The organism is Mesorhizobium sp. M1066 (assembly GCF_040318635.1).
In the GTDB taxonomy this organism is placed as follows: Bacteria; Pseudomonadota; Alphaproteobacteria; order Rhizobiales; family Rhizobiaceae; genus Mesorhizobium.
Map to the genome: position 1 here is coordinate 57,672 of NZ_JAMYMR010000014.1, position 81,507 is coordinate 139,178.

Here is an 81,507-nt window from a genome sequence, read left to right on the forward strand (position 1 = left end):
ACGGGTGGGTGGCGATGCAGGCGTCGCTCCAGCCGAGCACGGCGTGCAGGCGGTTCTCGCCTTCCAGCGCGTCGCAGCCGGCGCCTGGCTCGCGCCTGTTGCAGGCGCTGGCGGTGTCGTAGAAATAGCTGCAGCGCGTGCGCTGCAACAGATTGCCGCCGACGGTCGCGGCGTTGCGAAGCTGAGCCGAAGCGCCCGACAGCAGCGCCTCGGCCACCGCCGGATAGGATTTGGCGAACGCCGTGTCATGGGCGAGATCGGCATTGCGCACCAGCGCGCCGATGCGCAGGCCGCCATCGTCCAGGCGTTCGATGCGGTTAAGCTCCGGCAACCGGGAAATGTCGACGATACGCTCGGGACTGGTGATGCCGCCTTTCATCAGGTCGAGCAGATTGGTGCCGCCGGCGAGATAGGCCGAACCCGGCTCGGCTGCCGCGGCGATGGCGTCGGGGATGGTGGCGGGCCTGATGTAATCGAAATCTCTCATGCCGCGGTCCTCCGGTCGGCTTTGACAAGCTGTTGCTGGGCTTCCAGGACGGCCTCGACGATGCCGCCATAGGCCGCGCAGCGGCATATGTTGCCGCTCAGCCCCTCGCGGATGCGTTCGGGATCGTCGCCGGCCTGTCCCTCGGCGATCAGGCCGAGCGTGCTCATGATCTGGCCGGGCGTGCAGAACCCGCACTGGAAGCCGTCATGGGCGATGAAGGCGGCCTGCACAGGATGCAGTTCCTCGCCGTGGGCGACGCCTTCGATGGTCAAGACTTGGGCGCCGTCATGGCTGACCGCCAGCGCCAGGCACGAGTTGATGCGCTTGCCGTCGACCAGCACCGTGCAGGCGCCGCACTGGCCGCGATCGCAGCCCTTCTTGGTGCCCGTGAGATCGAGCCGCTCGCGAAGCAGGTCGAGCAGGGTTACGCGTGGATCGACCTCCAGTTCGTGTTTGTGTCCGTTGATGGTGAGGGTGATGGGAAGGCTGGTCATGGGCGTCTGGCTCCAGTTGCTTGACGCGGATGGGATTGAACTGGTGCCTTGCCGCGGAAGGGCAAGGTAACCGTTCGGTCAGGTCTTGATCGCGAAAGCGGAGACGGCAGCGGATCTCCCGCGAGGCAGGCGGGCAGGGGAGATGTCGGCTTGCGTGTTCGAAAGACGTGACATACCGGTTCCCCTGATTATATGATAAAGGTGCTCCACTAAAACGGAGGCGCCTCCGTTTATTACGTGGTGGCTGACCCGGCCGGGTTCAAGCCCCATGACACGATGTGGAGAAAAAAATTGGCCAGCGAGCCGTCCGCCATTGCTGAACAGAAGGCCGAGGCCGTAGACGCAAAGCCGCTGCGCGCCGATGCGCGGCGCAATCGCGACCGGCTGGTCGAGGTGGCGGTGTCCGTCTTTGCCGAGCGCGGCATCGATGGCTCGCTGGAGGAGATCGCGCGCCGCGCTGGCGTCGGCATCGGCACGCTCTACCGGCATTTCCCGACGCGCGAGCATCTGGTCGAGGTGGTCTATCGCCGCGAGGTGGAGGCGCTGTGCGCGGCCGCCGGCGAGCTTGCCCAAAAACATCCGTCCGATGTCGCGCTGGAACAGTGGATGCAGCGCTTCGTCGACTACATCGCCACCAAGCGCGGCCTGGCGACCAGCCTGCGCATTGTGCTCACCACCAATTCGACGCTGTTTTCCGACACGTTCGGCCGGGTGTCGCAAGCCTTGCGACAGCTGGTCGAGGCGGCGGTGGCCGACGGCACCATCCGCGGCGACGTCGACGCTTCCGACGTGCTGCACGCGCTGAGCGGCATCTATTCAGCGCCCGACACCCCCGAATGGCGCGACCGCTCGCGCCGGCTGGTCAAGCTGTTGATGGACGGGTTGCGGTTCGGGGCTGCAAAGGCACAATGAAGCGACGAGATTCCGGCGGTGCAAAACCACACCTGTCGATAAGTTGAGGGGACCCGATGTATGTAGGCCGTTCCTACAAAATAGTGGATTTCGCGCTCTGGTCGCGGCGCAGCGTCATCTACATGGTGGTGGTGAGCGGACTGGCTGTGGCGGCCTACCGTTTTCCGGGCATCGCCGGGTTCTCGGTGCCATGGTCGGTGGTGCTGGTGCTTGGCACCACTGTATCGCTCGTTGCCGGGTTCAAGAATTCGCAGGTGTTCACCCGCAGCAGCGACGCGCTGCAGGCTTTTACGCAAATTACGGCCAGCAGCCGGTTGTGGTCCAATTTCTGCAGGGATTTCCTCGACGCGCCGACGGCCAGACAGCTCATCTATCGCCACATCGCCTGGATGACGGCATTGCGTTTTTCTCTGCGCCGGCCGATGCCATGGGAATCCATGGCGCGGGCCGCCAATATCGAATACCGGCGGCGCTACCGTATCCACGAGGATGCGAGCTCGGTCGCCGACGAGCTGCGTCCACTGCTCGCCGAACAGGCCGAGGACGTCCTGAAATCGCCCCAGCCGGCGATAGCCCTGCTCGAACTGCAATCTGTCCAGGTCAATGCGCTGTTCAAGGACACAAAGCTCCCTCCTCAGATCTATGGCGAACTGACCAAGCTGATCCGCGACTTCCATGACCAGCAGGCGCGCTGCGATCGCATCAAGAACAATCCCTATCCCAGGCAATACGCCATCGTCAGTTCGATGTTCGTGATGATCTTCTGCACGCTGCTGCCATTCGGGGTCGTTCCCGTCTTTGCCGATATGGGCAAACTGGGTGGCGCGCTCGGGTCGATCGCAATCTGGCTGACGATCCCGTTCAGCACGCTGCTGGGCTGGGCTTACATGTCCCTCGACCAGGTCGGCGAAAGCAGCGCCAACCCATTCGAGGGCAACGCCAACGACGTTCCGATCTCGCAGATATGCCGCGACATCGAGATCGAGTTGCGCAGCGGGCTCGGTGAGGCCGACCTTCCCAAGCCCCTGCTGCCGGTCAACGACATCGCGACCTAGGCAGAATCACGACGAAGGCACGGACCCGACGATCCCCTTCATCGTGCTGCTGGTGGAGAGTGCTCAAACTTCAAGGCAGACCTTGCCGAAATGCTTTTGGGATTCGTAGTGCGCGAAGGCGGTGGCGATGTCCTGCAGCGGAAAATGGCGGTCTATGACGGGCTTCAGCCTGATAGCCTCTATCGCCCGGATCATATCCTCCTGGTCGGCCCGGCTGCCGATGGAAATGCCGCTGATGCGGATCTGGTTGGAAAACAGGGCGGGGATAGACACTTCCGCCGCAAAGCCGGTCAGGACGCCGACCAGCGCGATATGCGCGCCCGTGCTGCAGGCCGCAATGGACTGCGCCAGCGTGGCGGGTCCGCCGACCTCGATCACGTGATCGACGCCGCGCCCGCCCGTCAGATCCCTGGCCTTGCGACCCCAGTCCGGGACGGACTTGTAGTTGATGACGGCGTCGGCTCCGAGGCGCTTGAGCCGCTCCAGCTTCTGCTCGTCGGATGAGGTGGCGATGACCCGGGCGCCGGCGGCTTTGGCGAATTGCAGCGCGAATAGCGATACACTGCCCGAACCGAGGACCAGCACCGCGTCGCCCGGCCTCACCTTGCCGCACACAACCAGGCCGCGCCACGCAGTAACGCCGGTGCAGGTGAGCGACGCCGCCTCGACATGCGTATAGCCTGCCGGTGCCCTGGTGAAAGCGTGCGCCGGCATGCAGACATACTCGCTGGCGAAGCCGTCGAAACTGTCTCCCGGAATATCGCGCCGGGTCGAGGGCGTCATGTCGCCGCCCAGCCACCAGGGATAGAAGACGCTGACGACGCTGTCTCCGGGCTTGAGTGCATCGACACCGTCGCCGAGGGCAATCACCTCGCCGGCGCCGTCGGAGACCGGAACACGGCCGTCGGCGAGAGGCATCTTGCCTTGCACGGCAAAGTCGTCGCGCATGTTCAACGCGCAGGCCCGGATCCTGACCAGCACCTCGCCCGGCCCTGGCTGGGGCGGATCTTCCTCGACCAGGTCGAGATTGCCCAAGCCGCCCGGCGCTCTCAGCCTGACCAGTCTCATTGTCTTCTCCGATGTGCGGGGTGTTTGGAATTGGAACGGCGCGCTGCGCCTAGCGGATCTGCCTGCCGGAAATGACCCGCAGCCAGGGCGCCAGATGGAAGGCGCTCATCAGGAGATACATCGCGGCCATACCCGTGAGGGGCGAGGCGTCGGTGCCCATGCACTGCATGGCCGCATCGCCGCTGAAGATGCAGGTGAGCAGCGCCATCACGGCGAAGGTCGGTGCCGCGGCAAGGCAAAGCCAGTCGGCCAGCCCGAGGGTGGTCGCTTCCGGGATCGTGCTGCCGGCACCTGTGTGAATATCGCTCATGGTCTTGATCCCTGATGATTATGCCAGCCAGGACTGGTTCCTCTCCTCACGGAGCGGGAGAGGAACCCAGGCTGGACAACCGTTACTGCTCGCCCTTGTCGCGGAATGCAGCCTCGCCGGCAGCAGACACTTCTTCCCATTTCTTGTCGGCCCCGGCGTCGTAATTGTCGTGCCAATTCCACCAGGAGTAGAGCGGGGTCTGCGGATAGCCTTCGGGCGAATCCTCCCAGATTTCCTGGCGGCCGAGCGGCGTCGCGTCGAGATAACTCCAGACGGTGCCCATCGCCTCGTCGCCGCGGCTGTTGATCAAGTAGGTGCGGAAGATGCGGTCGCCGTCATGGATGAAGACGTTGTGGCCGTGCCATTCGTCGACGCCGAAGTCCTTGTCGAAACTGTCGGTGATTGTGTACCAGGGCATCTCCCAGCCCATCCGCTGCTTCAGTCGCGCAATGTCGGCCTGCGGGGCACGTGAAGCGTAGGCAAGCGTGGTGTCGCGGGCATTGAGATGGGCGAGGTGGCCGACCTGGTCGGCGCCAAGGGAACAGCCGCGGCACGCGTGATCTGGCCAGCCATGCACGCCGGGCTCGAAAAAGGCGCGGTAGACGATCAGCTGGCGGCGGCCTTCGAACAGATCGAGCAGGCTCGCCTTGCCGTTCGGCCCCTCGAACAGATAGGTCTTGTCCACTTCCATCCACGGCATGCGCCGGCGCTCGGCGGCCAATGCGTCCTTGGCGCGCAGCGTTGCCTTTTCCTTCACCAGCATCTGTTCGCGGGCGGCTTCCCAGTCCTGCCGCGAAACGATCGGCGGGGTCTTCATTGCGATGTGCTTGGTCATTGGTCGTCTCCTTTGCCAGTCTGTTGTCGCGCTGTTGCGACGTGTGGTTGCTTGCCGTGAGCTAGAATAGGGCGGTCAATCGCGGGGGTGGGAGTTACAAGTGTGACGGGATTTAGAAGAGCCGGCCCGCCGCAGCAGGGGTGGCGCATCCGCTCAGTGCCCCCGACAGTGTCGTTCATCGCGTGGTTCTCCCTTGTTGTGCCGCTGCCGATACGGCTTGCTGGTTGGCGGCCATGACTTAAGTTAGGGCGCTGAGCGCTGGGGGTGGGAGTTACAAGTGTGACGGGATTTGAATGGACTCGCTGATCACCGCGGCTGGACTGGCGCTGGCGGCAGGTGATCCGCTTGGCGCGCTGGACCGCGTTGCCTTGCGTGAGGATGCGCCGGCGCTGGCGCTGCGCGGCATTGCGATGGCGCAGCTCGGCGATCTTGATCGCGCCAAGGCGCTGCTGCGGCGTGCCGCGCGTGGCTTCGGCCCGAAAGAAGCGGTGGCGCGCGCCAGATGCGTCGTCGCCGAGGCCGAGATCGCGCTGGTTTCGCGTGACCTCGGCTGGCCCGCCAAGGCTTTGGATGCGGCGCGGGCGACGCTGGAAAAGCATGGCGACCGGCTGAACGCCGCGCATGCCGGCCACCTCAAGGTGAGGCGTCTGCTGCTCATCGGCCGTCTCGATGAGGCTGAAGATGTGCTGGCCGGGCTCGATCCGATGCCGCTTCCGCCGGCCTCGAGGGCCGCGCACGAGCTCGCCGTTGCCGGCATCGCGATGCGGCGCCTCAAGACGAAGCCGGCGCGCAGGGCGTTGGAGTGGGCACGCCACGCCGCCCGCCGGGCCGGCATTCCGGGCCTGATGGCAGAGGTCGACAGCGCTTTCCTGGCGCTGGACACGCCGGCGGCGCGGCTGATCGCGGCTGGCAATCAGCGCCCGTTGCTGCTTGAGGACGTCGAGGTGTTGCAGGCGTCGCCGGCGCTGCTGGTCGATAGCTTTCGCTACGTCGTGCGCCAACAGGAGAAAACGGTCTCGCTGGCAACGCGCCCGGTGCTGTTTGCGCTGGCCCGTACGCTCGCCGAAGCGTGGCCAGGCGATGTGTCGAGGGCGAGGCTGATCGCTGAAGCCTTCGGCGGCAGGCACGCCGATGAATCGCATAGGGCGCGGCTGCGGGTCGAGATCGGCCGGCTGCGCGCCGAATTGCGCGGGCTGGCCGACATCGGCGCGACCAGCCAGGGCTTCGCGCTGGCGCCGCGCCACGCACGCGAGGTGGTGGTGCTGGCGCGGCCGATCGAGGAGCGGCACGCGGCGGTGCTGGCCTTCCTTGCCGATGGTGAATCCTGGGCGAGTTCGGCGCTGGCACTGGCGCTCGGTACCGGCCAGCGCAGCGTGCAGCGGGCGCTGGAGCAGCTTGGCGAGGCCGGCAAGGTGCAGTTTTTCGGTCACGGTCGGGCGCGCCGCTGGATGACGCCGCCGGTGGCCGGATTCACGACCACCTTGTTACTCCCGGCGCCATTGCCGAGTGGTTAGTAATGGACATCAGACCATCTCAGTGAGGATAAGGACATGAAACATTCAGAAGCCGAAATCCTGCGCGAATACGGACCCTTTGCCGATGTGGAGAGGGTGCATGGGGTGAGCTTTGACGGCAACAACGTCTGGTTTGCCTCGGGCGAGAAGCTGAACGCCTTCGATCCGGAAAGCGGGCAGGCGCTGCGCTCGATCGATGTCGCGGCACATGCCGGCACCGCTTATGACGGCCAGCATTTCTTCCAGCTTGCCAATGACCGCATCCAGAAGATCGACCCAGATACCGGCCAGGTGCTGGCGACCATTCCGGCGCCAGGCGGCGGCGGCGATTCCGGGCTGACCTGGGCCGAAGGGACGCTGTGGGTGGGGCAATACCGCGAACGCAAGATCCATCAGATCGACCCGGAGACGGGGGCGATCCTGCGCACCATCGAATCCAACCGTTTCGTCACCGGGGTGACATGGGTCGAGGGCGAGCTATGGCACGCCACCTGGGAAGGCGAGCAGAGCGACCTGCGCCGCGTCGACCCGCGATCAGGCAAGGTTCTCGAGAAGCTCGACATGCCGGCCGGCATGGGCGTGTCGGGGCTGGAATCCGATGGCGGCGACCGCCTCTATTGCGGCAGCACATCCGCCGGGGTGGTGAGGGCGGTGCGCCGGCCGCGATGAGATTGCGGCTGACGCCGAGATCACGGCTGCAGGCGCACTTCACACGGCAATTTGTCCGCTGTCGGGTGGTCGTCGCACCCTGTCGGACCTAGATAGGCTGTGCACCGGGCAGAACGCCCGGACCCGCTTTGCAAAGGATCCCCCATGCCCGAACAGATTGCATTGAACGACGGCTCCGCCATTCCCCAACTCGGCCTTGGCGTGTGGCAGGTCGACCAGGATATTACCGCCGAGGTGGTGGGTTGGGGCATCGAGGCCGGCTATCGCCTGATCGACACCGCCGAAGGCTACCAGAACGAGGAAGGGGTCGGAAAGGCGATCCGCAGCGCCGGCGTGTCGCGGGCTGAGCTGTTCATCACCTCGAAACTGCGCAACGGCGCACACCAGCGCGATGCGGCGCTACGCGCCTTCGATGACACCATGGCCAAGCTCGGCATTGAGCAGATCGACCTGTTCCTGATTCACTGGCCTGTGCCCAGCCAAGACAAATATGTCGAGGCCTGGAAGACGCTGGTCGAACTCCGGCAGGCCGGCCGCATCAAGTCGATCGGCGTTTCGAATTTCAACCCGGACCATCTGGAGCGGATCATCGCGGAAACCGGCGTGACGCCCGTCGTCAACCAGATCGAGCTGCATCCCCAGTTCCAGCAACGCGGTGTCAGGGACTTTCACACCAAGCACGACATCCGTATCGAAAGCTGGAGCCCGTTGGGCAGCGGCCGGCTGCTCGGCGATCCGACCATTGCAGGCATCGCCAAAAAACATGGCAAGTCCGTCGCCCAGGCGATCATCCGCTGGCATCTCCAGGAGGGGCTGATCGTCATTCCAAAGTCGATCCGCAGGGATCGCATCGCCGCCAATTTCGATGTCTTCGATTTCGAACTGGATGCGCAGGACCTGCAGACGATCCGCGGCATGGATTCGCCCGAAGGCCGCAACGGGCCCAACCCCGCCACGGCCGCGTTCCTGTTCTGAGAGGAGCAGGTTAGAGACGCCAACCGTGGAGTTGCCAATCTCCGGCCTCTCCGCGCTCTTAAATCCCGGACCCATCCAGCTGCTGGGCGTCTTCGCCTTCCCACGGCGCCGGCATCGACGCGCGGCTGAGGTTGGCCGTCGGCAGCGGCATCCAGCACTTCAGTTCCGGGTCAGCGTATTCGATAACGCGCCCCGGCGAGGAGTCCGACGCGCGCCAGCCTTCCGAGGCGAACTGGTCGGCACGCGACCAATAGGCAAGGTCGACTTCCGCCGGCCCCTGTTCGGACGGACGCACAGTGACCAGGATGCGGCTGCCATCCTTCGGCGCCGTCGACATGTGGCGCCACCGTTCGGGCTCGTCCATCGCTTTTCTCCTCGTACTCCTAGCGTTGGGTGGAGTGTCGCCTCGTGGTCCGAAGGGGTCAACCCAAAGTTTGCGCCAGGCATCGGCTGATGACCCTCCAGGCGGTGCCTGCACAGTTGTGCGCAACACGCCGCAGGCGGTCATGCACGCTCGACGGGCTGTGATCGGGTTGATAAGCCCGTCTGCGAAAGGAGCGCCTGAGTCGAGATGACCGTTGCGATCGAGATGGGACAGACGACCGCAGGCGCCCCGGCGAAGCTGGATCTTGAGGAACTGCTCGCGACGCGCCTTTTGGTGCAGGGCAATTCAGGCTCCGGCAAGTCGCATCTGCTGCGGCGCCTGCTGGAGCAGAGCGCGCCCTGGGTACAGCAGACCATCATCGATCCCGAGGGCGACTTCGTCTCGCTGGGCGATCGTTACGGCCATCTGGTGATCGATGCCGAGCAGCATACCGAGCGCGGCCTGCAGGCGGCTGGCGAGCGGGCGCGCATGCATCGCGTCTCCACCGTGCTCAATCTCGAAGGGCTCGACGCCGAGAACCAGATGCGGCGTGCCGCCGCCTTCCTCGGCGGGCTGTTCGAGGTCGCCCGTGACCACTGGTACCCGATGCTTGTGGTGGTGGATGAGGCGCAGCTGTTCGCGCCGGCGGTGGCCGGAGAGGTGTCGGACGAAGCGCGAAAGCTCTCGCTCGGCGCCATGACCAATTTGATGTGTCGTGGCCGCAAGCGCGGGCTGGCCGGCATCATTGCCACCCAGCGGCTGGCCAAGCTCGCCAAGAACGTCGCAGCCGAGGCGTCCAATTTTCTCATGGGCCGCACCTTCCTCGATATCGACATGGCGCGTGCCGCCGATCTTCTGGGGATGGAGAGACGCCAGGCGGAAGCGTTCCGCGATCTGGAACGCGGGCAGTTCATGGCGCTCGGTCCGGCGCTGTCGCGCCGTCCGCTCGGGCTGCGCATCGGCCCGACCGACACCAGCCCGCGCAACGGTACGCCGCGGCTCATGGCAATGCCGGAATCCGCGCTGGAAGACGCACGCGCGATCATCCTGGCGGCGCCGCCGCCCGAGACGGTGCGCACGCCGCGCCGCCCGGCGTCGCCGGACCTGCTCGACCAGCTGATGGCGGCCAAATCGGCGGCACTGGAAATGCGCCCCGAGCCGGCGGAGCCGCAAATCAGCGCCGAGGATCTGGCCGAGCGTCGTGAGCGCGTCGACCGTGTGCTGCGCGCCATCCTGGCGCAGCCCGATGCGGGTTTTCGCGTGATCGGGGTGCTCTATCAGGAATTCGTGGTCCGCTGCCGCATAGAAGGCCTCGCGTCGGTTGTGCCGGACCTGCCGGAGTTCCGCCGCATGCTGACCCGCGCCCGGGCCGGCCTTGGTTCCGAGACGACGCAGGATGACGCGTGGCGGGACGTTTCCGTCCGCGCGTCGCTGCTGCCCGACGACATGCAGGGCGTGTTCATGATGATCGCCCGTGCGGCGAAAGAGGGCTGGCCGTGCCCGAGCGATGCCGCGATCGCCCGCGCCTACGGCTCGCACTCGCTGCGCCGCGCCCGGCGCCTCTTGACCTATATCGAGGAGCAGGGGCTCATCGTCTGCCAACTCGACGGGACAGGTCGGCGCACCGTGACGCTGGTCGAATTGGCCTGGGCCACGGCACCGGGAGATCCGAATGCCGAGGAGGTGGAGCAGGGGAGCCTGGCGCTGTGAGGCGGCGCGGGTGCTTTGAGCGAATGGGGCGATAGGCTTTTTCAGTCACAGTCATCGCGACAACTTCTGACGGCAACGGTGAAAGCGCCGACGCCGAAATGCGTCATGCAGGGCGCATGCGTTTCGATGGCGCTCACCGGTTCGCCCCGATCACCCACTGTTCCTGGTCGACGAGCGTGCCGGTCATCGGCCCGGCAGCATCCGAAAGCAGGAAGACGGCGAGGTTGGCGATGTCGCTCGTCGAGAACAGGCGGCCGAAGGGTTGCGAGGCGTTGGCGGCATCGAGCCAGCCCGGCCCGTTGCCCAGCGTGTCGGCCTGCATGGCGCGTTCGGCCGGCGTGTCGGTCCAGCCGACATTGATGCCGTTGACGCGGATGCGATCGAAGCGATGGGCGTTGGCGGCGTTTTTGGTCAGCGTGGCCAACGCGCCCTTGCTGGCGGAATAGACGGCGAGTTCCGGCGAGCCGCAATGGGCGTTGATCGACAGGATGTTGACGATGGCGCCGCCTTGGCCACGCTTCTTCATGTCGGCGATGGCCGCCTGCATGAGGAAGAACGGTGCCCGCGCGTTGACCGCCAACAGCGAGGCCCAGCCGTCGAGATCGGCGTCGAGGAACGAGGCCCGGTCGGTCAGCCCTGCGGCGTTGACCAGCGCATCGATGCGGCCGAAGCGCTCGATGCAGGCTTGCGCCAAAAGGGCAGGGGCGGCCGGGTCGGCGAGGTCGGTGGCGACGAAGAGTGTTGGTGTGCCAAGCTGCGAAAGCTCCGCCGCCACCGCATCGCCGCGGGCCTTATCACGCCCGGTGACGAGCAGGCCGCCGGCGCCGCAGCGAGCCAGCGTCTCGGCGATGGCGCGGCCAATGCCTTGCGTCGAGCCGGTGACCAGCGCCACCTTGCCGTTGAGCTGAAGCTCCATTCCTCTTCCCCGCATCGCATCTGGTTTCAGGCTAGCGCGGCACGATCGTTTTACAACATGGAAATTGGAAATTTTGGAGGGGAGGCTGTTGGCTGTCGCGCTGCGTGGGGCCGGCGAGAGCCTGCCCTAACGCCGCCGCTCCAGGCGAAGCAGGAGCGGCGGCCGTCGCAAAGACCCTAATGGACCGTGATGATGCCCTCGACGGCCCGCCATTCCGAAGGCTGGATAAGCCGGTGATGAGCAACGCGGACCGAGTGCAGCGGGCCGTCGAGCTCGCGCTCCCAATATTGGAGAAAGCCCTTGAGCTCGGGAAAGGCCGGAGCGAGATCATAGTCCTGCCAGACATAGAGCTGAAGCAGGCTCGGATGATCGGGCAGGTGATAGTGGATTTCGGCCGTCGTCAGGCCATAACCTTCCATTTGCAGGCGGAATTCGCTGCTGACCGTATCGACCATGTCTTTCTCCTTCTACTCCGTTCAGGCATCCGCCTGAACTCGCCCGATGCCAGGCCGGTCTGCCGGTCCCTCTTCAAACAAACTCCGCGAGAAGGTCAGGGGTTCCGAGAATAGTCGCGCCATAACAGTGCCTTGGCCTTTTTTCTGCTCGATAGGAAAATTTTTTGGCGGGGCTCTTGAAACCGAAAAACGGCAAAACTAGCTCGATATGCGCCCGCGATGCCTGACGAAGGGTCGCGGCGTTCCGCATCGGTCCGATATTGCCGGTTCGGTGCGGAGGAGCCTCAAAAACCTGTTTGTCCACGAGGAGAACGACATGGCGTTCCGTCCATTGCATGACCGTATTCTGGTCCGCCGCCTTGAAGCCGAGGAGAAGACCTCCGGCGGCATCATCATCCCCGATACCGCAAAGGAAAAACCGCAGGAAGGCGAAGTGCTCGCCGTCGGTCCCGGCGCGCGCGACGACAGCGGCAAGCTTGTCGAACTTGATGTCAAGGTCGGCGACCGCATCCTGTTCGGCAAATGGTCCGGCACCGAAATCAAACTCGACGGCGAGGACCTGCTCATCATGAAGGAAAGCGACGTGATGGGTGTCATCGATAAGATCGTCGAAGTGAAGAAGGCCGCCTGACGGCTTCTTCGTATCCAACCAGTCAACGAATGCTGCCTAGATAGAGGAGTGATCCAATGGCTGCCAAAGAAGTGAAATTCCATACCGAAGCGCGCGAGAAGATGCTGCGCGGCGTCGACATCCTTGCCAATGCGGTGAAGGTGACGCTCGGTCCCAAGGGGCGCAATGTCGTCATCGACAAGTCGTTCGGCGCGCCGCGCATCACCAAGGATGGCGTTACCGTCGCCAAGGAGATCGAACTGGAGGACAAGTTCGAGAATATGGGCGCCCAGATGGTGCGCGAGGTGGCCTCCAAGACAAACGACCTTGCCGGCGACGGCACGACGACCGCAACCGTGCTTGCACAGGCGATCGTCAGGGAAGGGGCCAAGGCGGTTGCCTCGGGCATGAACCCGATGGATTTGAAGCGCGGCATCGACAAGGCGGTCGACGCGGTGGTCGCCGAGCTGAAGACCAATGCCCGCAAGGTCACCCGAAACGACGAGATCGCACAGGTCGGCACAATCTCCGCCAATGGCGATGCCGAGATCGGCCGTTTCCTCGCCGAGGCGATGGAGAAGGTCGGCAATGAAGGCGTCATTACGGTGGAAGAGGCCAAGACCGCCGAGACCGAACTGGAAGTCGTGGAAGGTATGCAGTTCGACCGTGGCTATCTCTCGCCCTATTTCGTCACCAACCAGGACAAGATGCGCGTCGAACTCGACGAGCCTTATGTGCTGATCCACGAGAAGAAGCTCTCCAATCTGCAAGCGATGCTGCCCGTGCTCGAAGCCGTGGTACAGTCGGGCAAGCCGCTCCTAATTATCGCCGAGGATGTGGAAGGCGAGGCGCTTGCCACGCTGGTCGTCAACAAGCTGCGGGGCGGCCTCAAGGTCGCGGCTGTCAAGGCGCCAGGCTTCGGCGACCGCCGCAAGGCCATGCTGGAAGACATCGCCATTCTCACCGGCGGCACCGCGATCTCGGAAGATCTCGGCATCAAGCTGGACAATGTGACGCTGCAGATGCTGGGCCGCGCCAAGAAGGTGGTGATCGAGAAGGAAAACACCACCATCGTCGACGGTGTCGGCCGCAAGGAAGAGATCCAGGGCCGTGTCGCACAGATCAAGGCGCAGATCGAGGAGACCACCTCCGACTACGACCGCGAAAAGCTGCAGGAGCGGCTCGCCAAGCTCGCCGGCGGCGTTGCGGTGATCCGGGTCGGCGGCTCGACCGAGGTCGAGGTCAAGGAGCGCAAGGACCGCGTCGACGATGCGCTGCATGCGACCCGCGCGGCTGTCGAGGAAGGCGTGCTGCCCGGCGGCGGCGTCGCGTTGCTGCGGGCAGCCAAGGCGCTCGATACCGTGCAGACCGACAATGCCGACCAGAAGACTGGTGTCGACATCGTACGCCGTGCCATTGAAACGCCGGTCCGGCAGATCGCCGAGAATGCCGGCGCCGAAGGCTCGATCATCGTCGGCAAACTGCGCGAGAAAACCGAATTCGGCTGGGGCTGGAACGCCCAGACCAACGAATTCGGCGATCTCTACGGCCAGGGCGTGATCGACCCGGCAAAGGTGGTGCGCACCGCTCTCCAGGACGCAGCATCGGTCGCCGGCCTGCTGGTGACCACCGAGGCGATGGTGGCCGAGAAGCCGAAGAAGGAAGCCGCCGTCCCGGCAATGCCCGCCGGCGCCGGCATGGACTTTTGAGGTCGCGGCCAATCCGCCCGCTCCCCTGGCGGGGAGCGGGCGTCAGTCGAAGAGAAAGTGGAGGTAAAGATGGATGCAATGGCTGGCCTCGGATCTGTACCGGCTCCCACGCACCAAGCGAAGGAATTCCTGGCCTATGAAACAGAATGCAGGAACGTGCTGAAGCCGCTTCTGGCAGGGCTGCTCGACATGGCTGAGGCCGCCGGCTGGAACCGGCGGACCGCAGCGTCGGCGCTGATGTTCCTCGCCGCGCAGCAAGTGTCGGCAACATCCGAGGTATCCGCCGGCAGCGGCTGAACGGAAATCGGCCAGTCCATTCACCTATCCGCGGCGGGCCGTGCTGCCCGGTGTTCGGTCCGCTGCAGGCCCTGAACAATCGAGAGGAGGCACAAGCCATGAATCGCGGGCAATTTGAGGAACCGGTCACCCTTCTGGTCGGAATGGGTTTTCCGAGGAAGATCGACAGCGTGATGGAAGCCTATGCACTGCTGCAGGACTGGCCGAGCGCCGGCCGCAACGGCGCCCATGCCGTCGCACTCAACGCTTGCAAGGCGGGCATCGTCGGCGAGATCGATCCGGAGACGGTGCGAGCCACGCTGGTCAGTTTCGCGCGCCGCCACGACATACTGGTGCCTGATATGGTTACGCCGCTCGCGACGGCGGCCGGTGGTGCTGTGCACGAGGTGAACTGACGGATGCGGCGCTTCAACAGCGCCTGCAGACCATGTTCTTGAGATAAGCCAGGCGAACACGGAGACGCCGGAATTCCTTCCCGGGCGGGCGGCATCGTCGTCGGTCAATTGAGCGAACGTGTCAGCAAGACTGACCTGTTCTGCCCGAATAACGCCTCTGAGCGCCGCCTCCCGGTTAAAAAAGTATCATCCATTGTCTTGAATCGTGGTGGCGCCTGTTGCCATGAGCCGATACCTTGGCTCTTGAAATGCAGAGCCGAAACCAATTCGGCCGGTTTAGGGAATTGGGCCGAACGCGGCAAATATCCGTGCTGGCCTGGGAGGAAACGGACATGAAACCGGACCTGGAAGTAGTCCAGATACGACGCGGTGAGTCCTTCAAGGCGTGGTCGCATGGCTACCCCTTCCACACGGTGCGCTGGCACTTCCATCCCGAATATGAACTGCATCAGGTGATCTTCACCAACGGACGCTATTTCGTCGGCGACTTCATCGGCGAGTTCGAGCCGGGCAATCTGGTGCTGACCGGGCCGAACCTGCCGCACAATTGGGTCAGCGACATCCCCAGGGACAGCTCGATCCCGCTGCGCGGCCGCATCATCCAGTTCTCCGAAAGTTTCATCGGTGATGCCATGCATGTGCTGCCGGAGCTGGCGGGGCTGGGGCACCTGCTCGAGGCGTCGCGGCGCGGCGTGCTGTTTTCCAGCCGCACCAGCAAGGCGCTGGCGCCGCTGATGGAAGAAATGATGCAGGCACAGGGCGTGCGCCGCATCGAACTGTTCATGATGATCGCCGGCCTGCTCAGCCGCGCCCAGGAATTCCAGCTTTTGGCCAGCGCCAGCTACAGGCCCGATCCCTCGGGCTACATGACCGCCGGCATGAACAAGGCGCTCGCCTATATCAGGGAAAACCTGACGCAGCTGTTCGACGAGGCGGATCTGGCTGCCATTGCCGGCCAGTCGACCGGCGCCTTCTCGCGCTCGTTTCGCCGCCACACCGGCATGTCGCTGGTGCAGTATGTCAAGCGGCTGCGCATCAACCTTGCCTGCCAGATCCTGATGAGCGACGAGCAGGCCTCGATCACCGACATTTGCTACGAGGTCGGCTTCAACAACCTGTCCAATTTCAACCGGCAGTTCCTGGCGGAGAAGGGCATGCCGCCCTCCCGCTTCAGGCGCCTGCTGGCCGACAACATCAACGCGGGCAAAGCCGCTTAACGGAGGAGCCAGGGAGGAACCAAGGGAGGATTTTTCTTTTGCATGACGACGTGAGCCGCGTGGAGCGGTTCGCGATGGAGAACGCTTGTCTCGAATTCCTCCGTCGGCGGAGGTTGTCGGCGCGGCTCGAAAGGCCGGCGCCGGGTCCCGGTTCCCAATGCAGTTTGGGCGAGGGCGGATGGGTGTCTTCAGACCAAAGCAGTCAACGACCTTCTTACAACCATATCCAGAAACGGAGAAGACCGAATGACCAAACTTTCATCTTCATTGAAGACCGCTGGCAAGTCCACCGGCGTGGCAGCGCTTGCGCTGTCGCTGCTGGCCGGCACCGCCGCGATCGCCAGGGCCGCCGAAGTCACCGACGCCACCGTCGCCTTCCTGATGCCCGACCAGGCCTCGACCCGCTACGAGCAGCATGATTATCCCGGCTTCGCCGCCGAGATGAAGAAGCTGTGCCCAGGCTGCAAAGTGCTCTACCAGAACGCCGATGCCGACGCCTCGCGCCAACAGCAGCAGTTCAACTCGGTGATCTCGCAGGGCGCCAAGGCGATCGTGCTCGATCCCGTCGACTCGACCGCCGCCGCCTCGCTGGTCAAGCTGGCGCAGAGCCAGGGCATCAAGGTCATCGCCTATGACCGGCCGATCCCGACCGCGCCTGCCGACTTCTATGTCTCGTTCAACAATGAAGGCATCGGCAAGGCCATCGCCGATTCGCTGGTCGAGCACCTGAAGGCGCTGAAGGTCGATCCGGCCAGCGGCGGCGTGCTGCAGATCAACGGCTCGCCGACCGACGCGGCGGCCGGCCTGATCAAGAAGGGCATCCATGCCGGCCTCGACAACAGCGGCTACCAGATCCTGGCCGAATACGACACCCCGGAATGGGCGCCGCCGAAGGCGCAGCAATGGGCCGGTGGCCAGATCACCCGCTTTGGACCAAAAATCCTCGGCGTCGTTGCCGCCAATGACGGCACCGGTGGCGGCGCCATAGCGGCCTTCAAGGCGGCCGGCGTCGATCCGGTGCCGCCGGTGACCGGCAATGACGCGACGATCGCGGCACTTCAGCTGATCATCGCCGGCGACCAGTACAACACCATCTCCAAGCCGAGCGAGATCGTGGCGGCGGCCGCCGCCAACATTGCCATCAAGCTGCTTTCGGGCGAGACGCCGAAGGCCGAGATGACGCTGTACGACACGCCCTCGCAGCTGTTCACGCCGGCGGTGGTGACGCAGGAAAACCTGAAGGCCGAGATCATCGACAAGAAGATCAACACCGCGGCCGAACTCTGCGTCGATCGTTACGCGGAAGGCTGCAAGAAGCTGGGCATCGGGAACTGACCGCGACCGTTGTCCGCTCCGCTGTCTGGCTGCCAGACCATGATCCCGAAAAGTGGGACCCGGTTATCGGGTAAGATCATGGTCCAACAAGAAGCCGGAACCACCCCGAATGTATTGGGGTGGTTCCGGCGGCGGCCAGACAGCGCTCACTGCTTTTGAACCGGTCTTTGAAAGGTGCTCCAGGCATGATCGATATCCCGGACGAACCGGTTCCGGCAGGCGAGCTGGTGCTCAGCCTGCGCGGTGTTTCCAAGAATTTCGGCGCCGTCTCGGCGCTGACCGACATCGATCTCGATGTCCATGCCGGCGAGGTGGTGGCGCTGGTCGGCGACAATGGCGCCGGCAAGTCGACACTGGTCAAGATCCTGGCCGGCGTGCATCAGCCGAGTTCGGGCACCATTAATTATCGCGGCCAACAGGTGACGCTTGCCGACCCGAGTGCGGCGCTGACGCTCGGTATCGCCACCGTGTTCCAGGACCTAGCGCTGTGCGAGAACCTCGACATCGTCGCCAACATCTTCCTCGGCCGTGAACTCAGCCCGCTGCGCCTGGACGAGGTGGCGATGGAAGTGCGCGCCTGGACGCTGCTCAACGAGCTATCGGCACGCATCCCCAGTGTGCGCGAAGTGGTCGCGTCGTTGTCGGGCGGCCAGCGCCAGACAGTGGCGATCGCCCGCTCGCTGCTGCTTGAACCCAAGCTCATCCTGCTCGACGAGCCGACGGCGGCGCTCGGCGTGGCACAGACGGCGGAAGTGCTCAACCTGATCGAGCGCGTGCGCGACCGTGGCCTCGGCGTCGTCATCATCAGCCACAATATGGAAGATGTGCGCGCCGTCGCCGACCGCATCGTCGTGCTGCGGCTTGGCCGCAACAACGGCATCTTCTCGCCCGACGCCTCGAACCAGGAACTGGTCAGCGCCATCACCGGCGCCTCGAACAATTCGGTGTCGCGGCGCGCCGAGCGCCGCCAGGCCAGGCAAGACCAAACCCAGGAGCCACGCCCATGAGCCGCGACGTGCAACAGGCCGCCCCCGTGCCGCCGCAGCTCGACCGCGCCGATGTGCGCGTCAAGCATGAGGCGGGGATCGGCGGCGCCATCCGCAGGTTCTTCGACCGGGTCCGCTCCGGCGATCTCGGCTCGCTGCCGGTGATCGTTGGGCTGGTCATCATCTGGACGGTGTTCGCCAGCATCAACCCGATCTTCCTGTCGAGCAGCAATTTGGTCAATCTGCTGTTCGATTGCTCCACCGTCGGCGTCATCGCGCTCGGCATCGTCTGCGTTTTGATGGTCGGCGAAATCGACCTGTCGGTCGGTTCGATCAGCGGCTTTGCCTCGGCGATGGTCGGTACGCTGTGGGTCAACCAGGGTTGGCCGGTGGCGCTCGCCATTCTTGCCGCTGTCGCCGTCGGCGGCTTCATCGGCGCACTCTATGCGTTGCTGTTCAACCGGCTCGGCATGCCGAGCTTCGTCTCGACGCTGGCTGGCCTGCTGGCAGTGCTTGGCCTGCAGCTCTACATCCTGGGTTCCACCGGCTCGATCAATCTTCCCTACGGCTCGAACCTGGTGAATTTCGGCCAGTTGCTGATGATGCCGAAGTTCGTGTCGTTCGCTCTGGCGGCCGTGCCCGGCATCGTCATGCTGGTCACCGGCCTACGCACCGTTGCGCGCCGCCATGCCGCCAATTTGTCGGCGCCGTCGACGGGCGGGCTTGTCACGCGCGCGGTGGTGATCACGGTCATTCTCGAACTCATCGTCTTCTATCTCAACCAGGCGCGCGGCATTCCGTGGATGTTCGGTCTGTTCGTCGGCCTGGTCATATCAATGCACTACGCGCTGACGCGGACGAAATGGGGCCGCTCGATGTCGGCGGTTGGCGGCAACCGCGAGGCGGCGCGGCGCGCCGGCATCAATGTGCGGCTGATCTATTCCAGTGCCTTCGTGCTGTGCTCGATGCTGGCGGCTTTCGGCGGTGTGCTGTCGGCGGCCCGCCTTGCATCGGCCAGTCAGCAGGCCGGCACCGGCGACGTCAATCTCAACGCCATCGCGGCGGCCGTCATCGGCGGCACCAGCCTGTTCGGAGGCCGCGGCAGCGCCTATTCGGCACTGCTCGGCATCATCGTCATCCAGTCGATCGCCAGCGGCCTGACGCTGCTCGATCTGTCCTCGTCGCTTCGGTACATGATCACCGGCGCCGTGCTTGCCATCGCGGTCATCGTCGACTCGCTGGCACGCCGCTCGCGTGTCTCGCATGGCCGGGCCTGAACCCATCAACAGGAAGCAAGACATGAGCGAAGAACTGTCCGGAAAAGTTGCCGCCGTCACCGGCGCGGCATCAGGCATCGGCCTCGAATGTGCCAGGCACATGCTGGCGGCCGGCGCCACAGTGGTGCTGGTCGACCGTGCCGAGGCGACGCTGAACAAACTGTGCGCCGAGCTCGGTTCGAAGGCGATCCCGTTGGTGATCGACCTGATGCAGCCGGCAAGCGTCGCCACCATGATGCCGCAGATTCTGGAGAAAGCCGGCCAGCTCGACATCTTCCATGCCAATGCCGGCGCCTATGTCGGCGGCGAGGTAGCGACCGGCGATCCCGACGCCTGGGACCGCATGCTCAACCTCAACATCAATGCCTGCTTCCGCTCGATCCAGGCGGTGCTGCCGCACATGATCGAGCGCAAGACGGGTGACATCATCGTCACCAGTTCGATCGCCGGTCTGGTCCCGGTGGTCTGGGAGCCGATCTACACGGCCTCCAAGCACGCCGTGCAGGCCTTCGTCCACACGGTGCGCCGGCAGGTCGCCAAGCATGGCCTGCGCGTCGGCGCGGTAGCGCCGGGCCCGGTGGTGACGGCGCTGGTCGACGACTGGCCGAAGGCCAAGCTAGAGGAAGAACTCGCCGCCGGTGGCCTGATGCAGCCGCGCGAAGTGGCCGAAGCGGTGATGTTCATGCTGACCCGCCCGCGCAACGTGACGATCCGGGATTTGGTGATTTTGCCGCAGAGCAATGATTTGTGAGGGGAATAAGGGAGTAGGGGAGTAGGGGAATTGGACAACACGAAATTCGGGAATCCGATACCTTGTCAGAGCCCTCACTGCTTCACTTCCTACTCCCCTACTCCCCTACTCCCCTAGCCTGAGAGATTGAAACCATGCCGCATTGCTATCTCGGCATCGACGTCGGCACCGGCAGCGCGCGGGCCGGGGTGTTCGATCGGTCCGGAAACCTGCTTGCCTCGGCCAAGCAGGACATCGAGGTCTGGCGTGAGCCCGGCGACATTGTCGAGCAGTCGAGCAATGACATCTGGCGGGCGGTGTGCATTGTCGTCCGCGCGGCCGTCGCGCAGTCTAGCATAGCGCCCGAGGCGATCGCCGGCATCGGGTTCGACGCCACTTGTTCGCTGGTGGTGCTGGGCGAGGGCGGCGCGCCGCTGCCGGTAAGCAAGTCCGGCAATTCGGAACGCAACATCATCGTCTGGATGGATCACCGCGCGGTCGAGCAGACGCGCCGCATCAACCGCAGCGGCGAGGCGGTGCTGAACTATGTCGGCGGCGTCATCTCGCCGGAAATGGAAACGCCGAAACTCCTTTGGCTAGCGGAAAACCTGCCCGACACGTTCAACGCCGCCTGGCAGTTCATGGACCTCGCCGATTTCCTCACCTGGCGCGCGACCGGCAGCCTTGCCCGCTCGGTCTGCACGGTGACTTGCAAATGGACCTATCTGGCGCATGAAAGCCGCTGGGACGAGGCCTATTTCCGCACCATCGGACTAGGGAGCCTGGCCGACGAGGGGTTCGCGCGCATCGGCACGCAGATCGTGCCGGCGGGTGCCGCACTTGGCGGCGGGCTGACCGCGCAGGCGGCTGCGGACCTTGGTCTCGTCGCCGGCACCGCGGTGGCGGCGGGGCTGATCGACGCGCATGCCGGCGGTGTCGGCACGGTCGGCGCGCGCGGCGCGTTCGGCAGCGTTCTGTCGCGCATGGCCTATGTCTTCGGCACCTCAGCCTGCACCATGTCGTCGACCGCCGAGCCGGCCTTCGTCGACGGCGTCTGGGGTCCGTATTTCTCGGCCATGGTGCCGGGCCTGTGGCTGAACGAGGGCGGCCAGTCGGCAGCCGGTGCTGCTATCGACCATCTGGTGCGCATGCATCCCGCGGCGGGCGAGGCGGCGGCCAAGGCGCAAGCCGAGGGGCTCAGCCTCAGCGCCTGGCTGTCGTTGCAGGCGCAAGGCCGCAACGGGGCCGCAGCGACGCCGGCGCTGGTCGGCGGTATCCATGTGGTGCCGGAGTTTCTCGGCAACCGCGCGCCTTTCGCCGACCCGGACGCGCGAGCGCTGATCGCCGGGCTCGATCTAGACACCAGCCTCGACAGCCTGGTCGGGCTCTATGTCGCCGGAGTCTGCGGGCTGGGCTACGGCGCGCGCCAGATCGTGCGGGCCGAGCATGACAAGGGCATTCCCGTCGACACCATCGTCGTCAGCGGCGGCGCCGGCCAAAGCCCGCTGGTGCGCCAGCTGCTTGCCGACACGACCGGCATGGTGGTGGTGGCGTCGACCTCGCCGGAGCCGGTGCTGCTGGGCTCGGCGATGCTCGGCGCCGTCGCCGCCGGAACCTACAAGGATGTCGCGGCGGCCATGGCCGGCATGTCGGAGCTCGGCGAGGTCTATCATCCCGACGCTACGCTGGCCGGCTGGCATGCCAAGCGCTTCACGGCGTTCGAGTTGCTGCAGCAGGCCGGCAAGGCCATCCGAGGCTGAAGCGAGCGGCTCGTGTCGGGCTCTGTCAGGAGCGTGGCGAACACCGCTTGGCGATGATGCCGGAAGCTGGCAGCTTTGTTCTGTCGTGGACCCTCCTGCGGCTTGCGAAGAGGGCAGGGCGACAGGAGCAGGAGGCCCGATGGCAGACGACAAATCGCCAGTGCCATTCGCATCGGACAGTGTGCCGTGGACGGAATGGTCCGATGTGCCGCGCTTCGGCATGCGCTACCGGCATTTGTCGCTGGCCGCGCTTGGCGAAACCTATCATGTCGGCGTGGCGATCGAGGAGTTGCCGGCGGGCAAGCAGACCTCGCCAGCGCACTACCACATTTTCGAGGAGGAGCATGTCTTCATCCTCGAGGGGACGCTCACCGCGCAGGTCGGCGACGCCTCCTATGCCATGAAGGCCGGCGACTACATCTGCTTTCCGGCCGGGGCGGCGGCAGGGCATTGCCTCATCAACACCAGCGACGCACCCTGCCGCTACGTCATCGTCGGCGAGCGCAACCCGAACGACGTTGTCGTCTACACCGCCTCCAACAAGGTGCTGGTGCGCGCGCTGGGCAGCCGTGCGATCTTCGACCTCGCGGCAACTCGAACCTACTGGGACGGTGAGAGCACCGGCCTTGCCGCCGGCGATCCGTTGCCGTCGGATGTGACGGCCGGTGTCACCAAGGCCCCGGCCGCGCCGATCCCGCCTGTTGCCAGCGATGCTGTCGAATGGAAGCTGGAAGGTGAGGGGCCGCGGTTCGGCGGCCGGTCCAGGCATCTGACCTATGCCGCTCTGGGACGGTCCGATTATCACGTCGGCATGCTGATCGAGGCGCCGGCGCCCGGCATGCGTCTGGCGCCCAGGCACTACCACATGCTGGAAGAGGAGCATGCGCTGATCCTGGAAGGGCAGGTGACGCTGCTGCTTGGCGAGGAGCGCCACGAGATGAAAGCGGGCGACTATGTCTGCTTTCCCGCTGGCCTGGCGGTCGGACATTCCTTCCTCAACAGCGGCACGGGACCGTGCCGCTATCTGATGATCGGCGAGAAAAACCCCAACGAGGTCTGCGTCTATCCCGATTCCAACAAGATGGCGGTCGACGCCTTGCGCCGGCGCGACGGCATTTTCGACATGGCAGCGGTGAGGCGGTACTGGGATGGCGAGGAGACGAAATAGCGCCCGGCGGTCCCAGGTTCACAATTCCTTCTCCGCCAATTCCCTGAAGTCGTCGGGCACCGAGCGCGCCGCTTCCAGTGCCACCGTGCCGTAGCCGACCGCCTGTTTGCCGAAGCGTTCGCGGATCTTGTCGATGGCGCGGTCGGCGTCGAAGCGTGCCAGGCCTTTCCTGGTGCCGGGCCGGCGTTTCTCGTCGGCGAGGCCGAGCGGCAGTTCGAGCTGTAGCTCGAAGCTTTCCTCAAGATGCGAGACCGAGATCGCCAGCAGCGAGATCGTTTTGTCATGCGGGTGGTCGGCGAGCACGCCGCGCACCAGGTCGCCGGCGATCTCGGCCAGCATCGTCGTCGCCGAGATCGGCTGGTCGAGCGTGATCGAGCGCGTAACGGCGCTCAGATCAGCAAAGCGCACGCGCACCGTCACCGTGCGGCCGGGCCGTGCCTTGGAGCGCAGCCGGCTGGCGATGCGGTCGGCCAGATGCAGCAGAGTGGGCACGATGACCCGTGCTACGGCAGGCTTCTCTCCGAGCGCCGATTGCGCGCCGGCCGAATGCGCCCGGCGCTTCGTCTCCAGTTTTCGCGGGTCACGGTTCCAGGACAATGCGGCCAGCTTTTCGCCGGCGGCCGGACCGAGCAGCCGCGTCAGCGCGCCGCGATGTGTCCTCGCCAGCTCTCCGATGGTCTCGATGCCGATTTCCGCCAGCCGCGCTTTGGTCGCCGGGCCGACGCCCCACATCAGCCTCACCGGCAGATCGTGCAGGAAGGCGAGTTCGCTACCGGGGTCGACCACCACCAGCCCGTCGGGCTTGGCGACCTGCGAGGCGATCTTGGCCAGGTGCTTGGTGCGCGCCACGCCGATCGAGATCGGCAGGCCGAGTTCGGCGCGCACCCGGCTGCGGATCGTCGTGGCGATCTCCTGTGGGGAGCCGAACAGATGCGTGCAGCCGGCGACATCGGCAAAGGCCTCGTCGATGGAGATGCGCTCGACCACCGGGGTAAAATCGTCGAGCACCTTGATCGCCGCGTCGCCCAGCCGCTGGTAATGGCTGAAATTACCGCCGACGAAGATCAGATGCGGGCAGAGTTCGCGCGCCTTGCGCCCGGGCATGCCGCCGCGCACGCCAAAGGCGCGGGCCTCGTAGGAAGCGGCGAGCACGACGCCGCCGCCCACCGCGATCGGCTTGCCGCGCAGCGACGGATCGAGCAACTGCTCGACCGAGGCGTAGAAAGCGTCGAGATCGGCATGCAGGATGGTGGCTGTCGTTTCCATCGACCGCACATCCGCAGTTGCTGATAGATTGGAACAAATAAAGAACAAAGATGGATCATTGTCAAGGGAAGGGCGAATTGTGCGGCAACAGCCATGCCGGTTCGGCCTGAACGCAACCGCCTAGACAATATGCTCCGCTCGCAGCGCCGCTTTCATCTTTTCCAGCGCCGCTTCGCCGCCTGCCACCAGTTCGTCGGCAATCCTGGCCAGCTTGTCGTCGGCCTTGCGGTGCTTGCTGCCCCAGGCGCCGAGCGTCGCCAGCACCGGCAAGAGGTCGATGCCTGCCTCGGTCAGCCGGTAGACCGTTCTCAAGCCATGCGTCGGGTCGTCGCTTCGGGTGAGGATGCCTTCCTCCTGAAGCGTTTGCAGCCGCTCGGCCAACGTGCGCGAGGAGATGCCTTCGTCGGATTGCAGGAATTCGCGAAAGTGCTTTTTCCCGGCGAAGACCATGTCGCGGATGATGAGCAGCGTCCAGCGGTCGCCGATCAGTTCGAGCGACAGGTTGATCGGGCAGCCGGATTTTTCGCGCGTCGACATCTATGGTTCCATTTTTAAATCACTTTACTATTGATACTGTTCTCGCCCTATGTCAATGGTTCCAAATGTAAACCATTTAACGCTGACCATGCTGCCCCGCAATTTCGCCTGCACGCTTTGAGCCGGACAAGACGAGGAGAACGACGATGAGAAAACTGATCCTTCAGATGCAGATGTCGGTCGACGGCTTTGTCGGCGCCAATGAGGACCATGCCTGGCAGCTCTGGGAATGGGGTGACGAGGGCGCCTGGGACGGTGCGCTGAAGCAGGACTTCAACGCCGTCTTCGCCGGCATCGACACCATCCTGCTCAGCCGCAAGATGGCGCAGGAGGGCTATCTTGCCCATTGGGGTAATGCGGCGAAGAAATTTCCGCGCGATCCCTTCTATGCGTTCGCACAACGCGTCGTCGACGCCCGCAAGGTGGTGCTGAGCGACAAGCTCAAGCAATCGGCCTGGGAGCCGGCTTGGGAGCGCACGAGGGTGGCCAGCGGCGACCTGCCGCGCGAAGTCAATGCGCTGAAGGCGGGCGAGGGCGGCGACATGGCGGTGTTCGGCGGCGCCGGTTTCGCGTCGGCGCTGATTGCGGCCGGGCTGGTCGACGAGTTCCAGCTTTTCATCAACCCGGCGGTGCTGGGTGCGGGCCGCCGGATTTTTGATCAGGGCGGTTTTAGGAACCTGCGGCTGCTCGGCTCGAAGGCCTATGCCTGTGGCATGGTGGTCAGCCGCTATGCGCCGGCGGGGTGAGGGGGACCTCCATCTTCTCCCTGCTCACTTCGCATCGTGAAAAATGATCCCGACCGTGTGGCGCATGCCTGAGCGCAGACGACTGACGCCATGGCGCAGGTTGACCCGGTAGTTGCCTTTGGTGCCCTGCACCGGCCGGTTGTGGACGGCGAAGACAACGGCGTCGCCCTGGCGCAGCGGCACCACTTCGACCCGGCTCTGCATGCGCGGGCGCTGCTCGGTCAGCGCGAACTCGCCGCCGCTGAAATCCCGGCCCGGTTCGGAGAGCAGGATCGCCACCTGCAGCGGAAAGGCGAGGTCGCCATAGAGATCCTGGTGCAGGCAATTGAAGTCGCCGGGCACATATTGCAGCAGCAGCGGCGTCGACCGTGTCTGGCCGGCGGCATGGCACTGATCGAGAAACGCGGCATGCGTCGCGGGATAACGCATGGCCTGCCCCATGCGCTCGTTCCACCGATTGGCGACCTCGGCCAGCCTGGGATAGAGCGCGCTGCGCAGACCGCCCAATAGGTCGGGCAAGGGATAGCGGAAGTAGCGGTACTCGCCCTTGCCGAAGCCGTGCCTGGCCATTTGGATGTGGCTGCGGAAATGCTCTTCGTTGGGATAGAGGCCGGCGATCTGCCAGCATTCTTCGGGCGAGAGCAATTTCTCGATCACCGCGCAGCCGAAGCCGTCGAGTTCGGCAGCAAGGGCGGGCCAGTCGTAATCGGCGATGCGCGTCCCGGCGGCTTCGATCACCGATCTGGCAATTTTGGCATGGGCATTCATATCGTAGCCTCCTTGTCGAGCAGGGCGCGTTTGCGTTCGACACCCCAGCGGTAACCGGCCAGTGAGCCGTCGGCGCGGACGACACGGTGGCAGGGAATGCCCAGCGCGATTGCGTTGGCCGCACAGGCCGTCGCCACAGCGCGGGCGCCGTTCGGCTGGCCGAGACGCCGGGCGAGCGCGGTGTAGGTGATGGTGGCGCCGCACGGGATGCTGCGCAGCACATCCCAAACCTGTTGCTGGAATGGCGTGCCGTGGCGGATGTCGAGCGGGAGGTCGAGGCCGACGCTGGGCGTCTCGATGAAGCGCGCGATTGCCGCGAGATCGTCGCGCAAGGTGGCCTCGTCTTCGACCAGTACCTTGCCCGGGAAGCGATGGCCAAGGTCCTGCTCCAGCGCCTCTGCATCCGAGCCGATCAGGATGGCGCAGACGCCGATATCGCTGCGGGCCGCCAGGATGTTGCCGATCGAGGATTGCCCGATGGCGTAGACGATGGTGTCGAGGGTGGCATGGATGGTTGCCGGTGCGGCCATTTGAGTTTGCATGAGGTTCATTGCCTTTACTCCTTTGTCTGAACCCTACAGAGACGGCTTCTCGCACTCACTCCGGTGCTTGCTTTCAAATTCGAATCTCCAAGGTAGGTGCTCTACGGCGCCCCTCTCTGTCCTGCCGGACATCTCCCCCTCAAGTGGGGAGATTGGCAGCTTCAGCGCCTCGCTCATTCTTGCAACATTGGAGGCTGGCGAATGCCGCAATGACAGCCGATCTCCCCACTTGAGGGGGAGATGTCCGGCAGGACAGAGGGGGGCGCCGTAGAGCGCGGATGGGTGCTCATTCGACACGTGTGACAAACATCTCGCCAAGCACGAACACCTCTCCGGTCAACAGCCGCAGCTCGATCTCGCCGGTCGCGGTGCGGCTCCACTCGGCTTTGCCGCCATCGACAAGCTCGCCGATGGCGGCCATCACCCGTGATTTCGCGTCTTGGATGCGGCGGCTGGCGGCAGCTTGGGTCTGGCTGTTCGCATCGGGAGAGCTTGCCATCGCGCGCATCGCGAGTCCTCGTCAGGCCCGCGAAGACCGGTATGTGGGTGTCCTCACCACGCGCGATCCGACGGCCGCCTCACGGTCGAGCAGCGCGCGCTTGCGCTCCGCGCCCCAGGCGTAGCCGGACAGGGCGCCGTCTTTGTGGATCACACGATGGCAAGGAATGGCGACAGCGAGATTGTTGGCGGCGCAGGCGGCGGCGATGGCGCGGGCCGCCTTTGGCGTGCCGATGCGCTCTGCAATCTCGGCATAGGAGACAGTCTGGCCGACCGGGATGTCCTGCAAGGCCTGCCAGACGCGCTGCTGGAAGGCGGTGCCGCGCACGTCGAGCGGCAAATCGAGACCGAGCGCCGGAACCTCGACGAAACCGACGACGCGGGCGACCAGCGCCTCGTAGTCGCGGTCGCCGCCGATCAGCCGCGCCCTGGGGAAACGGTCCTGCAGGTCACGCACCAGCGCGTCAGGATCGTCGCCGAGCAGGATCGAGGCGACGCCCTTTTGGCTCGAGGCGACCAGGATGGCGCCGAGCGAGGTCTCGCCGACGGCAAAGCGGATCTCTTCATCGGCGCCGCCGGCGCGATAGCGCGTCGGGGTCATGCCGAGCATGCCAGTGGATTTCTCATAAAAACGTCCGCTCGAATTGAAACCGGCATCGTAGATCGCCGTCGTCACGCTGGCGCCGTCTTCCAGGCCCTGACGAACCCTGGCGGCGCGGTGCGCGGCGGCATAGTCCTTCGGCGTCAGCCCGGTGACGGCCTTGAAGATGCGGTGGAAATAACCGGCGCTACGACCGGCGGCATCCGCCAACTCTCCAAGCGACGGTTCTTCCTCGCTCTGCTCGATCCTGCGGCAGGCATCGGTGACCATCCCGGCATTACCGGCCTCGAGCGACGGGCCATCCGGGTTGCAGCGCCGGCACGGGCGAAAGCCGGTTGCCCTGGCCTGATGGAGCGTGCCGTGCAGTTGCACATTTTTCGGATTGGCGCGCCGAGACGGGCAGGAAGGCCGGCAATAGACGCCCGTCGTCGCCACCGAATACCAGAATGCGCCGTCGGCCGACTTGTCGCGCGCAACGACACGCGCCCAGCGCGGATCGTCGGCGATTTGCGGCGGCGCGGATTTCAGATTTTTCGCCAGCGTGATGAACATGGCCGCATTGAAGCCGCAGGAAGGCCGGTCTCGCCACCCGTTTCCTGACAAGCGCCCGCTGGCTCTCCTAAGCCGCGCGCTTGGGTTCCACCGCGAACGGGCTGAGCCCGAGCCAGGCCTGCATCTTCCTGCCGATGGCCTGGTCGCCGGTCAGGGCAACCTTCGCGCCGGCCTTCTCGACGGTCAGCAATCCCATCCAGATCGCCGTCATGGTGTGCAGGTCGGTCGAGACGTAGAGATCGACTTCGAACCCAGGATCGTACCAGCACAGATCGACCTCGCCGTGCTTCTCGACGATCAGCCACCATGACCGTTTGGACGCCGGCAGGTCCTGATACAGAAATTGTATCACCGTGCGTCCCTCTGGCAGCGGCGAGGGGTTCAAATTGCGCCGCATGTCCCACATCAGCAATGACGGATCGAGGTTCTTGAGCGACAGCCGGGACTCGACCCATTTCTGCCCCCAGAAGCCCATCGCCTCGACGACCGGGCGCAAATCGCGGCCGGCCTCCGTCAGCCGATAGTCGAAGATCCCCTTCTCGCCCCGGACCTCCCCGCGCTCGACGATCCCGGCGATCTCAAGCTCCTTCAGCCGTTGCGACAGAAGGGTTGGCGACATTTTGGGGACGCCCCGGCGCAGGTCGTTGAAGCGGGTCGAGCCCGCCACCAGTTCGCGCATAAGCACCATCGTCCAGCGGGTGCACAGCACCTCGGCGGCCATCGATAGCGGACAGAACTGCTTGTATCCGTGCTGGGTCATGATTGGTGTCTCTCCCTCGAACTTGGACCGGACATTAGCCCTTCGTCGTTGAAGCGGCGAGTACAGAAACTGTACCGGCCCAGTACAGATCGCGGACTGGCTGGCGAGCGGCTTGCCATGCGAGCCCTTTGGCCGGTTGCACGGGATACCCTCGTGCGCCGCAACAGGAGACTACCCATGACCGCATACCTTATCGCAGACATCAAGATAAACGACCCGCAGTGGGTGCCGGCCTACGCCGCATCGGTGCACGACCTCGTCCACAAGCATGGCGGCAGATATCTGTCGCGCAGCGGTAATGTGAAGACGCTTGAAGGCAAGCCGCTCGACACCACGCTGATCGCCCTGATGGCGTTCCCGTCGGAAGCGGCGGCCCGCGCCTTTGCCAACGATCCGGCCTATGCGCCCTTCGTTTCGGCCCGTCAGGGCGGCAGCGACAGCCGTTTCCAGATGATCGACAACACCGATCTGGCCGGAACGATCCCGTATCTGCCGAAGGGATGATCCTTCCCGGTAGTCGTCACATCGATTTCTGGATCTCCAAGCAACAACAGTCACAGCGCTTGCCCGACGGGCCTCCGTATTTTCGGCGGCCGGCCAGCTGGGCTTTTTCAAGAAGAATGGAATGAAGATGATATCGAACTTTCACAATAAGCTTGTCATGGCCGGGGCCATGCTGGCTATCTGCACCACCTTCGCACAGGCGCATCAGGAAGCCGCCGGGCCGGTGGCCGGCCTCAATCCGCTGGCCGACAAGGTGCAGGCCGCCAACAGCCGGTTTCTCGACGTCAAGGCCGCTACATCAGAGGGCTATGCGCCCATTCCCTGCGCCAGCGGCATCACCGGCGGCGCCATGGGCATCCACTATGTCAACGGCGGATATCTGAAGGACGACAAGATCGATATCGCCCGGCCTGAGGCCGTGATGTACGAGCCGATGGCCGACGGCACGCTGCAACTGGTAGCGGTCGAATACATCACCTCGAAGGGGCCGGCGTCGCTGGACGGACAGCTGTTCAATTTCAACAGCGCGCCCAACCGCTATGGCCTGGGTGAATTCTACGAACTGCATGTCTGGGCCTGGAAGGGCAACCCGACCGGCACTTTCGCCGACATGAACCCGAAAGTGTCATGCGAACACACGATGGCGCCGAGCCAGTAAGCAAGGAGGCCAGGCGGCATTGACGCCGCCTGGCCCGAACGATCGTTTTGCCTGATCGCCTCAGGCGCCCCTGATCAGACCGAGCTGGGTGAGGGCGGCGACGCCGTCATCGAGGCCGATCTCCTCGACGATTCTGCCGTCGACCACCTTCAGCACCGTGGTGCCGGTGAAGCGCATGGTGCGGCCGGTGGCGGCCGGCAGCGAGCCGCCGAGGAAATCGCCGAAGGCCGGGCCGGTATGCGTGCCGCCGCCCTCCCACTGGCCGACGACATAGTCGCCCTCGGCGATCAGGTCGGCGGTGGCCCAGAAGTTGAGATCCGGGAAGGCGGCGCGGAAGCCGCTCATGAAGGCCTTGATGTCGTCGCGGCCGCGGCGGGGCTCGTGCAGCGAGTATTTCAGCAGCATGTCGGGTGCCGCGATGTCGTCGATGACGGACAGGTCGCAGCTTTCACCCCAGAAGTCGGTGAACCATCTGACGACGACGGCCTTGTTGTCTTCTTGTCTGGTCATTGGGAGGTCCTCTTTGTCTCTGCAACGCGATCATCGGCGCCGCCGATGATCCGGGATCATCGGATTGGCCGATGACCTGGAGCCATGACTAGGAAGATCCGGCCGATGCGAAACTCCGGTTCTTGCCGGCCAATCGAAGAGCAGAGGCGGCAGGCGGGGAGCCAACAAAGCAGCCCGCCATCGCCGCGGTAACTGTTTCTTCTCTGGTTTTGCCGCAGATTGCCCCGCGGTGGAGCAGGCGAAGCAGACGATGGCGCGTCAGGGCAAGAAAAGTCGCAATGGAACGTTCTGGGCCAAGGCCCTGGAGCGCGCCCATCTTGGCGTCTGGGACTGGGATCTTGTGACCGGCGACTGCTTCTATTCCGCGACCTGGGCGCGGATGCTGGGCTACGATGAGAGCGAACTTGCCGACACCAGCGACCTGTGGCTGCAACTGACCCATCCTGACGACCGCGAGCGGGCGCTGGCCAGCGGCGACCGCCACATTGCCGGCCTGACCGACACCATCGAGACCGAATTGCGGCTGAAGCACAAGCAGGGACACTGGGTGTGGGTGCTCGATCGCGGCGGCGTCGTCGAGCGCGACGCGATGGGAAAGCCGCTCAGGCTGATGGGTGTGCAGACCGACATCTCCAAGCAGAAAGCCGCAGAAGCCGAACTCGAGCAGGTCAATGTGCGCTTCCGCCTGGCGCTCGCCGCCAGCGGTACCGGCATCTGGCACCACGACCTCGCCACCGGCAAAAGCTATTGGGACGAACGCACCAGGGAGATTTTCGGACTTGTCTCCGACACCGCCGAAGTCGAGCGCGACCACTGGTTCGGCTATCTGCATCCGGACGACAAGGAGGCCGCGTCGCGCGCACATCTGGTGCCGCTCGAAACGGACAAGGTCACCGCCGTGCAATACCGCATCGTCCGGCGCGACGGAGAGGTCCGGCACATAGAATCCCTGCTGCGTTTCATCGCCGACCCGCAGATCCCGGACCGCCGGTTGGCGGGGCAGATCCTGGGCACGGTGCGCGACATCACCGAAGACAAGCAGCGTGAGCAGGAGCTTGCCTATGCGGCCCGCCACGATGCGCTCACCGGTCTCTGGAACCGTGCCGCGTTCGACCGGCTGCTGGCCGATCACATCGCGGCCGCGCAGCGGCTGCCGCTCTCCGTGTTCTATGTCGATCTCGACTACTTCAAGGCGCTCAATGATTTTGCCGGCCATGCGGCCGGCGACCTGGCACTGAAAAGCGTTGCCCAAGGCATTCTGGGCTGCCTTCCCTCGACGGCGCATGCCGCGCGCCTGGGCGGTGACGAGTTCGCGCTGCTGATGCCCAATTGCGATACGGCGCAGGCCGGGCGGCTGGCCGACGCGGTACTTGCAGCCGTTCGCGATGCCGAACTAGGATCGACGGCCAAGTCGCGCAAGCTGGCGGCCTCGATCGGCATCGCTTTCGTCGATGACGCCAACACGACGGTGGCCGACGCGCTGGCCTGCGCCGACGACGCCTGCTACGCGGCCAAGGCCGCCGGGCGAAACCGATTTGCCGTCTTCTCCACCGATACGGCATCGGGTTCGGGTGGCCTAAACGCGGCGCGCGTCGTCGCCGATACGGTCGATGCCATGGAAGACGGGAGGCTGAAGCTGTTTGGCCAGGAAATCCATCGGCTGGGCCGTCCCTGGCTGGAAAGCCGCCATGTCGAAGTGTTGGCCAGGCTCGCCGCCCGCAACGGCCGGCTGGTGCCACCCGGCGAGTTCATTCCGGTGGCCGAGCGGTTCGGCATCGCGTCGCGGCTCGACCGCTGGATCATCCGCACCGCGCTGTCGCGGCATGGTGCCGCCTTGCGTTCGGGGGCGTTGACGCTTGGCTTCAATCTGTCGGCGCAGACGCTGAGCGACCCGCAGCTTTGGGACTTCGTGGACAACGTCATAGAAGAAACCGGGGCGCCGCATTCGGGCATCGGCTTCGAGATCACCGAAACCGCCGCCGTCACCAATTTCGACGCCGCCGAACAGTTTGTGCGCAAGGCGCGCGAGCGGCGCTGCCGGGTCAGCCTCGATGATTTCGGCGCTGGTATGAGCTCGTTCGAATATCTCCGGCGGTTCCCCGTCGACGCGATCAAGATCGACGGTTCCTTCATCGAGCACATCACGCAAAGCCGTTTCGACCGCGAGATCGTGCTGGCCATCACCAGCATCGCCCGCAGCCTCGGCTGTGACGTGGTCGGCGAGAAGATCGAACGGCAGGACACGCTGGCCATGTTGAGCGACATGGGCGTCGCCTTCGGCCAGGGATTTTTGCTGCACCGGCCGGAGCCGCTGGAGCGGATTGTCGTGCGTGCGACCAAGGGAGCGGCGGCCCGCAAGGCATCGTGATCCGGGTGCGGCGAGTTTCAGGCCAGGCCGGACTGACCTTAAACTCGCCACAGTCTATCCGGTTCGCCGCGCCGTTGATTGCGGAAACTCCAGCACTCCAGCCTCGGGTCGCCTGTGCTGCGCCTCCGTCACCGCTTCGATCAACAGATCGAGCGCTTCACAGGCCGTGCGACTCGTCTCGTCGTTGCCTTGCAGATAATGATAGGCGCGTTCGAGGTGGATGCGGGCGGCTGAAAAATCGCTGGTCAATGGTCCCTCCATGATCCCGCCCTAGAAGACCTTGCCGGAGACGAGGGAACGCCGGGTAAATATCCACAAGCGGCTTTTATTCAAATGCCGCCGAATGTTACGGGGAGGCGCGCTGCCGATCCCCGTGTGGGGGAGATGTCCAGCAGGACAGAGGGGGCGCTGTCCCGCCGACCTGAAAAATCAGATGTTCGACCTGTTTCGCAGCCTGCATTGATGAGATTGACGGTCAGAGAGGCTTGCGATCTGTCACGCCTCCCTCTGCCCTGCCGGGCATCTCCCCACACGGGGGAGATTGGCGGTTTCACCGCCGCATGATTAGACTGTCACTTCCTGCGCAAGGTGAGACCGATGATCGTCCAGGCCTGCATCAACGGCGCGCGTCCGCGCGATTTCCACCCGAAGCTGCCGCTGACTGCCGAGGCAATGGCCGGCGATGCGGCAGCCTGCGTCGCCGCTGGAGCGGCCGAACTGCACATCCATCCGCGCGGCACTGACGGGCGCGAAAGCCTGGCAGCCGTCGACGCCACCGTGCTGGCGGTGCGCCGGACCTGCCCGGGAACACTGGTTGGCGTGTCGACCGGCGCCTGGATCGAGGACGACGTCGAGCGGACCCGCACGGCGATCGCAGGCTGGCGAGGCCTGCCCGACTATGCCTCGGTCAACGTGTCCGAACCGGATGCGCCCGCCGTGATGGAACTGCTGCGCCAGCGTGGTGTCGGCATCGAGGCGGGGCTTGCCGTCGTCGCCGATGCCGAGCGCTTCGTAGCGCTTGCCGGCCACGACCAGGTGCTGCGCATTCTGATCGAGATCGACATCCCGGACCTGTCCGCTGCACTCGACGAAGCGCATGGCATCGTCGCCGTGCTTGAGCGTGCCGGGGTACGGCGGCCGATCCTGCTGCATGGCGTCGATGCAACTGTCTGGCCCTTCGTCAAGGTTGCGCATCGCAAGCGCTGGTCGACACGGGTCGGTCTGGAAGACGGCAAGACGCTCGCCGATGGAACTGTGGCGAAGGACAACGCAGCGATCGTCGCTGCCGCCGTGGCGATCTTTCGCGGCTAGTTTTCCAGAATGATCTGGATCGCCTTATCCACCACCGGATGCAAGCCGCTAGCCTGGAAGGACAGCCGGTTGCCGGAGCCGACATTGCTGGTCATGGCGATGGTCAGCTCTGAGATCGGGTCATGCAGCATGACGGCGACGTGGCCGGGGATACTGCCCTGGTGGCCGTAGAAGGCGCGGTTGGCGTAGGCGCTCTGGAACATGCCGGCGCCGGTCTCGCGCATGCGGGTGCCCGGAAAACTCGCTGGCACGCGGTGTTCGAACATCTCGGCGAAGAAGGGCGGCGACAGCACTCTGCCGGAAAACAGGCCGCGCATGAAGCTGACCATGTCGGATGGCGTCGACACCATGTCGCCGCAGCCATAGCCGGCGCCGAACGGGAAGGAATCGGAAGAATCCTGCAATTCGTCGGAAAAGGAGAGCACGCCGTCCATGCGCCACATCTCGCCGCCCGAGGCGATGTCGGTGGGCGCATCCGCCGCCGGCAGCGGCCGGTGGTAGTAACCGCGCACCATCGATTTCTCCGGGAAGGCTTCGGTGGCCGGCGACCAGGTGTTTTTCAGGCCGAGCGGTTGCAGAACAGCGCTTCTGACATAGCCGCCCAGCGACTGGCCGGAAACGGCCTCGATCACCATGCCGGCCAGCACATAGCCGGTGTTGTTGTAGACGGCGGGTCCGCCCGGCGCCTTCTGCTTGTCGGAAGCGAAGGCGATGTCGACCAGTTGCCGCGGCGTCCATTGCCGGCTCGGATCCATCGGAATGTAATATTCGAACTCCGGCAGGCCGCTGCGGTGGTTGATCAACTGGCGCACCGAAATGTCTTTTGCTTCCGGCAGGTAGGGAAACCAGCCGGAGATCGGCGCTCCGAGATCGAGCTTGCCGTCCTGGGCGAGCTTGGCCAGGGCCGCGGCAACGAAGGTCTTGGTGCAGCTGCCGATCTTGAACAGGCGTTCAGGCGAGACGGCAATGCCATGCTCCCGGTCGGCGAGGCCGGCGGTCAGGGTGGTTGGTGCGGCGCCAGTGGAGTATGCGAGTGATGCGCCTACCGCGCCATCGGTGAGATAGGTCTTGAGGAGGGCGTTCAGGTCTTCACGCATGGATTCTGCTTTCGCCGCTAAATTGCTGGTTTCATAGATGATGTCGGTGCGTCCTCGGGCCGAGCCTGAGGGCAGGGTCGCCAAGCTTCACTCCGCCATATCGACAGCGGCAAAGTTCTGCCGGCCGAAGGGGTCGAGCACGTAGTTGAGCACGCTCTTGCGGATCGGGATCGCCACCACCGAATGGGCGATCGGCGCCACCGGCACCTCAACCTTCAGGATCGCTTGCGCCCTGGCATAGATGTCGGCGCGCTGTTTCGGATCGGCGGCGACGCGGCCGTCCTGCAGCAGCTTCTCGAAGGCCGGATCGCACCAGCGCGAGCGGTTGGAGCCGCCCTTCACGCCGTCGCAGGACAGCAGGTAGCTCAGCATGTTGTCGGGGTCGCCATTGTCGCTGCTGCCGCCGAGCAGATAGGCGTCCTGTTCGCCCGCCGCGGTGCGCTTGAGATATTCGCCCCATTCAAAGCTGACGATCTCGGCCTTGACGCCGACTTTCGCCCAGTCGGCCTGGATCATCTCGGCCATGCGCTTGGCATTGGGATTGTACGGCCGCGATACCGGCATCGCCCACAGGCTGATTTTCAGGTCGCTCTCGTGGCCGGCTTCCTTCAGCAGCGCCTTCGCGCCATCCGGGTCATAGTCGATGCCGGCATCGGTGACGGCGCCGATCTGCGCCGGCGGCACGACGCTGCCGGCGACCGTGCCGGCGCCGGCATAGACGGCGTCGACGATCGCCTTGCGGTCGACGGCCTTGGCCAGCGCCATGCGCACGCGCGCATCGCCGAGCGGCTGATGTTCGACATTGAAGCCGAGAATGCCGATGTTCTGGCCCTTGAGGTCGAGCACGGTGATGTCGGGATCGGTGCGCAAATCGGCGACGGCGCTTGGCGGGGGCGGGGCGGCGACCTGGCACTCATTGGCCTTGAGACGCTCGACGCGCGTGGTCGGTTCGGGCGTAACGGCGAAGACCAGAGTGTCGATCTTCGGCATGCCGCGCCAATAATCCTTGTTGGCGGCGTAGCGGATCTGGCTGTCGGGGACATAGGCCTGCAGCACGAACGGGCCGGTGCCGACGGGCTCGCTATCGATCAGTTCCGGCGTGCCGGCGGCGACCATCTTTTCGGTCTGCTCCAACGACAGGATAGAGAGATAGTCGAGCGCAATGCCGGGCAGGAAGGTGACATTGGCAGCCGTCAGCGTGAAGCGCACGGTGTAGTCGTCGACCTTGTCTATTCTGTCGATGAGCGTGCCCATGCCCAACGCATTGAAATACTCGTAAGCGCCGCCGCCGAGCTTGTGGTAGGGATTTCTGGCGTCGCGCTGGCGGTTGAAAGTGTACAGCACGTCGTCGGCATTAAACTCGCGCGACGGTGTAAAGTGGTCGTTCGACTGGAATTTCACGCCGTGGCGTAGGTGGAAGGTGTAGATCTTGCCTTCGGCTGAGACCTCCCAGCTTTCGGCCAGCGCCGGCCCGACCTCGGTCGTGCCAGGCTTGAACTCGACCAGCCGGTTGAAGATCGTCTTGGCGGCGGCATCCATGGTGGAGTCCGCCGTGCCGATCGCCGGGTTGAAGGTCTCGGGATTGGCTTCCGAGCAATAGACCAAGGTTTTGGCGTAGGCCTGTCCGCCAAGAAGGACGGACGAGGCCAGCAGGGACGAGGTAAGGACTGCGCGCAGAACGGATTTCATCGCAAACGCTCCTGATGACACTTTACGGGTTGAGGGAAGGGCAGGCCGGTGAAGTTCATGGCGTCGCCGCCGGGGGGATGAAACGGTTGGGCGCAAGCGCGGCGGACGTGATACCGCGTGCCGTGAGATCGTCCGGCAGCGGCTGGCCGCGCAGCAGCACCGAGCCCAGCCGCGCCAGCGTCAGCGACACCTGGAAACCGTAGCCGCCCTGGCCGCCAAGCCAGAAGAAGCCGGGCAGGCGAGGGTCGAAACCGATGACCGGCGTGCGGTCAGGCGAAAAGGTGCGCAGGCCCGCCCAGGGCGTCGACGGACGGCCGATGCGCAGCGACGTCGCCTGTTCGATGCGGTCGACGGCGATGGCGACGTCGATGTCTTCCGGATAGGCGTCGCAGGGTTCGGAATCGGTCTCGTCGGCCAGCGAGCCGATCAGTCTGCCGGCATCGGGCTTGAAGTAGAATTGTTCATGCAAATCGACCACTAGCGGCCAGGCGCTGATGTCCGTGCCGGCGGGCGGATCGAACAGGAAGGCGGTGCGGCGCTTCGGCCGGAAGCCGAGATCGGAGAGACCGGCCAGCCCGGCGACGACATCGACCCAGGCGCCAGCGGCGTCGACGACGATGTCGGCCTGGTAGGCGCCGGCACTGGTGATGACGCTGAAGCCGTTTGCGACGCGGGAAATCTCCAGCACTTCCTCGCCGGTGCGGATCACGCCGCCGCCGGCCTTGAGCGCGGAGGCTGAAGCAGCAAGCATCTTTCCCGTGTCGACATCGAGCGCGCCGGGTTCATGCACGCCGCCGCAGGTGGTTGCCGTGGCGATGACCGGCACCAGCGCGGTGACTTCTGTTGCTGACAGGCGGCGCACGCTTGGCACCAGCGCCTGCATCTCGGCCGCCATGCGGTCGACCGCTGCACTGTCTTCGACACCGCCGACATGCAGCGCGCCGCGCCGGTGGGCGGCGAAGCCGCCATTGATGATCGCCTGTCGGCTGGCCAGCGACAGCGCCCGCACCAGCGCATTGCCATAGGTTTCGGAAAACAGCGCCGCGGAGCGGCCGCTGGCGTGATAGCCGAGATGCGGCTCGCGCTCGAGCACTGTGACCTCGGCCCAGGGCTGCACGGCCGCCGCCAGCGAAAGGCCGGCAATGCCGCCGCCGATGACGACGATTTTTTGGAGAGACTTGGACTGCATGCCCTAGGGGTAGAAATAATTTCGTATCCAGTCAATATTTAGCGTATAAGAAAATTGTTGATGTTGTTGATGGCGGCAGAGAGTTGGACTACCTAGGGTGGACTGGCGGCTCGATGGGCCGCGCAACGGAGCTGACGATGTCGGAGCAACCGAACCTCGGTGATTGTCTGCGCGGCTTAAGGAAAAAGCATGGCTGGACCTTGCAGGAGGTCAGCACGCTGACCGGCGTCGCGGTGTCGACGCTGTCCAAAGTCGAGAACGACCAGATGTCGTTGAGCTACGACAAGCTGCTGCAGATCTGCGAGGGGCTGGGCATCCATGTCACCGAGCTGCTCAGCGGCGACCGCAAGCAGCCGGCCGCGCGCACCCGTCGTTCGGTGACCTCGCAGTCCAACACGCTGCGCCAGCTGACCCGCAACTACGACTACCGCTATCTGGCCACCGATCTGGTGCGCAAGCGCATGGTGCCGATCCACGCCTATGCACGCGCCCGCACGCCGCAGGAATTTGGCCCGCTGACCAGGCATGCCGGCGAGGAATTTTTGATCGTGCTCAAGGGCGAGATCGAACTGCACACCGACCAGTACGCGCCGGTGCGGCTGAAACAGGGCGAAAGCGTCTACATCGATTCCACCATGGGCCATGCCTATCTTTCGGTGGGCGAGGGCGACGCCGAGATGCTGTGCGTCTGCTCCGGCGACGAGCCTGACATGGAAGGCACGCTGCTGAGCGTGCTGGAGACGGTGGAGGGGTAGGGACGGTCGCCCGAACATCCCGACGTTTGCGCCGCCCCTCATCTGGCTGCCGCCATCTTCTCCCCGCAAGGGCAGGGCTATCGCACATGGAATTCCTGAGATGTCTGCCCGGCACGGACCCCCACCCCTAACCCCTCCCCACAAGGGGGAGGGAGACTTCCGTTGGCGCTGACCCAGGAGAATCGCCTGTCTTTTCGGCGCCAAGAAGAATTAAAGGCACGCGGCAGCGTTCCCTCCCCCTTGAGCAGGGTTAGGGTGGGGGTTCTTCTTCGCAAGAATCCATATGCGATAGCCCTGCTGTAAACGGGGAGAAGGACGATCCTATTGACGGGCGGCGCTGGCTTCGACAATTGAGGCCCCACTACATCGCAACCACACGCCCCATTCCCCGCCGAACCGCCTCGCGATAGGCGAGATCGGCCGCCACCATGTCCTCCATGGCGACCCCCATGGCCTTGTAGACGGTGACCTGGTCGGCGCTGACGCGTCCCGGCCGCCGCCCGAGCAGCATTTCGCCGAGCTCGGTTCCGGTTTGCGGATCGAGGTCAGCGAGTTCGCAGGAGCCGACCGGCGTCGGGGCAAAGGCCTCCCTGGTCTCGACGAACAGGCTGGCACTGCCGATAAGCTCGACCGGCAGTTCGCCTCCGGGCGGGGCGACACCGACCGAGGAGACATGGGTGCCGGGCCGTATCCAGTCGGCCGAGATCACCGGCTGGTAGGAATGCGTTGCCATACAGACGACGTCGGACGAGCGCACCGCGGCCTCGATATCGGCGAGGGCGACGACGCCGGGATGTTGCGCGGCGAGCGCCTGCGCATCGACAAACTCCTTCGAGACGACGCGGATTTCGGCGAAGTCGCGGACCAGCGGCAGAAGATTGAGATGCTGGCCGGCCTGCACGCCGGCGCCGACCACTGTCGCGACCCTGGCGTCGCGGCGGGCGAGTTCGCGCACCGACAGCACGGCCGAGCCGGAGGTGCGCACGGCGGTGATGTAGGTGCCGTCCATGACGCAGACCGGCATGCCCGTCTGCGGGTCGAACAGATGGATGGTGGCGAGGTGGCTGGGGATGCCTTTGGCGACGTTGCCCTCGAACACGTTGACGATCTTCACCGTCAGATGCATGCCCGCCGTCCAGGCCGGCATGGCTAGCGAATAGCCGGCCTGCGGAATGTCGAGCTGCGGCCGCGCCGGACTGACCACCTTGCCGCCGGACAGCGCCTTGAAGCCGCCGGCGAGCGCGTCGAGAAGCTGGCGCAGGTCGAGGCAGGTTTTCAACTCGGCCTCGCTCAGGATGAGTACCGGCGTGTCGCCCTTGGCCTGGGCGGTGCGGGAAATCGATAGGGCTGATGTCATGGGTGTTGCCTTGATCAGGTTGCGTTGCCCGTCAACGGTATTGCCACCTAACAGCGTGATGAAATATACTACTTTTGCAATTTTGGCGTGACTATCACGCTTCTCCTGGCTCAAAAAGCGTGAATACTGAAATGGACGATCTCGACCGTATCGACCGCTCGCTGCTGCGTTTGTTGCAGGAGGACGGCCGCCGCACGACGCTCGATCTGGCGCGGCGGGTCGGCCTGTCGCCAACCGGGGCGACGCAGCGCGTCAAGCGGCTGTTCGCCGAAGGCTTCATCCGCGCCGTGCGCGCGGTGCTCGATCCTGCTCGGATCGGGCAGGCGCAGCTCGTCTTCATCGAGGTGCGGCTCGACCACACGGCGCCGCATGTCTTCGACCGCTTCGCCGAGGCGGTTCTGCGGGCGCCCGAGATCATCGAATGCCACATGGTGGTCGGCGGCTTCGACTATCTGGTCAAGGCGCGCATCGCCGACATGGCGATGTTCCAGGATTTTTTGCAGCGCGTCATCCTGCCGCTGCCCGGGGTGCGGGAAACGCACACCTACGCCTCGATCGCCAATGTGAAGCCCGACGCCCTGCTGCCGATCTAGACCGGCGGCCGTTCCCCCGCATCCAGCAGCCATTGCCGCACCGCTTGCGTCGGCTCCGGGTGCCGCTGCTTTCTCGGCATCACGACATAAAAATCCTGCGTGCCGCGCATTTCGCCGCTGACGGGCTGAACCAGGCGGCCCGTGGCGAGATCAGCGGCGACGAGGAAGCGGCTGGCCAGCGCAATGCCCTGGCCGGCGATGGCTGCATCGATGGCGAGGCCGGTCTGGTTGAAGCGCATCCGTTTCAGTTCGGTCGTCATCTTCAGGCCGACCGCCTTTTCCATGAATTCCGGCCACAGATTGTGGGCATCGTGCAGCAGGACGTGGTGCTGGATTTCGGTGGCCGCGATCTGGACCGTGCCGGCCGGCAGCAAGGCAGGGCTGCAGACGGCGATGATCTGCTGGGGAAACAACAGGTCGACGATCAGCCCAGCGCCGAAGGGCGGGCGACCTTGCCTGACCGCGATGTCGACGCCCTCGGCCTGGAAGCTCGACAGGCTCTCGCTGGCCAGAACGCGCAGGTCGACAAGCGGGTTGTGCGCGACGAAGTCGTGCAGCCTCGGGATCAGCCATTTGGTGGCGAAGCTCGGCGTCACGCTGATCGTCAGCCGCGCCGGTTCGGGACGCAACAGCAGCGTCGCCTCGGAGATCAGGTCGAAGGCGCGGCGGATGTTGGGCACATAGGCGCGGCCCTCATCGGTCAGCGCCAGGCCGCGCGGCAGCCGCTCGAACAGTTTTGTGCCGAGATCGGCTTCCAACCCGCGAATGTGCTGGGCGACCGCCCCTTGCGTGACGTTCAGCTCCTCGGCCGCGATGCGGAAGTTGAGATGGCGCGCCGAGGCTTCGAAGGCGCGCAGCGCATTCAATGGCGGCAGGCTGAGGAAGGCTTCGGGCATGCAGGAGTTTTTCTACAGGTTGATTTCAAGCATTCTGGTTCGAACCGGTGGGGAAAACCAGCTATATCGACGTTCAACTCCCGAAAACACCGCTTGCGGTGCCCGCCAACCCTGAGAGGAAAATCCGATGAGTGTAGAAAAAGTAGCTATCGTCGTGGCCGGCGGCAGCGGCATGGGTGCGGCGGCGGCGAAGCGGCTGGCGGCGGACGGCTTCAAGATCGCCATCCTGTCCTCCTCGGGCAAGGGCGAGGCGCTGGCCAAGGAGCTGGGCGGGCTCGGTGTCACCGGCTCCAACCAATCCAATGAAGATTTGCAGCGCCTCGTCGACCTGACGCTGGAGCGCTTTGGCCGCATAGACGTGCTGGTCAACAGCGGCGGCCACGGGCCGCGCGCGCCGATCCTCGAAATCACCGACGAGCAATGGCACACCGGCATGGATGTCTATCTGCTGAACGTCATCCGTCCGGTGCGCATCGTGGCGCCGCAGATGGTCAAGCAGAAGGGCGGCGCCATCATCAACATCTCGACCGCCTGGGTGGTCGAGCCGAGCCCGATGTTCCCGACGTCCGCCGTGTTCCGCGCCGGGCTTGCCGCCTACACCAAGATCTTCGCCAACACTTATGCAGCCGACAATGTGCGCATGAACAATGTGCTGCCCGGCTGGATCGACAGCCTGCCGGCCACCGAGGAGCGCCGCGACAGCGTGCCGATGCAGCGCTACGGCACCTCGGAAGAGATCGCCGCGACCATCGCCTTCCTGGCTTCGGAAGGCGCCGGCTATATCACCGGCCAGAACATCCGGGTCGACGGCGGCATTATCCGCGCTATTTGAGGGCGTCGACCGGGAGGGGGATTCCGGCATCTCACCCCAAGGAGCAAAGAATGCGGCTTTTGATACTCGGCACCGGCTGGATGGCGCAGGAACATGCGCGGCGCTTCATCGCCATCGACGGCGTCGACATTGTCGGCGCGGTCGATGTCGATCCGGCACGGGTCGGCGAGTTCGCCGACAGCTTTGACATTCCCAACCGCTTTACCGCGCTGGATGAGGCGCTGGCATGGGGCGAGTTCGACGCGGTGGCCAATGTCACGCCAGACCGCATCCACCACCCGACCACCATGGCGCTGATCGCCGCCGGCAAGCCGGTGCTGTGCGAGAAGCCGCTGGCCGAAGACTTCGCCAAGGCGACCGAGATGGCCGATGCCGCCGAGGCTGCCGGCATCGTCAACATGGTGAACCTGACCTATCGCAATGTCGCCGCGCTGCAGAAGGCTCGCCAGATGGTGCTGGCGGGCGAAATCGGCATGGTCAGGCATGTCGAGGCGTCCTATCTGCAAAGTTGGCTGGTGTCGAAATTCTGGGGCGACTGGCGCACCGATCCGAAATGGCTGTGGCGCCTGTCGCGCGGCCACGGCTCGAATGGCGTGCTTGGCGATGTCGGCATCCACATCCTCGATTTCGCCAGCTATGGCGCCGCGGTCGACATCGACCATGTCTTCTGCCGGCTGCGCGCCTTCGACAAGGCGCCCGGCAACCGCATCGGCGACTACGGGCTCGACGCCAATGACAGCTTCGCCATGACGCTGGATTTTTCCAACGGCGCCTTCGGCGTGGTGCATGCCAGCCGCTGGGCAACAGGCCATCTCAACGAGCTGCGCCTGCGCATCTATGGCGACAGAGGCGGCATCGAAGTCGTGCACAATCTCGACGGCTCGGCGCTCAAGGCCTGCATCGGCGACAACGTCGAGAACGCCATATGGAACGAGCTCGACCCCGGCATGGTGGCTACCAACTACCAGCGTTTCACTGACGCGGTGCGATCCGGCGTCCAGGCCGAACCGTCATTCCGCCACGCGGCCGAATTGCAGAAGGTGCTGGATCTGGCAGTGGTATCGGACGAGAAGCGCGCGGAGCTGCGGGCGAGTGCGGACACGCGGTGAGTGCGCTCGCATCCATTTCCTCTGTCTGGCGAAATATCTGCTCTAATAGCCTGATCGTCTGATCAGATCGCGGCCGATCGGCTTCGGTGTCTCGCTGCGCAGCACCAAAGCCGTGGTGACTGCTCCATGGCGCGCCACCGCGTCGACGATGGTTTCAAGTTGCGCTGGCGAGGGGACGATCACTTTCAGGATGAAGCAGTCCTCGCCTGTCAGCCGGTGAACCTCGGTGATTTGCGGCATCTCGGCAAACTGCTTCAGGCAGAGGCGGATGTGCTCGTGCGTGGTGCGCACCCGGATGATCGCCATCATGCCGAGGCCGAGGGCCGCCGGATCGATCACTGCGGTGTAGCCGGCAATGATGCCGCGCTCCTCCAGCCGTTTCACCCGCTCCGAGGTTGCCGGCTGCGACAGGCCGACCCGGCGGCCAAGCTCGGACATGCCGATGCGGCCGTTCTCCTGCATGGCTTCGACAATCGCGATGTCGGTCGGATCGAGCGGCGCGCGCTCATCGCTATTTTTCAAGGTCACCTTGAATCTATCGGAAATGTTGCTGCTTTTCCGATAATTTCCCATTTTCGGTGGAGCGGCAAGACGCCACCATGCCCCATTGATCGATAGGAGCAAGGCGACATGACGCATTTCATCATCCTGCCCGGCAGTGGCGGTTCCAGCCCGGCGCATTGGCAATCGCGCTGGGAAAGCGCCAATCCGGCGATGCGGCGGTTCCAACCGTCAAGTTGGGACCTGCCCGATTTCACCGATTGGCTGGCGGCGCTGGAGGCTGCAGTGATCGAGACACCAGAGCCACCGGTGCTGGTCGCGCACAGCCTGTCCTGCCTGCTGATCGCGCACTGGCAGAAGATTTCGCGGCGCCCGGTCAAGGCAGCGTTGCTGGTCGCCGTTCCCGATCCGACGTCAGTTGTCTTCCCTGGATATGGCAGGGCTTTCGCCAAGATTCCGGAAGGCCGGCTGCGCTTTGCCTCGCTGGTGGTGACCAGCACCAGCGATCCGTATGGCGCGCCGGACTATGCCGAGGCGAGGGCGACGCAATGGGGCAGCCGCATGGCCATCATCGGCCCTGCCGGCCACATCAATGCCGAGAGCGGGTTGGGAGACTGGCCGGAAGGTCTAGATCTTCTAGCGGGACTCGTTTCCGAGGCTTGATGGGCGGATTCCGAAGGAACCGCGATGAGGTGGTCACGGGCCGGTGACGAGGGAAAAGACCAGTTTCTGCAGATTGCCGCCGTTGCCGAATTCGACGCGGTCGAAATCGCGGCTTGCCAGCACCCGCGCCTTCGAGATCGCGTCGAGCCGACGGACCACCTCGGCCCTGGTCTTGCTGCATTTGGGATCGTCGACGACGGTCAGGCCGTTCGTCGCGGCTTGGATGTCGTGGACCATCTGGACCATGCTGGCGCCATGCACCTTCTCATGGGCGGCAACGCCGGCGATGAAGGTTTCCCAGTTCTTCTGGACGGCGGGAGGCAGGGAGCCGGAGGGTTCTGGTAGAGTGTAGGTGACGATCAGCTTCGGCCGCCCGGCCGTCAGCACGCAGTCCTTGCCCCTGGGCCTGTAGTCCCTTAACCCCCAGGTCAGCTTGAAATTGGTGTAGGCGATGGCACGGGCAATGCCGAGCTTTGGCCCTTTCTCGCCGATCGAGCGGTAGAGTTCGGCGCCGGACCGGCCCGAGATCGCGTAGGGCTCGATCTTCTCGACCGGCTTCCACTCGGCATGAGCGATGAGCGGCGAGGCCAGCAGGGCGGCAAAGGACAGACACAGGCGAACGCAGGCTTTCAATCCAACTCTCCGCGAAACAGGACTGGTTGCCGCAACGGGCATGCCATCGGATCGCTTTTCCTATATGCTGCCGACGGGCGCTGCAAATGCCCTGGAGGCAGTCAATTGGGGGAGTCATGAGAGTTGCACATCTCATCGTCGCTGGTGCCTTGGCCGTCGTGCAGGCCGCGCAGCCGGCGTTTGCAGCGTCGTGCGGTGGCTGGAGCGCCAAGATGGAGGAAGACGAGGGCGGTAGCGTGCTGACGGCTTCGGTCTGCGGCGGGCCGAAAGGCGATGCGCATCTGATGCTCACCTGTTTCGACACGCCGGTGCTGAGCTACGATCTCGGTGCCACCGGCCAGCAGCTGGAACCTGGCATCAGCGGTTCGTTCGCGTTCAAGGCCGACGGCAAGACGGTGGCGAAGGCGCTTCAGCTGGAGGCCATGTACAACTACTTCGTGGTCAATCTGGCGAAAGCAGACCCGCTGCTCGACCTGTTGCGCGGCAAAGGCGATGTGTCGGTCAGTTCGGCCAAATATGGCGAGATCAGCTTTCCACTAAAGGGGTCGAGCGCGGCCATCGGCAAGGTGCTGGCGCAGTGCGGCAAGGCCGGGGCAGCGGATGGGGATTGAGGGGCTCTACAGTTCGATGCCGGCGCACCAATGAGGCGGTTCTCGTTGGCTCACCGGGCTTGCTGCCGAACCACCCCACCCAGTCGCGCCGTCGCGGCCATCAATTTCTCATCCGAAAACCCCGAAAAACCCAGCACCAGACCTTGCCGGGGCGCCCCGCCGATGAACATCGAGGACAAGGCCCTGGCGCCGACACCCGCCGCCTTCGCCGCCTCGACGATCGCGGTGTCAGGCCCGGCGCGCTTCAGCGTCGCCATCAAATGCAACCCCTGTTCGGGCACGGTTACTTCGAGGGCATCGCCGCAATGCGCCTCGAGGCCGGCGACCAGCACGTCGCGCGCGGCTTGCACCCGGCGGCGCACGCGCCTGAGATGGGCGGCGAAATGGCCTTCGTTCAACAGGTCGGTCAGCACGCCTTCGGCCAGCGTCGAGGGGAAGCGGTCGGAGCGCGCCCTGACCGCCATCACGGCATCGAGCAGCGCTTCGGGCACCACGACATAGCCGATGCGCAGGCCGGGGAAGAGGATCTTCGAGAAGGTGCCGAGATAGGCGACACGGCCTGAACCGTCCATGCCCTGCAGCGAGGTCAGCGGTGGGCCGGCATAGCGGAACTCGCTGTCGTAGTCGTCCTCGATGATCCAGGCATCGTTGCGCCGTGCCCAGTCGAGCAAAGCGAGACGGCGGCGCATCGTCATCGTCACGCCGAGCGGATATTGATGCGAGGGCGTGACATAGGCCGCGCGCGCCTTGGAGCACAGGCTTTCGCCGATCTCGGGATCGAGCCCTTCCGCGTCGACCGGTACCCCAAAAACCCTGGCGCCGCTGCCGGCCAGCACGGCCTGCGCCATCGGGTAACAGGGGTTTTCGATCCAGACGGCATCGCTGGGGCTGAGCGCGGCGCGCACCAGAAGATCCAGCCCCTGCTGCGTGCCCGAAGTCAGCACGATCTGGCCGGCATCGCAGCGCACGCCGCGTGCGGTTCGGAGATAGGTTGCGATCGCGGTGCGCAGGCCAAGCCCGCCGCGCGGATCGCCATAGCGGAAATGCTCCGGCCCGGGGCGGGCGAGGTGGCGCGACAACAGGATGCGAAACATATCGAGCGTGCGCGGATCCGACACCGCCACGCCAAGGCCGCAAGGCAGCGAGGTCGCCGCGTCGATCTCCGGCGGACGCGGCTTGACCAGTGCTGTCGGCAGATGCGGCACGTCAGGCGCGACGAAGGTGCCGGCGCCGACCCTGGCAATCGCAAACCCCTCCGAGATCAGGATTTCGAAACAGGCGACCGCCGCCGAACGCGACAGGCCGAAGCGCTGTGCGAGATCCCGGGTGGTCGGCAGTTTCGCCCCGGCGGCCAGCGCGCCGGTCTCGATCAGCCGCCGCAGCGCCGCATATAGTTCGCGGCTGCGCGGGCCGTCGCCCGGCAGGACCGGGATCAGCGCCGACCAATCCGGCAAATTGGTCTGTTTTTTCTTCATCGGATTGGTTCTTTTATCAACCAATGTCATGGCGCATGGTTGGCAGACAACAACCAAGGATGCAAGCCGTGAACGACACGCCAGCCAGCTTTCCGACCACCAGCCGCAACCGCGTCAAGCGCCTGCACGAGCGCGGCAGCTACGACCATGCGGCAGTCTTCGCGGTGCTGGATGCCGGGCTGCTGTGCCATGTCGCCTATACGTTCGACGGCCAGCCCTATTGCACGCCGACCATCCACTGGCGCGAGGACGACATGCTCTACTGGCACGGCTCGTCGGCCAGCCGCATGCTCCGCAATCTGCGCGGCGGCACGCCGGCGTGTCTCACGGTGTCGCATCTCGACGGGCTGGTGCTGGCGCGCTCGGGCTTCAACCATTCCGCCAATTACCGCTCGGCGATGTGTTTCGGCACGGCGCGGATCATCGATGAGCCTGATGAGAAACTGAAGGCGCTGGCCGGCGTCGTCGACCGCTTCTACCCCGGCCGGAGCGAGACCCTGCGGCCGATCTCGATGCAGGAGGCCAAGGCGACGACGGTGATCGGCATGCGCATCGAAGAAGCGTCGTCGAAGGTGCGCGCCAAGGGGGTCGCAGACGACGAGGAGGATTACGGGCATCCGGTTTGGGCCGGCGTCATCCCGGTGCGGATGGTGGTTGGCGCCGCCGAGCCGTGTCCGAGGCTGCTGCCCGGTGTGGAGCGGCCGCAGAATCTGGCTGGCTACGCGGAGGGCGAAAGGTTAGATGCGGCCCTGACCCAGGCGCAGCTGGCGTATGAGGGCGAGGTGTAGCCTGCGAAGTCGGCGCTGCCCCTCATCTGCCTGCCGGCATCTTCTCCCCGTATAGTGACGGGGAGAAGGACGCTGTCACCGATAATTTCGCCAATCGCCAGCGTCACAGAAAGAGCGCCGACGTTGCGGCTGGCCCCTTTCTCCCCGTCACTATACGGGGAGAAATGTCCGGCAGGACAATGAGGGGCGGCGCCCCACTGCCAACCGAAGCGCCTTGCTGCAGCCAGCACCGCACCTTAAGTCTGCCGGATGACTGATATCACCTTCCGCAAGGCGCAAGCCTCCGACCTGCCTGATATCGTCGCGATGCTGGCCGACGATCCGCTTGGCGCCGGCCGCGAGGATGCCTCCTTGCCGCTGGCACAAGGCTATATCGACGCTTTCAACGCCATCGACGCCGATCCCAATCAGTTGCTGGTGGTGGCCGTCGATGGCGGCGAGGTGATCGGCACCTTGCAGATATCTTTCCTTGCGGGCCTGTCGCGCAAGGGCGCGTGGCGCGGGCAGATCGAGGCGGTTCGGGTTGCCGGCCACCGGCGCTCGGGGGGCGTCGGCAGGCTGATGATCGAATGGGCGATCGACGCGTGCCGGGCGCGGAGCTGCAGCCTCGTCCAGCTGACCACCGACAAGGGGCGGGCGGACGCGCACCGCTTTTACGAAAGCCTCGGCTTCACCGGCAGCCATCTCGGCTACAAGAAGAGCCTATAGGCGGGCGGCTGCACACTTTTTGTGGAACTGCTCGCGGCGTTCGAGCATCGCGCCACCGCTGGCGCATTCGGGAAATCGTTCAGGCATACTTCAACTCGCGACCAAGAGGGGATATAGGTCAGTCAAGTTGACCTATATTGCAGCGTCTGGGGAGGCGTGTCGTGACCCTTATGAACCTGTTGGCTTCGCGCTCGTCGCGCATGAAAGCGTCCGAAATCCGCGAACTCCTGAAGCTGCTCGACCAGCCGGACATCATCTCGTTCGCCGGCGGTATTCCCGATACGGCACTGTTCCCGGCCGAGGCGATCCGCGACGCCTATGCTTCGGTGCTCGGCGGCGCGGAGGCGGGTGCGGCGCTGCAGTACCAGGTCTCGGAAGGCTATCTGCCGTTGCGGCGCTGGCTCGCCGGGCAGATGGGCAAGCTTGGCGTCGCCTGTGACGAGGCCAATATCTTCATCACCTCCGGCTCGCAGCAGGCGCTGGACTATCTCGGCAAACTGTTCCTGTCGCCGGGCGATACCGCGCTGGTGACGTGGCCGACCTATCTGGGCGCGCTGCAGGCTTTCAACGCCTATGAGCCGCGCTACGACCGGCTGACCCCGGCCGGCGGCAACATGACGCCCGACGCTTATCGCGCGGCGGCGGCGGCGAATGGCGGCAAGGCCAAATTCGCCTATCTGGTGCCTGATTTCGCCAACCCGACCGGCAACACGCTGAACCGTGAGCAGCGCGAGGCGGTGCTCGACCTTGCCGGCGAACTCGACATCGCCGTGATCGAGGATGCCGCCTACCGCGCGCTGCGCTATGACGGCGAGGGCGAGCCGCCGATCCTGGCGCTCGATTGCATCAGGTCCGGCGGTATCGACAAGGCGCGCACGCTCTATTGCGGCTCGTTCTCGAAGATACTGTCGCCGGGCATGCGGGTCGGTTGGGTGTGCGCGCCGCGCCATATCGTCGAGAAGCTGGTGCTGATGAAGCAGGCCTCCGACCTGCACAGCCCGTCGATCAACCAGGTGGTGATGCATCGCGTCGCCGAAGCCGTGTTCGACGGCCAGGTGGAAAAACTCATCAGCGCCTATCGCGAGCGCCGCGACGGGCTGCTCTCGGCACTGGAAGCCCACATGCCGGAAGGCGTGACCTGGAGCCATCCGGAAGGCGGCATGTTCGTCTGGATGACGCTGCCGGAAGGGGCCGACGCCACCGAGCTTCTGGCGCGGGCGGTCAAGGAGGCGCGAGTGGCCTTCGTGCCGGGCAGCGCTTTTTATGCCGACGGCACCGGGCGCAACACGCTGCGGCTGTCCTTCACGCTCGCCGACCGGCGCGCGGTGAGCGAAGGCATTCCCAGGCTAGCCGCCATCCTGAAGGGATAGGCCGGCGCCGGAAGCCGGCTTTGCCTGCGCCGTTACAGTCACCAGCCGCTCAAGCTTTGAAAGCCTGGTGCGAGCGAGCTTGCGGACCGGCTTTTCGAAACCTTCTTCGCCGTTTTCGACGACGAAGACCAACGTCATGAAATCGAGCATGAACTCATCTATGGCTGCCGCGACCTCGTGCGACCTGCCCTTGAACCGGCGCAGCAGAGCGGTTGCTTCCTCGATATTGTCGACACCAGCGCTGTCAACAAGCGCTTCGAGCCTCTGAAAACAATCCAATCGCAATTCCTCCCACCGCGCCATCAAACCCGGTTGCGAGCGGAAAGTTCCAAACTGAGAGTGGTCTCGCGAAAGAAATCGCCTCCACCGCTCGAATTCCGCGGTTTCGACCGGGCGTTGGCATTTTTTTGTTCGGGTGGAACCTCCGCGGCCAACAAAGGTTCTTACCAGGTCTGATCCCCCCTCAGACTCTGAAGGCTAGACATGCTTTCCAAAGGCCCGCTGGATCCCCTCCCAGCGGGCCTTTTGTTTGCTGGACGGAAGGAGTATCCGCATTGACGACGCCCTGTCCGAACCTAAATTCGAACCCACACGAGGAGGCGTTTTCATGGAAACCCAGGAATTGCATCGCGGCCGGCTCATCGACCACATCCAACTGGTGGTCAGGGACCTTGCGGCCAGCCGGCGTTTCTACGATGCGGTCCTGCAGGCGCTCGATGTCCCGATTGGCGGCAGCGGCGCCGACTTTTTCTGGGCCGACGAGCTGTTTGTCTCCACTGCCGACAGCCGGGCCGCACAGGGAAAACTCACCGGCCGCCATCACCTGGCTTTCCAGGCAAAGGACCACGCCATGGTCGACGCCTTCTATAAGGCCGGGCTGGCGGCTGGCGGCACGGACAATGGCGCACCGGGCGAACGGCCCTATCACCCCGGCTATTACGCCGCCTTCCTGCTCGATCCCGATGGCAACAACATCGAGGCCGTCCATCACGGCCCGCATAGTCGCAGCGCCGCTTCGGTGAAGATCACCTTCTAAGCTGCCGATATTCAGCCGGCCGGGATCGCGGGCGCATGGGCGATGCTGGAGAGAGAGGCTGCTTTGCGTTGCCAGATTGGTGGCCACGATGCTAACCGTGCAAATGGCGAGCGGGAATCGGTATCGAAGCAACGCGCGCTGCAAAATCCTCAATAAAACTCCCCTTACCCCCGTGGAGATATATTTTTTATGCAAAACCCAACAAGGGCGATCTGTGCCGCCACGCTTTTATTTGCGATCGGGGCCGTTGGCCTCAGAAGTATATCACCTTTTGCTTATGTTTCATCGGCGCAGGCGCAGGAGGAATATCTTCCGACCCAGAAGGATTTTGTCGGCAAATGGAAACTGAACGGTGGGGCCATCCGGCCGCCGCGCGATATGAAGGATGCGCCGACACCGGAACAGGAAGCAGCCGCCAATGAATTCCAGCAGACGGTGACGGCGTTTTACGGGGCGTTCGACTATCTGGAGATCACGGCGGACGGCCGCTACAATTTTCATCAGCCGGGTGATCCGACGTCGGGGCCTTGCGTCTGGTGCGGAACCTGGTCCTTCAGCAAGAGTTCGGCGTGGCTCAAGCTGGAGACGGCGCCCAGGCTGGATATCTACGCCAAGGACGGCGACATGCAGATGACCTACACTGTCGAACCCGACGAAAAATCGAAATATGCATGGTTGGTTTTCGGTTGGACGAAGGCCGAGTAGGCGGCGGCGCACGGCTCGCCACACGGGCCTAAGCGGCTTTTCATCCATCTCGTATCCTCGTATACGAGATGGAGCCACCCGCCCGAGGAGACCGCATGAGCCCATTGCCTGAAACCGTGCCGTTTTTCAGCCAGTGGGAAACGCCGGACATGACGCTGGACGTCCTCGCCGACGGCGCGGATGTTGCGCTCAGGCGCGATCCGCTGTGGCGGGGGTCGGGCGCGGAAACTCTCGATGAGTATGCGGTCTGGGCGGCCAACATCTGCGGCATGGCGTGCCTGAAGATGATCCTGGCCAGCCGCGGCGAGATCGTGCCGACGATCGAGCTTGCCAGGCGCTGCACCTTATATGGCGGCTATGTCGTCAACGCGGGATCGATCAAGGGGCTGATCTACGCGCCCTTCGTCAGCTTCGTGAAAGAGGTTTTTGGACTCCGGGCCGAGGTGGTGACCAATGTCGCGACGGCGGAGATTCCGGCGATCATGCAGCGGACGCGCTTCTTCATCGCGTCGGTCAGCAGTTCGATCCGCTGGCCCGAGCGCGAGCCGCCCTCGAAGGGCGGTCATCTGGTGCTGGTCACGGCGGCATCCAACCAGGGTTTCCGCTTCCACAACCCGTCCGGCCATGACCCCGCCACACAGGCAGACGCAGTGTTGGCGCCGGCCGATTTCGATCGCTTCTTCGCCAATCGTGGCATTGCCGTCGCCATTTGATTTTTTGACAGTCGAGGGATTTCGATGACCGGTAAGACAAGAGTGGCCATCCTCTATGGCGGGCGTTCGGCCGAGCATGACGTGTCGCGCCTTTCGGCCGCCAATGTGCTGAAGGCGATCGACCGGACGCGTTACGACATAGTGCCGATCGCCATTTCGCGAGACGGCAGGTGGCTGCTGCAACAACTCGATCGCGCCGCGGCGATCGGCGATGAGGGGGCAGGGGCGCCGGTATCTGAGGATGGTGCAGAGGTAGCCTTGCTGCCCGGCGGCAAGGGCCGGCTGGTCGTCGTGTCTCGGGATGGTACGCAAGCTGACCTGCCTCCCATCGACGTCGTGTTCCCGGTGCTGCACGGGCCGTTCGGCGAGGACGGCTCGGTGCAGGGCTATGCCGAGGTCGCCGATGTCGCCTATGTCGGCTGCGGCATCCTCGCCTCGGCCGCCGCCATGGACAAGGATGTCACAAAGCGGTTGATGCGCGAGGCAGGGGTTTCGGTTGCCCGCTCCGTCACCGTGCATCGAAACGGCAAGCATTCCTTCCAGCAGATTGCCGGGACACTCGGCCTGCCGTTCTTCGCCAAGCCGGCGCGCCAGGGCTCGTCCTTCGGGGTCAGCAAGGTGAATGACAGGGACGGCTTCGAGCAGGCCATCGACACGGCTTTCCGCTACGACGGCAAAGTGTTGATCGAGGAATTCGTCGAGGGCCGCGAGATCGAGTTCTCGGTGCTGGAGCGCGCCGACGGGTCGCTGACGGTGTCGCTGCCCGGCGAGATCATTCCGGCCGGCAAGCACGGCTTCTACACTTATGAAGCCAAATATCTCGATGCCGACGGCGCGCTGGTCAAGGTGCCCGCCGATATCCCGGCCGATGTGGCCGAGAAGGCCAGGGATATGGCGCGGCGGGCATTCCAGGCACTTGGCTGCGAAGCCATGGCGCGCGTCGATTTCTTTCTGCGCGCCGATGGCAGCCTGCTCGTCAACGAGGTCAACACCATTCCCGGATTCACCGACATCTCGATGTACGCCAAGGCCCTGGCGGCATCAGGCATCGGCTACAGCCAAACCATCGACGTGCTGATCGAGCACGCGCTGGCCAGGCATGCGGCGCGCTGATCCGAACGAGCGAGCCTGACTTCCATTCCGCGCGTTGAGAGCGCGGCCGACGCGGGCCGGATCATTGCCTGTTGAGTGAGGTGTATTTCACCGTTGGCTAAAGTTGCACGTCGGCTCTATATGCCCGATCATGGCATTTGGCAGGGAGGCATCACGTGGCCAATCGTCGAAACGGCACGGCGTCTCCGGCAGATGGGCCGGGGGACGCCCTTTCAGCGGCCGCGCTTCATCCGCGAACCTCATTGCCCAATGTGGCGGCCATCGTCACGACAGTGGCTGCACTGTATTTCGGGCGCGAGGTTTTCCTGCCGATCGCGATCGCGCTGCTGCTGACCTTCGCCCTGGCGCCGCTTGTCTCAGCTCTTAAAAAGGTCGGTATCCCCCGGATTGCCGCCGTCATTGCCAGCGTGCTCGGCGCTTTCGCGGCCCTTGGCCTGTTCTCCTTCATCGTCGCCACGCAGGTCAGCGAACTGGCGCAGAACATCCCAGTCTACCAGACCAACATCCTGACCAAGATCCGCTCGCTCAAGGAAACCGGGGTGGGGGGCGGGATCCTTGCCAGACTGAGCAAGGTGGTCGAGCGGGTCGGCCAGGAGATCGACAGGCAGGACCCCTCGCTGCCGGCTGCCACCCCGGAAAAGCCGCCGCGCGAGCCGGTGCCGGTCGAGATCGTCGCGCGCGAAAGGCCGCTCCAGGTCCTGCAGAACATCGTCGGGCCGCTGATCAGCCCGCTTGGCTCGGCCGGGCTGATCATCGTCGTCGTCATCTTCATGCTGCTCGAGCGGGAGGATCTGCGCGACCGCTTCATCCGGCTTGTCGGCTATGGCGACCTCCACCGGACCACCGAGGCGCTTCAGGATGCCGCCAAGCGGGTGGGCCGCTATCTCTTGATGCAATTGGTCGTCAACATCGTCTACGCCGTACCGATCGCGATCGGGCTCTGGGCCCTCGGTATTCCCAATGCGCTGCTGTGGGGGCTGCTGGCGCTGGCGCTGCGTTTTGTGCCCTATATCGGCCCCATCATAGGCATGCTTTTGCCGCTGTTCCTGGCGCTGGCCGTTGCGCCGGGCTGGTCGCTCGTGCTGTGGACGGCCGCCCTGTTCGTTGTGATGGAGCTGATCACCGGCAATGTCATCGAACCCTGGCTCTACGGTTCGCGGACAGGACTGTCGCCGCTGGCGATCATCGTCGCGGCGATTTTCTGGACGTGGCTTTGGGGGCCGCTCGGGCTGATCCTGTCGACACCGCTCACCGTCTGCCTGGTGGTGCTGGGCCGGCACGTGCCGCAGTTTGAATTCCTCGACGTTCTGTTCGGCAACGAGCCCGTGCTCGAACCCCATGCGCGCCTGTACCAGCGGTTGCTGGCCGGCGATCCGGAAGAAGCCACCGACCACGCCGAGGAGATGCTGGAGGAGAAATATCTGGTCGAATTCTACGACAAGGTTGCCATTCCGGCGCTTCTGCTGGGCGAACAAGACCGTGTGCGCGGCGTCATGGGCGATTTGCAAAGGCGGCAGGTGGCGGCCAGTGCCCTGATGCTGGTCGCCAATCTCGACGACAGCGCGCAGGAGGAGGCAGGCGAGGAGGAGGAGCCGCCCGTAGCGGCAGAGGCGAGCGACGATGGCGATCCCAACGGGGAGGACGAGAAGACCGACCTGCCCGATGGCACGGATATGTCCGTGCTTTGCGCCGGTGGGCGTGGCGAGCTCGACGACGCCGCCGCCGCGATGCTGGCGCAGGTGCTGGAGGTCCAGGGCGCGACGGTATCGAAAGCCGGCTTTGCGGATATGGAGCCCGCCAGCATTCGCCGCCTTGAGCTCGCAACCGTTGACACCGTCGTGGTCGGATTCCTGAACCGGGATTCCGTCAAGCACGCCCGCTTTATGGTTCGCCGGCTGAAGCGTGCGAAGGCCGCACTTCGGGTGGGAATCGTGTTCTGGTCGGAGGCCGCTGCTGAGGACAAGGAGACGGCCGACAAACTGGCCCGTGACATGAACGCGGATTTCGTGGCGCATGGCATGGTCGACGCCGTGCTGGGCGCGCTGTCAAACGAGCCGCCGGTCGCTCTCAAGCTTGTCGCCAAACGGCGCATGCGGCGACAGCGGGCCGCGTCCAAGAAGGTCACGGCGGCAGCGGCGGGTTAGGCCCTGCCTTCGCCTTCTTCGGCAATGTCGGGGTCGACAAGCCAGGCACGAATTGCGGAAAATAGTTCAGACCGATGTCGATTTCCGGGAGGCCCATTCGTCTTCACGATAGGGAGCCGAAGAATTCACCCAATCAGGAACGATGCGATGACAATCACCATCACGGCATTTAAGCGATCGCCCGATCGCGGCAAGGGACTGGCGCGCGATACGCGCGTTCGCTGGGCGCTCGAAGAAGCAGGGCAGCCTTATGAGGTTCGGTTTGTTTCCTTCGCGGAGATGAAGGCGCCTGGCCATCTGGCACTCCAGCCCTTTGGCCAGATCCCCACCTATGAGGAGGGTTCTCTCTCACTGTTCGAGACCGGCTCGATCATCCTTCATCTTGCCGAGCAGCACGCGGGCCTGCTGCCCGGCGATCGCGATGCCCGCGCGCGTGCGATCACCTGGATGTTTGCCGCACTTAACACAGTCGAGCCGCCGATCCTCGAATTAACGACGGCAAAGATATTCGAAGCTGACAAGCCCTGGAGCGAGGAGCGTTTGCCATTGGTGAAGGATCGTGTTCGCGCCTGTCTCGACAGGCTCTCGGCTCGCCTGAGCGCCGCCGAGTGGCTCGACGATGCATTCAGCGCGGGCGATCTGTTGATGGTATCGGTGCTGCTGCGACTAAGAATGTCGGGCATTTTGGACGAATATCAAAACCTTGCTGCCTATGTGGCGCGCGGTGAAGCTCGGCCCGCTTACATCAGGGCTTTCGCTGCGCAATTTGCGGTCAACGCCCCGAGCACGCTGGACAGGCATGGGGCGCGAACGCTCTGAGATGTTCGCAAAGCCAGGGATGATGCAGCGGATTGTAATTCTTGGAAATGCCGGAAGCGGCAAATGACCCTGGCGCGGCAGATCCCAGACTTTTGCAGGCGGTAAGGAATGCTTGAAATTCGCCCAGCGCAAGAAGCCGACCGGTCGACGATCGTGCAACTGTGGCACCAGGGCTGGCATGATGCCCATGCGCATCTGGTTCCGGCCGAAATCCTGGCGTACCGAACGCCCGCGCATTTTTCGCTGTGGCTGGAGCAATCCGCCGATGCATTCCATGTGGCGGCAGCCGATGAACTGCTTGGCTTCGTCTCCATCAACGGAGCGGAGCTGGTGAAACTCTATGTAAGCCCGCAAGCACGGGGAAGCGGGACCGCCCGCGATCTGCTGTCACGCGCCGAGCATCTCTTGTCCGAACAAGGCGTGGCGGAGGCCGAGCTTTTCTGCACGGCGGGAAATCTCCGCGCGCAGAGATTTTATGCCCGCGAAGGGTGGCGCTTGAGCCGCACCTTCGAAGACGCACTTTGGCTGCCGGACAATGCCGCCGGCAGGTTCACCGTGGAAACCCACTGCTATCGGAAGCGCCTGGGTTTTTGGTAGCTGGTCTATCGAAACGACCTTGGCGAGACCGTCGCGGACGCTGGAGCAGGCGTCCCTACCGGTCGACCATCGCCATGCCCCGCTCAGTGTAGCGCGGGCCGGAGATTTTTCCCGGCGCGAGCGCGTCGTCGAGCGCGGCCATCTCGGCGGCATCGAGTTTGATGGCGGCGGCGGCGACGTTCTCTTCCAGGTATTTTCTGCGCTTGGTGCCGGGGATCGGCACGATGTCGATGCCAAAACCGTCGCCCTTCGCCAGCAGCCAGGCCAGCGCGACCTGGCCGGGCTTGACGCCGCGCGCAGCGGCGATGTCGCTCACCTTGGCGGCCGCCTCGACATTGGCGTCGTAGTTTTCGCCCTGGTAGCGCGGGTCGTTGCGGCGATAATCGCCGTCGGGATAGTCTTCCGCGCGCTTGACCTGGCCGGTGAGAAAACCGCGGCCGAGCGGCGAGAACGGCACCAGGCCGATGCCGAGTTCGCCAAGCAGCGGGATGATCTCCGGCTCCAGATTGCGCTCCCACAGCGAATACTCGCTCTGCACGGCCGACACCGGATGCACGGCATGCGCCCGGCGGATATTGGCCGCACCCGCCTCCGACAGGCCGAAGAAGCGCACCTTGCCTTGCGCGACGAGTTCGCCAACGGCCCCGGCGACATCCTCCATCGGCACCGCCGGGTCGACGCGATGCTGGTAGAGGAGGTCGATATGGTCGGTTCCGAGGCGGCCGAGCGAGGCTTCCACGACCTCTCGAATGTGTTCAGGCCGGCTGTCGGTTCCGACCTGCTTGCCGTTTTCGATGCGAAAGCCGAATTTGGTGGCGATCGTCACCTGGTCGCGCTTGCCCTTCAGCGCCTGGCCAAGCAGGGCTTCGTTGTCGTAAGGGCCATAGACCTCGGCGGTGTCGAGGAAGGTGCAGCCGAGTTCGATGGCACGGTGCAGCGTGGCAATGGATTCGGCCTCGTCGGGCGGGCCGTAGGACTGGCTCATGCCCATGCAGCCGAGGCCGATGGCCGAGACCTGCAGCCCCTGGCTGCCGAGCTTGCGTGTGTTCAGGGTCATGGTGGGGTCTCCAAGGAGGGGATGCGCGACTATAGCAGCCGCGTCGACGTTGGCCGATTCAATCGACACTCTATTCGATCAGGATGTGGGCTTCACGCGCGGCCTCGACGAGCGCCGCCCTGGCGACGTCGGGGGCGACATCGCCGCTCGTTGTCCGCCGGCAGGCGCGCAGCGCGGACTGATGCTTCGGGCTGCCTGCGTCACGCCAATGTGTGGTGAGCAAATCAATGGCCTGCTGTGTGTTGGACAGATGGTGGATGGAACCGGTGACGCCGACCGAAACCGCCACAGGCTTCGAGAACCATGCCGTTTGCATTGGAACCACCTCGATAGGGCTGAAGCGATAAACGCCTATGGCCGCTCAAAGGTTTCGTCGATGCCAATCAATCCGGTGTGAAAGTTGCCGATACCTCCCAATGGCATTGGGCGACCCATCTTGTCCGCGCGGCTCACATGTTCGAGGAGACGTCGCGGGTGGACGGTGTTTTGGGTTTGTGGGCGGCACGTTGCCGCGGCGCCTGATGGGCGGGGCGGGATTTGACTGTGTTCACGACAGTGGGCGCCTGCGCCTTGCGGCGCTTGAGCCAGCTGGCTGACAGTTCGGCAAGGAGACTGCGCAAGCCTTTCACGACGTCCTCCTCTTGTAAGGTGACAAGGTAATTTTCGTCACCCCAACTTGTTCCGCCGGAAATCATTCCGCGAAAAATAAAGGTTCTTGCCGGCGAAAGCGGCCGGGCATCACCTGCCGATATAGGCGGCCAGTTCGTCCGGCGTCCCATTCGGGAAGGCCTGTTTCAGAAAATCCAGGAACGCCGACACGCGCGCGCTGAGCAGCCGCCGGGAGGGGTAGAGCGTCCAAAGAGCGATCTCCGGGCCATCGATGTCCCCCCAATTCACCAGGGTGCCGTCAGCCAAATCGTGGCTCACCAGGGAAATTGGGAGACGTCCAACACCGACGCCGGCCCGCACCGCATCCCGCACCATGATCAGCGTCGAAAGAGCAAGGACAGGCTCGACCGCAATCGTCGAGCGGCCACCATGGTCCTTCACGTGCCATGTCTGGCGTTCGCCTGTGCCGCGTGCAACGCCAGGAGCGGCCTGCCCACCGGTCGTACGAGGAAGGTCCGGGCTCGCCACAACGACCAGGCGGTCGCGGAGAAACGCCCGTCCGACCAGGCTTTCGTCGGGTTTCGGATTGACCCGGATCACCAGGTCGTAACCTTCCTCGATCATGTCGACAGCCCTGTCCTCCGTCGTGACCTCAAGCCTCACCTCGGGATGCTTGAGGGTAAATCCCGCGGCGATCCTTCCCATCGCGGTTTGAGAAAAATGCAGAGGTGCGCTGATCCGCAGTCTGCCCTTGGGTCTTTGGCCGCCCGAGGCGATCTCGGCGGCCGTCTCGTCCAGTTCGGCGAGCAAGGTCCCCGTCCGCTCGAAGAGTGCTCGCCCTTCCTCGGTGAGCTTCAGGTTGCGCGCACCCCGTTCAAACAGGCGCAGGTCAAGGCTGCTCTCCAAGTCTCCAACCCGCCGGGACAGCGTTGCCTTGGGCCGGCCGGTGGCCCTTGCCGCTTTGCCGAAACCCCCATGGCGGGCAACGAGGTTGAAATCGGTCAGGGCCAGAAGATCCATGAGTGTTCCACCAGTGAGACGGTACGTCTAAAATTTCGGCCTGTTTGACTGTTTGTGAGCCACACATATTGGGCCTGTCAAGCAACCCAACAGGAGAAATTCCATGACCATCCTCGTTACCGGCGCCACAGGCAATGTTGGCCGCCAAGTTGTCGAGCACCTCGTCAAGCGCGGCGCCGACGTCCGTGCTCTCGTCCGCGATCCGTCGAAAGCCAGCTTTCCGGCAGGCGTATCGGTCGCGCAAGGCGACTTTCTCGATGTCGATTCACTGCGCAAAGCCATGTCCGGTGTTTCCACCCTGTTCCTCTTGAACGCCGTGGTGCCGGACGAATTCACCCAGGCTTTGGTCGCGCTGAACGTCGCCCGATCGGCGGGCATCGAGCGGATCGTCTATCTCTCGGTGATCCATGCGGACGTCTATGTGAACGTGCCGCATTTCGCCGGCAAATTCGGCGTCGAGCGAATGATCGAGCAGATGGGCTTCCAGGCTACGATCCTGCGCCCGGCCTACTTCATCCAGAACGACCTGATGATCGAAGACGTCATCACCGGCTACGGCACCTACACAATGCCGATCGGCACCAAGGGGCTCGCCATGGTCGACGTGCGTGATATCGCCGAAATCGCCGCTCTCGAGCTGCTGCGTCGGCAACGATCCGCAGAGCCGCTTGCGCTGGAGCGGATCAATCTCGTCGGTCCGCAGACACTGACCGGGACGGATATCGCGGCCATCTGGTCCGACGTGCTCGCACGCCCGATCAGCTACGGCGGCGACGATACCGAAGGTTTCGAGCAGAATCTCAAGCAGTTCCTGCCTGCCTGGATGGCGTACGACATGCGCTTGATGGGCGAGCGGTTCCTGACCGACGGCATGCTGCCCGAGGCCGGCGACGTCGAGCGGCTGACCGCGCTTCTGGGCCGCCCGCTGCGTCCCTATCGGGACTTCGCCTCACAAATCGCCGGCTCCGCCTGACGGAACAGCTCTCATCATCACCAGGGTACAGAAACAGCAGGGCGGCCTTTTGAGGAGGCCCCCTGACTGGCACGGGACAAATGCGCGTTCAGGCGGAACTGCCCTACTGCAGGGTGGCCGGACCAGGCCTGTCGAGTTGGGCGATCACGTGCTCGCCACCGGCGCCACCGAGCCCATCCACGAACAGACCAGCTACGCCGTCGAAATTGGTGAGCCCGTCGAATTCAATTGCGGCGCCAATCAACTGGGCTGCCTGGAAGACAAGGTATTCGACGTCCTCGAGGGCGACGTTTTCGGCCAGGTTCCTGACCCTTACATGCTCCGCCACCGCCGTGATGCTGACGATGCCGGTCTTCCTGAAGGCGATCTGGACCGCTAAACGGACGTCATCGCGCAGTCGCGCCGAGTAATTATACCGCATCGAAACCTCCCGAAGGGAACGGTTTTCTGTTCAGATCGCACAATGCGGCAGAGACTTCGCCTTGGCAAGTCACGAATTAAATAATATCCAAATAAATCAATCAGTTAGCATAGTTATGCAAGTGTGCGTCTTACGCCGAACACCCATCAGGCTCATCATGAGCACGAGAAGCGGTTCACGCATCGCGAGGTCTTGACGCGCTAGGAGCGGTTTCCTAACTATGAGTTAAATGAGTTGAACACTCATTCGACGTATTCATGGTCCAGAGCGAGGGAAGCGCGATGACTGAACTGGAACGCCCGGAACGGTTGCAGATCATGCTGACGTCAGACGAACTGGCGGCGCTGGAAAACTGGCGCTTCGACAAGCGCATGCCGAGCCGTTCGGCCGCCGTCAGGGAATTGCTGCGGCGCGGTCTTGCCGCGGATGGCTTCCTGACGGCGGAGCAAGGGGCGAAGTCGCAAGACTTCGGCATCCTGCCAACCGCCGACGGCAATGGCATTTCCGACGGCGGCAAGGAGTAGAGCGGTTCACCGCGCGTGAGCCGCCTGGTCCCCGCAGCGGTCGCTGCGCGGCGCCGGCCGGCGTAGCGGACGATAACTCTCGATTCAGAGGATGTTGGTCGTCACTTCGACGACGATCGCGGCACCTTCCAGGCTGCCATTGGCGACGTGCACGACGCGCGATACCCGCAGATCCTGCGTGGTTCCGTCGATCGACAGCGCAACGCTTTCTCCGATCCGGGGAACCGCCTGGAAAACGGCGTCCGTGGCCTCCGGCCGGTTGTCGATCGATATGCGGCAGTTGACGGTCATGAGATGTCTCCTGTGTCGGCCCGGTGGTCAACGCGGGGTCCGCGAAATGGTTTCAGGAGGCCGGATGCAACTTAACGGCGCCCGGATCCGTAACGCAGTAATTGCTCCATTGTTCATCGTAACGGAGCAACAGGGCTCGCCGGGGAGGGCGTTGGGGCTGCCTCGGCGAGCTTGATCGCTTTGCCCGGGGGGCGCTGCCTCACCGAGGTATGGAGACGAGTTTCGGTGCCCGCAATTCCCCGGCCATCCTTGCCGCCTGGAAAATTGTCATCAAAACCAGGATGGGCTCACCCTCGGTCGGGTTGATGGTCAGGACGACGCGGCCAAGCTCGTCGCTCATGCCGCAAGACCAGCCCTTGACGGCTATCACCTTTCTGGCGGCCATATGCCTTCTCCTGCACGGGAGGTTCTCTGCGGGCTACGCCGTCTGGAGTTGGTCGGCAGAACCTTCGCGCGATATTGCAACCAGCCGAAATGCGGCAAATGCGGCCAATATCATGAAAACCGCCGTGATGTTCAGGGACATCGCCGATGCAAGGACGCCCCCGTCAAAGCAACTCAGTTCCATGTCGCTGCACCCCTTCGATCCACTGTCGGCCAGGATGATGATCCTGCTTCGAGTGAAATACAAGCGCGCGCTAATACGCTGAAGCCGGCTGGCCAGTCTGCGCGCAGCTTCGAACCAGCCGAACGCTTGGTTGCTTGCTGGTTCCCGCTCATGGGCTCGAACCACGATTCACGCCTTCAAAGGGCGCTGTCCTACCATTAGACGAAGCGGGAAAATGCAAGTTGCCCCCACCCCTAGCCGGTTCCCGCGCCGGGATCAACGCAATGCGGCGGCAAAGCGACTTGAGGCGCGGTCTCAGTCCGGAAAGTTGGTGACAGGTTCCTCGCAGCGGTAGACGGGGCAGTTGCCGTCACGGGTCGGGACATAGGCCGACATCGGCACCTCCGGCCAGTCGCATTCGTTGCCGAACTGCCTGACATAGCGGTCATAGGTGTTGGGGCCGGTGGTCAGCACCACGGCATGATGGCTTTGGAGCAGTCGCCGGAGTTGGTCGCAACTCATCGTGCGGGTATCCGGCCTGGCTTCGGCGAGGCCGGTCGCGGCCAGCAGGATCGCTGCCGTCATCAAGGCAATTCGGCGCATCGGCATGGCTGTTCCCTCGAATGGATGTATTGGCCGAAACTCGCATCCCGGCGGGTGGTTCCGCAACCGCCGGGTGGCCGTCTGTAGCGGCAACCAAATGGTCCGTCGTGCATTGCTGGGGATGGATGGCAGGAAGCCCTACGAAACCCCGCAATGGCGTCCCGGAAACGGGGATCGCGAGGCCATGTGCTGTTCTTTCTGCGGCGGGCGCGACCACAGCTATGAGGACTGTCCGCAAAGGGATGCCGACGCCGATCCAGCACCGAATGCCCCTGACCCTCCCAAGCCGGACTGATCGGCACCGGTGTGCCGCACCGGCGATATTCGCTGCGCCCCACCGGCATTCGCACATCTGCCTGAGGTCCTCGACGCCGTCCGGCTACATCCTGACCTTGCCGGTGTTACCGATTTCCGGGCGGCTGTCGCTGACCGTTGCCGCCAGCATCTTCACATAGCTGACCACGGTGCCGGGACTGTCCCAATACTGGGCATCTTTCGGCGTCACTTTAAGCACGCGGATCGAAGGGTCATCGGCACTGTCCCACCAGGCCTTGGCCGGGGTCGACCACAACTCCCTGATCTTGGCGCGGTCGTTCGAAACCGCCGCCAGACCGCTGACGGAAACATATTTCTGGCCGCCTGAATCGGCGAAGGCGAGACCGACATTGGGCTCGGCTTCGATCTCGTCGTCCTTATGGCTGTCGACATCGGTGAGGAAGTAGATTGCGTTTTCGTCGCGCACCACATGCGCCGCCATGGGTCGCGAGCGGATGTCATCGCCTTCGCGGGTGGCCAGCATACAGAAACCGATCCTGTCCATCAGCTTCCAGACCCGGTCGAGATCGCCGTCGCTCATCGTGTGCCTCCTTATTGAGCCATCCATGGGGTGTCGGGTGCAACTCGCGCAAGCGCGCAAGGTTCCAGTGCAAGGTCCAGTCATGAACTGCCTGGACTGTCCCTGGGAGGAATGTTGGGAGGCGATTGCAACCAAAACCCACCGCGGCGCATTGGTGGCCATGCGCGCAATCCGCGCATGAGGGAGAAGGGGTCGACAGTGACAGATTTGGCGGGCTTTGATGCCTTGATCGCCATTACCGCCGATGCGCGGCTGGCGGCGATTGTCGATTCGTCCTTCGACGCCATCGTCAGCAAGGATTTGAACAGCATCATCACCAGTTGGAACGCGGCGGCGCAACGCATGTTCGGCTACACCGCCGAAGAGGCCGTCGGCCGGTCCGTGCTCATGCTCATCCCCGATCATCTCAAGGACGAAGAGACCGACATCATCAGCCGGGTCCGCAAAGGCGAACTGCTGGCCAGCTATGAGACGGTCCGCCGACGCAAGGACGGCGGCCTCATCGCCGTGTCGCTGACCATTTCGCCGATCAGGAACGCGTCCGGCGAGATCATCGGCGCCTCGAAGATCGCCCGCGACATCACCGCCAGCAAGGAGAGCGAGCGCCGGATCAGGCTTTTGCTCCGCGAGGTGAACCATCGCGTCAAGAACCAGTTCGCGGTGATCCTCTCGATGATCCGGGAGACCAGCAAACGCTCGACCGATCCACGCGAGTTCGAGGAGATGATCCGTTCCCGCATCATGGCGCTGTCGCGGTCGCACGATCTGCTGGTGAACTCGGAATGGGCCGGCGCCAGCCTCTTCGACCTCGCCCAGGAGCAGCTCAAGCCGTTCGGCCACGAGGCGCGGGTATCGCTGTCCGGACCGCTTTTGACCCTGCAGCCGAACGCCGTGCAAAATCTCGGCATGGCATTTCATGAGCTCGGCACCAACTCTTCAAAATATGGCGCGCTGGCGAGCGAGGCCGGGCGGCTCGAGATCACCTGGCGGATCGTCGAAGGCGTTTCGGACAAGCGGGAAATCCATCTGCTCTGGGACGAGACGATGCCGGTGCGTGAAGGAGAGCGGCCCGGGGGGCGGCGAGACGAAACCACGCGCAAGGGCTTCGGCACCGTCGTCCTGCAACGGGTCGCGCCGCAATCGCTGAACGGCTTGGCGGTGCTGGATCGCAGCCCGGGCCATCTCAGCTGGTCGCTGACGGCGCCGCTGGATTCGATCATCGTTCCGGAGCTCGGCGCCGACCTGCCTGAAACCGAAACGTCCTGAGCCTTGAAGGTCGTTCCGTCAACACCAAAACGGCCGCATCCTTGCCGCACCTGGCGGTGGATTCAGGAACCGTGACCCGGTGGCCGCGTTGTGGCGTCACGCTTTCGGAGGGGACATCATGGAACAACTCCTCGAGGAATTCGGCCATTCCACCTACACCTCGTTTCCGGTCATCGCGGCGCGGCTGTTGCTGGCGACGCTCTATGGCGCGGTCATCGGTTTCGAACGCGAATGGCGCAACCGCCCGGCCGGACTTCGCACGCATATTCTCGTCTGCGTCGCCGCCGCCACCTTCGGCATCCTGACGGTGGAGATCGTGCACGCGCCGATGTTCGCGAGGGAATCGGTCAAGGTCGATCCGATCCGGGTGGTCGAGGCGGTGACCGCCGGCGTCGCCTTCCTTGCCGCCGGCTCGATCATGTTTTCGCGCGGCGAGGTGCATGGGCTGACGACCGGCGCCGGCATGTGGCTGGCGGGCGCGATCGGCGTCGCCTGCGGACTGGGTCTTTGGCAAGTGGCCGGGTTCGGCACGCTGATCGTGCTGGTCGTTGCCGGCTTTCTGCGCCGGTTCGAACGCGGACCCGGCCTTGCCGCCGGTGATGAAGGCAGTCAGGCAAAGGCGGAGAAGGAGGGGGCTTCGGCCCGATCAAAGGAAGGGCGAAGGTAATTCCGATCGCCGGGAAATGCCGTGACTGGTTTCACCGAAGAAGCCGGCCAGCAGATCGGCCGTGCGCGCCGGATTCTCTTCGGGAAAGAAGTGCCCGCCCGGCATCGCCTGGCCACGCACATCGTCGGCCCAGCCGCGCCACAGCGCCAGCGGCCCGCCTTCGCCGGCATACCAATCCGCCAATGCGCCCTGACCGCTCCATAGCGCCAGCAGCGGGCAGCGGATGCGCCGGCCGGCTGCCTTGTCGGCATGGTCGTGCTCGCGGTCGAGCGTGGCTGCCGCCCGATATTCCTCGCAGATGGCATGGGCGTGGGCAGGCGCGCGCAAGGCCTCGATATAGGCCTGACGCACTTCGGCTGGAAACGCCGATGGCGGCGAGCCCCAGCCGTCGAGCGCATTGTCGACGATCGCCTCGGCGGCGCCGGACAGGATCTTTTCCGGCAATGGCTCCGGCTGCGCCAGCAGCGACCATGGCCAATAGCCCAGCGCCAGCCTGGCGTCGGCCCGGTCCCAGGCATCGCCTGTCGGCACGATGTCGAGAACGGCGAGCCTGTCGATGCTGCCCCGATGATCGAGCGCCATGCGGTAGGCGACCCGCCCGCCGCGATCATGGCCGGCGACCATGAACCTGCTGAAACCCAGCTTCTCCATCAGCCCCCTCATATCGGCGGCCATGGCACGCTTGGCATAGGGTGCGTGGTCCGGAGTGGACGTCGGACAGGAACTGCGGCCATAGCCGCGCAGGTCGGCGCAGACGACGCTGAACCGGCTGGCCAGAACGGGGGCGATGTCGCGCCACATCAGATGCGTTTGCGGAAAGCCGTGCAGCAACAGCAGCGGCGGCCCACCGCCGGCGCTCAGGCAGAATATGCGGACATCGCCGGTGTCGATTTCCGCGCTTTGAAAACCGTCGAACATGATCGTCTCCGGCACGCGCAACGGCCGTCAACGGGTTTGGTTGCAATGCCGCCCGGCGAGACGGCCAACCTTTTTCTTCGACAGGCGTTGTCCCTGTGAAGGAAGGTCGCCGCGGGCGGCCGTGAAAGAAAAGAAGGAGGCAGCGATGAGAACTCTCGCCATCATGCCATTTGGCCTTATGCTGGCGCTGGCAGTGCCGGCCGCGGCCCAGCAGCAGAACGACAGCCAGGCGCCGCAGGCCGACAAATGCAGGGCTCAGACCGAGCAAGGGGCAAAACAGCAGCCTGAACAGCAGGCCGATGACGGCAATTTGACCGCCAAGCTCAACGACTGCGGCGGCGTGCTGAAACCACCCCCGACGGGTGACCAGGGCATGGCGGCGCCCGCTCCCGACCAAGGCAAGACGCCGGTGATCAAGCCTGGTGAAGTGCCGCCCCAGCCGCCGAAACAATAAACGCCGGGTCGTTGGTATTATCGCACAAGCTAATGGAACCTCGTTATCTTGGGAGCGTTTTTCTCACGACTTGGAATTTGGAGAGATTATCGTGAGAGATATTGCGACCACTGCTACGTTGCTTGCCTCGATAGCCATCGTGATTGCCTTGATTCTGCTGGCGCCGAAGAGTTTTGGCTTCGAAACTTCTCACCCGATCGTACAGGGCGAGCTTCCGGCGGAATAATCGGATCGATTATTCGGAGTAATCGGATCGATTATCCGGAGTGATCAGGATCCGATTTGCACGAAGCAGGCGAGGCACGTTGCCCCGCCTGCTTTTAGTGAAACCACTATCGCACCAAAACGCCGGAGTGGCTGCAGAGCGCTGCGAACGCTTCCTGTGCCTCGGCAGCACCTGCCTTGGTTTCCAGGGCGGCTTCGACCTTCTCGCGCGCCGCCTGGTAGAACGGGCCGCGCTTGGCCTGCGGCCAGTCGATCAGGATTTCGCTGGCATCCTTGAGCGTGGCGACGTCGCGGATCGTATCCGACCCATGCGGCTTGATCCGCATCGGTGTGGGCAAAATGAGATCAGGCATGGCCCCTGTTCCAACTACTGGAGGAGTTTTGCTTCGCGCGCGGCGTCGATCATCGCCCGCATCGCTTTTTCCGCCGGCGTCCAGCCATCCAGCGCATCGCGGCAACTGCGCAACGCCGCCCGGTAGCGCCGACCCTGGCCAGCCGGCCAGTCGCCGAGGCATTCCAGGCCTTCCCAGGCGCTGCGGATGATGCGCTCGCGCTCCGGCGCGAATTTCAGCCTGATGGGGCGGGGAAACATCTTGTCGTTCAACGGTTGTCTCCATGATTGCCGCAAGTCGCCGGGGCGACATGCGTGAGAGGCATCCGGTAACGTCGGCGGCAGGGCAGGGTTCCCTTCCCCGGAGATCAAATCTCAGCATCGATGTCCGACAGCGATCTCGGCGTCGGCGCTTCGGCGTTGTGCGCCGCTGGGCGGTCGTGCTCGAACTGTTCGGTGCCGGACAGAGCGTGCAGCCAGGTCTCGCGCCTGGAGGTCCACAGTTCATATTCGGGCACGAGATCGGTCGGCGCGATGTCGAGGCTGCCGATCGCCACCTCGGCCTCGTTGTCGTCGACCCAGGCGACGCGGCCGCCGCAGGTCGGGCAAAAGCTGCGCGTGCCATAGGAGCTGACGAGGCCGGTGGTCTCGAAGGCCTCGCGCGGCCAGATGGCAAAGGCCGAATAGACCGAGCCGCCGGCCTTGCGGCAGTCCTTGCAGTGGCACAGGCCAACGCGCAACGGCGCGCCGCGGACCTGGAACTGCACGCCGCCGCACAGGCAGCTGCCGGTCCTGCGTATGGTGTCGGACATGACGACCTCCCTCAATGCGTGGCGCTGCGGGCCGGGTGGGACAGATGCTCGTCTGCCGTTTCGTTGGCCAGGATGAGAAACCGGGAAAAAGACATCCTGTTCACCGTACCACCAGGCCCGGTTGACACGGCCCGCAGCATCTTCAACGCCGTCCAGGCGAAATGGTTTCGGGCCTAAAGCGCGCCACGCCCGAACGAGTTCAGACGACCCGCTTCATGCATGTCGTTCTCCCAAAACCGAGATCCACTTTTGGGCGACATGCGCTAGCCGCGGGCCGCCATATGGGCGTCGAGCTTTTTGCGCGATGGGCCGTAGCGCTTGATGATGGTCTGTGCCTCGCTTGGCGGAATGCCGTATTTGCGGGCAAAGGCGGCAACCTCGTAGGGCTCTTCGCTCGAGACCTGCTTGCGGTCCTGTTTCGTCTTCGACTTGTCGTCAGCCATCTCAGGCCTCGCTTTCTGTTGTCGGGACGCGCAGCCTTCGGCGCCCGCGATCAACACGACATAACACAGATTGGCGCCGCCGGTTCCACCAGACGACACGGCCTGGGCTGCGATGGCCTGTATCAGGCCGACGGCCGCATGGGGTCGGCGCCGGCAGCCTGGTCGCCGTCACATTCGGAGCATGCCGCGCTGAGGCCGGGGCAGCCGCGCCGGTGCGTACCGGCAGGGCAGCAATGGCCGTTGGAACTCGTCCAGCGCGGACACTGGAAGACCTGGCCAGCGCCGCCGCAGCCGCTGCATTCCAGCGTCGCCGACCGCACGCTATGAGATATCGCCCCAAACCTGACGCTTGTACGCAAATTTCAGCCCACCCAAAATCGCTGCGCCGGCACGCCGGTGCATTAGCCCCGACTAACGATAGCACTTCCGTGATTACCAACAAGTTTCAATCGCGGGCGGCGCCGGAAGCCGTTCGGGCCTCTCGAGAAAAATTGGCCTGATGTGTCGGACCTGGCGTCCGTCGCGCGTCCTAGGAGCGAGCAACCTGCAAAGCTGGAGAACGAGCATGTCGTCGCAAATCACTCAATCGCCGTGGCAGACCGCGGCCCTTCTCATCGCCCGGCTGATCTTCGCCGGCGTCTTCCTGATGGCCGTGACCTTCAAATTCATGGGCATGGCGGCGACCGCCGGCTATATCGCCGCCGCCGGCTTTCCGTTTCCGTTGTTCCTGGCCTGGTGCGCTGCGATCCTGGAAGTCGCGCTGGTGCTGTGCTTCCTGACCGGCGCCTTCTTCTCGCAGGCGGCCCTTGTCGCCGCCGCCTATGTGCTGTTCCTCGCCCTGGCCTTCCACGGACCCAGCCACTGGGCCGGCAACCAGGCCGAGTTCGGCTTCTTCGTCGACCATTTTTCGTTCCTGGCCGGACTGCTGTTTGCGGCCGTGCATGGACCGGGCAAGGTGCTTTCGCTCAATTTGGGATGGCCGGGCATCTTGAGGCGAGACCGACCGGCACCGCGCGAAGGACGCGCGCCGGGCCTGCCTTGGCACCCCCTCACAGCTGGTCGTTGTAGGGTTCCTTTATCTTGCCGACCATGCGGGCCAGCTTCGAAAAAGACGGCATCTCCGCCTCCGGCTGGCACTGGTTGGCGAGTTCCAGCAGCCGGATCGGAAAGTTGACGGCGTCGCGGCTGGACGCGGACATGCCTTCGGACCGCTCCTGGTTGGTTTCGCCTGCCTCGGTCTTGCGCAAGGCCAGGTCGATTTCCTCCGCCGTCAGCACCCCCTTTTGAACCAGGAGGCGGTTGATCGAGGCGACGGCCATCAACAGGCCTTCGAGTTGCAGGTTGGCGACATTCATGGCGATTGCTCCCGTGACTGGGGTTGAAACGCGCGAGCGGCATTTCCGCTCCAGAAAGGCTGCGGGCGAACGCCTATTCCTGCGTCAGCCGTTCGCCATATTCGCGCCACAGCGCCTTGACCTCCAGGCTGCCGAGGCTGCCGATCGAAACATCCCCACAGCTGATGGCGACGGCGCCGATGTCGTATTGGGGGTAGGCGTTGGCGACGGAACGGATGGCTTCGCCCAGCGAACGCACGCGGATGACCGGATCCGCCTGACCCTGGCCGGTGCTGCGCACGCCGGAAACCATGGCTGGTGCATGCCGCATCCTGAACACGGATGCCATGGCTGGTCTGTCCATCGTCCTCTCCCACAAGGCCGTGCGACGGGAATCATTCCATGAGCTTCGACGAATGATTTCACACCTGCCGGCTTGTGACCAGCCGCCGGCAAAAGCAGGGTTTTACGCGCTTTGCCAGCGTCGGTCAGGCCGGAATTGCGATCGATCTAGGAATTTTTTCTCAGAAAACGGTTAACGGGGTGAGTGCAGCTATGCTACATTTTTGTCCATGGTGCTGAGTTGCGCCAACGACCCGCCGCCGAGGCGGGTTTTTTGTTTCTGGGCTAGACATGTCGGCAGGACAGAGGGGGGCCCCAAGGAATGCCATCCTTCGCCCGATGACTCATTTCGCAATCCGAGAGACACTCATGACCCGCTACGCCACCATCATCACCGATGCTGACGGCCAGGAAATCGTCAGCGCCATCGGCGAATTCGAAGGTGCTGCGCCGCAGCCAGGCCTGGGGCGTGTCGAGCAGGTCGCGCCCAGCGTAAAGATCGGCATGGTGCGGGATGCGGCCGGCGGGTTTGACCGAATTAGGAATTTTTTCTCAGAAAACGGTTGACGGGGTGAGTGCAGCTATGCTACATTTTTGTCCATGGTGCTGAGTTGCGCCAACGACCCGCCCCTGAGGCGGGTTTTTTGTTGCTGGGCTAGACATGTCGGCAGGACAGAGGGGCGCCAAGGAATGCCATCCTTCGCCCGATGACTCATTTCGCAATCCGAGAGACACCCATGACCCGCTACGCCACCATCATCACCGATGCTGACGGCCAGGAAATCGTCAGCGCGATCGGCGAATTCGAAGGCATTGCGCCGCAGCCACGCCTGGGGCGTCTCGAGGAGGTCGCGCCCGGCGTAAAGATCGGCATGGTGCGGGACGACGCTGGCGAGTTCGGGTTCTCGCAGGCCGGCATCGCCGGGCACCTTGTCGGTCTGGTCATGGCGCGTCTCAGGGCGCGGGCCGGTCTGGCAAGGCCTGCCCCGGCGGCGAAGCCTGCCGACGCGGCAAAGCCAAAGCGCGTCCAGGGAGCCAAGAAGCGCACCAGGAAGAAATCCGCTCGTTCAAAGAAACCGGCCAGCCGGGCCGGATCGATGCCGAAGGCCGGCATTCCCGCTGCCAACGCCGTGGGTGGTGACGTCCGTGACTGACAAGACCGCCGCCGGGCCAACGCGCCGCAAGCCGGCAAAGCGCAAACCCGCCGCCAAACCGGCCGCGCAAAAGCCGCGCCGCAAGCGCGCCAAGAAGACACTGGGCGACGATTTCCTGGCTGCCGTGCGGGCTGATTTCCGCGCCTATGGCGCCGGCGTGATCGCCCAGGTGCGAGCCGACAAGCCGGACCAGTATCTGAAGATCGTGCTGTCGGTGCTGCCCAAGGATTTCGATGCCAAGATCAACCAAATGGACAGCCTGAGCGATGACGAAATCCGCAGCCGCATCCGCGCCCTCGAGACGATCGTCAAACCGTTCCTCGAAGAACCCGGTGATGTCCGTGAAGATGGAATATCTGGCGCTGCTGGCCGAACTGGACAGACGGCGCCGGACCAATCAATTGGCGGCCTATAGACCGTATCAACGCCAGGCCGAGTTTCACGCAGCGGGCGCCCAGAACCGCGAGCGGCTGTTCATGGCCGGCAACCAGCTCGGCAAGACCAGGGCAGGGGGCGCCGAATGGGCCATGCACCTGACCGGCCGTTATCCCCAGTGGTGGCAAGGCAAGGTTTTTGACAGTGCCGTCAGGCTGTGGGCGGCCGGCGTCACCGGCGAAGGCACTCGTGACAATCCGCAGCGCGTGCTGGTCGGTCCGCCGCAGCAGCAGGCGGCCTGGGGCACCGGCATGATCCCGGCCGACGCCATTGTGCAGACCTTCATGGGCCGCGGCGCACCGGGCGCGCTGGACAGCGTCGTGGTGCGCTGGGGTGGCGGTGGCGACGTGCAGGCCGATGAATCGGTGCTGTCGTTCAAGAGTTTCGAGAAGGGCCGCGAGAAATGGCAGGGCGAGACTTTACACGGCGTCTGGTTCGACGAGGAACCGCCGCTCGATATCTATTCCGAAGGGTTGACGCGAACCAATGCGACGGGCGGGATAACGATCGTGACGTTCACGCCGCTGCTTGGGATGAGCGATGTGGTGCTGCTGTTTCTGTCAGCGTCGCAAGTGGAGGGGATGGCCAAAGGCAGCGGATGAAGACGTTCAAGGGTATTTGCTGCCCGCAAGCTGTCTGGCGCGGGCCTTGGGATCGGTTGCTTTCCGGGTTAGCGGTTGGCACCATATCCTTTCATCACCTGTAATCTGGTTGTACCAGACATTGCATACTTTATTTGGTGTGTCCGGGATACAAACTTCGCGTTGGAACCCTGAAGAATTGGCGTACATCTTGCAGGTTTTCTTACTCGTATCATACGGAACATTTGATTGGCATGCCGACGCGCTCGCGGCAATGGCCACAACGATTGCTATGCGGATCATGTATCTCCCCCAATTGGCCAGCAGCTTTGCATTGATAAACAGTATTATCAATGGCGGTTACTCGTTCCGGCAAATAATTTAGGCAGGCTTATATGTCTCGACACGTCACCTTCATGACCATCGACGATGCCGCGCACTACACGCCGCAGGAGCGCGCGGCGATCGTCGCGGCCTATCCGGCGCATGAGCGCGAGGCGCGTGCCCGCGGCATTCCGGTGCTGGGTTCCGGCCGCATCTTTCCGGTGGCGGAGGAATTGATCGCCTGCGAGCCGTTCCGGCTGCCGCGCTACTGGCCACGGCTCGGCGCGCTCGATTTCGGCTGGGACCATCCGTCGGCCGCGGTCGAGCTGGCCTGGGATACGGAGGCCGATGTCGTTTACGTAACCAAATCGGCGCGGGCCTCGCAGCAGACGCCGGCGATGCAGACGCTGACGCTCAAACCATGGGGCGAATGGCTGCCCTTTGCCTGGCCGCGCGACGGCCGCCGCGAAACGCTGGAAGGGGCGGGCGTGGCGCTCGCCGGGCAGTATTCGGCACACGGGCTGAACATGCTGACCCGCCACGCGCAATTCCCGGACGGTTCGGTCTCGGTCGAAGCCGGGCTGATGGAGATGCTCGACCGCATGCAATCCGGCCGCTTCAAGGTGTTTGCCACGCTCGCCGACTGGTTCGAGGAGTTTCGGCTTTTTCATCGGAAGGACGGTCAGGTGGTCAAGCTGCGGGATGATCTGATGGCGGCGACACGCTATGGCGTGATGATGCTGCGAGAGGCGGTGGTGGACCCGGCGGAGTTCAAGGCGGTGAGACAGACGAAGGTGCAGAGCGATCCGCTGTGGGCGTTTCGGTAGGGGGCAGCTTAACGTGGGTCGCCGATGACGTCGCCGAGATGGATCTGAAGGGAATGAGCCACGCCGAGCACCCCTGCGCTCGTTCCAAGTGGCGACCGCCCATGTTCGCTTGGATAGTCCAAGTGCTTCGCCTTCAGAGATCATATGAAAGTAAACAATGGCAGGCAAAGCCTGCTGAATTGAGGGCCGGCGGTCGAATACAAGCCGGCGGCATGCCGCGCGCGGGTAGCCCGGCGCTTCTGGAAAATTCGCGGCCGCCACACAAAGGTCGAGCGCCAGCCTCGCGGCGGGGCCTATTCGAGCTTCCGCTGGCGCAGAGATAAAGCCGCGAAGTCAATATCAACGGCGCTGAATAAGACAGGTGAGTCGGTATGGTAAATCGCAGCGGTACCCCACTGATGGTCGATTCTACGCGGCGATTGCGTTCTAAATCCCTCCTACGCCGACCAGATATTGGGGGTCTTTGGAATGCCCTTGAATTAATGTGGATAACGGGAAAGTCGAGCTACGTTTCGGATCATCCCGATATAAACAGAAGGGGGCACTTGGGGGATATTGGAATGAAGCCATATGTGGACGTTGCTATTGTCGTGCCGCTTCAGGAGGAATTCGAACGTCTACGAGGCGCCTTCGAGATAAAAGCAGAGGAGGTGGTTGGTCAAAGTTTTTTAGTGGAGTTGGACACCAAACAAGATGATCTTGTAGCTGTTGCAATTTTGCAAGATGACATGGGCAAGGCTGCTGCTGGCCGCGCGGCCGATGCCCTGATAAATCGATATGAAATAGGAGTCATATTGGTTCTGGGAATTGCAGGCGGCATAAGCGGCGACGTGGCTGTCGGCGATGTATGTTTTACCGGTTCAGTCGTAGATGTCTTGGAGAATTCGAAGGTCTCAGATTCCAAAGACGGACTTAAAATGAGCTTCAACAATAAGTTCTACAAGACCGATAAGACAGCTACTTTCTCATGGCATTATGCGCAATTGGGATCCGACGCCCGCCCATTGTACGAACAATGGCAGAAGACTCAACTTCAAAAGAGCAAGACTTTAATACCAAACCCATTCATCGGCCGATCCGACAAATATGAAGATGTTGCTGCGCCGCGGATGCACCACGGAACTGTTATCTGTGGTGCTGTGTCCAAAAGTGACATCTACAAGGAAATGGTGGCCGGTGCGGACCGGAAGACGTTGGCAATCGAGACCGAGGCTGGGGCCGTCTTCTTTTCAGCGGAGAATGCAAATATTCCAGCGATGTCTGTACGGGGGGTTTGCGACTACGCAGATCACAACAAGAATCTGCTTGAGGAAGAAACCGGCGAGAATCTGAGGGAAATTGCTGCCGATAACGTAGTTACCTTCTTCCAATTCCAGTTGAAGAATCCGCAGTTTCGACTTTTCTTAAGCCACCGAAAAGCCCAGAGTTCGGTCGGAAGCCTGCAGCCGGCGCCAGGCGATCTGTTTGCAGAGGCAATTCAGACGGTACGCCGCGATATTCATGCTCAGCTTTCACAGCTTTCCCCCGATTATCGTGGGAAACCGCTCGGGTATCGTTCACCGCTTCCTCGCATCAAGGAAGCTATTTCCAACGTAGGCGTGACCCCCGCTACAAAGAGAGTGTCTCCAATCGACATTCTTGAAGCGATTACGACCAATCGGCTTGTAGTCCTAGACGTTCCGCGCATCTATCCGGATAATAGCTTGCCTTGGCTGGTGGCTAACGAGGTTTCGCTAATCGAAATCGGTGGCGACCGATGCCTACCGATTGTTGTCGATGGCAACACTGTTCGACCTCCCAGTGGGACTCTAACTGGGTTCTCAAAAATTGACGTCGCCTCTCTGATTGCGGGCGGCGGTGTGATGCTCGTGTTTGTGATTACCGACTTCCCTGCAAACTCAAAGAGCCGATCCGAGTACCTTCATTCCCAGATGGAGCTTTACCCCCAAGCGCGATTCGTCATTTTGACGTCAAATGAACTCACTGGCGGGAAAAGTGAGCTACTCATATCAACAGGGGCGCCAAAATATTCAATTTGCGACATCTCGTTCATCGAGATGGCAACATTTATCCAGCGAACGTTTAGCCTTGCTGATCAAGAAGCTTCGGTCATCGCATATCGCCTTTATAATCTGTTCAAACGATTTGAATTGAACGCTCATCCTAGCTTCTTCGCCGGTGTTGGCGGGGAGACGCTTTCCGCCCTGCTAAGGGCCAACAGACGGTCCGAATTGATTCAACTTGCTGTCGGTGGGTTTTTAAGTTTTGTCGTAGCCTTTGATACAGACGACGTGGTGCTCACGCGCACCACAAGGGAGAGGTTCCTTCGTAGACTGGCTTATGAAAAATTTATCAATGTCAAGACTTTCGATCAGGCAGGACTTGTCGCGTTCGTAGAGGAAGTTTCGGCAGAAATGGATTTTGACATAAATGCGATCAAGTTTATACAGACATTTCAAGAAAAAGGATTGATTACATTTATAAACGGCCGGGCTGAGATTTCTTTGCCGTTCATGGAATCCTATCTTTTGGCAAGCGAATTGATAGAGCGGCCCACCGATGCAATAAAATACTTTGATCCAGACAACGACGACTTCGATTTTAACGCCTTTGATCTCTACGCCGAGATTGGTCCCGCTCAAGTGGTAGTTGATAGAATTATCGAAGCCAGCGAACGCTTGGCGGTCGAACTGAAACTGCCAGAAGGTGAAAAGCACATTTTGCTGACGAATGATATTCGTCCAGCGCTAGTTGACAAACAGTATAGGGTTCAGGCGCTGCAAAGTCGACTTGAGAAAGCGTTCGATGATGTCTCGAACAACCGATCACACAGTGTGGAGAAGCAGAGGTTACTTGATTTCGCCAACCGGTTTGAGGAAGAAGCGCGAGCCGATAGCGACATCGTAATCGTTGATGAAGATGAAGATTTGATGGACCCTGAGATGGAAGGCTCCTTAAAGGCTTTTCGAACTTGGGAAATAGCAGCGATTTTGCTTGGGTCGGGTTCCGAAAGGATGAACCGCGATCCGAAGCGAAGGCTCGCTAAATCATTGGTGCAACTGACCTCTTTTTTGCTCCATCGGATACTGAAATCTTTTCCAAAAGCTGGCTTCGAGAAATTTAAGGAGCGCCTCAGGGACGATGATGAGATAAAAAAAATCTTTGGGGGAATGAACAAGGAAATCCCGCAGGATTTTAGGGATATGGTTGATGTGTTGATGGATGCCTACGAGTTTTCGTTACTCTCGTCCCCAGTCCGGATGATGTTTGACAATCTGAGCAATTCGGCTGGTCAGCCCGTACTGCGAACAAGTGTTTCAAACATCGAAGTCGAAGGTGAGATGGAGAATTTGATTGCACGTATCTGGAGCGCCGAGATGGACGCTTCAAAGGAGCGCTCCGCTCTGCTTGATTCGATCTCGAAGCTCCCCCCGTTTCCTTTCCTTCGACTGACGCTCTCAGGGTATTTCATAATTCGCGTGTTCTGGAGCCATTGGGACAGGCGAAACAGGTTTGCCTTGCTTGATGCGGCAGAGGAGACGCTTAGGCCGTTAAGCCAGGGAATCGATAAGGGCCGTTTAAAACGATTGATCGATAAGGAAGAGGAAGAAAAAACCTCGATTGGTTAAAGGCCAAGCCAAACCATAAAATCCGGGCCTTCGGCCCGCGGGCGGTGCGGAAAATTCGACGACCAGCTTGTGCCGGGAATTACGGTGACAGTGCTGGATTGCATCCGTGGAGAGACACCGATAATTTCTGTGACAGGTTGTTTTCATTTTGGGCTAGTCGAAGGCGGTTTTGAATTCCAGTGGCGGTGTAGCCGAGAGCAGAGTGATCCGTTGGGGGCGTTTCGGTTATGGACGCCTGTGTGTCACTCCACGATCTTCCAATACGAATCCTTGCGGATCACCTTGCCGTCGCGAAACGTGTAGAAGTCGCAACCCTGAACTTCTTTCTTCACGCCCCCGCGGGTGGTGCCGGTGAGGGTCCATTTCGACATGCCGGTGTCGGCAGCCTCGTCCGCAAAGTGCTGACCATTGCCGTAATGGACGTCGGGCAAGCCTTCGAAGCGTGTCGCCAGCGCGTCCCGTACGTTGCGCTTGCCCTCGCAACGCGTTCCCCAGGGCTCGGCTCCCCTCGGCATCTCCAGGACGCAGTCGTCGGCAAAGAACGCCATGATGCGATCGAGATCGTGCGCGTTGAAGGCGTCGCATAGCTCCGTCAGTGTCGCCCGAATGTCCATTCGCCCGTCTCCTGGATAGCCGTCGATGTCCGAAGTAGGTCACTGGGGACGCGGCCGGTCAAGTGCGCAGGCCGCCGAGACGTCGCCCGGAAGCGAGAACTGCATTCTATTGCTCAGGCCTGCTCATGCCCCTTCGCATCATGCCCGCAACCCTTCGCGACCTGTCCTACATCGCAGCCAATTTGCGCCCTGAGGACCGGGCCGAGATCGACTGCCAGCTCGACCATTGGTCGCCGGCACTGCTGGCGCTGACGGCGCTGCAGGGGTTTGCCTATGTCGCCGAGCTGGACGGCAACCCGGAAGCGGGCTTTGGCGCTGCCGAACAGCGCGGCGGCCTGTGGATCGCCTGGAGTTGGGGCACGCGCCGCATGAAGCGCTGCGTGCCTGGGATCACCGGGTTCTTTCACGCCGTGCTTGGGCCTCAGGTCGCGGCGCGGGGCGCCTGGCGGGTCGAGGCGCGGGCGCTGGCCGCCAATGAACTGGCGCTGCGCTGGCTCGGCCGGCTCGGCGCGACGCAACGCTGCCTGTTGCCGGGTTACGGCCGCAACGGCGAAGACTTTTTCCTCTACGACTGGACAAGAACCTCTAATCTTGGAGAAGGCTGGAACCATGTGTCTGTTTCAAAAACCACCGGAACTGAAGCCGTTGCCGCCAACGCCGACGGCGCAGGACAAGGACGTGCAGGCGCGCGAGGCGGCATTGCGGGCTGAACTCGAACAGCGGAACGGCACCGCCGGCACCATCAAGACCGACCTCGCGCCAGGCAGCCTCACCGGCCAGCGCCGCGTGCTGCTGGGGCTATGACCATGACCGCGATGAAGCGCAGTTTCAGGAAGCGCGTGTGGGACTGGTGGGTGTGGCGACGGCATGCAAGGGTGATGAAAGGCGGGGGTGATTAGCCGATCTCCCCCCTTGCGGGGGAGATGCCCGGCAGGGCAGAGGGGGGTGTGAAGGATCGCTACCCTTCCGCATATCTCACGCCCAGCCGAAGGCGCTTTGTGTTTGGCCGATAGGCCGAGGGACAGCACCCCCCTCTGTCCTGCCGGACATCTCCCCCGCAAGGGGGGAGATTGGCAGCTTCAGCCCCTCACGCCTTCTTCGCAAAAGCCCAGACCATCAGCGGGTATTCCTCGTCGTTGCTCAAATCCCGCCACAGGCCGTAGGCGCGGACGGGGCCGCCGATATGGGCCCTGGCGCAGGCCTTGTTGCCCCAGCCGTGGACCTTGACGTTGGCTTCCGCGAAGCCGCCCTCGACCATAAGCTGCTTGAGGCCGGCGGGGGTCCATCTGTTGTAGTCGTGCGGCCTGGCGTGAACGCGAAACAGGAAAGGTGTCGCCACCATCGCCCAGCCGCCGGGCCTCGTCATGGCGTGGATGTTTTCCACCGCCGCGTGAGGCCGCCGCACATGTTCCAGCACCTGGTCGGCGATGACGATGGAATATTGCTCGTCGGTGCGGTCCTTGCAGATGTCGAAGGCCGGAAAATCGACCGAGCGGTAATTGGGGCACATCGCCCGCCAGTAGCGGTTCCAGCCGGGCGAGATCTCGATCACGTCGGAAGCCTTGCGGTTGCCGGCTTCCAGAAAGAGCGTGAACGCCTCGATCTGGCGGATGCGCAGCCAGTTGCGGGAATCGTAACCGATGAGCCGTTTCACGGCGCGTTTGCTTTGGTTTTTCAGGGCGGCAAGGCTTGTCGTCACATCGACCTCCTCCAAAACCCGCCGCGAGCAAGTTCGTAGCATCGCCAAGTGGGCAAAAGATGACAAGGGAAGGCTGGCGCGAGGCACCCCCCTCTGTCCTGCCGGACATCTCCCCCGCAAGGGGGAGATTGGATGTGCTGCCGCTTTCGCCAATTGCCGACGTTGCAGGAAACGCGCCGTCGGCAAAACTGCCGATCTCCCCCCTGTTTGGACCGGAGAGATCGCGAACAGGTGTGCGAGGACATCGCGAACAGTTTGGCGTGCTTTGCGCCGGGAGGTTCGCGATGCC

General features: G+C 63.6%; 97 protein-coding genes, 1 tRNA gene and 1 pseudogene (1 of these 99 cut by a window edge). 53 read left to right on the forward strand and 46 right to left on the reverse strand.

Translation table 11 applies throughout. The annotated features are described in order from the left end of the window. Nucleotides 1-487, reverse strand: partial view of an FAD binding domain-containing protein gene (locus NKH52_RS18870; RefSeq protein ID WP_352732340.1) — the 5' end (the start) only. It extends 572 nt beyond the left edge of the window; 487 of the gene's 1,059 nt are visible here — the first part of the coding sequence; the start codon lies at nt 485-487; its stop codon lies beyond the left edge, outside the window. Then, entirely contained in the window at nt 484-981 is a 498-nt protein-coding gene (locus NKH52_RS18875; protein WP_023814339.1) for a (2Fe-2S)-binding protein, read from the reverse strand. Before NKH52_RS18875 ends, NKH52_RS18870 begins: the two co-directional genes overlap by 4 nt. Nucleotides 982-1,272: 291 nt before the next feature. On the opposite strand from NKH52_RS18875, the gene NKH52_RS18880 reads away from it, so the two are divergent. Beyond that, on the forward strand, nt 1,273-1,893 hold the full coding sequence (locus tag NKH52_RS18880; RefSeq protein WP_127297081.1) for a TetR/AcrR family transcriptional regulator: 621 nt from the start codon (nt 1,273-1,275) through the stop codon (nt 1,891-1,893). Between the two features lie 56 nt (nt 1,894-1,949). Then, on the forward strand, nt 1,950-2,948 hold the full coding sequence (locus NKH52_RS18885; protein WP_352674179.1) for a bestrophin family protein: 999 nt from the start codon (nt 1,950-1,952) through the stop codon (nt 2,946-2,948). 63 nt (nt 2,949-3,011) lie between these two features. Here NKH52_RS18885 and NKH52_RS18890 read toward each other — a convergent pair whose 3' ends face one another. From NKH52_RS18890 to NKH52_RS18900, 3 genes are all read right to left on the reverse strand, one after another. Then, nucleotides 3,012-4,016 (reverse strand): zinc-dependent alcohol dehydrogenase family protein, encoded by a 1,005-nt coding sequence (locus NKH52_RS18890; RefSeq protein WP_352732337.1) that lies wholly within the window; start codon nt 4,014-4,016, stop codon nt 3,012-3,014. A gap of 49 nt (nt 4,017-4,065) precedes the next feature. Beyond that, entirely contained in the window at nt 4,066-4,326 is a 261-nt protein-coding gene (locus tag NKH52_RS18895) for a hypothetical protein (protein ID WP_352732334.1), read from the reverse strand. A gap of 82 nt (nt 4,327-4,408) precedes the next feature. Then, nucleotides 4,409-5,161, reverse strand: coding sequence for a DUF899 domain-containing protein (locus NKH52_RS18900; protein ID WP_352732331.1), 753 nt, complete (start codon nt 5,159-5,161; stop codon nt 4,409-4,411). A 293-nt stretch (nt 5,162-5,454) separates the two neighbouring features. On the opposite strand from NKH52_RS18900, the gene NKH52_RS18905 reads away from it, so the two are divergent. The 3 genes from NKH52_RS18905 (at nt 5,455) to NKH52_RS18915 (ending at nt 8,319) form a co-directional block, all read left to right on the forward strand. Then, the gene (locus NKH52_RS18905; protein ID WP_352732328.1) at nt 5,455-6,675 is read left to right on the forward strand and encodes a helix-turn-helix domain-containing protein; all 1,221 of its coding nucleotides are present in this window, start codon (nt 5,455-5,457) and stop codon (nt 6,673-6,675) included. Nucleotides 6,676-6,711: 36 nt separating this feature from the next. Beyond that, nucleotides 6,712-7,344 carry a Vgb family protein gene (locus tag NKH52_RS18910; RefSeq protein WP_352732325.1) on the forward strand — a complete coding sequence of 211 codons (633 nt, stop codon included), beginning with the start codon at nt 6,712-6,714 and terminating at the stop codon, nt 7,342-7,344. Nucleotides 7,345-7,488: 144 nt separating this feature from the next. Then, a complete protein-coding gene (locus NKH52_RS18915; protein ID WP_352732322.1) occupies nt 7,489-8,319 on the forward strand; it encodes an aldo/keto reductase in 831 nt (276 codons plus the stop codon). 58 nt (nt 8,320-8,377) lie between these two features. On the opposite strand, the gene NKH52_RS18920 is transcribed toward NKH52_RS18915, so the two are convergent. Continuing rightward, nucleotides 8,378-8,683: a hypothetical protein gene (locus tag NKH52_RS18920; protein ID WP_013530714.1), complete on the reverse strand. Its 306-nt coding sequence runs from the start codon at nt 8,681-8,683 to the stop codon at nt 8,378-8,380. A gap of 207 nt (nt 8,684-8,890) precedes the next feature. Here NKH52_RS18920 and NKH52_RS18925 point away from each other — a divergent pair, with 207 nt between their 5' ends. Then, nucleotides 8,891-10,393 carry a helicase HerA domain-containing protein gene (locus NKH52_RS18925; RefSeq protein WP_127297074.1) on the forward strand — a complete coding sequence of 501 codons (1,503 nt, stop codon included), beginning with the start codon at nt 8,891-8,893 and terminating at the stop codon, nt 10,391-10,393. Nucleotides 10,394-10,526: 133 nt separating this feature from the next. Here the strand turns inward: NKH52_RS18925 and NKH52_RS18930 are convergent, their stop codons facing one another. Continuing rightward, complete coding sequence (locus NKH52_RS18930; protein WP_352732319.1) at nt 10,527-11,309, reverse strand: SDR family oxidoreductase; 783 nt, start codon at nt 11,307-11,309, stop codon at nt 10,527-10,529. A gap of 176 nt (nt 11,310-11,485) precedes the next feature. Next, a complete protein-coding gene (locus NKH52_RS18935) occupies nt 11,486-11,764 on the reverse strand; it encodes an usg protein (RefSeq protein WP_031214047.1) in 279 nt (92 codons plus the stop codon). A 316-nt stretch (nt 11,765-12,080) separates the two neighbouring features. On the opposite strand from NKH52_RS18935, the gene groES reads away from it, so the two are divergent. The 11 genes from groES to NKH52_RS18990 all read left to right on the forward strand — a co-directional run bounded on the left by groES (nt 12,081) and on the right by NKH52_RS18990 (nt 23,248). After that, nucleotides 12,081-12,395 (forward strand): co-chaperone GroES, encoded by a 315-nt coding sequence (groES, locus tag NKH52_RS18940; protein ID WP_127297072.1) that lies wholly within the window; start codon nt 12,081-12,083, stop codon nt 12,393-12,395. Nucleotides 12,396-12,451: 56 nt separating this feature from the next. Further along, nucleotides 12,452-14,083 carry a chaperonin GroEL gene (gene groL / locus NKH52_RS18945; protein WP_352732316.1) on the forward strand — a complete coding sequence of 544 codons (1,632 nt, stop codon included), beginning with the start codon at nt 12,452-12,454 and terminating at the stop codon, nt 14,081-14,083. A 69-nt stretch (nt 14,084-14,152) separates the two neighbouring features. Beyond that, a complete protein-coding gene (locus tag NKH52_RS18950; RefSeq protein ID WP_013530720.1) occupies nt 14,153-14,380 on the forward strand; it encodes a hypothetical protein in 228 nt (75 codons plus the stop codon). A 98-nt stretch (nt 14,381-14,478) separates the two neighbouring features. Beyond that, nucleotides 14,479-14,775, forward strand: a complete 297-nt coding sequence (locus NKH52_RS18955) for a DUF982 domain-containing protein (protein WP_352732312.1) — start codon at nt 14,479-14,481, stop codon at nt 14,773-14,775. Between the two features lie 332 nt (nt 14,776-15,107). Beyond that, nucleotides 15,108-15,992 carry a helix-turn-helix domain-containing protein gene (locus tag NKH52_RS18960; RefSeq protein WP_352732309.1) on the forward strand — a complete coding sequence of 295 codons (885 nt, stop codon included), beginning with the start codon at nt 15,108-15,110 and terminating at the stop codon, nt 15,990-15,992. Nucleotides 15,993-16,238: 246 nt separating this feature from the next. Continuing rightward, nucleotides 16,239-17,327: an ABC transporter substrate-binding protein gene (locus NKH52_RS18965; protein ID WP_352732306.1), complete on the forward strand. Its 1,089-nt coding sequence runs from the start codon at nt 16,239-16,241 to the stop codon at nt 17,325-17,327. 185 nt (nt 17,328-17,512) lie between these two features. Then, the gene (locus NKH52_RS18970; RefSeq protein WP_352732303.1) at nt 17,513-18,334 is read left to right on the forward strand and encodes an ATP-binding cassette domain-containing protein; all 822 of its coding nucleotides are present in this window, start codon (nt 17,513-17,515) and stop codon (nt 18,332-18,334) included. Beyond that, nucleotides 18,331-19,590 carry a sugar ABC transporter permease gene (locus NKH52_RS18975; protein WP_352732301.1) on the forward strand — a complete coding sequence of 420 codons (1,260 nt, stop codon included), beginning with the start codon at nt 18,331-18,333 and terminating at the stop codon, nt 19,588-19,590. Before NKH52_RS18970 ends, NKH52_RS18975 begins: the two co-directional genes overlap by 4 nt. Nucleotides 19,591-19,612: 22 nt before the next feature. Beyond that, nucleotides 19,613-20,341, forward strand: a complete 729-nt coding sequence (locus tag NKH52_RS18980; protein ID WP_031214035.1) for an SDR family oxidoreductase — start codon at nt 19,613-19,615, stop codon at nt 20,339-20,341. A gap of 134 nt (nt 20,342-20,475) precedes the next feature. After that, the gene (locus tag NKH52_RS18985; RefSeq protein ID WP_352732298.1) at nt 20,476-22,080 is read left to right on the forward strand and encodes an FGGY-family carbohydrate kinase; all 1,605 of its coding nucleotides are present in this window, start codon (nt 20,476-20,478) and stop codon (nt 22,078-22,080) included. A 139-nt stretch (nt 22,081-22,219) separates the two neighbouring features. Continuing rightward, on the forward strand, nt 22,220-23,248 hold the full coding sequence (locus NKH52_RS18990; protein ID WP_352732295.1) for a cupin domain-containing protein: 1,029 nt from the start codon (nt 22,220-22,222) through the stop codon (nt 23,246-23,248). 18 nt (nt 23,249-23,266) lie between these two features. On the opposite strand, the gene dinB is transcribed toward NKH52_RS18990, so the two are convergent. Both dinB and NKH52_RS19000 read right to left on the reverse strand, forming a co-directional pair. Further along, nucleotides 23,267-24,514, reverse strand: coding sequence for a DNA polymerase IV (dinB, locus tag NKH52_RS18995; RefSeq protein WP_352732293.1), 1,248 nt, complete (start codon nt 24,512-24,514; stop codon nt 23,267-23,269). Nucleotides 24,515-24,634: 120 nt separating this feature from the next. Continuing rightward, a complete protein-coding gene (locus tag NKH52_RS19000; RefSeq protein ID WP_352732290.1) occupies nt 24,635-25,051 on the reverse strand; it encodes a winged helix-turn-helix transcriptional regulator in 417 nt (138 codons plus the stop codon). Between the two features lie 146 nt (nt 25,052-25,197). Between NKH52_RS19000 and NKH52_RS19005 the strand changes: the two genes are divergently transcribed. Continuing rightward, entirely contained in the window at nt 25,198-25,797 is a 600-nt protein-coding gene (locus tag NKH52_RS19005) for a dihydrofolate reductase family protein (RefSeq protein ID WP_352732287.1), read from the forward strand. Between the two features lie 24 nt (nt 25,798-25,821). On the opposite strand, the gene NKH52_RS19010 is transcribed toward NKH52_RS19005, so the two are convergent. From NKH52_RS19010 to NKH52_RS19030, 5 genes are all read right to left on the reverse strand, one after another. Continuing rightward, nucleotides 25,822-26,565, reverse strand: coding sequence for a 2OG-Fe(II) oxygenase (locus NKH52_RS19010; protein ID WP_352732285.1), 744 nt, complete (start codon nt 26,563-26,565; stop codon nt 25,822-25,824). Next, on the reverse strand, nt 26,562-27,116 hold the full coding sequence (locus tag NKH52_RS19015; protein ID WP_352732284.1) for a methylated-DNA--[protein]-cysteine S-methyltransferase: 555 nt from the start codon (nt 27,114-27,116) through the stop codon (nt 26,562-26,564). Before NKH52_RS19015 ends, NKH52_RS19010 begins: the two co-directional genes overlap by 4 nt. A 277-nt stretch (nt 27,117-27,393) precedes the next feature. Then, complete coding sequence (locus NKH52_RS19020; RefSeq protein WP_352732281.1) at nt 27,394-27,615, reverse strand: hypothetical protein; 222 nt, start codon at nt 27,613-27,615, stop codon at nt 27,394-27,396. A gap of 12 nt (nt 27,616-27,627) precedes the next feature. Next, the gene (gene ada / locus NKH52_RS19025; protein ID WP_352732430.1) at nt 27,628-28,758 is read right to left on the reverse strand and encodes a bifunctional DNA-binding transcriptional regulator/O6-methylguanine-DNA methyltransferase Ada; all 1,131 of its coding nucleotides are present in this window, start codon (nt 28,756-28,758) and stop codon (nt 27,628-27,630) included. A gap of 67 nt (nt 28,759-28,825) precedes the next feature. Continuing rightward, nucleotides 28,826-29,518, reverse strand: a complete 693-nt coding sequence (locus NKH52_RS19030; RefSeq protein WP_352732278.1) for a winged helix-turn-helix transcriptional regulator — start codon at nt 29,516-29,518, stop codon at nt 28,826-28,828. Nucleotides 29,519-29,695: 177 nt separating this feature from the next. Between NKH52_RS19030 and NKH52_RS19035 the strand changes: the two genes are divergently transcribed. Further along, entirely contained in the window at nt 29,696-30,022 is a 327-nt protein-coding gene (locus NKH52_RS19035; RefSeq protein WP_352732275.1) for a DUF1330 domain-containing protein, read from the forward strand. Nucleotides 30,023-30,143: 121 nt separating this feature from the next. After that, the gene (locus tag NKH52_RS19040; protein WP_352732272.1) at nt 30,144-30,680 is read left to right on the forward strand and encodes a hypothetical protein; all 537 of its coding nucleotides are present in this window, start codon (nt 30,144-30,146) and stop codon (nt 30,678-30,680) included. A 60-nt stretch (nt 30,681-30,740) separates the two neighbouring features. On the opposite strand, the gene NKH52_RS19045 is transcribed toward NKH52_RS19040, so the two are convergent. Continuing rightward, complete coding sequence (locus NKH52_RS19045; protein WP_127297519.1) at nt 30,741-31,190, reverse strand: ester cyclase; 450 nt, start codon at nt 31,188-31,190, stop codon at nt 30,741-30,743. Between the two features lie 250 nt (nt 31,191-31,440). On the opposite strand from NKH52_RS19045, the gene NKH52_RS19050 reads away from it, so the two are divergent. Beyond that, nucleotides 31,441-33,558 carry an EAL domain-containing protein gene (locus tag NKH52_RS19050; protein WP_023813861.1) on the forward strand — a complete coding sequence of 706 codons (2,118 nt, stop codon included), beginning with the start codon at nt 31,441-31,443 and terminating at the stop codon, nt 33,556-33,558. A gap of 54 nt (nt 33,559-33,612) precedes the next feature. Here NKH52_RS19050 and NKH52_RS19055 read toward each other — a convergent pair whose 3' ends face one another. Beyond that, complete coding sequence (locus tag NKH52_RS19055; RefSeq protein ID WP_023813860.1) at nt 33,613-33,807, reverse strand: hypothetical protein; 195 nt, start codon at nt 33,805-33,807, stop codon at nt 33,613-33,615. 348 nt (nt 33,808-34,155) lie between these two features. Here NKH52_RS19055 and NKH52_RS19060 point away from each other — a divergent pair, with 348 nt between their 5' ends. Further along, the gene (locus tag NKH52_RS19060) at nt 34,156-34,869 is read left to right on the forward strand and encodes a 3-keto-5-aminohexanoate cleavage protein (RefSeq protein ID WP_352732269.1); all 714 of its coding nucleotides are present in this window, start codon (nt 34,156-34,158) and stop codon (nt 34,867-34,869) included. On the opposite strand, the gene NKH52_RS19065 is transcribed toward NKH52_RS19060, so the two are convergent. The 3 genes from NKH52_RS19065 to NKH52_RS19075 form a co-directional block, all read right to left on the reverse strand. After that, on the reverse strand, nt 34,866-35,966 hold the full coding sequence (locus tag NKH52_RS19065) for a serine hydrolase domain-containing protein (RefSeq protein WP_352732266.1): 1,101 nt from the start codon (nt 35,964-35,966) through the stop codon (nt 34,866-34,868). The genes NKH52_RS19060 and NKH52_RS19065 overlap by 4 nt on opposite strands. Nucleotides 35,967-36,053: 87 nt before the next feature. After that, nucleotides 36,054-37,655, reverse strand: coding sequence for an ABC transporter substrate-binding protein (locus tag NKH52_RS19070; RefSeq protein WP_352732263.1), 1,602 nt, complete (start codon nt 37,653-37,655; stop codon nt 36,054-36,056). Between the two features lie 55 nt (nt 37,656-37,710). Then, on the reverse strand, nt 37,711-38,844 hold the full coding sequence (locus NKH52_RS19075) for an NAD(P)/FAD-dependent oxidoreductase (protein WP_352732260.1): 1,134 nt from the start codon (nt 38,842-38,844) through the stop codon (nt 37,711-37,713). Between the two features lie 137 nt (nt 38,845-38,981). Between NKH52_RS19075 and NKH52_RS19080 the strand changes: the two genes are divergently transcribed. Next, a complete protein-coding gene (locus NKH52_RS19080; RefSeq protein ID WP_352732257.1) occupies nt 38,982-39,599 on the forward strand; it encodes a helix-turn-helix domain-containing protein in 618 nt (205 codons plus the stop codon). Nucleotides 39,600-39,960: 361 nt separating this feature from the next. Here NKH52_RS19080 and NKH52_RS19085 read toward each other — a convergent pair whose 3' ends face one another. Further along, nucleotides 39,961-40,956, reverse strand: a complete 996-nt coding sequence (locus tag NKH52_RS19085; protein WP_352732254.1) for an ornithine cyclodeaminase family protein — start codon at nt 40,954-40,956, stop codon at nt 39,961-39,963. A 131-nt stretch (nt 40,957-41,087) separates the two neighbouring features. Between NKH52_RS19085 and NKH52_RS19090 the strand changes: the two genes are divergently transcribed. Next, complete coding sequence (locus NKH52_RS19090; protein ID WP_023813853.1) at nt 41,088-41,549, forward strand: Lrp/AsnC ligand binding domain-containing protein; 462 nt, start codon at nt 41,088-41,090, stop codon at nt 41,547-41,549. Here NKH52_RS19090 and NKH52_RS19095 read toward each other — a convergent pair. After that, nucleotides 41,546-42,445, reverse strand: coding sequence for a LysR substrate-binding domain-containing protein (locus NKH52_RS19095; protein WP_352732251.1), 900 nt, complete (start codon nt 42,443-42,445; stop codon nt 41,546-41,548). The two genes, NKH52_RS19090 and NKH52_RS19095, sit on opposite strands and share 4 nt — an antisense overlap. Nucleotides 42,446-42,572: 127 nt before the next feature. On the opposite strand from NKH52_RS19095, the gene NKH52_RS19100 reads away from it, so the two are divergent. Both NKH52_RS19100 and NKH52_RS19105 read left to right on the forward strand, forming a co-directional pair. Further along, nucleotides 42,573-43,277 (forward strand): SDR family oxidoreductase, encoded by a 705-nt coding sequence (locus NKH52_RS19100; protein WP_352732248.1) that lies wholly within the window; start codon nt 42,573-42,575, stop codon nt 43,275-43,277. 50 nt (nt 43,278-43,327) lie between these two features. Then, nucleotides 43,328-44,386 (forward strand): Gfo/Idh/MocA family protein, encoded by a 1,059-nt coding sequence (locus tag NKH52_RS19105; protein WP_352732245.1) that lies wholly within the window; start codon nt 43,328-43,330, stop codon nt 44,384-44,386. Nucleotides 44,387-44,428: 42 nt separating this feature from the next. Here the strand turns inward: NKH52_RS19105 and NKH52_RS19110 are convergent, their stop codons facing one another. Further along, nucleotides 44,429-44,908 carry an Lrp/AsnC family transcriptional regulator gene (locus NKH52_RS19110; RefSeq protein ID WP_352732242.1) on the reverse strand — a complete coding sequence of 160 codons (480 nt, stop codon included), beginning with the start codon at nt 44,906-44,908 and terminating at the stop codon, nt 44,429-44,431. Nucleotides 44,909-45,016: 108 nt separating this feature from the next. On the opposite strand from NKH52_RS19110, the gene NKH52_RS19115 reads away from it, so the two are divergent. Beyond that, nucleotides 45,017-45,550 carry an RBBP9/YdeN family alpha/beta hydrolase gene (locus tag NKH52_RS19115; RefSeq protein WP_352732239.1) on the forward strand — a complete coding sequence of 178 codons (534 nt, stop codon included), beginning with the start codon at nt 45,017-45,019 and terminating at the stop codon, nt 45,548-45,550. Nucleotides 45,551-45,583: 33 nt separating this feature from the next. Here NKH52_RS19115 and NKH52_RS19120 read toward each other — a convergent pair whose 3' ends face one another. Further along, nucleotides 45,584-46,225: a DUF922 domain-containing Zn-dependent protease gene (locus NKH52_RS19120; protein WP_502908061.1), complete on the reverse strand. Its 642-nt coding sequence runs from the start codon at nt 46,223-46,225 to the stop codon at nt 45,584-45,586. Nucleotides 46,226-46,299: 74 nt separating this feature from the next. Here NKH52_RS19120 and NKH52_RS19125 point away from each other — a divergent pair, with 74 nt between their 5' ends. Continuing rightward, nucleotides 46,300-46,794, forward strand: a complete 495-nt coding sequence (locus NKH52_RS19125; protein ID WP_352732233.1) for a hypothetical protein — start codon at nt 46,300-46,302, stop codon at nt 46,792-46,794. Between the two features lie 50 nt (nt 46,795-46,844). Here NKH52_RS19125 and pdxR read toward each other — a convergent pair whose 3' ends face one another. Beyond that, nucleotides 46,845-48,269, reverse strand: a complete 1,425-nt coding sequence (gene pdxR, locus NKH52_RS19130) for a MocR-like pyridoxine biosynthesis transcription factor PdxR (RefSeq protein ID WP_352732230.1) — start codon at nt 48,267-48,269, stop codon at nt 46,845-46,847. Nucleotides 48,270-48,304: 35 nt separating this feature from the next. Here pdxR and NKH52_RS19135 point away from each other — a divergent pair, with 35 nt between their 5' ends. The 3 genes from NKH52_RS19135 to NKH52_RS19145 all read left to right on the forward strand — a co-directional run bounded on the left by NKH52_RS19135 (nt 48,305) and on the right by NKH52_RS19145 (nt 51,135). Next, nucleotides 48,305-49,057 carry a pyridoxamine 5'-phosphate oxidase family protein gene (locus NKH52_RS19135; RefSeq protein ID WP_352732227.1) on the forward strand — a complete coding sequence of 251 codons (753 nt, stop codon included), beginning with the start codon at nt 48,305-48,307 and terminating at the stop codon, nt 49,055-49,057. 249 nt (nt 49,058-49,306) lie between these two features. Then, on the forward strand, nt 49,307-49,765 hold the full coding sequence (locus NKH52_RS19140) for a GNAT family N-acetyltransferase (RefSeq protein ID WP_352732224.1): 459 nt from the start codon (nt 49,307-49,309) through the stop codon (nt 49,763-49,765). 170 nt (nt 49,766-49,935) lie between these two features. Continuing rightward, nucleotides 49,936-51,135, forward strand: coding sequence for an aminotransferase-like domain-containing protein (locus NKH52_RS19145; RefSeq protein WP_352732427.1), 1,200 nt, complete (start codon nt 49,936-49,938; stop codon nt 51,133-51,135). Here the strand turns inward: NKH52_RS19145 and NKH52_RS19150 are convergent. After that, nucleotides 51,112-51,414: a hypothetical protein gene (locus NKH52_RS19150; RefSeq protein WP_352732221.1), complete on the reverse strand. Its 303-nt coding sequence runs from the start codon at nt 51,412-51,414 to the stop codon at nt 51,112-51,114. The two genes, NKH52_RS19145 and NKH52_RS19150, sit on opposite strands and share 24 nt — an antisense overlap. A 328-nt stretch (nt 51,415-51,742) precedes the next feature. On the opposite strand from NKH52_RS19150, the gene NKH52_RS19155 reads away from it, so the two are divergent. The 7 genes from NKH52_RS19155 to NKH52_RS19185 all read left to right on the forward strand — a co-directional run bounded on the left by NKH52_RS19155 (nt 51,743) and on the right by NKH52_RS19185 (nt 58,262). Continuing rightward, nucleotides 51,743-52,171, forward strand: coding sequence for a VOC family protein (locus tag NKH52_RS19155; RefSeq protein WP_352732219.1), 429 nt, complete (start codon nt 51,743-51,745; stop codon nt 52,169-52,171). Nucleotides 52,172-52,360: 189 nt separating this feature from the next. Then, on the forward strand, nt 52,361-52,876 hold the full coding sequence (locus NKH52_RS19160) for a hypothetical protein (RefSeq protein ID WP_127297330.1): 516 nt from the start codon (nt 52,361-52,363) through the stop codon (nt 52,874-52,876). Nucleotides 52,877-52,971: 95 nt separating this feature from the next. After that, nucleotides 52,972-53,589: a cysteine peptidase family C39 domain-containing protein gene (locus tag NKH52_RS19165; RefSeq protein ID WP_352732216.1), complete on the forward strand. Its 618-nt coding sequence runs from the start codon at nt 52,972-52,974 to the stop codon at nt 53,587-53,589. A gap of 24 nt (nt 53,590-53,613) precedes the next feature. After that, entirely contained in the window at nt 53,614-54,702 is a 1,089-nt protein-coding gene (locus NKH52_RS19170; RefSeq protein ID WP_352732213.1) for a D-alanine--D-alanine ligase family protein, read from the forward strand. A gap of 155 nt (nt 54,703-54,857) precedes the next feature. Further along, nucleotides 54,858-56,846 carry an AI-2E family transporter gene (locus tag NKH52_RS19175; protein ID WP_352732210.1) on the forward strand — a complete coding sequence of 663 codons (1,989 nt, stop codon included), beginning with the start codon at nt 54,858-54,860 and terminating at the stop codon, nt 56,844-56,846. Between the two features lie 147 nt (nt 56,847-56,993). Continuing rightward, complete coding sequence (locus NKH52_RS19180) at nt 56,994-57,665, forward strand: glutathione S-transferase family protein (protein WP_352722018.1); 672 nt, start codon at nt 56,994-56,996, stop codon at nt 57,663-57,665. Between the two features lie 108 nt (nt 57,666-57,773). Then, nucleotides 57,774-58,262: a GNAT family N-acetyltransferase gene (locus NKH52_RS19185; protein WP_352732208.1), complete on the forward strand. Its 489-nt coding sequence runs from the start codon at nt 57,774-57,776 to the stop codon at nt 58,260-58,262. A gap of 55 nt (nt 58,263-58,317) precedes the next feature. Here the strand turns inward: NKH52_RS19185 and NKH52_RS19190 are convergent, their stop codons facing one another. The 4 genes from NKH52_RS19190 to NKH52_RS19205 form a co-directional block, all read right to left on the reverse strand. After that, the gene (locus tag NKH52_RS19190) at nt 58,318-59,319 is read right to left on the reverse strand and encodes an aldo/keto reductase (protein ID WP_352732205.1); all 1,002 of its coding nucleotides are present in this window, start codon (nt 59,317-59,319) and stop codon (nt 58,318-58,320) included. Nucleotides 59,320-59,389: 70 nt separating this feature from the next. Then, entirely contained in the window at nt 59,390-59,635 is a 246-nt protein-coding gene (locus NKH52_RS19195) for a DUF982 domain-containing protein (protein WP_352732202.1), read from the reverse strand. 133 nt (nt 59,636-59,768) lie between these two features. Then, nucleotides 59,769-59,948, reverse strand: coding sequence for a hypothetical protein (locus NKH52_RS19200; protein WP_164780463.1), 180 nt, complete (start codon nt 59,946-59,948; stop codon nt 59,769-59,771). A gap of 109 nt (nt 59,949-60,057) precedes the next feature. Beyond that, entirely contained in the window at nt 60,058-60,948 is an 891-nt protein-coding gene (locus NKH52_RS19205; RefSeq protein WP_023813832.1) for a LysR family transcriptional regulator, read from the reverse strand. A 103-nt stretch (nt 60,949-61,051) separates the two neighbouring features. On the opposite strand from NKH52_RS19205, the gene NKH52_RS19210 reads away from it, so the two are divergent. After that, a complete protein-coding gene (locus NKH52_RS19210; protein ID WP_352732199.1) occupies nt 61,052-61,921 on the forward strand; it encodes an SDR family oxidoreductase in 870 nt (289 codons plus the stop codon). 103 nt (nt 61,922-62,024) lie between these two features. Here the strand turns inward: NKH52_RS19210 and NKH52_RS19215 are convergent, their stop codons facing one another. Next, nucleotides 62,025-62,342, reverse strand: coding sequence for a hypothetical protein (locus NKH52_RS19215; protein WP_352732196.1), 318 nt, complete (start codon nt 62,340-62,342; stop codon nt 62,025-62,027). Nucleotides 62,343-62,623: 281 nt separating this feature from the next. Between NKH52_RS19215 and NKH52_RS19220 the strand changes: the two genes are divergently transcribed. Further along, the gene (locus tag NKH52_RS19220) at nt 62,624-62,866 is read left to right on the forward strand and encodes a hypothetical protein (RefSeq protein ID WP_023813828.1); all 243 of its coding nucleotides are present in this window, start codon (nt 62,624-62,626) and stop codon (nt 62,864-62,866) included. Between the two features lie 84 nt (nt 62,867-62,950). Here NKH52_RS19220 and NKH52_RS19225 read toward each other — a convergent pair whose 3' ends face one another. From NKH52_RS19225 to NKH52_RS19250, 6 genes are all read right to left on the reverse strand, one after another. Further along, on the reverse strand, nt 62,951-63,157 hold the full coding sequence (locus NKH52_RS19225) for a hypothetical protein (RefSeq protein ID WP_352732194.1): 207 nt from the start codon (nt 63,155-63,157) through the stop codon (nt 62,951-62,953). 199 nt (nt 63,158-63,356) lie between these two features. Then, a complete protein-coding gene (locus NKH52_RS19230; RefSeq protein ID WP_352732191.1) occupies nt 63,357-63,542 on the reverse strand; it encodes a hypothetical protein in 186 nt (61 codons plus the stop codon). A 33-nt stretch (nt 63,543-63,575) separates the two neighbouring features. Further along, nucleotides 63,576-63,890 (reverse strand): hypothetical protein, encoded by a 315-nt coding sequence (locus tag NKH52_RS19235; protein ID WP_081734985.1) that lies wholly within the window; start codon nt 63,888-63,890, stop codon nt 63,576-63,578. Then, nucleotides 63,864-63,937 (reverse strand) — tRNA-Gln (locus NKH52_RS19240). Before NKH52_RS19240 ends, NKH52_RS19235 begins: the two co-directional genes overlap by 27 nt. 82 nt (nt 63,938-64,019) lie before the next feature. Further along, nucleotides 64,020-64,313: a hypothetical protein gene (locus NKH52_RS19245; protein ID WP_352732188.1), complete on the reverse strand. Its 294-nt coding sequence runs from the start codon at nt 64,311-64,313 to the stop codon at nt 64,020-64,022. 373 nt (nt 64,314-64,686) lie between these two features. After that, nucleotides 64,687-65,163, reverse strand: coding sequence for a pyridoxamine 5'-phosphate oxidase family protein (locus tag NKH52_RS19250; RefSeq protein ID WP_023813825.1), 477 nt, complete (start codon nt 65,161-65,163; stop codon nt 64,687-64,689). Between the two features lie 198 nt (nt 65,164-65,361). Between NKH52_RS19250 and NKH52_RS19255 the strand changes: the two genes are divergently transcribed. Beyond that, nucleotides 65,362-66,429, forward strand: coding sequence for a PAS domain S-box protein (locus tag NKH52_RS19255; protein ID WP_352732185.1), 1,068 nt, complete (start codon nt 65,362-65,364; stop codon nt 66,427-66,429). 118 nt (nt 66,430-66,547) lie between these two features. After that, on the forward strand, nt 66,548-67,096 hold the full coding sequence (locus tag NKH52_RS19260; protein ID WP_352732183.1) for an MgtC/SapB family protein: 549 nt from the start codon (nt 66,548-66,550) through the stop codon (nt 67,094-67,096). Here the strand turns inward: NKH52_RS19260 and NKH52_RS19265 are convergent. Further along, a complete protein-coding gene (locus NKH52_RS19265) occupies nt 67,076-68,014 on the reverse strand; it encodes an alpha/beta fold hydrolase (protein WP_352732180.1) in 939 nt (312 codons plus the stop codon). The two genes, NKH52_RS19260 and NKH52_RS19265, sit on opposite strands and share 21 nt — an antisense overlap. A 145-nt stretch (nt 68,015-68,159) precedes the next feature. Here NKH52_RS19265 and NKH52_RS19270 point away from each other — a divergent pair, with 145 nt between their 5' ends. Further along, on the forward strand, nt 68,160-68,468 hold the full coding sequence (locus NKH52_RS19270) for a hypothetical protein (protein WP_352732177.1): 309 nt from the start codon (nt 68,160-68,162) through the stop codon (nt 68,466-68,468). Between the two features lie 91 nt (nt 68,469-68,559). Beyond that, nucleotides 68,560-68,694: a hypothetical protein gene (locus NKH52_RS19275; protein ID WP_281035303.1), complete on the forward strand. Its 135-nt coding sequence runs from the start codon at nt 68,560-68,562 to the stop codon at nt 68,692-68,694. A 106-nt stretch (nt 68,695-68,800) separates the two neighbouring features. Here NKH52_RS19275 and NKH52_RS19280 read toward each other — a convergent pair whose 3' ends face one another. From NKH52_RS19280 to NKH52_RS19295, 4 genes are all read right to left on the reverse strand, one after another. Beyond that, a complete protein-coding gene (locus NKH52_RS19280; RefSeq protein ID WP_352732175.1) occupies nt 68,801-69,046 on the reverse strand; it encodes a DUF982 domain-containing protein in 246 nt (81 codons plus the stop codon). 14 nt (nt 69,047-69,060) lie between these two features. Then, nucleotides 69,061-69,297, reverse strand: a complete 237-nt coding sequence (locus tag NKH52_RS19285) for a DUF982 domain-containing protein (RefSeq protein ID WP_023813818.1) — start codon at nt 69,295-69,297, stop codon at nt 69,061-69,063. Between the two features lie 95 nt (nt 69,298-69,392). Then, nucleotides 69,393-69,836, reverse strand: coding sequence for a GFA family protein (locus NKH52_RS19290; protein WP_352732173.1), 444 nt, complete (start codon nt 69,834-69,836; stop codon nt 69,393-69,395). A gap of 263 nt (nt 69,837-70,099) precedes the next feature. Next, the gene (locus NKH52_RS19295; protein ID WP_023813816.1) at nt 70,100-70,279 is read right to left on the reverse strand and encodes a DUF3606 domain-containing protein; all 180 of its coding nucleotides are present in this window, start codon (nt 70,277-70,279) and stop codon (nt 70,100-70,102) included. Between the two features lie 565 nt (nt 70,280-70,844). Between NKH52_RS19295 and NKH52_RS19300 the strand changes: the two are divergent. Then, a pseudogene (locus tag NKH52_RS19300) lies at nt 70,845-71,264 on the forward strand (DoxX family protein); the annotation flags it as partial. A gap of 64 nt (nt 71,265-71,328) precedes the next feature. On the opposite strand, the gene NKH52_RS19305 reads toward NKH52_RS19300, so the two are convergent. Both NKH52_RS19305 and NKH52_RS19310 read right to left on the reverse strand, forming a co-directional pair. Continuing rightward, nucleotides 71,329-71,634, reverse strand: coding sequence for a hypothetical protein (locus tag NKH52_RS19305; RefSeq protein ID WP_023813813.1), 306 nt, complete (start codon nt 71,632-71,634; stop codon nt 71,329-71,331). A 73-nt stretch (nt 71,635-71,707) separates the two neighbouring features. Next, nucleotides 71,708-71,977: a hypothetical protein gene (locus tag NKH52_RS19310; protein WP_352732170.1), complete on the reverse strand. Its 270-nt coding sequence runs from the start codon at nt 71,975-71,977 to the stop codon at nt 71,708-71,710. 347 nt (nt 71,978-72,324) lie between these two features. On the opposite strand from NKH52_RS19310, the gene NKH52_RS19315 reads away from it, so the two are divergent. The 6 genes from NKH52_RS19315 (at nt 72,325) to NKH52_RS19340 (ending at nt 78,905) form a co-directional block, all read left to right on the forward strand. Continuing rightward, the gene (locus tag NKH52_RS19315; protein ID WP_023813811.1) at nt 72,325-72,522 is read left to right on the forward strand and encodes a hypothetical protein; all 198 of its coding nucleotides are present in this window, start codon (nt 72,325-72,327) and stop codon (nt 72,520-72,522) included. Nucleotides 72,523-72,692: 170 nt separating this feature from the next. Further along, nucleotides 72,693-73,109, forward strand: coding sequence for a hypothetical protein (locus tag NKH52_RS19320; RefSeq protein WP_352441240.1), 417 nt, complete (start codon nt 72,693-72,695; stop codon nt 73,107-73,109). Next, nucleotides 73,102-73,524, forward strand: coding sequence for a hypothetical protein (locus tag NKH52_RS19325; protein WP_023813809.1), 423 nt, complete (start codon nt 73,102-73,104; stop codon nt 73,522-73,524). The genes NKH52_RS19320 and NKH52_RS19325 overlap by 8 nt, the downstream gene beginning before the upstream one ends. Beyond that, entirely contained in the window at nt 73,445-74,146 is a 702-nt protein-coding gene (locus NKH52_RS19330) for a terminase large subunit domain-containing protein (protein WP_352732167.1), read from the forward strand. The genes NKH52_RS19325 and NKH52_RS19330 overlap by 80 nt, the downstream gene beginning before the upstream one ends. Before the next feature lie 374 nt (nt 74,147-74,520). Next, complete coding sequence (locus NKH52_RS19335; protein WP_352732165.1) at nt 74,521-75,276, forward strand: phage terminase large subunit family protein; 756 nt, start codon at nt 74,521-74,523, stop codon at nt 75,274-75,276. Between the two features lie 560 nt (nt 75,277-75,836). Beyond that, complete coding sequence (locus NKH52_RS19340) at nt 75,837-78,905, forward strand: 5'-methylthioadenosine/S-adenosylhomocysteine nucleosidase family protein (protein WP_352732162.1); 3,069 nt, start codon at nt 75,837-75,839, stop codon at nt 78,903-78,905. 242 nt (nt 78,906-79,147) lie between these two features. Here the strand turns inward: NKH52_RS19340 and NKH52_RS19345 are convergent, their stop codons facing one another. After that, nucleotides 79,148-79,519, reverse strand: coding sequence for a nuclear transport factor 2 family protein (locus NKH52_RS19345; RefSeq protein ID WP_352732159.1), 372 nt, complete (start codon nt 79,517-79,519; stop codon nt 79,148-79,150). 125 nt (nt 79,520-79,644) lie between these two features. Here NKH52_RS19345 and NKH52_RS19350 point away from each other — a divergent pair, with 125 nt between their 5' ends. Together NKH52_RS19350 and NKH52_RS19355 are read left to right on the forward strand one after the other, a co-directional pair. After that, nucleotides 79,645-80,229, forward strand: coding sequence for a hypothetical protein (locus NKH52_RS19350; protein ID WP_352732156.1), 585 nt, complete (start codon nt 79,645-79,647; stop codon nt 80,227-80,229). After that, nucleotides 80,198-80,323 (forward strand): hypothetical protein, encoded by a 126-nt coding sequence (locus tag NKH52_RS19355; protein WP_281035567.1) that lies wholly within the window; start codon nt 80,198-80,200, stop codon nt 80,321-80,323. Before NKH52_RS19350 ends, NKH52_RS19355 begins: the two co-directional genes overlap by 32 nt. 283 nt (nt 80,324-80,606) lie before the next feature. Here NKH52_RS19355 and NKH52_RS19360 read toward each other — a convergent pair whose 3' ends face one another. After that, nucleotides 80,607-81,260, reverse strand: coding sequence for a class I SAM-dependent methyltransferase (locus tag NKH52_RS19360; RefSeq protein WP_352732153.1), 654 nt, complete (start codon nt 81,258-81,260; stop codon nt 80,607-80,609). Between the last annotated feature and the right edge of the window lie 247 nt (nt 81,261-81,507).

Coding starts and splice junctions, on each gene's coding strand:
- NKH52_RS18875 (WP_023814339.1), bottom strand. CDS start 981: ATGACCAGCCTTCCCATCACCCTCACCATCAACGGACACAAACACGAA.
- NKH52_RS18885 (WP_352674179.1), top strand. CDS start 1,950: ATGTATGTAGGCCGTTCCTACAAAATAGTGGATTTCGCGCTCTGGTCG.
- NKH52_RS18890 (WP_352732337.1), bottom strand. CDS start 4,016: ATGAGACTGGTCAGGCTGAGAGCGCCGGGCGGCTTGGGCAATCTCGAC.
- NKH52_RS18895 (WP_352732334.1), bottom strand. CDS start 4,326: ATGAGCGATATTCACACAGGTGCCGGCAGCACGATCCCGGAAGCGACC.
- NKH52_RS18900 (WP_352732331.1), bottom strand. CDS start 5,161: ATGACCAAGCACATCGCAATGAAGACCCCGCCGATCGTTTCGCGGCAG.
- NKH52_RS18905 (WP_352732328.1), top strand. CDS start 5,455: ATGGACTCGCTGATCACCGCGGCTGGACTGGCGCTGGCGGCAGGTGAT.
- NKH52_RS18910 (WP_352732325.1), top strand. CDS start 6,712: ATGAAACATTCAGAAGCCGAAATCCTGCGCGAATACGGACCCTTTGCC.
- NKH52_RS18915 (WP_352732322.1), top strand. CDS start 7,489: ATGCCCGAACAGATTGCATTGAACGACGGCTCCGCCATTCCCCAACTC.
- NKH52_RS18920 (WP_013530714.1), bottom strand. CDS start 8,683: ATGGACGAGCCCGAACGGTGGCGCCACATGTCGACGGCGCCGAAGGAT.
- NKH52_RS18925 (WP_127297074.1), top strand. CDS start 8,891: ATGACCGTTGCGATCGAGATGGGACAGACGACCGCAGGCGCCCCGGCG.
- NKH52_RS18930 (WP_352732319.1), bottom strand. CDS start 11,309: ATGGAGCTTCAGCTCAACGGCAAGGTGGCGCTGGTCACCGGCTCGACG.
- NKH52_RS18935 (WP_031214047.1), bottom strand. CDS start 11,764: ATGGTCGATACGGTCAGCAGCGAATTCCGCCTGCAAATGGAAGGTTAT.
- groES (WP_127297072.1), top strand. CDS start 12,081: ATGGCGTTCCGTCCATTGCATGACCGTATTCTGGTCCGCCGCCTTGAA.
- groL (WP_352732316.1), top strand. CDS start 12,452: ATGGCTGCCAAAGAAGTGAAATTCCATACCGAAGCGCGCGAGAAGATG.
- NKH52_RS18950 (WP_013530720.1), top strand. CDS start 14,153: ATGGATGCAATGGCTGGCCTCGGATCTGTACCGGCTCCCACGCACCAA.
- NKH52_RS18955 (WP_352732312.1), top strand. CDS start 14,479: ATGAATCGCGGGCAATTTGAGGAACCGGTCACCCTTCTGGTCGGAATG.
- NKH52_RS18960 (WP_352732309.1), top strand. CDS start 15,108: ATGAAACCGGACCTGGAAGTAGTCCAGATACGACGCGGTGAGTCCTTC.
- NKH52_RS18965 (WP_352732306.1), top strand. CDS start 16,239: ATGACCAAACTTTCATCTTCATTGAAGACCGCTGGCAAGTCCACCGGC.
- NKH52_RS18970 (WP_352732303.1), top strand. CDS start 17,513: ATGATCGATATCCCGGACGAACCGGTTCCGGCAGGCGAGCTGGTGCTC.
- NKH52_RS18975 (WP_352732301.1), top strand. CDS start 18,331: ATGAGCCGCGACGTGCAACAGGCCGCCCCCGTGCCGCCGCAGCTCGAC.
- NKH52_RS18980 (WP_031214035.1), top strand. CDS start 19,613: ATGAGCGAAGAACTGTCCGGAAAAGTTGCCGCCGTCACCGGCGCGGCA.
- NKH52_RS18985 (WP_352732298.1), top strand. CDS start 20,476: ATGCCGCATTGCTATCTCGGCATCGACGTCGGCACCGGCAGCGCGCGG.
- NKH52_RS18990 (WP_352732295.1), top strand. CDS start 22,220: ATGGCAGACGACAAATCGCCAGTGCCATTCGCATCGGACAGTGTGCCG.
- dinB (WP_352732293.1), bottom strand. CDS start 24,514: ATGGAAACGACAGCCACCATCCTGCATGCCGATCTCGACGCTTTCTAC.
- NKH52_RS19000 (WP_352732290.1), bottom strand. CDS start 25,051: ATGTCGACGCGCGAAAAATCCGGCTGCCCGATCAACCTGTCGCTCGAA.
- NKH52_RS19005 (WP_352732287.1), top strand. CDS start 25,198: ATGAGAAAACTGATCCTTCAGATGCAGATGTCGGTCGACGGCTTTGTC.
- NKH52_RS19010 (WP_352732285.1), bottom strand. CDS start 26,565: ATGAATGCCCATGCCAAAATTGCCAGATCGGTGATCGAAGCCGCCGGG.
- NKH52_RS19015 (WP_352732284.1), bottom strand. CDS start 27,116: ATGAACCTCATGCAAACTCAAATGGCCGCACCGGCAACCATCCATGCC.
- NKH52_RS19020 (WP_352732281.1), bottom strand. CDS start 27,615: ATGCGCGCGATGGCAAGCTCTCCCGATGCGAACAGCCAGACCCAAGCT.
- ada (WP_352732430.1), bottom strand. CDS start 28,758: ATGTTCATCACGCTGGCGAAAAATCTGAAATCCGCGCCGCCGCAAATC.
- NKH52_RS19030 (WP_352732278.1), bottom strand. CDS start 29,518: ATGACCCAGCACGGATACAAGCAGTTCTGTCCGCTATCGATGGCCGCC.
- NKH52_RS19035 (WP_352732275.1), top strand. CDS start 29,696: ATGACCGCATACCTTATCGCAGACATCAAGATAAACGACCCGCAGTGG.
- NKH52_RS19040 (WP_352732272.1), top strand. CDS start 30,144: ATGAAGATGATATCGAACTTTCACAATAAGCTTGTCATGGCCGGGGCC.
- NKH52_RS19045 (WP_127297519.1), bottom strand. CDS start 31,190: ATGACCAGACAAGAAGACAACAAGGCCGTCGTCGTCAGATGGTTCACC.
- NKH52_RS19050 (WP_023813861.1), top strand. CDS start 31,441: ATGGCGCGTCAGGGCAAGAAAAGTCGCAATGGAACGTTCTGGGCCAAG.
- NKH52_RS19060 (WP_352732269.1), top strand. CDS start 34,156: ATGATCGTCCAGGCCTGCATCAACGGCGCGCGTCCGCGCGATTTCCAC.
- NKH52_RS19065 (WP_352732266.1), bottom strand. CDS start 35,966: ATGCGTGAAGACCTGAACGCCCTCCTCAAGACCTATCTCACCGATGGC.
- NKH52_RS19070 (WP_352732263.1), bottom strand. CDS start 37,655: ATGAAATCCGTTCTGCGCGCAGTCCTTACCTCGTCCCTGCTGGCCTCG.
- NKH52_RS19075 (WP_352732260.1), bottom strand. CDS start 38,844: ATGCAGTCCAAGTCTCTCCAAAAAATCGTCGTCATCGGCGGCGGCATT.
- NKH52_RS19080 (WP_352732257.1), top strand. CDS start 38,982: ATGTCGGAGCAACCGAACCTCGGTGATTGTCTGCGCGGCTTAAGGAAA.
- NKH52_RS19085 (WP_352732254.1), bottom strand. CDS start 40,956: ATGACATCAGCCCTATCGATTTCCCGCACCGCCCAGGCCAAGGGCGAC.
- NKH52_RS19090 (WP_023813853.1), top strand. CDS start 41,088: ATGGACGATCTCGACCGTATCGACCGCTCGCTGCTGCGTTTGTTGCAG.
- NKH52_RS19095 (WP_352732251.1), bottom strand. CDS start 42,445: ATGCCCGAAGCCTTCCTCAGCCTGCCGCCATTGAATGCGCTGCGCGCC.
- NKH52_RS19100 (WP_352732248.1), top strand. CDS start 42,573: ATGAGTGTAGAAAAAGTAGCTATCGTCGTGGCCGGCGGCAGCGGCATG.
- NKH52_RS19105 (WP_352732245.1), top strand. CDS start 43,328: ATGCGGCTTTTGATACTCGGCACCGGCTGGATGGCGCAGGAACATGCG.
- NKH52_RS19115 (WP_352732239.1), top strand. CDS start 45,017: ATGACGCATTTCATCATCCTGCCCGGCAGTGGCGGTTCCAGCCCGGCG.
- NKH52_RS19120 (WP_502908061.1), bottom strand. CDS start 46,225: ATGCCCGTTGCGGCAACCAGTCCTGTTTCGCGGAGAGTTGGATTGAAA.
- NKH52_RS19125 (WP_352732233.1), top strand. CDS start 46,300: ATGAGAGTTGCACATCTCATCGTCGCTGGTGCCTTGGCCGTCGTGCAG.
- pdxR (WP_352732230.1), bottom strand. CDS start 48,269: ATGAAGAAAAAACAGACCAATTTGCCGGATTGGTCGGCGCTGATCCCG.
- NKH52_RS19135 (WP_352732227.1), top strand. CDS start 48,305: ATGGTTGGCAGACAACAACCAAGGATGCAAGCCGTGAACGACACGCCA.
- NKH52_RS19140 (WP_352732224.1), top strand. CDS start 49,307: ATGACTGATATCACCTTCCGCAAGGCGCAAGCCTCCGACCTGCCTGAT.
- NKH52_RS19145 (WP_352732427.1), top strand. CDS start 49,936: ATGAACCTGTTGGCTTCGCGCTCGTCGCGCATGAAAGCGTCCGAAATC.
- NKH52_RS19155 (WP_352732219.1), top strand. CDS start 51,743: ATGGAAACCCAGGAATTGCATCGCGGCCGGCTCATCGACCACATCCAA.
- NKH52_RS19160 (WP_127297330.1), top strand. CDS start 52,361: ATGCAAAACCCAACAAGGGCGATCTGTGCCGCCACGCTTTTATTTGCG.
- NKH52_RS19165 (WP_352732216.1), top strand. CDS start 52,972: ATGAGCCCATTGCCTGAAACCGTGCCGTTTTTCAGCCAGTGGGAAACG.
- NKH52_RS19170 (WP_352732213.1), top strand. CDS start 53,614: ATGACCGGTAAGACAAGAGTGGCCATCCTCTATGGCGGGCGTTCGGCC.
- NKH52_RS19180 (WP_352722018.1), top strand. CDS start 56,994: ATGACAATCACCATCACGGCATTTAAGCGATCGCCCGATCGCGGCAAG.
- NKH52_RS19185 (WP_352732208.1), top strand. CDS start 57,774: ATGCTTGAAATTCGCCCAGCGCAAGAAGCCGACCGGTCGACGATCGTG.
- NKH52_RS19190 (WP_352732205.1), bottom strand. CDS start 59,319: ATGACCCTGAACACACGCAAGCTCGGCAGCCAGGGGCTGCAGGTCTCG.
- NKH52_RS19195 (WP_352732202.1), bottom strand. CDS start 59,635: ATGCAAACGGCATGGTTCTCGAAGCCTGTGGCGGTTTCGGTCGGCGTC.
- NKH52_RS19205 (WP_023813832.1), bottom strand. CDS start 60,948: ATGGATCTTCTGGCCCTGACCGATTTCAACCTCGTTGCCCGCCATGGG.
- NKH52_RS19210 (WP_352732199.1), top strand. CDS start 61,052: ATGACCATCCTCGTTACCGGCGCCACAGGCAATGTTGGCCGCCAAGTT.
- NKH52_RS19215 (WP_352732196.1), bottom strand. CDS start 62,342: ATGCGGTATAATTACTCGGCGCGACTGCGCGATGACGTCCGTTTAGCG.
- NKH52_RS19220 (WP_023813828.1), top strand. CDS start 62,624: ATGACTGAACTGGAACGCCCGGAACGGTTGCAGATCATGCTGACGTCA.
- NKH52_RS19225 (WP_352732194.1), bottom strand. CDS start 63,157: ATGACCGTCAACTGCCGCATATCGATCGACAACCGGCCGGAGGCCACG.
- NKH52_RS19230 (WP_352732191.1), bottom strand. CDS start 63,542: ATGGCCGCCAGAAAGGTGATAGCCGTCAAGGGCTGGTCTTGCGGCATG.
- NKH52_RS19245 (WP_352732188.1), bottom strand. CDS start 64,313: ATGCCGATGCGCCGAATTGCCTTGATGACGGCAGCGATCCTGCTGGCC.
- NKH52_RS19250 (WP_023813825.1), bottom strand. CDS start 65,163: ATGAGCGACGGCGATCTCGACCGGGTCTGGAAGCTGATGGACAGGATC.
- NKH52_RS19260 (WP_352732183.1), top strand. CDS start 66,548: ATGGAACAACTCCTCGAGGAATTCGGCCATTCCACCTACACCTCGTTT.
- NKH52_RS19265 (WP_352732180.1), bottom strand. CDS start 68,014: ATGTTCGACGGTTTTCAAAGCGCGGAAATCGACACCGGCGATGTCCGC.
- NKH52_RS19270 (WP_352732177.1), top strand. CDS start 68,160: ATGAGAACTCTCGCCATCATGCCATTTGGCCTTATGCTGGCGCTGGCA.
- NKH52_RS19280 (WP_352732175.1), bottom strand. CDS start 69,046: ATGCCTGATCTCATTTTGCCCACACCGATGCGGATCAAGCCGCATGGG.
- NKH52_RS19290 (WP_352732173.1), bottom strand. CDS start 69,836: ATGTCCGACACCATACGCAGGACCGGCAGCTGCCTGTGCGGCGGCGTG.
- NKH52_RS19295 (WP_023813816.1), bottom strand. CDS start 70,279: ATGGCTGACGACAAGTCGAAGACGAAACAGGACCGCAAGCAGGTCTCG.
- NKH52_RS19305 (WP_023813813.1), bottom strand. CDS start 71,634: ATGAATGTCGCCAACCTGCAACTCGAAGGCCTGTTGATGGCCGTCGCC.
- NKH52_RS19310 (WP_352732170.1), bottom strand. CDS start 71,977: ATGGACAGACCAGCCATGGCATCCGTGTTCAGGATGCGGCATGCACCA.
- NKH52_RS19315 (WP_023813811.1), top strand. CDS start 72,325: ATGACCCGCTACGCCACCATCATCACCGATGCTGACGGCCAGGAAATC.
- NKH52_RS19320 (WP_352441240.1), top strand. CDS start 72,693: ATGACCCGCTACGCCACCATCATCACCGATGCTGACGGCCAGGAAATC.
- NKH52_RS19330 (WP_352732167.1), top strand. CDS start 73,445: ATGTCCGTGAAGATGGAATATCTGGCGCTGCTGGCCGAACTGGACAGA.
- NKH52_RS19335 (WP_352732165.1), top strand. CDS start 74,521: ATGTCTCGACACGTCACCTTCATGACCATCGACGATGCCGCGCACTAC.
- NKH52_RS19340 (WP_352732162.1), top strand. CDS start 75,837: ATGAAGCCATATGTGGACGTTGCTATTGTCGTGCCGCTTCAGGAGGAA.
- NKH52_RS19345 (WP_352732159.1), bottom strand. CDS start 79,519: ATGGACATTCGGGCGACACTGACGGAGCTATGCGACGCCTTCAACGCG.
- NKH52_RS19350 (WP_352732156.1), top strand. CDS start 79,645: ATGCCCCTTCGCATCATGCCCGCAACCCTTCGCGACCTGTCCTACATC.
- NKH52_RS19360 (WP_352732153.1), bottom strand. CDS start 81,260: ATGCTACGAACTTGCTCGCGGCGGGTTTTGGAGGAGGTCGATGTGACG.